Origin of the sequence: Sulfitobacter sp. SK025, from assembly GCF_003352105.1 — a bacterium.
Taxonomy (GTDB): domain Bacteria; phylum Pseudomonadota; class Alphaproteobacteria; order Rhodobacterales; family Rhodobacteraceae; genus Sulfitobacter; species Sulfitobacter pontiacus.
In genome coordinates, this window is the sequence record NZ_CP025808.1 from 2,746,469 (window position 1) to 2,858,650 (window position 112,182).

Genomic DNA, 112,182 nt, shown 5'->3' on the forward strand with positions numbered 1-112,182 from the left:
ATCACGCAGACGATTTCCGCGTTGGTCAGGGGGGAGTACTGAGGCTGCTTCATCAGCTCTGTCAGGCGCGCACCACGGTTCAGCAGCTGCTGAGTGGAGGCATCAAGGTCGGAACCGAACTGAGCAAAGGCCGCCATTTCGCGGTACTGAGCCAAGGACAGTTTAACCGGACCAGCAACAGAAGACATCGCTTTGGTCTGAGCCGAGGACCCAACGCGCGAAACCGACAGACCGGTGTTCACAGCAGGACGGATACCTTGGTAGAACAATTCGGTTTCCAGGAAGATCTGACCGTCGGTGATCGAGATCACGTTGGTTGGAATAAACGCGGAAACGTCACCACCTTGGGTTTCGATGATCGGCAGAGCTGTCAAAGAGCCGTTGCCTGCGTCATCGCCCAGCTTCGCCGAACGCTCGAGCAGACGGGAGTGGAGATAGAAAACGTCACCTGGGTAAGCTTCACGCCCGGGCGGACGACGCAGCAGCAGGGACATCTGGCGGTAGGACACGGCTTGCTTGGAAAGGTCATCATAGATGATCAGCGCGTGACGGCCGTTGTCGCGGAAGAATTCCGCCATAGCTGTTGCGGAGTATGGTGCGAGGTACTGCATTGGTGCAGGCTCGGACGCGGTGGCGGCAACAACGATGGAATAGTCAATCGCGCCTGTTTCTTCGAGCTTTTTAACCAGCTGGGCAACAGTCGAACGTTTTTGGCCGATCGCAACGTACACGCAGTACATTTTCTTGCTCTCGTCGTCGCCTGCGGCGTCGTTGATCTGCTGTTGGTTCAGGATCGCGTCCAGAGCAACGGCAGTTTTACCGGTCTGACGGTCACCAATGATCAGCTCACGCTGGCCACGGCCAACGGGGATCATCGCGTCAACGGATTTCAGGCCAGTCGCCATTGGCTCGTGCACCGATTTCCGTGGGATAATGCCGGGGGCTTTAACGTCCGCGAGGCCACGCTCGGTGGATTCGATGGGGCCTTTGCCGTCGATGGGGTTACCCAGACCGTCAACGACACGACCCAGCAGGCCGTTGCCGATTGGCACGTCCACGATGGAGTTGGTGCGCTTGACGGTATCGCCTTCTTTGATGTCGCGGTCGGAACCGAAGATAACAACACCGACGTTGTCTGTCTCGAGGTTCAGGGCCATGCCCATGATGCCGCCGGGGAATTCGACCATCTCGCCAGCCTGGACGTTGTCCAGACCATACACGCGAGCGATACCATCACCAACGGACAGAACGCGGCCAACTTCGGCAACTTCTGCTTCTTGACCAAAGTTCTTGATCTGGTCCTTCAGGATCGCAGAAATCTCTGCAGCTTGGATACCCATTTATCCGACCTCTTTCATTACATTCTGGAGGGAATTGAGCTTTGCGCGGATCGACGTGTCGATCATCTTAGAGCCCACTTTTACGATAAGACCGCCAATGAGGGAGTCATCAACGGTCGCATTCAACGTTACTTTTTTGCCTGTGGTCGCGGCGAGCGACTTGGACAGCTTTTCGGACTGCGCTTTGGTCAGCGCCTTGGCCGAAATCACATCAGCAGTCACTTCGCCTTTTTCGACGGCGATGATGTCACGCAGGTTCTGTACCAGCTGCGGCAGGACGAACAGACGGCGCTTGTTGGCCATCAGTTCCAGCGTGCTGGCGAGCGTCTGGGACAGGTCCATCTTTTTGGCGATGGCACTGATCGACGCGGCTTGCTGTTCGCGCGTGTAGATCGGCGAATTGATCAGATCGCGGAAATCTTCGCTTTCGGCCAATGCGGCTTGCAGCGCATCAAGATCTTTCTCGATCTGGGGAAGGGCTTTGGCCTCTTGGGCCAGCTCGTACACGGCGGTCGCATAGCGTTGTGCGATACCTGTAGAGATTGATGCTGTTTCGGACACGTCCATCCTCTCATACGTCAGGGCCGGATAAGCGAATACATCGCGTCACCGGGGTGTTGGCGCGACTTGAAATTACCCAAGACGTCTAAATCAGGGCGGATGTAGCAGACGGACCCGCATCCCGCAACACAGTATAGTGAGGTTGCCACAGGAAAGCGCCCCTTATTCTTAGCGCAATGCACCCCTGCGACGCTTTGACCTGATCAACCTGCCTAAAAATCAATAGACATCCGGCAATTTCGGGTGTGGCAGCGATTCTTGCCGCCGTGGCGCGGGGGTCACATAGGCTGCGGCAGGGCCGCCTAAACTGCCGAAGGCGTCACCGCGCCGACCCCTTCCAAAACGCGGATCGACCGGCGCGCTGGCGTGCGTGCAACCTTGCCCTTGGGCGGGTACACCAGCTTGGTCACCTCGACCATAAACGCCCCGCCCGCCATGATCGTCGGCATGTGCCGCCCGACCTTTTCAAACAGCGGCCCCGCGCGCCGGAACGTCCGTCTGGTCGAGGGCAGCAGATACAGCGCACCCAACTGGCGCTCGGGCAGGAACTGGTGTTTGCGCAGTTGCGTTTCGAGCTGCCCCAGCGAATAGGGCCGCCCGTATCCGAAGGGCGTGATATCGCTACGCGCCCAGAACCCTGCACGGTTGGGCACGATGAACAGCGCCCTGCCCCCCGGCCCCAACACGCGCCAGCATTCCTCTAGCAGGTCGCCCTGTCGGTCAGACGTTTCAAGCCCGTGCATCAGAACCAGCCGGTCGACATGTCCGGTTTCGATCGGCCAAAGCGTTTCTTCGGTTAGCACAGAGGTATTGGGCATGCCTGCGGGCCAAGGCATGACCCCCTGCGGCCCCGGCATCAGCGTCATCACCCGCCGCGCATCCGCCAGATAGGGGCGCAGCAAGGGGGCCGCGAAACCAAAGCCCACAACGGTCTGGCCCTTGGCCTCGGGCCAAAGCTCAAGCATGCGGGTACGCAAGGAATGCTGCGCCGCGCGGCCAAGGGCACTGCGATAGTAAAAGTTGCGCAGGTCTTGGACATCAAGGTGCATGGACAAAGGGCCTTGTTGGGTGGATCGCCCCGACCCTAGACCAAAGCCACGCGCCGCAAAAGAGCGGACTGCGCGAAACCCGTTTGCAGCACCGCCCTGCCCGCGCTAGCGTGGTGATCCGCACCCCGAAACCCCGACCGGAGCCGCTGCCATGTCCTTTGATCTTGTGACCATCCCCTGCCTGTCCGACAACTACGCCTTCCTGCTGCGCGACCAGACCAGCGGCAAGGTCGCCTTGATCGACGTGCCCGAAGCCGCGCCGATCGCTGCCAAGCTGGACGAACTGGGCTGGACGCTGACAGAAATCTGGATAACCCATCACCACCCCGACCACATTCAGGGCGTGCCCGCGCTGATTGCCGACCACCCTGCCCGCGTGATCGGTGCCAAGGCTGATGCCGAACGCCTGCCCCCGCTGGACGCGGCCTATGACGACGGGCAATCCTTCACCTTCGGCGCGCATACGGTCGATGTGATCGATGTGTCGGGCCATACCGTCGGGCATATTGCCTTTCACGTCCCCGCGGCCAAATGCGTCTTTACCGCCGACAGCCTGATGGCGCTTGGTTGTGGTCGTTTGTTCGAAGGCACGCCCGCGCAGATGTGGGACAGCCTGCAAAAGCTGATGCGCCTGCCCGCCGATACCACCGTATGTTCGGGTCACGAATACACGCAGTCGAACGCAAAATTCGCCCTGACGGTTGATCCGGAAAACGCGGCACTTATATCTCGTGCAAGAGAGATCGATCAGGCCCGTGCTGATGGCGAGCCGACAGTTCCCTCGACGCTTTCAACGGAACTTGAAACCAACCCCTTCCTGCGCCCGTCCGATCCGGGCATCCGTGCGCAACTGGGGATGGTCAACGCCACCGACACCGATGTGTTTGCCGAAATTCGCGCGCGCAAAGACCGTTTCTGACCGCCGCAATCATGGTCTAAAATCGACGTTCACAATAAATGTGACAGCGATATTGCAGAAAAACCTTGAAGCTGCGCCGTGATCAACCAAACTCTAATACTATGAGGCCATGCTCGGTTGCGGCGCGTCCTGTTTCTGACGCCCCCTCCGACACAGATCGAAAAGGAGCACGCCTGTGCCTTCATTCTCGTCTACCCTAGAACAAGCCATTCACGCGGCGCTGGCCCTTGCCAATGCGCGCAAACATGAATTCGCTACGCTTGAACATCTCCTTTTGGCCCTGATCGACGAACCCGACGCCGTGCAGGTGATGAAAGCCTGTTCCGTCGATATGACCGAACTGCGCGAAACGCTGGTCGAATTTGTCGATGAAGACCTGAACAATCTGGTCACCGATGTTGACGGCTCCGAAGCGGTGCCAACGGCAGCGTTCCAGCGGGTGATCCAGCGTGCGGCGATCCATGTGCAATCCTCTGGTCGGACCGAAGTGACCGGCGCGAACGTGCTGGTCGCGATTTTTGCGGAACGCGAAAGTAACGCCGCCTACTTCCTGCAAGAACAGGATATGACGCGCTATGATGCGGTCAATTACATCGCGCATGGCGTCGCCAAGGATCCGGCTTTCGGTGAACCACGCCCCGTGTCCGGTGCGCCGGATCACGAGGAAGAAGCCCAAGGTGTCACCGATGGCGACAAGAAAGAATCCGCGCTGGCGAAATACACCGTTGATCTGAACGCGAAATCCCGCGAAGGCGACGTTGACCCGCTGATCGGCCGGTCGGACGAGGTGGAACGCTGCATTCAGGTGCTGTGCCGCCGCCGCAAGAACAATCCGCTGCTGGTGGGTGACCCCGGTGTCGGGAAAACCGCCATCGCCGAAGGGCTGGCGCGCAAGATCGTTGCTGGTGAAACGCCCGAGGTCTTGGCCGAAACCACGATCTATTCGCTCGACATGGGCGCTTTGTTGGCCGGCACCCGCTACCGCGGTGATTTCGAAGAACGTCTGAAAGCCGTCGTGACCGAGCTGGAAGAACATGACAACGCCGTCCTGTTCATAGACGAGATCCACACCGTTATCGGTGCCGGTGCCACATCCGGTGGCGCGATGGATGCCTCCAACCTGCTGAAACCCGCGCTTGCGGGCGGCAAGCTGCGCACAATGGGGTCGACCACCTACAAGGAATTCCGCCAGCACTTCGAAAAAGACCGTGCCCTTGCGCGTCGTTTCCAAAAGATCGATGTGAACGAGCCTTCGGTCGAGGATGCGGTGAAAATCCTGCGCGGCATCAAACCCTATTTCGAGGATCACCACTCGGTCAAATATACCTCTGACGCGATCCGGACCTCGGTTGAATTGGCGCACCGCTATATCAACGACCGCAAACTGCCTGACTCCGCCATCGATGTGATCGACGAAGCGGGCGCGGCGCAGCATCTGCTGGCCGCCTCTAAACGGCGCAAGACCATCGGCACCAAAGAAGTCGAAGCCGTGGTCGCCAAGATCGCGCGCATCCCGCCCAAGAACGTGTCCAAGGATGATGTGATTGTGCTCAAGGATCTTGAGGCATCGCTGAAACGCGTCGTCTTCGGTCAGGACAAGGCGATCGAAGCCCTGTCGTCCGCGATCAAACTGGCCCGTGCCGGCCTGCGCGAGCCCGAAAAACCCATCGGCAACTACCTGTTCGCAGGGCCGACAGGTGTAGGTAAGACCGAGGTGGCGAAACAGCTGGCCGACACGCTTGGTGTGGAACTGCTGCGTTTCGACATGTCTGAGTACATGGAGAAACACGCCGTTTCCCGCCTGATCGGTGCCCCTCCCGGCTATGTCGGGTTTGATCAGGGCGGCATGTTGACCGATGGCGTTGACCAGCACCCGCACTGCGTTCTGCTGCTCGACGAGATGGAGAAAGCCCACCCGGACGTCTACAACATCCTGTTGCAGGTGATGGATCACGGCAAGCTGACGGACCATAACGGCCGGACAGTGGATTTCCGCAATGTCGTGCTGATCATGACGTCGAACGCAGGCGCGTCCGAGCAGGCGAAAGAAGCGATCGGCTTTGGCCGTGACCGTCGCACCGGCGAGGATACCGCCGCAATCGAACGGACCTTCACGCCCGAATTCCGCAACCGTCTGGACGCGGTGATCAGCTTTGCGCCGCTACCGAAAGATGTGATCTTGCGGGTGGTCGAGAAGTTCGTGCTGCAGCTTGAAGCTCAGCTGATGGACCGCAACGTGACGATTGAACTGTCCACCAAAGCCGCCGAATGGCTGGGCGACAAAGGCTATGATGCACGGATGGGTGCGCGCCCCCTCGGACGCGTCATCCAAGAGCACATCAAAAAGCCCCTCGCCGAAGAGTTGCTGTTCGGTAAGCTGGCGAAAGGTGGTGTGGTCAAGGTCAACGTCAAGAAGGGCGAGCTGGACCTGACGATCCTCGGGTCGGAAAACCCCAAGCTGACGGGCAACAAGCCACCGTTGCTGACAGCTGAATGATACCACGCAGCGCCGTATTTGCGCTTGCCCTGCCCTTTGCCAGCCCCGTGCTGGCAGAGGGTTTTCTTATCTCCCCTCCCCTTGATTGCGACCTTGGCACAGACTGCTTCATCCAGCAGTATGTCGATAGCGACCCGTCGTCTGATGCGATGGATTTCACCTGTGCCGCGCTAAGCTATGACGGGCACAAAGGCACGGATTTTGCACTGTCCAGCCGGGCCCGTATCGCCGACAACATCCCCGTCCTTGCCAGCGCCGCAGGCCGTGTCACCGGTATGCGCGACGGTATGGCTGACAGCGGCTACACCAGCGAAAACGCCGCCGATATCGACGGTAAGGAATGTGGCAACGGCGTCGTGCTTGACCACGGGAACGGTTGGGAAACCCAGTACTGCCACCTCAAACAAGGCTCCGTCAGCGTTACCAAGGGGCAAGAGGTCGCTTCGGGCGACACCATCGGCTTTGTCGGGCAGTCGGGAAAGGCCGCCTTCCCCCATGTGCATCTGTCGGTGCGCAAAGACGGGGCCGTCGTTGATCCCTTCGATCCCGATGGGACCACCAGCTGCGACGCGCCCGGTGACAGCAACCTTTGGGCCGAACGGCCCGACTACCGCGCCGGTGGGCTGATCAGCATTGGTTTTGCCGATGCGGTCCCCGCCTATGACGCCATCAAACAAGGCGAGGCAGCGGCGGCGTCCCTGCCCGTGGATGCGGATGCGCTGGTTGTCTGGGGCTACATGTTTGGCACGCGGGCGGATGACATCGTGAACCTGTCCATCACCGGCCCTGACGGCATGGTGATCGCAGATGATGTGACGCTGACCAAAACCCAGGCCCAAGCCTTTCGCGCCATCGGCAAACGTGGCCGCGTGGACTGGCCCGCGGGCACCTATACCGGCACGGTGACGATGATCCGCGGCCTGCAGATCATCAGCCAACGCAGCACGGAAATCGAGGTCAAATAACGCTACCTCTCGGTCAGCTTAAGCTCGATCCGGCGGTTTTGCGCGCGGGCGGCTTCGGTGTTGCCACTGGCAACGGGCTGATATTGGCCAAAGCCGTTCGCGGCCAGCCGTTCCGGTGCAATCCCGAGGAAGTTGATCATATATTTGACCACCGACAGGGCGCGCGCCTGACTAAGCTCCCAGTTATCCGCAAATTCGCCCAACCCCGACAGCGGCTGGTTGTCGGTATGCCCGTCTACGCGAATGACCCAGTCGATTTCAGGCGGGATATCGGCCGCGATGTTGCGCAGGATACCGGCGACCTTGGCGATCTCTCCGCGACCATCGGCGGAGAGCGTGGCGGCCCCCGGGGGGAACAACACCTCGGAAGAGAAGACGAAACGGTCCCCCTCGATGCGCACACCCTCCTGATTGCCCAGAAGCGCGCGCAAGCGGCCAAAGAACTCGGACCGGTATTGTTCGAGGTTCTTCGTCTCGGCCTCAAGCCGCGCACGTTCAGCCGCTTCAAGCTCGGCGCGGCGGCGTTCTTCGGCGGCGACCCGTGCGAGGGCGGTGTTCAGGTCTGACCCCAGCGATTGCAACTGCACCTCTTTCGCGGCATCGCGTGCGACGGCATCATCCAGCAGGGATTGCAGCTCCCCCAACTGGCCGCGCAGGGCGGCGACCTGCTGGTTCAATAATTCTGTCTGGCGCTGTGCCGCGGCAGTCGCCGCTTCTTCCTGCGCCAGCTTGGACCGGGCAGCATCCAGCAAAGCAGCCTGTTTCTCTGCATCCGACAGCTCTGCCTCGGCGCGGTTCTCAGCGGCAAGCTTTGCAGCAAGCGCATCCGCCAGTTTGGCGCGCAGCTCTGCCCGATCGGCCTGTGTTGCCTCAAGAGTTTCGGTTTCCGCCAGCGCAGCGGCAAGTTCGGCATCCAGCGTTTCCTTGGCAGCGCGGGCGGCGGCCAGCAGGGTCAGCGTATCCTCGGCCTCTTGGCGCTGCGTCTCTAGCGCCAGCGTCATTGCGGTCAGCTCTGCATCGGCATTTTCCAGCTTTTCGCGCAAGCGTTCAGCGGCGGCGGCTTCGGCCAGACGAGCGGCTTCGGCCTCTGACAGCGCGGCGGCGTTCTGCGCGGCGGCGGTTTCCAATGCGGCCTGCGCATCCTCATTTTGCGCCCGCAGATCATCCACCAGCGCCGTGAGCGCATCACGGCGGGCGGCGGCAAGGCGGGCGGCTTCGGCCTGGGCGTCCGTTTCTGACCGCGCCTGCGCCAAGGCAAGGTTCAACGCCTCTTGCGCGCTCAGCAGTTCTTCTTGACGCGTCTCAAGCGCCTCTCCACGGGCGACCGCCGCATCCCGTTGGGACAACAGGCTTGCCACCTGCGCCTCGAAACCGGTGATCTTGGCCTCTGCCGCGTCAAGCTGTGCGGCCTGCGCATCGCGTGTCGCGGTCAAGGAGGCGATCATCGCCGCCTGCTCTGCCGCCTGATCGCGCGCAGCGGTGAGGGATGTGTTCAGCGTCCCCAGTTCTGCCTCGAGCTCGGCCGTGGTTTGCCGTTCCATCCCAAGCGCTTGCGCCAGTGCCGCGACTTCGCCCGACAGTGAATTCAGCTCGTTCTCTTGGCCGTTGATCCGCTGGGTCTGAACGGCTTGCAGCACCATAAAGATGGTCAACACGAACATCAGCACCAGCAAAAGACCCGTCATCGCATCCACGAATCCCGGCCAGATCGAGCCCTGAAACCGTGCCCCAGTGCGTCGGGAAAGCGCCATGATCAGCTGCCCTCGGTGTCGGTGCGGTCAGGGGTGCGCAAGCGGCGCGGCTCAGCGCCACGCGGGGCCGACAGCGCCTTGGCCAGCAAGGATATATCCTTGCGCAACTCGGCCATAGTCTCCTGTCGTCCGGCCGAAATCTCTTCGAGAATACGCAGCATCTGCACGTCGATCGACCGCAGGCGCATCCGGCTTTCCGCATCCGCGCGTTCGTGTTCACCCTGCCCTTCAAGCACGGCCACCATACGCTCCTGCCCCTTGGCGATCCGATCAAGGCTTTCGGCCGGCGTATCGGTCTGTGCGGCTCGCGCCGACAGTTCCTCCATCGTGGCGGCCAGCGCACCGATCTTGCTGTTCAACGCGGTCTGGCTTTCCGCCGATTGTCCGATCAGCTGACGCAGGCTGTCCATCTGTTCGGCCATGTGATCCAGCACACCAGCCACCGCGTTTTGATCCGACGCCCCGTCCTCGCCCGAGGAAAAACCAACGCGGGTGATCGAGCTAAGCCAATCTTCAAGCTCTTGATAAAAGCGGTTCTGCCCGTGACCGGCAAAGAGTTCAAGCAAGCCAACCACCAGCGACCCCGCCAGCCCCAAAAGGGACGACCCGAACGCCACCCCCATACCGCCAAGCTGCGATTCCAGCCCTGTCATCAGGCGCGCGAACATATCGGTGCTGCCGTCCCCTTCTTGCGGGGCGAGGCTGCGGATGGTTTCAACCACCGCCGGTACGGTCGTCGCCAAGCCGTAGAACGTGCCCAGAAGCCCGAGGAAGATCAGCATGTTGACGATATAACGCGTGATCTCGCGCGCTTCGTCGATGCGGGTGGCGACGGAATCCAGGATAGAGCGGGTAGAGGTCGCGTTCACCTGCATGCGCGCGCCGCGTGTGCGCAGCAGCGATGCCAGCGGTGCCAGCAGCTGCGGGGCGACGGCATCGGCATTGGGCGCGTCAGAGGCAAAATTCTCGATCCAGCGCACAGAGCCGATCAGCTGCACCACCTGATAAAAACAGGCGATCACACCGATGAAGAAGACGACAATGATGACCCCGTTCAAATAGGGGTTCGCCGCAAAAATAGGCAAAACGCTTGGCAGCGCCAGAAAAGCCCCGATGCAGGTCAGCCCGAGGGCGATCAGCATCAGCGTGATCTGCCGCACCGGCTGGGAAAACTGTGGTTTGGATTCGCGATCTGACTGCGCCATGCCTCGTGGCTCCTGACACTTTTGTGCTTCTGTTGCCGCAGCCTACACTTAATCCTGACGGTTATGCCACGGGTTTATGCGCATAAAGTCTTTACGCGGTCGTGTAGCCACGCCAGCGACGGATCATGCAGCCCGATCTGCGTTAGATGCGACGCGGTGTTGAACAGATATTCGGTATTCGGCCCCATGCCGCCAACCGCGCCCGAGATGATCTGCGCCTGCTCTTCAAGCGGCAAGCCGCCGCAGTATTGGTCATGTTCCGCGTCAATCACATAGACCAAAGCCGCAACCGTGCGCCCGTCCTCTAGCTGCACATCCAGGGTTTTCTCTACATAAGCCGACGAGACAAGCTCGCGTTCGCGCAAATATGCCAGCGTCGCCTCTTCGGTGCCCGGTGCCACGCGCAGCGCCATGCCATCGCAGGCCGTGCCGGTATCCGCATCCAGCGCCAGCACAAGCCCCGGACGTTCGACCGAGCCACGGTGGTGGATGGAGCGCATGCAGAAAGACCGCGCATACCCGGGCAACCGCCCGATCACGCTTTCCGCGACGTCAAACCCCGGTTTCCACAATAAGCTGCCGTAACCGAACACCCACATTGCCATGTCTCTGGTCCTTTATCATTGGCTTGTTTAAAGCTGCGCTATCGCAGGCGTTAATAAGGTGTTGGGTAAAATGGGCAAGGTCGTGTTGGTTATTGTCGTTCTGGCGGCGGTTTGGTGCGGATGGTGGGTCGCTGCCTCGTCCGGATTGCAGCGGGGCATCGCGAAACTGATCGAAACGCGCCGCGCAGCCGGGTGGCAGGCAGACGTGGGCGAAATGAAAAAGCAGGGCTTCCCCACGCGGTTGCAAACCCGTCTGACCGATGTGACCCTGACCCCGCCGGCCCAAAGTGCCGGGCGCGGGATCGCCAGTGCCGTCGCGGCAAAGCGCATCGACATCTCTACCCCCGCATACTGGCCCGGATATGTCACCGTTGCCTCGCCCTATATCGAACTTGGCCTGTCCGGCCCCAACTTGCGCGCCATGTTGTCGGCCGAGGACGTGACAACCAATCTGCGCCTACGCCCCAGTGTTTCCGGCCAGCTGGACCGGTTGACGCTGGACGGCGGTGCCTGGGTGCTTGACCTGCCCGTCACCGGCCCTGTCGAGGGGCGCGGGTTGAACGTTAGCGCTGTGCAACAGACCGTCGGCCAGCCGATCTATGATCTGGCGCTGGACGCGCAAAACGTCACCCCCAGTGCTGCACTGCGCGGTCTGTTCGGCCTGCCCGACAATTGGGCAGAGGCGTTTGACACCGTCACCGCCAAAGCGACCATCACCTTTGACCGGCTGTGGGACCGTAAGGCCCTTGGCCGGACCCGCCCCCAGCCCCGCGTGATCGACCTGCGTCATGCCGAGCTTGCCTGGGGCGACATTGCCCTGTCCCTGAGCGGCACAATTGCAGTCGCCGAAGATGGTCTGGCGACAGGGACATTGTCGGTCGCGGCACAAGACTGGCCGACGATGCTGACCATGGCCGAGAGCGCGGGGTACATCCCCCCCAACTTCCGCCCCCAAGCGGAACAAATGCTGAAGGGGTTGGCGCAAATGTCGGGAAACACCGATGCGCTGGATCTGGACATCACCGTGAAGGACGGAAAAATGTCTATGGGGTTCATCCCCTTGGGCCGAGCACCCAAGATTATCTTGCGCTGAATTGCGTTAAATCAACGACAGTAGGTCCCCTTGCGATACCGCGCCGTGTCGAAATGAAAGTGATCCAGATGGAAGCGGTTCGCTTTCGGGCCAAGCACGGTGCCAAACGGCCCGCAGGCCCCCTTGTGCACCCGACGCATGGCCTTACGGCTGGCGGGGGCATTCCAGCCCTTCAACACGCTGACCTCAGCGCCGCTGTGCATCTGGAAACCCGAGATATCGATCGCCCGCCCGCGCCCGTGTTCTGATATCTTGCCACCCGGCTGGTTGTTGCGCGTCCGGCAGGCGTAATGCGCGGCGACACGCAGCCCGCGCAGGCCACCCTGACCGGCAAAAGCGGGCTTTGCCGATTGATCAATCCATGTTTTCAATGCTTTGGCAGTCTTGCAGTCCATCACCGCCGCTTGGCTCAACCGTACGCCCGATACCGACTGGATCTGCACCGCATCGCTGACGCCGCAGCCCTTTAGCTTGGGTTGCACGCGCCCGATCGCTTTGCCCTGAATGGAAATATCTCCGCATACCGCGCCCTTGGCCAGCAGGCGGCGTTTGGCCTTGGCCGCTTGCTCTGCCTTACGGCTGCGCAGGCTGGGCCGTAACGAGGAGGCGATCCCGCCCGTGGCCGCTATCGCGCGTTTGGCCCCCGCATTGCGCGGCGGCGTGGCAATCGACCCTTGGGGTGTCAGCGCAGCACCCCCGGCCGCGGCCGGCGGGCGCAAAGAGGTATCGGGTCCGGCCAGTGCGGCACCGGAAAGCAGCGCGTATATCAGCGCCGCCCGGATCATTTATTGCCGGGTTGGCGACCAAAGTTCGGCGCATCCGTGTCCTGCCCCGCTTCGATAATCCCGCGACGGATCGCCCGGGTACGGGTGAAGTAATCATGCAGATGATCGCCATCCCCCATACGGATCGCGCGCTGCAATGCGAAAAGCTCTTCCGTAAAGCGGCCCAGAATCTCGAGCGTGGCCTCCTTGTTGGTCAAAAACACATCGCGCCACATGGTCGGATCACTTGCAGCGATGCGAGTAAAGTCGCGAAAGCCCGCGGCGGAATATTTGATCACTTCGCTATCGGTTACGCGGCGCAGGTCGTCGGCCACGCCCACCATCGTATATGCGATCAAGTGCGGCGCATGGCTGGTCACCGCAAGCACCAGATCGTGATGCTCCGCATCCATTTCCTCGACATTGGCACCCATACCATCCCAAAGGTTCCGCAACCGCGAGATCGCATTGGCGTTGGTGTCGGGCACAGGCACCAGCAGGCACCAGCGGTTGTCAAAAAGCTCTGCAAAGCCGCTGCGTGGGCCGGAGTGTTCGGTCCCCGCCAAAGGGTGTGCCGGGATGAAATGCACCCCGTCGGGCAGCAGTGGGCCCACTTGCGCGATCACATCCGCCTTGACCGACCCAACATCCGTCACCGTGCAGCCGGGTTTGAGATGCCCGGCCATCTCGGCCGCGACCGACCCCATGACGCCGACGGGTACACAAAGCACCACAAGATCCGCGTCTTTCACCGTCTTGGCAATGGAATCGCAGACCTCGTCGCACAGGCCAATCTCGCGGGCGGTGTCGCGGGTTTCGGCGCTGCGCGCAAAGCCCGACACATGGCCCGCAAGCCCGCCGCGCTTCATCGCCCAGAACATCGAAGAGGCGATCAGCCCCAAGCCGATCAGCGCGACTTTCTCATAAATTACGGGCATATCAGTCGCCTTTAAACTGTCGGATCGCATGCACCACGCGGCGGCATGCGCTTTCATCGCCCACGGTGATCCGCAAGCAGGTCGGCAGCTGGTAGCCCGCCACGCGCCGCACGATCAATCCTTGGGACTTGAGGTATTCATCACAAGCCTCGGCCTCGTCCTGCGACTTGAAACGCGCGAGGATGAAGTTCGCGCAAGACACGTCAGACGGCACGCCGATCTCTGCCAGCGCATCAGCCATCCAACTGCGCCATTTGGCGTTCTCGCTCCGGCAATGGGCGGCGTAGCCGGTATCCTTGATCGCCGCCGTCGCGGCATTCAGCGCGGCCTGCGACAGGTTGAACGGCCCGCGCACACGATTCAGCACGTCGATAATATGCGCCGGAGCATAGCCCCAACCGATCCGCAGCCCGCCCAGACCGTACAGCTTGGAGAACGTCCGCGTCATCACGATATTATCGTGGCTATCGACCAAAGCCGCGCCGCCGTCATAGCCTTCGACATATTCGGCATAGGCCCCGTCGAGCACCAGAATTGCCTGTTTGGGGATACCGGCGGCAAGACGTTCAATCTCGCTCAGCCCGATCATGGTGCCGGTGGGGTTGTTCGGGTTCGCAATGAACACCAGCCGCGTTTTGTCGGTGCACCCCGCGAGCAGCGCATCCACATCCGTGACCCGTTCGTTTTCGGGCACCTCGACCGGGGTCGCGCCGTTGGCCAGCGCGGAGATCCGGTACATGCCAAAGCCGTGCACCGTGTGCAGCACCTCTGTCCCCTCGCCCGAGAACGCCTGGCACAAAAAGGCGATGATCTCGTCCGAGCCGGCCCCGCAAATGATGCGGTCAGCGTCCAGCCCGTGCACCTGCGCGATCGCCTGACGCAGCGCGGTATGATCAGAGGACGGATAGCGGTGCAGATCATAGGACGCATCGCGGAACGCTTTGACGGCCGCGTCGGACGGGCCAAGCGGGTTCTCGTTCGAGCTGAGCTTGATCACATTATCAAGTCCCGCCACATGGGACGCCCCGCCTTGATACAGCGCGATGTCCATAATGCCGGGTTGCGGGCGAATAGCGGTTGTCATCTGTCATGTCTCCTGTCGGGCGGACCATAAACGCGCGCCGTCGCCAGCGCCACTACGATCTTGTCCCAGCGTCATATGGCCCCGCGCTAAAGGCGCGTCACCAAACGCAAAAAGGGCCACGCCGGTCTTTCCAGCGTGGCCCCTTCGGCATTGATATGCGAGGAACCTTAGTTCTTCGCGTAGAATTCGACCACGAGGTTTGGTTCCATCATGACAGGGTATGGCACGTCGCCCAAAGCGGGGGTGCGCACGAATGTCGCTGTCATCTTGGAGTGATCCGCCTCGATGTAGTCAGGCACGTCACGCTCTGCCAGTTGTGTCGCTTCGAGCAGGGCAACCATTTGCTTGGAACGGTCACGCACTTCGATCACGTCGCCTTCTTTGACGCGGTAGGAAGGAATGTTAACCTTCTTGCCGTTCACTTTGACGTGGCCGTGGTTCACGAACTGGCGCGCAGCGAAAACGGTCGCGACGAATTTGGCGCGGTATACAACTGCGTCCAGACGACGCTCCAGCAGACCGATCAGGTTTTCACCTGTGTCACCTTTTACACGCTCGGCTTCACCGTAGATGCGGCGGAATTGCTTTTCGGTCAGATCGCCGTAGTAGCCTTTCAGCTTCTGCTTGGCGCGCAGCTGAATGCCGAAGTCGGACATTTTGCCCTTGCGGCGCTGACCGTGCTGGCCGGGGCCGTATTCACGACGGTTCACTGGGGACTTAGGACGGCCCCAGATGTTTTCGCCCATACGGCGGTCAATTTTGTGCTTGGCAGCTGTACGCTTAGTCACGGCTGTTCTCCTTTTTGAGGCCCCCGCAGGATTGCGACGGGCGGTAAAGGGCGTTGTCCTCTGGCCGAAGCCTGACAGGGTTCCCCTTGCGGGGTCCACCAACACCAATCAAGCGGCGCTTATACGGTGCTGCGGGTTGGAGTCAATGCACGAACTTGGGCCAATTAGCCTCAAATCGTAGCTTATTAGGCAGTAGCGGCCGGGAAGTCCGTGAAAATGCGCATTTCGATGAACGCTCCGCCGCCCTACGTCATGTGACCCGCCGAACGTTGCCTTAAAATCGCCAAAATCGTTAACAAAAAGTTAAAGCGGGCACTTTTAAGTTGAAATGTTAACGATTGTCACGCAGCATCAAGGTGTTGAACGGTTTGAGGGGGCTAGTGTGACGCATAACATGGGCTATCGCGGCGGATACTGTTTGCATCCAATGCACTTCATCGGAACTCATAACGCAGTTGTGGTGCATCGCGTCGAAAGACCACGCGCATGAGGATCTTGGCCGTCGAGGACAATCAAGATCTGCGCAATTTGCTAGAAGAATATCTTTGGACGCAAGATCACGAATATGTCCGCACGGCCGCCTCCGGCAAGGAGGCGCTTGAAGTCATCCATAGCGCGCCGGTTATTTTCGACTGCCTCCTGCTCGACATCCAGATGCCGGAAATGTCCGGCGTAGAACTGATCCCCCACATCCGACAAATCGACGGGTACGAATTCGTGCCCATCATCATGCTCACCGGGGTAAAGAACAGCGAAAGCATCGCGAAATCCTTCGTGGCGGGCGCGTGGGACTATATCATCAAACCGTTCGAGTTCTTCGACCTTGAGGCACGTATTCATGGTGCAGAAATGCGCAACGCCGAATTTGTCCGGCACCTGAAACGCCCGCATGAATCCCCCAACCAAGAGAATTTCGACGTTCTGAAAGAGCTCGCGCTCGACCGGCCGATGTCGCCCTCCGAGCTTTCCGAGAGCGGCCTTGTCCCGCAGGACGCCTTTGAAAACTGCATTATGCGCATGCAATCCGAGTTTGGTGGTGGCATGCAGATTGCTGTGATCGTGCTGCAGAACTTTGCGGATGTGCTTTCGCAGGTTCCGCAAGACCAGCGCGTCGAGTTTTCCGTCGGATTGGCACGCAGATTGACCGATGCGCTCAGCAGCCTGAACCTTATCGTGACATATCGATCAAACGGCACCTTCGCCGCGCTCTCGCCCGCGCTAAAAACGCAATCCACGCTCAACATCGCTGACGTGGTAAAGAACGCGGTCCAGACCTCGCCAGAGGCAGCATGTCATCGCGATATCGTGGTCAACGTCGACTACTGCCGCACCAAGGCATTCTCGACCAGCGGCGACACAATTGTGATGCTTGACCAACTCGCAAAGCGCCTAAGTACCGTTACCGCCTAACACGGTCACAGTGGCCTAGCCAGCGTCCCAGTCATGTTTGGGCATTTGCGCGACAGCCTGATGACGGGGACAGCACGTCAAATGGTCATTCACCATGCCCACAGCCTCCATAAACGCATAGACGATTGTCGGGCCGCAGAACTTAAACCCCTGTTTTTTCAAGTCAGCCGATATCTGCTTTGAAAGCGGCGTCCATGCGGGAACATCCGACTGACGCTCAAACCGGTTTTGCAGTGGCTCGAACCCCACGTATTTCCATAAGTACCGATCAAATCCCTCCTTCTTTTCAATCTCTTGCCAAACGCGTGCATTTGTAATCGCCGCCTCTATCTTTCCGCGGTGGCGGATAATGCCGGGGTTGGCGAGCAAGCGTTCAACCTCGGCTTCGCCCCATGTGGCGATGACACTAGGGTCAAAACCGGCAAAAGCCTCGCGGAAATTCTCTCGCTTTTTAAGTATCGTGATCCAACTCAGCCCTGCCTGAAAGCCATCAAGGATCAATTTTTCCCAAAGCGCGCGGCTGTCATACTCCGGCACACCCCAGTCAGTGTCATGATAATCCAGATAAATTTGCTCTGGCCCCGCCCAGTCACACCGCTGCATCCGCATCCCCTTCTCCGACGGATCTGGCCGGATGGCTAAAATTTGTACTGCATTGCCGCGTTAACCCGGCGTTACAAGTTTCCGCGCCAAGGTGACATGAGTACAGCGATAAATGGAAGCGCCACTTTGGAAGATATATCACCACACCCGCTCGCCGATCTGCCCGAGGGAACGAAAAACCCGCTCGACTACGCGCTGACCCAACGCGACGGCAGCACATTGGCCATGGTCAGGGCTGCTGTCGCGCATAATCAGACATTGATGGCATACCAGCCTGTCATGCGGGACGCGGACGACCCAAAAATCGCCTTTTACGAAGGTTTCATTCGCATTCTGGATCCCACCGGTCGCGTCATTCCCGCCCGCGAATTCATGCCCGTGGTCGAGAAGACCCAGCTTGGCCGCGAGATTGATGTGCTGTCGCTCCATGCGGGGCTTGCCGCGCTGAGCGAAAACAAAGGGTTGCGCCTTTCGATCAACATGTCCGCGCGCTCTATCGGGTATGCGGGATGGACGACCCTTTTGAACCGGTGGCTGTCGCGCGACGGTACCATTGGCGAACGTCTCATTCTGGAAATTAGCGAAAAATCGGCGATGCAGATGCCAGAACTTGTCGCCAGCTTTATGGACCAGCTCCAGACACGGGGCGTTTGCTTTGCATTGGATAACTTTGGCTCTGACTACATCGCCATCCGCTATTTGAAAGAGATGTTCTTTGACATTCTGAAGATCGACGGGCAGTTCGCCCGTGGCGTAAGCGACCACCCCGACAATCGTGCAATCGTGTCGATCATGGTGTCGATCGCGCGCAACTTCGACATGATAACCGTCGCCGAACAGGTGGAAAATCAAGACGATGCATCCCTGCTTCTCGCGCTTGGGGTCGATTGCCAACAGGGCTTTCTGTATGGCGCACCAACCACCCAACCCTACTGGCAGAGCACGCCGGAAGAGCGCAAAAATGCGTAAGCGAACATGGCGCGATTGCCGCATGTGCAGCAATGGGATATGTCCAAACCATAGAAGACGGGGGAACGGGAAAACGCCGTATTATATTACCCCACGTCAGTAGTTCAGGGGAAGAACACATATGACCAACGTTGTCATCGCATCCGCAGCGCGCACGCCTGTCGGCAGCTTCAGCGGATCCTTTGCAAATACACCCGCGCACGATCTGGGCGCCGCGGTGCTGAAAGAGATCGTCGCCCGCGCAGGCATCGACCCTTCCGAGGTCAATGAAACAATTCTGGGTCAGGTTCTGACCGCCGCTCAGGGGCAAAACCCTGCCCGTCAGGCCCATGTGAACGCGGGTCTGCCCATCGAAAGTGCGGCATGGTCGATCAACCAGGTCTGCGGCTCCGGTCTGCGCGCGGTCGCTTTGGCAGCGCAGCACATCCAATTGGGCGACGCCGATATTGTGGCAGCCGGTGGTCAGGAAAACATGTCGATGAGCCCCCACGCACAAAATCTGCGTCCGGGCCAGAAAATGGGCGACATGCAACTTATCGATACGATGATCCGCGACGGTCTGTGGGATGCGTTCCACGGGTACCACATGGGTCAAACAGCTGAAAACGTTGCCGCTAAATGGGATATCAGCCGCGACGCCCAAGACGCATTCGCGGTGGCCTCGCAGAACAAAGCCGAAGCCGCCCAGAAGGCCGGTAAATTCCAGGACGAAATCGTGCCTTTCACTGTCAAAACCCGCAAGGGCGAGGTGGTTGTCGATCAAGATGAATACATCCGCCACGGTGCCACGATGGAAGCGATGCAGAAACTGCGCCCCGCCTTCACCAAAGACGGTTCCGTCACCGCAGCCAATGCGTCCGGCCTGAACGACGGGGCCGCTGGCGCATTGCTGATGTCCGCAGACAACGCCGAAAAGCGCGGCATCACACCTTTGGCGCGCATCGCGTCCTATGCGACCGTTGGCCTGGACCCGACGATCATGGGTGCCGGCCCGATCTATGCATCGCGTAAAGCGCTTGAGAAAGCGGGTTGGAAGGCCGAGGATCTAGACCTTGTTGAAGCCAACGAAGCCTTCGCGGCGCAGGCCTGCGCGGTCAACAAGGACATGGAGTGGGATCCATCGATCGTGAACGTGAACGGCGGTGCCATCGCAATCGGCCACCCCATCGGTGCCTCCGGCGCGCGCATCCTGAACACCCTTTTGTTCGAGATGCAGCGGCGCGGCGCGAAAAAAGGCCTCGCGACCCTGTGCATCGGCGGCGGCATGGGCGTGGCCATGTGTCTTGAGCGCCCATAACGCTGTATAATCGATCAAGCGTGGCGCGTGTTCGGCAAGAACGCGCGCCACGCGAAAAACATCTGCTTTTTCCCTGCGTAAACTGTTGCAATGAATTTCAAGCCTGACTACAAATTCTCCACGTAATTAAATTACGAAATTAACAAGGCAAACGAAACAACATTGCCTTAAGGGGAGAGATTTATGTCACGTGTTGCACTTGTAACAGGGGGAAGCCGCGGGATCGGGGCGGCTATTTCCACAGCTTTGAAAGACGCAGGATACACCGTCGCGGCAACATATGCCGGGAACGACGAGGCAGCCGCGCAGTTTACAGAAACCACGGGCATCAAAACCTACAAGTGGAACGTCGCCGACTATGACGATTCCAAGGCCGGGATTGCCAAAGTCGAAGAAGATTTAGGCCCGATCGACGTGGTCGTAGCGAACGCAGGTATCACCCGCGACGCACCTTTCCACAAGATGACGCCCGACCAGTGGAACGAAGTGGTTGGCACCAATTTGACGGGTGTTTTCAATACGATCCACCCGGTTTGGCCTGGCATGCGCGAACGAAAATTCGGTCGCATCGTCGTCATCAGCTCTATCAACGGGCAGAAAGGTCAGTTCGCCCAGGTGAACTATGCCGCGACCAAAGCAGGCGATCTGGGCATTGTGAAATCACTCGCTCAGGAAGGCGCGCGTGCCAATATTACCGCGAATGCGATCTGCCCCGGCTATATCGCGACGGATATGGTGATGGCGGTGCCTGAGAAGGTGCGCGACTCTATCGTGGCGCAAATCCCGACCGGCCGCTTGGGCGAACCCGAAGAAATCGCCCGCGCGGTTGTATTCCTAGTCAGTGATGATGCGGGTTTTATCAACGGGTCCACGATCACCGCGAATGGTGCACAGCATCTGGTCTAAACAGCCGACATGAACGCAAAAGGCCAGCGCATTTCGCGCTGGCCTTTTTGTCGGCGGCCCAATGGGCACGCCAACGGAATTGTAATCTATCAGGCGGAAAGCCGGGTAATTTCCTCTTTCAAGCGCAGCTTTTCCTTTTTCATATTCGCAACCTTTAGCCCGTCCATACTCGGCGATCGTTGGGCCTGTTCTACAGCGTCACTCATTGCCAAATGCTTCCGTTTCAGAGCATCCAGATGTGCGTCAAAAGCCATGTAACTCTCCTTAGGTTATGTTGCGTAGAATGATTGAAGCACGAAATATTCCACCTGTCACGCGGCAGCGCAGCAAAACTATCGACAAGTTGAGATATCGGCGAGAGGCTGCTTAGAATGGCAGCGCTGCGCCCTCGCGCAGGACCGCTCGTATTTCGGGCACATAGCTGTCGCCGTCGCTTAAATGTTGTGCACCTTCGTGCATGATAAGGGGCGCGTTCAAGCGAAACGCCCCCCGCCCGCTTTTGCGCGCACGCAGGATGACCAGTTCAGCCATGCGACCGATGCGCGGTGCGATCGGCAGCACCTCTATGCTGCCCATATCATGGGGTAGCGCGCGGATCAGATCGGGCAGGCGTTCCGCCCGATGGATAAAATGCGCCTGTCCTTTCGGGGCAAGGCGTTTGGCCGCGATCTTGACCCAGGTTTCCAACGGGGTCGCTTCACCCAAGGCGGTTTCGCGACCGCTGTTGGTCGCCGCGACAGAGGCATGCCGATCAAAATACGGCGGGTTGGCAAGAACGTGGTCAAATTGTCGCTGCCGCAGGGCCAGCGGCATGGCATCAATGTCGGCCTCGACAACTTCAAATGCTGGATTATTGCGCCGTGCAAGCGCGGCATAGGCAGGCTGGATCTCGACCCCTGTCAGCTGCAAGCCCGGCACCCGCGCGCCCAGACAAAGCGACGCCGCCCCTACCCCGCAGCCCAGCTCTAGCACGCGCTGACCGGCCTGCGCCGGAACCGTTGCAGCCAATAAAACAGGGTCGACGCCCGCACGGTAGCCTTTACGCGGCTGCCACAAATGCAGCTTGCCGCCCAGAAACGCATCCCGCGTGAGCGCGTCGGGGTCAAAGACGTCCACAGCGGTTATTTGGGCAACCCGGTGGGGATGTCATTGTCGCGCAACACCCGCGTGGCGGCGGAGTGATCGTCGTCGTGCACCATCAAGCGGCGGGGAAAAATGCCGATCCCGCCTTCAAGCACGCTCATGTTTACGTCCAGCGGAAAGCAGTCTATATCCTCGCCCTGAAGAAGGGCGCTGGCAAAGGCGATTATTGTCGGATCGGTTGTGCGCAAAAGTTCCTTCATAACAGAGATGTAAGGGCAATCGACGTTGATTGTCGAGCCTTCCAATTAAGGTCGTGTAAATGACGAGCGAAAACACCCAGAAACCACATGACCGGATGGCGGCCTATCTCAACGCGGATATGACCGCGGTGAACGATCTGATCCGCGACCGCATGGCGTCAGAACATGCGCCGCGCATCCCCGAGGTCACGGCCCATCTGGTAGAGGCAGGCGGCAAGCGGCTGCGCCCGATGCTAACCCTCGCTGCGGCGCGTCTGTGCGGCTATGACGGCCCCTACCACGTGCACCTTGCCGCAACGGTCGAATTCATTCACACCGCGACCCTTCTGCACGACGATGTGGTCGATGAAAGCGCGCAGCGTCGCGGGCGACCTACGGCCAACTTGCTGTGGGACAACAAATCTTCGGTGCTGGTGGGCGATTACCTTTTCGCGCGCAGCTTCCAGCTGATGACCGAGACGAATAACATGCGCGTGCTGGCGATCCTTGCCAATGCCTCCGCCACGATTGCAGAGGGCGAGGTGCTGCAACTGACCGCCGCGCAGAATCTGGCCACGGATGAAGGCATCTACCTACAGGTCGTGCGCGGGAAGACGGCGGCGTTGTTTTCGGCAGCGACGCAGGTGGGCGGGGTGATTGCCGCGGCCCCTGACGCACAGGTTCAGGCCCTGTTTGACTATGGTGATGCCTTGGGGATCGCGTTCCAGATTGTCGACGATCTGCTGGACTACCAAGGCGACCCGAATGCCACCGGCAAGAACATCGGTGACGACTTCCGCGAGCGTAAGCTGACCCTGCCCGTGATCAAGGCGATCGCCAAAGGCGACGCGACCGAACGTGCCTTCTGGACCCGCACCATCGAGAAGGGCAAGCAGGAAGACGGCGATCTTGAACACGCTCTGTCGCTGCTGAATGCACATGGCACTCTGGATGAAACCAAGGCAGAGGCGCTGGCATGGGCGGAACAGGCCAAGACTGCGCTGAACACCCTGCCGGATCACGAGCTGACGCAGATGCTGCGCGATCTGGCCGATTACGTCGTCGCGCGTATTAGCTAACCGTCACGCCACTGGGGCGTGCCGAAGCTACCCCAGCATCGGTGCGGCGGTGACCCACCAGTCGGGCTGTGCCGCGGCAATACGTGTGACGGCGCGCTGCGCCAGTGCCTCGGTCTCGTAAAGGCCAAAGCAGGTCGCACCAGAGCCCGACATACGCGCCAGCAGCGCGTCCTGTAGGCTGCCCAGACACTCTGCCACCTCTGGCACCACCTGGATCGCCGGTGCCTCCAGGTCGTTGCGCTGCGTGGCCAGCCAGGCGGCGAACGCAGGCGCGCTGGTGAATGCGGGCAGCTCTTTGGGCATGGGCGCGTTGGCGCGGGACTCGAGCCTTGAGAAGACCTCGGGCGTGGCGGCGGATTTATTCGGGTTGATCAGCACCAGCCAGCAGGGCGGCAGCTTGGGCGCGGGCGTCAATCGCTCGCCGATCCCCTCCATCCGCTGGGGGGTGTCATGCAGGCAAACCGGAACATCGGCACCCAGTCGCGCCACATCCTCGGGCACCGGCAGCCCCCAATGCGCCGAGAGCAAGCGCAGCGCCGTGGCGGCATCCGCCGACCCTCCGCCGATCCCTGCCGCGGCGGGGAGGTTTTTCGTCAGATGCAACCGCGCCCCCCTGCCCGCGCCCGCGTCCAGCAGCCTTGCCGCACGCACCACGAGGTTGCGGTCATCATGGGGGGCGGCACCGCCATAGGGACCATCGATAAACAGCTCAAGCTGGTCAGAGGGAGATACCGCGATCCGGTCGCCCACGCCGGCGCGCACCACAAGACTATCCAGCAGATGGTAGCCATCGCTGCGCTGCCCCGTGACATGCAGGGTCAGGTTCACCTTGGCCCAGGCGAAACCCGCGTTGGCAACCCCGAGGGCAGCGGCTTGGGTCGTCATTTCTCGGCAGTGGCTTTGCTGAGCGGTTCGGCCCCTTCTTCGGCCAATACCGCGTCCAGCCCCACCTCGAGCTTGCGGCGCATGCGGTCGGGATCCGCCTCGCTGTCTTTGTCTTCGGGATCCACAAACGATAGCGCCCGACGCCATTGGAATTCAGCCTCGCGTTGACGGCCAACGGACCAGTAAACGTCGCCCAAGTGGTCGTTGACCACCGGATCAACGGCGACCAGCTCAACGGCCCGCTCCATCTGGTCGACGGCCTCTTCGTAGCGGCCCAAACGGTACAAGACCCAGCCCAGTGAATCGACGATATAGCCTGATTCAGGGCTCGCCGCGACGGCGCGTTCGATCATGTTCAACGCTTCGTCCAGATTGCGCCCCTGTTCCACCAGCGAATAGCCGAGGTAGTTCAGCACCTGAGGCTGATCGGGGTTGATCTTGAGAGCGGCGCGAAAATCGCGTTCGGATGCCTCGCCATTGCCAGAGCGTTCTTCGGCAATGCCGCGGGCGTAGTACAGCACCCAGCGTTGCGGATTGCTGTCGGGTGTCAGCTCTATCGCGCGGTCATAGGATTTGATTGCGGCCTTGAAGTTGTCCTGCGCCCGCAACGCATCACCCAAGGCGGAATGGACCGATGGCAATGTGCCGTGGCTGCGGGTCAACTGTTGCAGAACCTCGATCGCCTGTTCCGGCTTGTTCGACCGTCGCAGCGCCGCCGCACGCCCGAGTTCGGCTGCGTGATAGGCGGGGTTGTCGGCGGGTACGTCCTGCAGCTCCTCGATCGCAAGCTCGTACTGGCCGATGTTTTCCAGCAGATCCGCGGTCAGCAACAGGTCGTCGATATGATCGGGGCGCAGGTAACGCGCGATGCGCGAATAAAGCAGCACATAGTAGTCACCGGCACTTTCATTGCGCAACACGGCGGCGAAGGTAAAGAAGACTTCGGCAATGCCTGCCTTGGCATCGGGGATCTGGGTAAAGGCGACCTGCCCGTCCCCCTGCAAGGCGGCGACCAAGCCGTCAAGTTCGGGGTCGCTGCTGGCCCCGAAACTATCGGTCAGCAGCGCAAGCGCCTGTTCATTTCGCCCGAGCTGGCCAAGGATTTCCGCCCGCGCGATCACACCGCGCCGTGTCTGCCCTGCCGATCCCGCCTGGTTCGAGGCAAAGATCGCCTCCGCTCCTTCGTAGTCGCCGACCGACGCCAGTGCCAAAGCCTTGTGATACAGCACGAACCCCTGCATGCCGGCTTCTTTGCTCAGATTGTCGAACTGCGTGATGGCGGCGGTCATGTCGCCCACGCCCACATGCGCCCAAGCCTTGACCAGACCGTCCACCCAAGGGCCGATCCCGCCCTCGTCTGCGGATTGTTCGATCAGGCCCGCATAGTTTTCTTCCTGCGCCATGCCAGCGGTTGTCACCAGATAGGCGATCTGCCCGGGCTGGTCCGACGCGGCCATGATGCGCGCCAAAGGCAGGGCGCGGTCGATATCCCCCAGCGAGAGCAACGCCAGAACCGTGCTTTCAAGGAATTCGGGGTTCTTGGGATCAAGCGCCAGCGCCTCGCCATAATACTTGGCAGATTCCGCAAAATCACTGCGCACCGCAGCATGCCGACCGGCAAGATAGGCCCCCGCCGCCGATTGCGCCTGTACGGGCATTGCAACGGCTCCGGTCAGCGCCAAAACGCTTGCGGTCAACAGAAGGTTACGGATCATACTGGCACGCCTCATTTGTATTTGCGCGCAAGGCTAACAGGTTCACGACCAAGCGCAATGCCGCCTATCCAAAGGGACATCCCGCTTATCCTCTATCGGCGGAACCTTGCATGAAAAAAGGCGCGCCGCAGCACGCCTTTGATCGATTTCATCTAGTAAGTGATGCTTACACGTTAGGCCCGCAAGCGACGCTTACATATTAGGCCCGTAAGCAACGCTTACATATTAGGATAGTTCGGGCCATCCCCACCCTGCGGCGTGGTCCAGACGATATTCTGCGTCGGATCCTTGATGTCGCAGGTCTTGCAGTGCACGCAGTTCTGGAAGTTGATGACAAAGCGCGGGTCCTTGCCGTCTTCCTCGACGAATTCATACACGCCGGCAGGGCAATACCGCGCCGAGGGGCCAGCGTACTCCGGCAGGTTGATGTTCACCGGCACCGACGGATCCTTCAGCGTCAAATGCGCGGGCTGGCTTTCGTCGTGGTTGGTGAATGAAAACGCCACGTTGGTCAGACGGTCAAAGCTGAGCTTGCCATCGGGCTTGGGGTAGTCGATCTTCTTGTGCTTGTCGGCCTTTTCGGTCGCTTCGGCATCGGATTTACCATGCCCCAGCGTCCCCAGCAGCGAGAAGCCGAAGGTATTGGTCCACATGTCGAACCCACCCACGGCGAGCGAGGTCACAAGGCCGTACTTGCTCCACAACGGTTTGACGTTGCGCACTTTTTTCAGATCTTTGCCGATCTCGCCGCTGCGGACATCTTCCTCGTAGGCGGTCAGCTCGTCACCGGCGCGGCCCGCCTGGATCGCGTCATAGGCCGCTTCGGCGGCAGCTTTGCCCGACAGCATCGCATTGTGGTTGCCCTTGATGCGCGGCACGTTGACCATGCCCACCGAACAGCCCAGCAACGCCACACCGGGTGCGACCATCTTGGGCATCGACTGGTAGCCGCCTTCGGTGATGGCGCGTGCGCCGTAGGCCACGCGCTTGCCGCCTTTAAGCAGCTCAGCAACCATCGGGTGGTGCTTGAAGCGCTGGAATTCCATGTAGGGGAAGACATGCGGGTTCTTGTAGCCAAGGTGGACCACGAAACCGACGTACACCTGGTTGTTTTCGATGTGATAGATGAACGACCCGCCACCCGCGTTGCTGTTCAAAGGCCAGCCCATCGTGTGGGTCACGGTGCCCTCTTTGTGCTTGGCGGGGTCGATCTCCCAGATTTCTTTCATGCCAAGGCCGTATTTCTGCGGCTCTTTTCCGGCGTCCAGATCGTATTTCGCAATCACCTGCTTGGACAGGCTGCCGCGCACGCCTTCGGACAGGAAGACGTATTTGCCGTGCAGTTCCATGCCGGGCTCATAGCCGTCGCCCTTGGTGCCATCGGCGCTGATGCCGAATTCACCGGCCACAACGCCTTTGATCTCACCATTGTCGCCATAGACAAGCTCGGAGCACGCCATACCTGGGAAAATCTCTACCCCCAGCTCTTCGGCCTGTTCTGCCATCCAGCGGCAGACATTGGCCATGGAAACGATGTAGTTCCCGTGGTTGTTCATCAGCGGCGGCATGGGGAAGTTCGGCACCCGGATTTTACCCGCCTCGCCCAGCATGTAAAAGTTGTCTTCCTCGACCTTGGTCTTGATCGGCGCGCCTTTTTCTTTCCAGTCGGGCATCAGGGCGTCCAGACCGATCGGGTCCAAAACCGCCCCCGACAGGATATGCGCCCCCACCTCAGAGCCCTTTTCCAGCACGACCACATTGCAGTCGGCGTCGAGTTGTTTCAGACGGATCGCGGCGGACAGACCGGCAGGGCCCGCACCGACGATAACGACGTCATATTCCATTGCTTCGCGTTCAACTTCGGCCATTTGGGGCTCCTCTTCGGGCAGAAAACGGTTTGGATTTCGCTAAACCAGCACGGTCGCTATTGCAATCGCAACACAGCGTAAATTAGCGCACCCACGACAGTTTGCATCTTAAATGTTGCAGGTGCAGCAATATTGTTTCGCATCGCAAAATGCTAGCTGCGCGGATCTCCCATCAGATAGCGCGGCCCCTGCCCTTTCTCCCCCGCGCGGTCTTGGGGGTTATAAAGCGCACAGGCCTGTAGGCTCAGGCAGCCGCATCCGATACACTCATCTAGGTCGTCACGCAGGCGGGTCAACGTCGCGATCCGGTCGTCCAACGTTGTACGAAACGCCTGGCTGATACGCGCCCAGTCCTCTTTGGTGGGGGTGCGCCCATCTGGCAGGCGATCCAGCTCTTGCTTGATCTGCGGCAAGGTAAAGCCGAATTGCTGCGCGATCATCACAAAGCTCAGCCGCCGCAGATCGGCACGCTCGAACCGCCGCTGCCCGCCGTTGTTGCGCCACGGTTTGATCAACCCTTGCGCCTCGTAATAGCGGATGGCGGACACCGCCAAGCCTGTGCGCCGCGCCAAAGCGCCAATCGACAACCCGTCATTCACCGCCATAGACATTCCCCGAAATAATCCTTGACCTAAAGTTAGGTTTAAAAATTACACACCATAGGGTCAACGTCAGAAACACGAAAGGAAGACCCGACAATGCCAGCACAATTGGAACATGCAAACATCACCGTAACCGACCCGCAAGCCACTGCCGCCTGGATGGCGCAGATCTTTGGCTGGCGTATCCGCTGGCAAGGCGATGCGATAGCGGGCGGACATACTATTCACATCGGAACTGACAGCTCATACGTGGCGCTTTACACACCGGAAAAGACGCCGGCCACGGGCACCAGCAGCTATGACACCACCGGCGCGCTGAACCATATCGGGGTGACCGTCGATGATCTGGACGCCGCCGAAACCTTGGTCAAAGCGCAGGGCTTCACGCCGGTGAACCACGCCGATTACGAGCCCGGGCGGCGCTTCTATTTTCGGGATCACGACGGTGTCGAATACGAGCTGGTCCAATACGATGACTAAACGCGGATTGCCGCGGACGGGCTGACTCTGCTCTTGCAATCGCGGGGCAGTTTGGGTCAGGTAAGGATCAATTCAAATCGGTTGCACCCTCGGACGACAGTTCGGGGGCTGTGACCCTCATTGCGTGGACGCCCCCTGATGGAAAAAATCCCCATGACCCGCGCCGGTCACACGGCTTTGGAAACCGAACTCAAGCATCTGAAGTCGGTTGAACGCCCTGCCATCATCAAAGCCATCGCCGAAGCCCGCGAACACGGTGACCTGTCCGAGAACGCCGAATACCATTCCGCCAAGGAAAAGCAGTCCTTCATCGAAGGCCGCATCAAAGAACTTGAAGGCGTGATCTCCCTTGCGGATGTGATTGACCCGGCCAAGATGTCCGGCGCGATCAAGTTCGGCGCGACCGTGACCCTCGTGGACGAGGACACCGACGAAGAGAAGACCTACCAGATCGTTGGTGAATACGAGGCCAACATCGAAAAAGGCCTGCTGAACATCAAATCCCCTATCGCCCGCGCCCTGATCGGCAAGGAAGAAGGCGACAGCGTCGAGGTGCGGACACCCGGGGGGGACAAATCCTATGAGGTTCTCAAAATCGTCTACGCATAAGCCGGGGACAAAGAGATGACCGACAAACCGCAGCTGACACCGAACGCGCCGCGCCAATCCGCGCGGTCGACCCCCTTTGGCGTCTATTCGCGCCCGAACGACGGCGGGATCTCGAACATTGAACTCATCGCCGCAGCGCTAAGCGCTGTGTGGTTGCTGGGGTCCGCGATCTTTTTCCTGATGCTGCCGTCGGATCAGCAACCCGATACGGGCGGCGCCGGCTTGCGGTTCCTGATGACGATGCTGGCGATCTTCATGCCCGTTGGCATGATCTGGGTCGCCGCCACAGCGGCCCGCGCCAGCCGCGTCATGCGCGAGGAAAGCAAACGCTTGCAGGCCGCGATCGACGCGATCCGGCAGGCGTATATCGCGCAACAGCAAGGGCAGAACCTTGGCGCAGACGCGACCGTCGCGCGCAAGCTGGATGAAATCGCCGCCGCCGCCCGCAAGACCGAAAGCACGCTGGCCACCTTCCAAAGCCGCCGCGACGCCAGCACCCGACTTGCGCCTCTCAAGCCTGCGGTGGTCGATGACCAGCCCGCGCTGGCGCTTGGCACCTCGGCCGCGGATATGACCCCACCGCTGTCACATGAAGATTTCATTCGCGCGCTGAATTTCCCCGAAACCGCCGAGGATACCGAAGGCTTTTCGGCGCTGCGCAAGGCGTTGAAAGACCGCAATGCGTCCCAGCTGGTGCAGGCCTCGCAGGACGTGCTGACACTGCTCAGTCAGGACGGTATCTATATGGATGACCTGCGCCCCGACCGTGCACGCCCCGAAATCTGGCGCCAATTCGCCCAAGGGGCCCGGGGCCGTCCGATCGCTGCTTTGGGCGGTATCCGCGACCGGTCCTCGCTGGCGCTGACCAGTGCCCGCATGAAGCAAGACCCGATCTTCCGCGATGCCGCGCATCACTTCCTGCGCCGTTTCGACCGCGCCTTTGCCGCCTTTGAGGCCGAGGCCTCTGACGCCGATATCTCGGCACTGACCGACACGCGCACCGTGCGGGCCTTCATGTTGCTGGGCCGCGTGGCGGGGACGTTCGACTAGCGGTCAGGTGATCCCGAAAGACCCATAGGGAATATAGCGCACCAGATCGCCCGGCTGGATGTCGGCCGCGGCGTCCGGGAGTTCCACCAATCCTTCGGCCCAAGCCAGCCCGCTGATCCGCCCCGACCCTTCAGAGGCAAAGACCTGCACCCGCCCCTCGCGCATCCGCGCGCGTAGATACTCGCGCCGCCCCGGTTTCTTGCGTTTGCTGAAATCTGCGGGCACGTCGAACCCCTGGGGTTCGGGCCAGTCCTGCCCCGCCAGCCGCGCCAACGCAGGGCGCGCGAAAATCAGGGTGCAGACCATAGCCGCCACGGGGTTGCCCGGCAGCCCAAAAACCGGCGCGCCTTGCCACATGCCAAGCGCTAAGGGCCGCCCCGGTTTGACCGCGATGCGCCACAGGTCAAGCGCCCCTGCCTCGGACAAAAGGGCCGATACGTGGTCTTCATCCCCCGCCGACGCGCCACCGCTGGTCAGGATCGCGTCAACACGGCCCCGCGTCTCATCCAGCCGCCTGCGCAAAGCTGCGCGGTCGTCACCCACATGCCCCAGATCCACGCCCTGATGGCCGAACTGCGATACTAACCCCAGCAACATCGGGCGGTTCGCATCGAAGATCTGCCCATCGACCGCGGTCCGACCGGCCTCGACGATCTCGTCCCCTGTCGATAGCACGCCAACGCGCAACGGCCGATGGGTCGACACAGACGCCGTCCCCGTGGCCGCGAGCAAGGCGATATCCGCCGCTGTAATCCGTCGTCCTGCGCGCAGTGTCACTTCACCCGCTGTCACATCCTCCCCCGCTTTGCGGGTATTCGCACCTTGTTTCACCGGACCGTTAAACCGCAGGGTGCGCCCGTCGATGGTCACGTCTTCTTGCAACACCACGGTATCGACGCCTTCGGGCAGCGCGGCCCCTGTCAGCACGCGGATCGCCTGCCCCTCGGCAAGCGCCCCCGGCGCGTCGCCTGCCGCCGCGCGTCCCTCGGCCAGCGGCATCGCATGGGCACCGGCCTCGCGCCCGCCGGCAAAGCCATAGCCATCAACAGCCGTATTTGGCAGCGGCGGATTGGCGCGGCGTGCCAGCGCGTCCGCAGCGGCGATGCGCCCCAAGGTGGCAGCCAAAGGCACGTCTTCGACAGGGGTCACCGGATGCAGCCGTGCCCGCAACTGCGCCAGCGCCTCGTCCACCGGCGTCCAATGCACGCCCGGCGGCAGGGCAAAACAGTCGTTGCGCAGCGGTGGCGGGGCCTTGAGCAGATGTTCGAACCCCAGACCGAACATCCAACCCTCCTCCGCTGCCTCGACATCCAGCATCTGCGCCAGATCGGCGGCGGGGACGGCGGCCAGCTGCCGTGCAAGCTCCTGCACCTGCCACGCATCCTTGATCATGTTGTCAGGGGCTGGCCCCACGGTGAGCGACGGCCATATCTCGGCAAAGACCACCTGCACATCCGGCTTTTCAAACGGCCAGACCGCGACATGATCGGCAAAACGAGCACGCAGGCGTGACAGCACAGGCAGCCCCATGACCACCTGCGATCCGACAGCCCCTGCCCCGGCCATTTGCCAGCAGGTGAAACTGCCCTTGGCACGCTGTTCCCCCGCGCGCTTGTCGGAAAACGGGTTGGCGTAGCCCGCCTTGGTGCGCGGAAGCCCTGCGATATCGCGGTTGGGCAGGCCGTTGGCCCAGAAAGGGCCGCTGCCATCGCCCAGACCCAGATTGATCTCTGCCACCAGATCGAAACGGTTGTTACGGTCTGGCGCGTCTTCGACCCGCGCCTCGAACCACTCCCACAGGGCGAAGGGATCTTCGCTGCCCGTCAGGGCCTCGGCAAAACCGCTAGGGTAGGCAAAGGGGAAATCGAAGCCCACGAACAGGCGACGATCCTGCGCCAGCTCTGCTTCGATCAGCGCGGCGATCCACGCCTCTGCCTCGGACCGGTTGCGCAGATAGACAGGCGGGTCCGAGATGCCCCCCCGCGACACCCCCGCCCAAATCGCATCTTTGCGCGGGGTTGGTCCGGTGTCATTACCGCCGGACCAATCGACCACAACAAACGTGTCGAAATGGCTCACAAGCCCACCTCGGCCAGAATGAAATCGGCGATGGAGCTGGTGTCATTCAGATCGAATACGGGGCGATCCAGAGTCATGGGAGTGTCGCTGGCAATCGCCTTGATCGTCGGATCCTCCGGCGCGATCAGCGCATTACCGGTTTCGGCCCGATGCGCTTCGACCTTGGCGTGACCGTCGCGTTTGTAGCCTTCGACCAGCACCAGATCGACGGGCGCAAGCTTGGCCAGCAGCGCGTCGAGCGTCGGTTCATCCTCGCCGTGCAGCTCATGCATCAGGGCAAAGCGGTTGCGCGAAGCCAACAGCACCTCGCGCGCGCCTGCGACACGGTGGCGGTGGCTGTCTTTGCCCGGATGATCCACGTCAAAACTGTGGTGCGCATGTTTCACGGTAGACACTGAAAACCCGCGGCCCGTGATTTCGGTCACGAGGCGTTCCATCAGCCCCGTTTTGCCTGCGTTTTTCCAGCCGACAACGCCGTAAACTCTCATATCATCTCCTGTGCGCGGGCCAAATCTTGGGGGGTGTTGATGTTAAAGAACGCGTCCTCATGGGGGAACAGCGCTTCGCGCCCCTCATGCGTTTGGGTCCACATCACGACCTTGCGCAGCCCCCCTTGCAAGGCGGCGCGCAGATCGTCGCGTAAGGCCACGGGCCAGAGGCCAAAGGTCGGATGCCGCGCGGTTCCGCGTTTGGCATCCGGCGTGGCGGCCAGCACCAGCGGATGGGTCATCCCCTCGCTTGCCAGCAACAGCTGCGGCACCAGATCACCGGGGAAGAACGGCGTGTCTGCTGCCGCCGTGACGATGGTATCCGCGCCCTGTTCAGCCGCCCAATCCAGCCCGGCCAGCACGCCCGCAAGAGGACCGGCGAACCCGTCGATACTATCGGGCAACACCGGCAGCTTCAGCCCCGCAAACCGCGCGGGATCACCATTGGCATTCAACGCGACGCGATCCACCTGCGGGGTCAGCCGTTCAATCACATGACCCAGCACGCTTTGACCGCCAAGCTGCAACAGCCCCTTGTCGCCGCCGCCCATCCGCGTCGCCTGCCCGCCGGCAAGGATCACCCCAAGTGGCTGTTTCATGCGCTGCCCTTTCGCCCAGATCGTTTCGGTTCATCCGCGATTCCGTCGGGGTCCGCGTCACGGATCAACCGGTCCTCGCCCGCCAGACACATAAAGCGTTTGCCCTTCATCCGGCCGATCAGCGTCAGCCCGACCTGCTGCGCGATCTCTACCCCCCAGGCGGTAAAGCCGGAGCGCGAGACCAGCGCGGGGATGCCCATCATCGCGGTCTTGATCACCATCTCGGACGTCAGTCGCCCCGTGGTATAGAGAATCTTATCCTCGGCCGAGACTTTCTCAGAAAGCATCCAGCCCGCGATCTTGTCGACCGCGTTGTGGCGACCCACGTCTTCCATATAGACCAGCGGGCGATTGCCCTGACACAGCACCGTGCCGTGAATCGCCCCCGCCTCTAGGTACAGGCTCGGCGTGCGGTTGATCTGCGCGCTAAGGTCATACAGCCACGAAGTCCGCAGCGGGGCCGTGGGCAGAGACACATCCTCCAGCCCCTCCATCATATCGCCGAAAACCGTACCGACCGCACAGCCGGAGGTACGGGTCTTTTTGCGCATCTTGTCTTCGTAATCGGTTTTGCGGGCGGTGCGGACCACGACGACCTCAAGCTCTTCGTCGTAGTCGACGCTGGTGATATCCTCACCGTCGCGCAGCATGCCCTGATTGCGCAAGAACCCAAGCGCGAGGTATTCGGGGTAATCGCCGATCGTCATCGCGGTGACGATTTCCTGCGCATTCAGATATATCGTCAGCGGGCGTTCTTCGACCACATTGATGGTTGTTTGCGCGCCTGTGTGATCCCGCCCGGTCACGGCACGGGTCAGCCGCGCCAAACCCGGTTGCGGTGCGATCAAATAAGCATCGGTGTCTGTCTTGACGGACAATTGCATCCCCCCAAAGCGGCAGTTAAGCATGTCCCGGCAATCTAGGGGGAACGCATGGCCATCACCACCACGAAATCGGCCTTTCGAAAAGGTCTTGCCGACGCCGCACCCTTTGTTCTGGTGATCATCCCCTTTGCGTCGCTGTTTGGCATCCTCGCCACCGAGGCGGGATTGAACGTATTCGAAACGCTCGCCTTTTCGGTTGTGGTCATTGCGGGGGCAGCACAGTTCACCGCGTTGCAACTGATGCAGGAACATGCCCCGACGGCGATCGTGCTGGCCTCTGCGCTGGCGGTGAACCTGCGGATGGCGATGTATTCCGCGTCGCTGACCCCTTACATCGGCTCCGCCCCGCTGTGGCAGCGCGCGCTGGCGGCCTATCTGACGGTCGATCAATCCTATGTCTGCGCGATGGCGCAGTACGAGAAGCAGCCCGATATGACGATCCCGCAGCGGATGGCGTATTTCTTTGGCTGTGTGACCCCGATTGTGCCGCTGTGGTATTTGTTCACGCTGGTGGGAGCGATGGTGGGCGCGCAGATCCCCGAAAGCTGGGCGCTGGACTTTGCGCTGCCGATCACCTTTCTGGCCATGATCGCGCCGATGTTCCGCACGCCGGCCCATGTGGTCGCGGCGCTGGTCGCCTCTGTCGCGGGGCTGCTAACGGCGGGTGTGCCCTATTCGCTGGGGCTGATCATCGCGGGGCTTGCGGGGATGATGGCCGGTGCGCAGACAGAGCTTTGGCTGGAACGGCGCCAGCCCCAACACCCTGAACAGGATGCGGTATAATGGATCATATCAACACCGGCACACTTTGGTTCGTGATCATCGCGCTTGGCATCGGCAGTTTCGGGCTGCGCTTTGTCTTTACCGGATTGGTTGGCGACCGCGAGATGCCCGCATGGCTGCTGCGGCACCTGCGCTATACGGCAGTGGCGATCCTGCCCGCGTTGGTGGCTCCGCAGGTGATTTGGCCCGCAGCCACGGACGGGCAGCTTGATCTGCCGCGCATGGCGGCAGCGGCTGCGGCCCTGACAATCGGGGTGATCACCAAAAACGTGCTGCTCGCCATTATCAGCGGTGCAGCCACGCTTTACAGTCTGCTTTGGTTACTGGGCTAGAAGCGACGCCTGCACCGCGTCGATCACATCGCCTTCGTCATTCTCGTAGTATTTTGTCGTCGTGACACCGGGCAAGCTGGCGAACTGTTCGCTGAGCTTGGCCGGATAGAAGGTCTTGGAGATGCTTTCGAACCCCTGCACCTGCGACAGAATGCCCGAGGTCGCATTGGCGCAGAACGCCCCTGCTACCGTGCCGTTCGACATCACAAGCTGCAAAATCTGTTCCGCCTGCGCGTCCGTCACCTGAAGTTCCTGACTGACAACATGGTAGGTGCTGCGTGCGTGCGAGGATTTGTAGCCTTGAATCCACTTGGGCGTCATACCGTAAAGCACGTCGCCGCGTTCGATCACGCGCGGATCGCGGAAGGAACCGGCGGGGTCAAAGATCACCTGCTGCGAGCCATTGACCACCAGCGCCGTATGGCCGCCGCTGCCGGTGCGGTTGTTGATCATCGTCATCAACGTGATGGATCGCGGCCCCGGCGCCACATAGGCGGCCGCCGCGACTTCTGCCGGTGTGTTATCAATCCCGGTATCATTCGCACAGGCCGCAAGCAGCCAGACGCAGGCCAAAGCCATCCAAACACGCATAGAAATATCCTGTCGGTTAGGTTTGCCCGCCTTAGCGCGCGAAGATCGCCATAAAGACCAGAATGGCAATAATCACGATGCTCGACCATTTGACGAAGTTCATGAAGCTGTCAAAAGTCTTCTCGTGCGTGCTGGTGTCCATCGAGCCGTGTTCATGTTTGGCCATTTGCGCGATCCTTGTCTTAACGTGCGTATGATTTGAACTGGGGAATACTGTATTCATCTGCCTATGTCACGGCATCAAAATGCGCGGGATCAGGTGTTTTCGCCTGTCTGTGCCAGCTCTTGCGTCTCGAGGTCTTCTGCAAGGCGGAAACCGATACGATTCGCGGGGGCTTCCTGCACCGCTTTGGGCAGCGCACGCAGGGCGACATTCAACTGGGTGACATGCTGCACCAGCTGCATCCGTGCCCCGGCGTTGTCCTTGCCATAAAAGGTCACGATGTCCGGATCGAAATAGCCCATACCCTCGATCCGCAGCACACCGGCGTCACCGCCTGCGAACCCCATCGCGACCTCGTGATCGCCATCCAGCTGCTCTTCGAAATTTCTAAGGTAAAGCACGACCCGCTCGTAGGCCCATTGCGCCGGTGATTTCTGCGCGGCGGGCTTTTGGGTCATCCCCTTGGGCACCGGCTGGTCAGAGGCATTGCGTCTGTCGGGGTCCGAATGCACCTCGTAGAGGCGCGGCAGCGCGTCGGCCTCGATCGCTTCGGCCGCTGTCTTGATCTCGTTATCCATCGGTCAGCCCTTTGATTGATACACCCAAGCCCCGTCCAGCGCCCGCAAGCTGCGTGTGGCACGGCCCGTTTGGTAAAGATGGCTGAGATGGGCGACCGCTTCAACCAGCGCCAGACCGTATTCGCCTTCGCCGATGTTGCGCTTGAACAGGGTCGAGAAACATTCAGACGCCGATTTCGGCTCTGCAATCGCCTTTTCCAGACGGCGCAGGGCGCTGTGGTGATTCTCTATCAACTGGCGCATGCGGGTGGGCAGACCGGTGAAGGGCAGCTTGTGCCCGCCAAGCACCAGATGATCCTCGCGCGCCAGCAACGACAGACGGTCACAGGCCTCGATCCATTCGCCAATGGGGTCGGCCATGGGTTCGGTGGCATAGACCCCGACGTTAGGGCTGATGGACGACAGGATCTGATCGCCTGCAATCACCAGATTGTCATCACGGCTCCAGAAGGTGGCGTGTTCGGGGGCGTGCCCATTGCCCATATGCACGTCAAACACGCGTCCCCCGATGGTGATCTCGTCGCCCTGTTTGATCCGCGTAAAGCCAAGCGGCAGAGGCGAGACGATGTCGGCAAAGTTGAATGGCCGCTCGGAGGCGCGTTTGTCGTACAGCGCGGCATCCATCCCCGACAGTTTGTAGAAAGCCAAAGTCTCGGCTGGCGGTGCCTCTTGCGGGTCGAGGGTCAGCATTCGCGCGGTCAACCACGCGGTGCGCGTCGTCACCAGCTCTGCCCCGTGTTCGGTCTGGAACCAGCCCGCCAACCCGATGTGATCGGGGTGGTGGTGGGTCACGATCACCCGCGACACCGGCTTGCCGCCCAAGGGCCCCGCGATCAGGTCCGTCCACAGCGCCTTGGACTTTTTCGACGCGAAACCCGTGTCGATGATCGTCCAGCTGTCGCCTTCGTCAAAGGCATAGACGTTGACGTGATCCAGCTTCATCGGCAGCGGCAGACGCAGCCAAAGCACGCCGGGCGCGACCTCTATCGCGGCATCATGGGCGGGCGGCGTCTCCCAGGGGAAACGCAAACCGGTGGGCGCGGTATCAGGCATCAGGCGGCCAGTTCGTCAGCGGAAAGCGCGAAAAGATCAGCCTCACCCGCTTGGGCATGGGCCAGCAGACCAACGTGTTCCGGCAACAGACGCAGGATGTAGAACCGCGCCAGCTTTTCGCGTGGCCCACCCTTGTCGGCCAGCGCCGCCTTGAGGTGCATATGCGCGCCAAGCACCCGTGCAAAGGCCCGCAGGTATGGCACCGCTCCGGCAAAGCGCGTGTCCATGTTCGATTGCTCGGTCAGCCAGTCGGTCGCCTCGCGCAGGGTTTCCGAGGCTTGCCACAGGGCGTCCGTCATATTCGGAAAAACGTCGCGGGCGGCTTCGGCGTCTGCCTCGATCTCGTCCAGCAAACGGTTCGCGGCCTCGCCTCCGTCCATCATCTTGCGCGCGACCAGATCCATCGCCTGAATGCCATTGGTGCCTTCGTAAATCGCGGTCACCCGCACGTCGCGGCTGTACTGCGCGGCACCGGTTTCTTCGATAAAGCCCATGCCACCGTGGACCTGAACGCCCATCTCAGCGACGGCCATGCCGGTGTCAGTGCCAAAAGCCTTGGCGATCGGGGTCAGGAAGGCCGCACGGGCTTTCCATTCGGCCTGACCGGTGGCGTTTGTCATGTCGATGGCCTTGGCACAGCACAGCGCGATGGCGCGGGCGGCAAAGGTTTCGGCCTTCATCGTCATCAGCATGCGGCGCACATCGGCGTGGTCCACGATGGTGCCGGTGCCGTCAGGGCGCGATGTCTTGCCCTGTTTACGGTCCAGCGCATAGGCCAGCGCGTGCTGATAGGCCGCCTCGGCGATGCCGATGCCCTGCCCGCCAACGCCAAGCCGCGCGTTGTTCATCATCGTGAACATCGCCGCCATGCCGCCTTGCTCGGGCCCGACCAGCCAGCCGGTCGCCTTGTCGTATTGCATCACGCATGTCGGAGACCCATGGATCCCCAGCTTGTGTTCCAGACTGACGACGTTCAGCGTATTGGCATTCCCAAGGCTGCCGTCCTCGTTAGGCAGGTATTTCGGCACGAGGAACAGGCTGATACCTTTGGTGCCCGCAGGCGCACCGGGCAGACGCGCCAGAACAAGGTGGCAGATGTTGCCGCCAAAGTCGTTGTCGCCCCAGGTGATATAGACCTTCTGACCCGAGATCGCATAGGTGCCGTCGCCATTGTCTTCGGCCTTGGTCGCCAGCGCCCCCACATCCGACCCCGCTTGCGGTTCGGTCAGGTTCATCGTGCCGGTCCATTCGCCGCTGATCAGCTTGGGCAGGTACAACTCCTTGATCGCGTCGCTGGCGTGATGCTCAAGCGCTTCGATCTGGCCCTGGCTCATCAAGGGGGCAAGTTGCAGGGACAGGCAGGCGCCGCTCATCATTTCGTTGACGGCGGTCGTCAGGGTCATGGGCAGGCCCATGCCGCCGAATTCGGGGTCGGCCGACATGCCGATCCAGCCACCTTCGGCCACGGCCTTGAACCCGTCCGCGAAACCGGGCGAGGTACGCACGACGCCGTTCTCAAGCTTGGCAGGGGTCTGGTCGCCGGCGCGTTGCAGCGGGGCCAGAACGTCATTGGTCATCTTACCCGCCTCTTCGAGGATCGCGCGGGTGACGTCTTCGCTGGCGTCCTCGAAGCGTTCGGTCTGACGCACAGCGTCCAACCCTACGACATGATCAAACAGAAAGGCAAAATCTTCGACAGGGGCGCGATAGGGCATAGTTTTCCTCCATTAACGCGTTCGTCTGCTTGGCAAACCGAACAGCGACCTGATAAGCCCAAGGCGATACTCCGGGCTGTTGCGGCGAGAATGTCGCTCAAGCCTGCACACCGCAACCCAAAACGCGGCGTCATCCCCCGTGAGAGAAGCCAATGACCGAGATTCTTCCAGCCGACCCTTCCGGTATTTCCCGCGCCGCCACCCTGCTGCAGCAAGGCGCATTGGTCGCGCTACCGACTGAAACGGTTTATGGTCTGGGGGCGGATGCGCGCAACGGGACGGCGGTGGCTGGCATCTACGAAGCCAAGGGGCGGCCCAGCTTCAACCCGCTGATCATCCATGTAGCCGATGTGGACCAAGCCCGGCGCTACGGCCGCTGGTCCGACACCGCCGAGATTTTGGCAAGCGCCTTCTGGCCCGGTCCGATGACACTCGTGCTGCCTCTGGCCGACGGGCACGGGCTCTCTTCTCTGGTGACGGCAGGGCTGGACAGCGTCGGCATCCGCGTGCCCGCGCACCCCACGGCCCGCGCCATTCTACGTGCGCTTGGCGGTCCGGTGGCGGCCCCCTCGGCCAACCCCTCGGGCAAGATCAGCGCCACGACGGCGCAACATGTTCTGTCGGGGCTGGAAGGGCGGATCGCCGCTGTGGTTGATGACGGCCCCTGCACCGTGGGTCTGGAAAGCACCATCATCGGCCTGAACCAGCCCCGCCCGACGTTGTTGCGCGCAGGCGGGCTGCCGTCCGAGGCGATAGAGGCCGCTCTTGGCGCACCGCTGGATGTGGCCGACGGGGCAGAGATTATCGCCCCCGGTCAGCTCGCCTCTCACTACGCGCCCCATGCCCGCGTGCGTCTGAACGCCCAAGCGGCGACGGATGACGAGGTTTACCTTGGCTTTGGCGCGGCAAGCGGGAGCGGGCCGGATGACCTGACCCTATCAGCCAGTGGCGATCTGGTGGAAGCGGCAGCGCATCTGTTTGACCGGCTGCACGCGCTTGACCGGCTGCGAAAGCCGATTGCGGTGGCCCCGATCCCTGAAACCGGTCTGGGCCGTGCCATCAATGACCGATTGCGCCGTGCGGCGGCACCGCGTTAGGGCTTTTGCCCCGCAGATCCTCGCAATTCAGGCGCGCCCTGCTGTCGCGCTGAGCCCCAGAGGGTCCACCCCGATAGAGGTCAGCGCCGCTTCCCATTTACGCGCATCGGGCAAGTCGAAGAGAATAGCGCTATCGCCTTGGCAGGTCAGCCAGCCGTTCTGGGCAATCTCTGCCTCTAGCTGGCCCGCGGCCCAACCGGCATAGCCCAGCATCAACATCGCCCGACGCGGCCCCTTGCCGCGGGCGATGTCTTCGAGGATGTCCAGCGTCGCGGTCATCGCCACCCCGTCCGCGATATCCGTCGTCTGCATTACGGACCGGTATTCGGCGCTGTGCAGGACAAAGCCGCGCTCTGTCTCGACGGGGCCACCCACATGCACCCCCAGTCCGGAAACATCGTCCATGTCCACATCGCCGAGGCGGTCAAGCACATCGCCAAGCTTCAGATCAGCGGCGAGCTTATTGACGATCAACCCCATCGCGCCTTCGTCATCATGCGAGCAGATAAAGATCACCGAATGATCAAACCGAGGATCCCCCATGCCGGGCATCGCCACCAAAAGCTGGCCGGTCAGATCCATTTTCATGCTGTCGTCCTTATGCGTCATCGCAATAGCATGGCCTGCGCCCCTGCGGCTTTCAACCCCCGCGACTGCAACACATCATAATGCAAACGTGACTTGGCAAACGGGGGGCAGATGGCCCATGAAAGCGCCATGACCAGAAAAATTCTTGGCCTGATGGCCGCTGCCCTTATCGCCCCGCTGCCCGCTTCTGCAATGGAAGTGATCCACGGGGAAATCCTGCAAGGCTGGGTGCTGCCCGATGGCAACCGCATGGCCGCGATCCGCATGACAGTGGAGCCGGGCTGGAAGACCTACTGGCGCGCGCCCGGTGACATGGGTATCCCGCCCAGCTTCGACTGGTCCGGCTCGCGCAACCTGTCGGCGGTGGCCGTGGAATGGCCCGCGCCCACGGTGTTCCGCGAACCCAACCTGACCACCATCGGGTATAAGGATCAGGTCGTGCTGCCGCTGCGGATCAGCGTGCCCGACAAAGGGGCCCCCGTCACGGTCCAGACCACCATTGATCTGGGCGTGTGCAGTGACATCTGCGTGCCCGCCTCGCTTGAGCTGAGCGGCGTGATCGACACCACCACAACCCGCGCCGATCCAGCGATTGCCGCCTCATTGGCGCAGCGCCCGTTTTCGGCGAAAGAGGCCCGTGTGAAAGACGTGACCTGCACCATCGGTATGGCAGGCGCGGACCTGACACTGGACGCCGCGATCACCCTCCCCCCCGCGGGCGGGCAAGAGCTGGTGGTGATCGAAACCGGCAACCCTGATCTTTGGGTCAGCGAGGCAGATACCACCCGCAAGGGCAACGTCCTGCATGCGCGGGTGGACGTGGGTCACGTCAGCGGCGGCCCCGTGGCACTGAACCGGTCGCACATCCGCATGACGGTATTGGGCAGCAAGCAGGCCGTCGATATTGTGGGATGCAACGCGGGCTGATCACATGGCCCGTTTGCGGCGCGACAGCAGCAACGCCACCGCGCCGACGATATAGCCCACCAGCGCGATCAAAGCCGCCCCGGCCAAGAACAGCAGCAGCGCCGCGCTGCGCGGGGCCATCGCCCCGAGCTCAGGCAGCGGCTCGACCAGTGCGGGATGCAAGCTGGCCGTCACCGCGACCCACCCCAGCGTGGCCCCGCCCCACAGCACCACCAGCGTCCAAAGCGCCAGAATGCCGAGGCGCAGCCCCCCTGCCCGTGCCCGCATGGCCCGACGCATCGCCCGAATCTGGCGACCGATATCATGCTGCGCCGCGACCAGCGCAGGCACGACCAGCAACACCAGAAACATGCCAAAACCCAAACCATAGACCAGCGTGATCACCGTAGGTTTCAGGAACTGCGCCTGCTGGCTTTGCTCATAAAGCAGCGGAGCCATGCCAAGGACCGTTGTCAGCGTGGTCAGCATCACCGGCCGCAACCGGTCCGCCGCGCCATCGATGATCGACGGGATCACCCCACGGGTGGCTCCGTATTCGTCAATCGTACCGACCAGAACAATGGAATCGTTGATGATGATCCCTGTCATCCCCAACAGGCCCACGACCGTGAACATGCTCAGCGGGACCTCCCACAGGGCGTGCCCGTAGATTGTGCCGACCAGACCAAAGGGGATCACCGCCATCACCACCATGGGCCGCGTCCAACTGCCAAAAACCCAGGCGAGAACAAGGTAGATGCCCGTCAGCACAAGAATCAGGCCGGTCATCGCATCCGATAGAAACGTACCTTCCTGCTCGCTCAACCCGCCGATGCGGAAATCCACCTGCCGTTCAGAGGCGATGCGCGGCAGGATATCCTCGCGCAGGGCCGTCGTGATCTCGCTCGCGCGGGCGGGGTCATCCTCTGATATGTCGCCCGTGACCGAAATCAGACGGATGCCATTCTCGCGACGCACCGTGCTGAAGCCGGTGCGCCGGTCCACGCTGACGATACCGGCCAGCGGCACATATTGCCCGTCCGGCGTGCGCATCTGGGTCCGTTCAAGGAAATCCGCGGTCAGCTCTCCCTCGGGCAGTTCAACCCGGATTGTCGCCGATCGGGGGCCGTCGGGATAGGTTGCCGCCTCGATCCCGCCCAGACGGTGGCGCAGCACCCGCCCCAAGGTATCAATCGTGAACCCAAGCGCCTGGCCCTGCGGCGTCAGATCAAGGATCAACTCTTCCTTGTCGTAGGCCAGATTATCCTGCACCGCGCTGACTTCGGGATATTGCCGCAGGGCATCCTGCAGGTCCTGCGATGCGGCTTTCAACACCTGCGTGTCGGCCCCGTAAAACTGCACATCCAACGCGTCCCCCCCGGGACCCGACCGCCAGCCGCGAAAGCTGACGGTTTCGGCAAGGGGATGATTGACCACCGCGTCTTGCAGTTCAGCGACAAAGGCGAAGCTGGAATAGGGGCGCAGGTCGGCGTCGATCAGCTCGATCGAGATGCCGCCCAGCAGATCGGCGTCCTTGCTGTCGGCCCCGTCCAGACCGCGCCCCGCATTGCCCCCGATCTGCGCGATCACATAGTCGATGGGGTTGGTGCCGTATTCCTCGGCGTATTGCGCGCCCAGCGCCTCTGTCGCGCGTTGCATTTCGCGCATCATCGCCAGCGTATCGGCGCGGGTGGCCCCTTCGGCCATGGCAAAATTACCCGTCACCGACCCGCGTTCCGGCGCATTGAAGAACCGCCATTGCACGTCACCCCGGATGAACAGCGCCACCTGCGAGGCAAGCACAGCGACCACACCGGCAAGCACCACATAGCGCGCGCGGATCACCCCCGCCATGAAGGGGCGGAACAGCCGTTCGCGCACCCAGAGAAACCCGCGATTGACCACTCGGCTGGGCAGGTCATACCACCGTTGCTTGGCCCCCGCTGCCATCGCATGGGCCATATGGTTCGGCAGAATCAGAAAACATTCAACCAGTGACGCGGCCAGCACGGCAATCACTGTGAGGGGGATATCCGCGATCAGACTACCAAAGCGCCCGCCGACGGCAAGCAGACCGAAAAAAGCAATGATCGTCGTCATCGTTGCGGCAAAGACCGGCATCGCCATCCGCCGCGCCGCATTCTCTGCCGCTTGCATGGGGGGCTCGCCCAGCTCTTTGTGGCGATAATCCGCGTGTTCGCCCACAACGATCGCATCATCAACCACAATGCCAAGCGTGATGATCAACCCGAACAAAGAGATCATATTGATCGTGATCCCCCCCGCATACATCAGCGCAATCGCCGCGGCCATCGACGCAGGTATGCCCGCGGCCACCCAAAAGGCCGTACGTGCGTTAAGAAAGAGGAACAGCAACCCCACCACCAGTGCGAGCCCCATCAGCCCGTTATCAATCAGCAGGTCCAACCGCCCGGTGATCGCCTCGGCCCGCGTGCGGATCAGCTCTATCGTCACGCCCTTGGGCAGCATGACAGCCATATCCGCCGCGACGCTTTCGACGCTATGCTGGATACCGATGGCATCCCCCCCGTCAGAGCGGTCAATACGCACGGAGATCGCGGGATCATCCCCCACGAAATACCCTATCTCTCGGTCGGAGCCCTGCTCGATCACCCGTGCCACATCTCCGACCAGCAATGACGACCCGTCCGCATTGCTGCGCAACACGACGCGAGACAGGGCATCCGCGCTACGCTTCGCGGTGCCGGTGCGCACGCGCGCATTGGCGCCTGTCACATCACCGGCGGGCTTGGCATCCACCACTGCCGCGATCACGGCGGCGATTTCGGCCATGGTGATGTCGTGACGGATCAGTCTGGTCGACGGCACCTCGATCAGGGTTTGCGGCGCCGCGACCCCCTGAATGGTGCTGCGCGTCACACCCGCCGCGAACAGCCGCGTGACGAATTCATCCGCGAAACGCCCCAGCTGTTCCGCGCTGATCGGGCCAGTGATCACCACATCGGTCACACGGTCGCGCCAGATACCACGCCGGACCACCGGATCTTCGGCATCTTCTGGCAGTGTAGTAACCGAATCCACCGCCGTTTGCACATCCGTCGCGGCGCGGGCCATGTCCCAATTGGGCTCGAACTCAAGCGAGACGGTCCCGCTGCCCTCACGCGAGGCGGCGGTGGAGCTTTCGACCCCTTCGACCGCCAGCAAGACCGGTTCAAGCACCTGCACGATGGCGCTGTCCACATCGTCGGCCCCCGCCCCCTCCCAAACGGTTGTGACCGACACGCTGTCGATGATCACATCGGGAAAGAACTGCGCCCGCATATTGGGCGCAGCGGCCGCCCCGCAGACCAGCAGCACCACAAGCAGCAGGTTGGCTGCCGTCCGGTGACGGGTGAAATACGACAGGATCCCCCCTGCACGACCGGACATGCTGCGCGCCATCTCCCTAGCCTCCCATCCGGCTTTCAAGGCGTTCGATCATGCGCGCCGGCACCTGCGGCTCGGCCAGCTGTGCCAGCACGCGCGCCTTCGCCTCTTGGGGCATGCGGCTATTCCCCTCGATAAAGGCCACAAGCTTTGCGCGACGCTCTTCTGTCAGGGCGATCATGCTGGGGACATCTTCCTGCGCGGTCTCATCCGCCCCCGGACGCAACGGCTTTACCGCGATACCGGCCCCCAGCAGGGGCGACCGCGCCTCGACCACGTCGCGACCTTCGACCGGACCACGGACCAACACGTCGTCGCCCACGCGGCGCAAAACAGAGACCTGAATGCTTTCCAATCGGTTCTCCGCATCCAGCACCAACACCGCTCCCGTGGCATCAAGGGCCGAGCTTGGCAGGCGGATCACATCGTCCAGCGCAGGTTCACGCACATGTACCGTCGCGAAATCCCCCGGTTTGAATCCCGGCGCCTGCGTCAACGAGGCAAAGATCAGGCGCCCGCTGGCCCCCTCGCCCGCAGCGGCCCCCGCGCGGGTGATCTGGCCGCGAGCCTCAAGATCCACGCCCGCGACATCAAGGCGCGCGGTGATCTCTGCCTTGATCAACCGGCCCTGCGCATCCAGCAGGCGTGCGTATTGCGCGGTCGAGATGCGGAAGGAAATCTCAAGATCATCCGGCGCGATCAGCTCTGCCAGCCTCTCGTTCGCGGAGACCAAGCGCCCCTCGACGACCGAGGTTTCGCTCAGCGCCCCATCGAACGGCGCGGTGATCGTGGTTTCCTTTAGCGCGCGCTGCGCATCCTCCAACGCAATTTGAGCGTTGGACAACAAGCGCACCGCGTTATCCACGCGCGCTTCTGTCTGGGTCACCACCTGTCGACGCGCAAGAACGGCCTGTCGCGCGCTTGAGGCAGCAAGCTCCGCCGTTTCTGTCGCCGTCGCGGTGCCGACACCGCGTTCGCCCAGATCACGCTGGCGGTCAAACGCGCGGGTGCGCAGCGCGGCCTGCTCTTTGGCGGCGGCAAGCTCGTCCAGTCCCAATGCCAAAGCGCGGTCCGCATCGCGCCCCTCAGCCTCTGCATCGCGTACGGCACTTTGCGCCCGCGCGACCTCGGCCAAAGCATCCGACCGGTCAAGACGCACCAGAACCTGACCCGCTGTGACCTGCCCGCCCTCTTCGAAGTCCGGTGCCAGCTCGACCACGCGCCCGCCAACGGCCGCACGCAGCTCTAGCGTGCGGCGGCTTTGCACCGCGCCAAAACTTTGCAGGATCGGCACTTCGGTCCCAGACTGCGCACGCACCACATTGACCGAGAAGACCCGCTCGCGCGGGGGGCGCTCGGGCGGCGTGTCGGTCAGACGCTGCTGGACCGCCCCGCCAATGAGGTCCGCCGCAAGCACCAGAAACCCCAATGTCGCCGCTGCCAGAAACAACCCGATCATGCTTTGCCGTAGAAAACGCATCTTGCCCCGATCCTATTTCGTCCGTGCCAGCTTACCCCGCAGGCCTGCAGAACAAAATCACAGTTGTGACAGCCACGCACGGCTTATCAGGCGCATCGCAAAGCAGCGGGGGGGCTTGGGTTAAATTCATCGCCCCAGCCGCTATTTCCGGCGCTGGTGTTCATCCAGACGCGGCATGATCTCAACGAAGTTGCAGGGCTTGTGCCGATAGTCGAGCTGCTTGATCAAAATCTCGTCCCACGCATCCTTGCACGCCCCCGGAGACCCGGGCAGCGCGAAAAGATACGTCCCCTGGGCGACCCCGGCGGTGGCCCGGCTTTGCACCGCCGAGGTGCCGATCTTTTGCATGGATACGATCGTGAACACGGTGCCGAAAGCGTCGATCTCTTTCTCGTAGACATCGCGATGTGCCTCGACTGTAACATCGCGCCCCGTCAGCCCTGTGCCCCCCGTGCTGATCACCACGTCAATCTCAGGGTCGGCACACCAGTCGCGCAACTGGTCGGCAATCTCGCCCCGCTCATCGCGGATGATGCTGCGTGCCGCGAGGAAATACCCCGCTTCGGCGATGCGCGCGACCAAGACATCGCCTGACCTGTCTTCGGCCAAACCCCGGGTATCGGATACCGTCAGCACCGCGATGCGCACGGGGATAAAGTCAATCGTCTCGTCAATCCGGCTCATGTCCGCTCCAATACTGCAAGGCGTGCGGCGAGGGCCACGAAAATACCGCTGCTGATCCAGCGCAGCGCCTGCCCGCCCCCGACCATCCGGCGGCCCAGGCCACTGGCAAACACACCGACCAAGGCGTTGATAATCAACCCGCCAAGCGACAGTACCGACCCCAGCATCAGAAACTGCAGCAGAACTGGCCCCGCTTCTGGCACGACGAACTGCGGGACAAAGGCCAGCACGAAAAGGATCACCTTGGGGTTTGTCAGGTTCACGATCAAACCGCTGCGAAACGCGGATTTCGGGGCGGGTACGGGTGTTGCGGCCGCGCCGCTGCTACGCCAGGTCTGCACGGCCAGCCACAAAAGATAGCCAACCCCGATCCAGCGGATCACATCAAACGCCCACGGCAGGGCCGCCACCACCGCACCAAGGCCAAGCCCCGCCAAGGTCACATGCACCATACCGCCAAGGGCGACCCCCGCACTGGCCGCAACCGAGGCGCGCGGACCAAAGCGCATGCCCTGCCCCAGACAAAACATCATATCCGCGCCCGGTGTCAGGTTCAGCGCCAGGGCGGCGGGCACAAAGGCCAGCAATGTGAGGGGATCAACCATGCGTCAATTTTGCCTTCAGTGAGAGTAAATCGGCCCAGGCCTCGCGTTTGAATTCGGGGCTGCGCAGCAGATAGGCGGGGTGGAACATGGGCAATGCGGGCAACCCCTCGGCTTGCGTCCATTGACCGCGCAAGCGGGTGATGCCGCGTTTGCCCAGCAATGCCTGCGCGGACCAATTGCCAACGATGACCAATACCTCGGGCTTGGCCAAAGCGATATGCCGCGCCAGAAACGGCTTCATCATCGCGATTTCATCCGGCTTCGGATCGCGGTTCTGCGGCGGCCGCCAGGGCAAGACATTGGTAATATAGACAGGCGACGTCTGATGATGACGCCCCATGTCGATGGCCGCGAGCATCTTGTCCAGCAACACGCCGGCCCGCCCGACAAAGGGCCGGCCCTCGCGGTCTTCGTCCCGCCCTGGCGCCTCGCCCACGATCATCACCCGTGCCCCCGGCGTCCCGTCCGAGAAAACCATTTTGCGCGCGCCGCGTTTCAGCTCGCAATGCTCGAAGGCGGCCATGGCGGCACGCAATTCATCCAGCGTCGCAGCCCCTGCCGCGGCCTGTGTCGCCTCTGCCACCACGTCCGGCCCTTGGGCGGCCAAAGGCACCGGTCCGCTCTTGCCCTTTTGCGCCTTCGGCTTCTCGACCGCGGCGGGCACCTCGTAGCGGTTCACCGGCGCATCGCAAATCGCCTCGGTCGCGCCAAGTTCGATCTGCCAATGCAAAAGCGCAAGCGCCTGATGATAATCCACTGATTCCATGCGCCCAACTTACGCGCTGGTGTCGGCAATAAAAATGCCAACTTCCAAATGGTCTTAAATCCAACGCGGCCCCCACGGCCGGATGCCCCCGCCCGACGACTTGCCCCGCCCTGCGCCGCCGCCTATAACGCCAAAAATAACGTGGGGTCCCCCGTCATGAGTTTCGCACACCGCCATCTTCTGGGCATTGAACACCTGTCCCAGGACGACATCACCACCCTGCTTGATCTGGCCGACAGCTATGCCGATCTGAACCGCCAGCCCCATAAACACAGCGACGCGCTGAGCGGGCTGACACAGATCAATATGTTCTTCGAAAACTCCACCCGGACGCAGGCGAGCTTCGAGATCGCGGGCAAGCGGTTGGGGGCGGATGTGATGAATATGGCGATGCAGGCGTCCTCGATCAAAAAGGGTGAAACCCTGATTGATACGGCGATGACGCTGAACGCCATGCACCCCGATCTGCTGGTGGTCCGCCATCCACAATCCGGTGCCGTCGATCTGCTGGCGCAGAAGGTGAACTGCGCGGTGCTCAATGCGGGTGACGGGCGGCATGAACACCCTACGCAAGCACTGCTGGACGCGCTGACGATCCGCCGCGCCAAGGGCCGCTTGCATCGCCTGTCCATCGCCATCTGCGGCGACATTGCCCATAGTCGCGTGGCACGGTCCAACATCATGCTGCTTGGCAAGATGGAGAACCGCATCCGCCTTATCGCGACGCCGACGCTGATGCCCGCGCAAATCGGTGAATTCGGCGTCGAAGTCTTCGATGACATGGAAGAAGGGCTGAAAGACGTTGATGTTGTGATGATGCTCCGCTTGCAAAAAGAACGCATGGATGGCGGCTTTATCCCCAGCGAACGCGAGTATTATCACAGATATGGGCTGGACGCCGAAAAACTGGCCCATGCCAAGCCCGATGCCATCGTGATGCACCCCGGTCCGATGAACCGCGGGGTAGAGATCGACGGAACGCTCGCCGATGACATCAACCGCAGCGTCATTCAGGATCAGGTAGAGATGGGCGTCGCCGTGCGCATGGCGGCGATGGACCTGCTGGCGCGCAACCTTGTCGACAGCCGCAAGGCCACTGCATGACCGCAGCCCCGCCCGAAGAACAGGACCTGCTGCACTGGCGTATCTCGCCGCGAGCGTTCTTTTGGCGGTGCGTGGCGCTGGCGGTGCTGACCATGTTGTTCACGCTGCCCTTGCTCATCTGGCTGGACCCGATCACCTGGCTGCTTGCCTCGGTCCTGATTGCGGTCTTTTACATGTGGGTGTTTGAGGAATTCCAGATCTGGTACAGCAACCGCAATACCGTCTGGCGGCTGACCAACCGTGCGCTCTACATCAACTCCCCCGATACGGCAGAGCCGCTGGTCCTGCCGTTGACCGACATCCGGTCGATCGGGAAACTGTCCTTGTGGTCGATCAGCCTTGGCCTGCCCGACGGCCAGCGGATCACCTTGCCGCTGGTGCCGAACCGGGCAGAGACCAAGGCCCGCCTTGCCCAAGCGATAGAGGCTGCAACATGAGCGATCGTTTTTGGCAAGACCTGCTTGAACCCGAGGAAGAGCTGCTCTGGACGGGGCGCCCCCGCCCCAAGCTGTCGCTGCGCAATTTTCAGCTGTTCGGCCCCTTTGTCGGGGCCATTGGCACCGTGATCGCGGGGGCATTTGTGCTGCGGGGCAACATCCTGCCCGTGTCGCAATCGGTCGTGGTGGCGGTGATCGTCGCGCTGGTGGCGCTGTCGTTGCTGCGCGGGATGAAACGTCTGACCGACCTGCGCCGCACCCGCTATGCGCTGACCAACCACCGCGCCCTGTTTTTCAAACTGACCCGCGACGGCACCCGCGCCAAAGCATTCCCCCGCAGCGCCGAGACGAAACCCGATCTGCGCCCGACCAGCCCGCCGTCGGTTTTCTTTATCCGGCATGAACAGCCGGGCAATCCGGCACGCGCCGCGCATCTAGGATTTGAATATGTCGAAGACAGCGACAGATTAAGTGCATTGATGGTAACCCCGTACAAAGGTGCAACACGATGACACAACTCGAAATCCCCAAGGGCGAGATCGGCCAGATCCGCCTGTTTGCCGTGAACCGCCCGATTGACGAATTGGCCCGCGACCTGCGCAACGACAGCAAAGAGGCGCTGATTGCTGATCTGCTGGGCCGCCCTATGCCCGAAGGCGCGGCCGAACTGTTCCCCGTGTCCGATCTGACCGGCGTAGGTCTCGCCTCCTATCTGGGGGATGGCTATGCGGTGCCTCGTGAACAGATCAGCCGCGACCGCGCGCGATTGGATGCGCTGGACGGCTATGTATTGCTGCTGTTCTCCTCGGCCTTTGACGGGCAGGAAGCGACGCTGGACCTTGGCCCCGAACTGACGATGATCGGCACTTATGGCGAGGCGCAGCCCGATATGTCCGTCACCCCGCTTGAGGCTGAATCCGCGCAGCCCTACACCGGTGCCGCGGATATGACCCCGAAATCCCCGCCCAAGGGCGGCGCCGGCGGTATGATCGTGCTTTTAGCGGTGATCGTGCTGATCGGTCTTATTCTATGGTGGCTGCTGTGAAAGAACCCAAACCCGATCCCAAGATGTCCGGCCGTATCGCCATGATTGCCCTGCTTGTCGCCTTTGGCGTGGCGGGCATGATGGTGTGGATCGGGTCCTGACCTTTCTGACCGCCCCCGCGGCACCCCTGTTTTCCTAACGACGAAGGCCCCTCCATGACCCTGCATTTTATCAACGCGCAGCTGATCGACCCCGAAGCAGGCACCGTCACCCGCGGCACGCTACGGGTCGAGGATGGCAAGATCGCGGCGGTACTGGACGATACCGCACCGATCCCCGGAGATGCGCAGGTCGTGGATTGTCGTGGGAAATACCTGGCCCCCGGTATCGTCGATCTCGGCGTCAAGGTCTGTGAACCCGGGGAGCGGCACAAGGAAAGCTTCCGCTCTGCCGGGCTGGCAGCGGCTGCGGGTGGGGTCACGACAATGGTCACCCGCCCCGACACCGACCCCACCATCGACAGCCCCGAAGTGCTTGAATTCGTCACCCGCCGTGCGAACGAGGCCGCGCCGGTCAACGTCGTGCCCATGGCTGCACTAACCAAGGGCCGCGAAGGCCGCGAGATGACAGAGATCGGATTTCTCATGGATGCCGGTGCCGTGGGCTTTACCGATTGTGATCGCGTGGTGACGGATACCAAAGTGTTCTCCCGCGCGCTGACCTATGCCCGTAGCCTTGGCGCGCTTGTCATCGCTCACCCGCAGGAACCCATCCTGAGCAAGGGGGCGGCGGTGACCTCTGGTAAATTCGCGTCGCTGCGCGGGCTCCCTGCCGTCTCGCCCATGGCTGAACGCATGGGGCTGGACCGCGACATCGCCCTGATCGAAATGACGGGTGCCCGCTATCACGCCGACCAGATCACCACCGCCCGCGCCCTGCCCGCGCTGGAGCGTGCAAAGAAGAACGGTCTGGATATCACCGCCGGGGTCGGCATCCACCACCTGACGCTGAACGCGCTGGATGTGGCCGACTATCGCACCTTCTTCAAGCTCAAGCCCCCCCTGCGCGACGAAGAGGATCGCATCGCCGTGGTAGAGGCCGTGGCCTCTGGCCTGATCGATATCATCTGTTCCATGCACACCCCGCAGGACGAGGAATCCAAACGGCTCCCGTTCGAGGAAGCCGCATCGGGGGCCGTCGCATTGGAAACCCTGCTGCCCGCAGCCTTGCGACTGGTCCACGCCGAGATGATCGATATTGCCACATTGTGGCGTGCGCTGTCGTTCAACCCTGCGAAACGTCTGGGGCTGCCCGGGGGGCGGATGTCCGTCGGTGCCCCCGCCGATCTGGTGCTGTTTGATGATGGCGCGCCTTTCGTGATGAACCGCGAGGTTTTGCGGTCGAAATCGCGCAACACCCCCTTTGACGGGATGCGCATGCAAGGTAAGGTCTTGGAAACTTACGTTTCCGGCACCTGCATCTATAAGGCCTCCTGAATATGCCCCTGATCGACTCTTCCCTATTCGTGCTCCTGTTCTGGGCCGTTGCGGCCTATCTGATCGGGTCGGTCCCCTTTGGCATGGTGCTGACCCGCGCGATGAATCTGGGCGATCTGCGCAGCATCGGGTCGGGCAATATCGGTGCCACCAATGTCCTGCGCACTGGTTCCAAAAAAGCGGCGGCGCTGACGCTGATCCTGGATGGGGGCAAAGGGGCCGTTGCAGTGCTGCTGGCACGGCTCTTCGCGGGCGAGGACGCCGCCCAAATTGCCGCATTGGCCGCGATGCTGGGCCATTGCTATCCGGTCTGGCTGGGGTTCAAGGGCGGCAAGGGCGTCGCGACATTCCTTGGTGTGTTGCTGGCACTTGCATGGCCCGTCGGCCTCGCCTGCTGTCTGGCGTGGCTGATCGCCATGGCCGTCACCCGCACCTCGTCCATTGGGGGGCTGGCATCCGCCGCAGCATCGACCTTCTTTATGATCTTCCTGGGCTACGGCAGCGCCCTGTTTCTGGGCATTCTGCTGACCCTGCTGGTGTTCTGGCGCCACCGCGAGAACATCAAACGCATCCGCGCGGGCACCGAACCCAAGATCGGCGCCAAGAAAGACTGACCCTGTGACGGCTACCGTAGGCGCGCGCTTTTTGGACGCGTTCCACGCGCTGCCCGACGGCACGCACACCGGCAGATATCAAACCCGCCGCTATGTTTGGTCAAAAAGCACCTTCAACACAGGTAAAAGCTGGAAACTGGTGGCCGAGGAATTGGGCGGTCCGGACTATATCAGCCTGAACCTCTATGCGCTTGCCAGCGGCGCACGCCTTTATCCCTGCGAAATGCCCGCGGCCAAGGTCATTGCCTTTGTCCGCGGGCTGATCATCGAGGATCAGTAAGAATAATCGGCGTAGATCCGGCTGAGGTCACCCTGCCACTTGCCGTTGTAATCCTCCAGCAGCTCGTCGGCAGGGACCTTGCCGGTCTCGATGCTCTCCTTCAGCGCGTTCAGGAAATGCGTCTCGTCTGGAACCATCCCTCCGGCACCGCTGCGCGCCCGTGCTTTCAGACCTTGTTCGGACAGGGCCACGGCCTCGCGCGCGATGTCATGCATGCGCACGCCGCCCACCTTGGCCTGCAACCCGTCGACAGAGGCCGCGACCCGCAGCGCCTCGCGCGTTTCCGCGTCCCAGCCTTTGACCAGATCCCAAGCACCATCCAGCGCCTGTTGGTCATAAGTCAGCCCGACCCAGAACGCGGGCAAGGCACACAGACGACGCCAAGGCCCACCGTCGGCACCGCGCATTTCGATGAATTTCTTGATCCGCGCCTCGGGGAAGGCGGTGGTCAGGTGGTCCGCCCAATCGCTCAGCGTCGGCATTTCTCCGGGCAGCGCAGGCAGCTTGCCTTTCAGGAAGTCGCGGAAAGACTGCCCCAGGGCATCGATATATTTCCCATCGCGGTAGACAAAATACATCGGCACATCGAGCGCATATTCCACCCAACGTTCAAAGCCCATGCCGTCTTCAAACACCCAGGGCAACATGCCCGTACGCGCCGCATCCAGATCACGCCACACGCGGCTGCGCCATGATTTATGGCCGTTGGGCTTGCCTTCGAAAAACGGCGAATTCGCAAACAGCGCCGTCGCGACAGGTTGCAAGGCCAGTGCCACGCGCAGCTTTTGCACCATGTCCGCTTCGGACCCGAAATCAAGGTTCACCTGCACCGTGCAGGTCCGGCGCATCATGACCCGGCCCATCGTGCCGACCTTGGTCATATATTCGTTCATCAGCTTGTACCGGCCCTTGGGCATCAGATCCATCTGGTCGTGGGACCATTCCGGTGCCGCGCCCAAGCCAATGAACCCCGCGCCGATCCGGTCCGCCACATCGCGCACTTCGCGCAGGTGGGTGTTCACCTCGTCGCAGGTCTCGTGGATGGTTTCGACGGGCGCGCCCGACAGCTCCAACTGACCGCCCGGCTCGAGCGAGATATTGGCCCCGTCCTTGACCAACCCGATCAGCTTGCCGCCCTCTTCCACAGAGGCCCAACCGTGGCCGTCGCGCAGCCCTTCCAACATGGCGCGGATCGAACAATCGCCCTCATAGGGCAAGGGCAGCAGCGTCTCTTTGTTGTAGCCGAATTTCTCGTGCTCGGTACCGATGCGCCAATCTTCCTTAGGCTTGCACCCGTCCGCGAGGTAGTTGACCAGCTGGTCGTAACTTTCGATCGGGCCGCCGCCGGATTGAGGGATAGACATGTGGGGTGGCTCCGAGTTCAATTTCTGTGGTCTAAGGGATGGTGCGATTTGGACGGGGTGTCAATGCAACAGGATCGAGGCCGGCCGCATCGAACGCCGCTCCCAAATCACGACGGACAGGGTCTTGTCATCGGCCAATTCGGCCAACATTCTTTCGGTACGCAGCCCCGGAAGTGCGGCAAAAGCGTCAAAAAGCGCGTCCGCCCCCGCGGCATCCACGGGGATCATCACGGGATTTTGTCCAGGCTGTTCCAGTTTCCAATGCGCCGGATAGGCCCCGCGCTCAAGGCTCAGACGCTCCATCTCGCGTAGGGCGATGACGCCGCCGGTCAGAGGGCCGAAATAGGCGATCTGCCCCTCATCCACCTGCACCGCTCCGGCCCCGAGTCCGGTCTTGCGAAACCGCACACGCTGCCCGCCGATCCAGACAAAGATCACCCCCGCAAGGATCAGCGCATAGCCCGGTATCGCCAACAGCAACCCCGGCCCCGCCACCAGCCAAAGCCCGATCAAAGCGACCGCGATTCCGCCCAGAACCTCGCGCCAACGCCACAGTTCAGCCTTCGCCTCAGGTCGCAGAAAACTCATCGTGCTCTCCTACTGTAGGCTTCATTTTGCCAGATAAACTCCACGGGGGCGTGGGGGTGTGAAACCCCCACTCCGACGCGCGTGCCGGAAACCGCACTCACGCCCAATCTCCCAATGTCTTTTGCCACAGGGTCATAGCCGCCACTGCTGCCGTATCCGCCCGCAAGATGCGCGGCCCCAAGGCGACGGGGCGCGACCAGTCCAACCCGCGCAAACGCACGCGTTCACTGTCCGAAAACCCGCCCTCCGGTCCAATCAGGATCGCCCAAGGACCGGGCCGCGCGGATGCGAGCCCCTCTTCCTCGCCCGCCAGCGCCTCGTCGCAGAACATCAAGGACCGCTCGGGCTCCCAACGATCGATCAGACGGTCCAGCCGGACCATATCGGCCACCTCCGGAACGAAAGTCCCGCCGCATTGCTCCGCTGCCTCGACCGCGTGGGCTTGCAGACGATCGCGCTGCACGCGGCCGGCGTTGGTAAATTCACTTTGCACCGGCACAATACGCCGCGCCCCCATTTCGGCAGCCTTCTCGACAATGAAATCCGTGCGCGCCTTTTTGATCGGCGCAAAGATCAGCCACAGGTCGGGCGGCATTTGCAGCGGTTTCGTCTGCTCGGCACAGACCAGCACACCGCCGCGTTTACCCGCCTCGGCGACCTCGGCGCGCCATTCGCCATCGATGCCATTAAACAAAAGAACCGACGCGCCCACCGATTGGCGCATCACGCCAAAGAGATAATGCGCCTGTGCCTTATCCAAAGGAACGGATTGCCCCTGCCCCAACGGATGATCTACATAAAGTCTGATTTTCGCGTTCATGGGCACAGATATATGTACGACACCTCGCCGACACCAGATGGCAATGATGCGACACGCGTGGTCGATGCCCCTGCGGACAATTGGGTCGACCGTTTTGCGCCGCGTTTCACCCGCCCCTACCTGCGGCTCAGCCGCGCCGACCGCCCTATTGGCACCTGGCTTTTGCTGCTGCCCTGCTGGTGGGGGCTGACACTGGCGATGCTGTCTGACCAGCAACCGCGCTGGTTTGACCTGTGGATCTTGATCGGCTGCGGTGCCGGTGCCTGGCTGATGCGCGGCGCGGGGTGCACGTGGAACGACATCACCGACCGGCATATCGATGGCAAGGTCGCCCGTACGCGGTCACGCCCCATCCCCTCGGGTCAGGTCAGCGTCAAAGCTGCGCTTGCGTGGATGATCGCACAGATGCTGATCGCGCTTGGCATTTTACTGACCTTCAACGGGGCGGCCATCGCCCTTGGTGTACTGGCCCTGCTGCCGGTCGCCGTTTACCCTTTTGCCAAACGTTTCACGTGGTGGCCGCAAGTTTTCCTTGGCATCGCATTTAACTGGGGCGCGCTGCTGGCCTGGACCGCCCATACCGGCAGCCTCGGCGCGCCTGCGGTGGTGCTCTATGCTGCTGGCATCGCGTGGACGCTGTTCTATGACACGATCTATGCCCATCAGGACAAGGAAGATGACGCCCTGATCGGGGTCAAATCCACAGCCCGCCTGTTCGGAGACAATACCGGCCATTGGCTGCGGCGCTTCCTGATCGCCACCGTGGGCCTGATGGGGCTGGCGGTAATCTTTGCCCTGCGCGATTCCGCATCCTTTCTGGCGATGGTCATCGCCCTTGGCGGCCCCTGGGCAATGGGGTGGCATATGGCGTGGCAGCTGCGTGGTATCGACATCAACGACAACGACAAGCTTCTGCGCCTGTTTCGTGTGAACCGCGATACCGGCATGATCCCGCTGGTGTTTTTTGCCGCAGCCCTGCTGGTGTGATTGCACCCCTGCCTCCTCGGGCGTATCAAAGGCTCCAACGTTAACGGTTTCAGAAACGAGCTTATGCGCCTATCTGCACTCCTGATCATCGCGATGACCTTTACCGCCGCTGCGACCGTGTCATTGGTGGCTGCGAATTTTTCGGTAACCCTGATCGAGGAAAACTCCGAGATCGGCGTGCGTGATGCGCTTGATGCAAAAGAGATGACATGGGCCGAAGTGCAGGCAGACGGGTTGCAGGTCACCCTGTCGGGCACCGCGCCGGACGAAGTCGCGAGGTTCAATGCGCTAAGTACCGCAGGCACCATCGTCGATGCTGCCCGCGTGATTGACCAGATGGATGTGACCGCGCAGGCCGCAATCGCCGCACCGAAATTCTCGGTCGAGATTTTGCGCAATGATTCCGGCGTTTCGATTATCGGGCTGATTCCCACGACCACCGACCGCGATGCGGCCATCGACCGTTTCCAATCCATCGCCGGTCAAGATCATGTCGCCGATCTACTGGAATCAGCGAATTACCCTGCCCCCGACGGATGGGAAGACGCCTTTGGTTTCGCCATTTCCGCGATGGAGAAACTGCCCCGTGCCAAAGTCTCTGCCGAAGCGGGGCGTGTGGCGATCACGGCCATTTCCGACAGCGCAGAAGCCAAGGCACGGCTGGAAAACCAGCTAAAACGTGCGGCCCCTCCCGGGCTGGTGGTGACACTGGAGATCGCCGCGCCGCGCCCGGTGATCACGCCCTTTACCCTGCGCTTCCAGATCGAGGAAGACAGCACCGGCTTTGACGCCTGCAGCGCGGATACCGAACAGGCCAGCGCCCGGATTCTCAAGGCGGCCGTTGCGGCTGGCGCACCGGGGTCGGCACGCTGCACGGTGGGTCTTGGCGTGCCAAGCCCGCGGTGGTCGGAAGCCGTGGAAAAAGCCATCGGCGCGCTGTCCAAGATCGGTGGCGGCTCCGTCAGCTTTGCCGATGCCGATATCAGCCTGATCGCCGCCGAAGGCACCGAACGCGCCGTCTTTGACCGCGTCGTCGGAGAGCTGGAAAACGCCCTGCCTGATGTCTTTGCGTTGAATGCCCGCCTACCCCAAACCGTCGACCCCGACGCCGGCCCGCCCGAATTTGTCGCCACGCTCTCGCCCGAAGGTCAGGTGCAGCTGCGTGGCCGTCTGACAGACGACGCGCTGCGCGAATTGGCCGACAGCTACGCCAAGGCGAGCTTTGGCTCGGACAAGGTCTATACCGCCGCGCGGATTGTCGATGATCTGCCCGCCGATTGGCCGACGCGCGTGTTGTCGGCGCTCGACGCGCTGTCCAAGCTCGCCAACGGCACGGTCATCGTGACCCCCGATAGCGTCAGCGTCGCGGGCAACACCGGTAACCCCGATGCCAGCACGCAGATCGCAACCTTGTTGGCAGGCAAACTGGGCGAAGGCAAAGACTATGAGGTCAAAGTCGCCTATCAAGAAAAGCTCGACCCCGTTCTGGGCCTGCCCACCCCGCAGGAATGCGAAGCCGAGATCGGCAAAGTTGTGGCCAAGGGCAAGATCAACTTTGAACCCGGCAGCGCCACCATTGACGCCTCGACGCTTGGTACGATGGATCAAATTGCCGAAATCCTGCAAGACTGCCGCGACATAGCACTTGAGGTACAGGGATATACCGACAGCCAGGGCCGCGAGGAAATGAACCTCGCGCTGAGCCAGTCGCGGGCCCAATCGGTGCTGAACGAACTGCGCGCCCGCCGCGTAATCACCGGCTCCTTCGTGGCCAAGGGCTATGGCGAAGAATCGCCCGTTGCCTCCAACGACACCGAAGAAGGCCGCGAGGCGAACCGCCGGATCGAATTTAAGCTGATCAATGAAGGCACGTCGGAAGATTCTGACGAAACAGCGCTGGAAAATGGCGCGGATACAGGCGATACAGACACACCATCCGACCAGACCCAAGAAGGCAACTAACATGAGCAGAACCGAATTTGTCATCGCGACAGCGATTATCCTATTCGTCGCCTTCTGCCTTGGATGGTTTGCCAACTGGCTGCTGCACCGCTTTACCCGCGTGGCGGCCGACGATGTCGCCCAGCTTGACCGAATGAGCCAGGAATTGCACGAAGCGGAAGAAACCCGCGATCAGGCGATCACCTATCTGCAACAGCGCGAGGCAGAGCTGACGAACCAGCTCAACCAGACCGAGGCAGAGCTGCGCGCGGCGATGGACGGGTTGCGCGATGCACGCCACGAAGCGGAAGAAATGCGCGCCTATATCGATCGTCAACAGGCCAGCTGAAAGACCGAGGTGCCGCTTACCACCGGGCCAGCGCGTCTTCGTCTTCTGCCTTTGATGCAACCCAATCCGCCCCTTTGGCAGTGATCTCACGCTTCCAGAAGGGTGCGCGCGACTTCAGGTAATCCATCAGGAATTCAGCCGCTTCAAACGCATCCTTGCGGTGGCGCGCAGCGGTGGCGACCATCATGATCATCTCGCCCGGCAGCAGTCGGCCGAAGCGGTGAATGACCAGCGCATCCCCCAGCGAAAACCGCGCCATCGCGGTTTCGGCCATCTCGGTCAGGGCAGACTCGGTCATGCCGGGGTAGTGTTCAATCTCCATCGCCTGCAACGGATCATCGGGCAGATCGCGCACGATGCCGGTGAAGGTCACGATGGCGCCCATATCCCGATGACCGGCAGCGAAATCCTGGCTTTCCTGCCCCAGATCAAAACCCGCTTCCTGAACCGAGATCTTCATCTCAGCCCCCTGTCATCGGCGGGAAAAACGCCACTTCGCGCACCCCGTCTAACGAGGCATTGAAATCGGCAAGTTCCTGATCCACGGCGACACGCAGGCCGGACAGATCGGAAAAGGCGACCGCATAGCGCTCTTCGCGCGCGCGCAGTTCCTCTACAAGGTCCAGGACAGTGCGGGCCGACGTATCAACCTTCTCACGAGGCAGCCCGATACGTTCGCGAACCCATGCAAAATACAAGATATTCATCAGCGTGGCTCCACCAGATGGGGCATGGATTTGCGCAGATAATCATAGCCGGTGATCGCCGTCAGCGCCGCCGCAACCCAAAGCAGCGCCAACCCGACCCGGCCGGCCCAGATCATCCCGTGGAACTTCCAGGTGAGCCCTAGAACGTCCTCTTCCTCACCAGAGAGTATGGCGCCGACCAAGGCATTATCCATGCCGAAAATCGACATGCCAAAGTAATGTTCAAACAGCCCCTGCCCGAACAACACGGCGATCGCGACCATCTGCGCGGTTGTCTTCCACTTGGCCAGTGCCGTGACCTTCAAGGTGCCGGACACATCCCCCAGAAACTCCCGCAGGCCCGAAACAAAGACTTCGCGAAACAGGATCACGGTGGCAGGGAGCACCAGCCATGGCGACCAGCTTGAAACCGCGACGATCACCATCAGCGCAATCACCACCATCGCCTTGTCGGCAATCGGGTCCAGCATGGTCCCCAGCTTGGTTTCCTGCCCCCACGCGCGCGCAAGATAGCCGTCAAACCAATCGGTGACCGCTGCGGCGATGAATAGGAACATCGCCAAAGCGTCCGCATAGGGACGCGAAAAATACAAGAACATCACAGCCACACCCGGGGCCGCGACAAGACGCAAGAGCGTCAGGATATTGGGGATATTCCACTTCATAGCGTCACCCTACAGTGGCAAGACGACAGGGGAAAGTGCCAAGATATCGCCTTCATTTTGCAAAATAAACTCCCCGCGGAGCGTCCTGCCCCCAACACGTGCCCGAAGGCTGAAATTTCGGGCTATCCGCGTTCGTGGAAAAACGCATAAATCCGTTCGGCCAACGCAACCGACACCCCGTCGACGGCCTTCAAGTCGCTCAAGTTCGCGCGACCAACGGCCTTGGCTGACCCGAAATGGGCCAGCAGCGCGCGTTTGCGGGCGGCACCGACGCCGGGCACGTCATCAAGGGGCGTCGCCCCCACGGCCTTGGCACGTTTGGCGCGGTGGGTGCCGATGGCGAAACGGTGGGCTTCGTCGCGCAAACGCTGGATGAAATACAAAACCGGATCATTATGCCGCAAGGCCATCGGGCGCTCGCCGACGCGGTAAAATTCCTCTTTGCCCGCATCACGATCCACACCTTTGGCCACGCCGACCATCGGAATATCCTCGACCCCGTATTCGCGCATGATGGACGCCACAGCACTCACCTGCCCTGCACCACCGTCGATCAACAACAGGTCGGGCCACATGCCAAGCTTGCGGTCCGGGTCTTCCTTGAGCAACCGTTTGAAACGGCGGGTCAGCACCTCTTTCATCATGCCAAAGTCATCCCCCGGCGTCAGGTCATCACCGCGAATGTTGAACTTGCGGTACTGGTTTTTCATCATCCCGTCGGGGCCGGCGACAATCATACCGCCAACCGCGTTCGTCCCCTGGATGTGGGAGTTATCGTAGACCTCGATCCGTTGCGGCGGTGCAGGCAGATCAAAGGCGTCAGCGATACCTTTAAGAAGGTTCGTCTGGGTCGCTGTCTCTGCCAGTTTACGCGCCAGAGATTCGCGCGCATTGCGCAGCGCCCCATCGACCAGCTCTGCTTTTTCGCCACGTTTGGGGACCACGATATCAACTTTACGCCCCAGCTTCCCCGACAGCGCCTCGACCATCAGATCGGGACTTTCGATGTCGTTCGACAGGATCAACTGGCGCGGCGGTTCGCGGGTGTCATAGAACTGACCGATAAAGGCTTCCAGCACCTCGGCGGCATCCACATCGGGGCCCACACGGGGATAGTAGTCGCGGTTCCCCCAGTTCTGGTTGGCGCGGATAAAGAAGACCTGCACGCAAGCCTGCCCCTGATCCAGGTGCAGCGCGATAATATCCGCTTCCGCAACGCCTTGCGGGTTGATCCCCTGCGCCGTTTGCACCTGCGTCAGCGCCTTGATCCGGTCGCGCAGGGCGGCGGCGCGTTCAAACTCCATCGCCTCTGACGCCTCGGCCATCTCGGTCGCCAGCCGGCCCTGAATATCGGTGGACTTACCGTTGAGAAATTTCTCCGCGTCCTGCACCGTCTTGCGATATTCTTCGGGCGAAATCTTACCCACACAGGGGGCAGAGCACCGCTTGATCTGATGCTGCAAGCAAGGACGCGAGCGGCTTTCGAACATCGCGTCAGAGCAATCGCGCAGCAGGAACACCCGTTGCAGCTGGTTCAGCGTGCGGTTCACCGCACCGGCGCTGGCGAAGGGCCCGTAGTAATTGCCCTTTTCCTTTTTGGCCCCACGGTGCTTTTTGATCTGCGGATAATCATGCGTGGCCGTGACCAGAATATTGGGAAAGCTCTTGTCATCGCGCAGCAGCACGTTGAATTTCGGCTTGAGCTGTTTGATCAGGTTCTGTTCAAGCAGCAACGCCTCGGTCTCTGTCTTCGTGGTCAGAAACATCATCGACGCGGTGTTTGATATCATCCGCGCGATCCGGCCTGAATGACCCGACGGCCGCGCGTAGTTGCTCACCCGCGCCCGCAAATTCCGCGCCTTGCCCACGTAAAGGACACGGCTTTCCGAATCGAGCATCCGGTACACACCAGGAGAGCCATCAATCGTTTTCAGGTACGATTGAATCACCTCATGGCCGGTTTTCGGTTTTTCGTTAGCGTCTGACATTGATTCGAGCGTTCGGACCTTTTGGCTGCAACAGTGTTAGCGGTAGGACAAGATTAAACATACCCACGACTCTTGTGGATAACCTTGCAGATAACTTTCAAACAGCGCGGATTTTCCCATGTATTAATGGGGCTTCCGGCGTTTGCCTAATTTTTAGGCATATATGCAAGTCATTGATTTTAGATGATATTTTTATTAACACTTTCCAACCCACTGAAAACACGCCCCTTTTTGTAACGGTTTTGTTACCGATGTGACCGCGGTGCACAACTTGCGTGGAAAGCCTATTCTAGGCCTTGCGCGTCGGGGGTTTTCCAGCCTAGGTGCTGCCCCCCGTCAGTGCAGATCAACTGCCCCGTGACCGACGGCGCATCAAGGAAATAGCCCAATGCAGCGGTAATATCGCGGGGATTCGCCCCCCGTTCGAGAATCACCTTGGACCGCTGTCGCGCAAAGTGTTCGTCGGTCTGCTTGGCCCCCTTCAGGGTCGGCCCCGGACCGATTGCATTGACCCGTATCGCCGGTGCCAGTGCTTGGGAAGATGTCTGGGTCAGCGCCCACAACCCCATTTTTCCGATGGTATATGTCATGAACTCCGGCGTGAGCTTGCGCACACGCTGGTCCAGCATATTGATGATCAGCCCAACGGCGACGGGCTCGCCCTGTGCGTCAGTCTCAGGCGCCAAGCCTTGCGCGGCCATGGCCTGCGTCAGAATGAAAGGTGCCCGCAGGTTGCTGCCGATATGGCGGTTCCAGCTTTCCTCTGTCGCGGTAGAAATGTTGTCGTACTCAAAAATCGACGCGTTGTTCACAAGGCAGGTGATCGGCCCGCCAAGTGCCCCTGCCGCGCGTGGCAGCAGATCATGCGTCGCGGTCTCGTCCAGCAGATCGGCTTGCAGGGCGACAGCCTGCCGCCCCTTTGCCTTCAACTCCGAGACAACCTCGTCTGCACCGTCGGACGAGCTGTTGTAATGCACCGCAACGTCGTACCCGCGATCCCCGAGATATAGCGCCATCGCACGCCCCAAGCGGGCTCCGGCGCCGGTTACCAACGCGTGTTTCATACCGCACCTCTTTTAGATCAGAACAGCCGCCATATAGCCCGCATAGACGGCACATAGAACGATGCCCCAGATGCGGTTGATGTCACGCCCCAGATACACAAAGGGGATCAACAGCAGCGACGCCCCCAGCATGACCCACAGATCGAACCGCAGGAATTCCGGATCAACATGGATCGGCCCTACAAGGCTCGCGATACCGATAATGCCCAGCAGGTTGAACAGGTTGGACCCGATCACGTTACCCAAGGCGACATCAGCCTGACGACGCAGCGCAGCCATGACAGTCGTGGCGAGTTCGGGCATCGAGGTTCCGATCGCCACCAGCGTCAGCCCGATGACCGTATCGCTCACACCGTAGGCGCGCGCGATTATGGACGCATTATCCACCAGCAGCCCCGCCCCGAGGGGCAAACCCACCAACCCGAGCACAAGGAATACCGCGATGCGCCAGCCCGGCATATCGGGATCGGCCCCTTCGGGCTCTTCTAGGTCCGCGGCGGCAGCATTTTTACATTCGCGGCGATGCTCTTTGCTGTCGCGGTACATGTCGTACAGCACATAGGCCAAGGCCCCCAGCAACACGAAACCCGCCCAGAAATCGAAAACGCCACGATACGCCAGCCCGATGAACAACACCGAAGCCGCAATCATCATGTTGAACGTCTTGCGCGTGCTACACTCTGACGTGTGCATCGTTGCCAGCAAGGCGGGCACCCCGAGCACCAGCAGGATGTTCGCGGTGTTCGACCCCACGACATTGCCCAATGCGATCCCAGGTGAATCATCCAACACCGCCTTGATCGACACCAGCAATTCGGGCGCAGACGTCCCGAACGCCACAATCGTCAGGCTGACGATCAAAGCGGGCACGCCGAGGCGCAGGGACAGGTTAACCGCCCCCTTAACCAACGCATCCCCGGCCAGCAACAAAATCACCAGCCCCAAAACACTTAGAACCCAAGGCATAATCATCCGCGTTTACCCCCGCATCCGCAGGGAGATTTCCCAATGCGATAGCGTCCACAATTATTACATTTCTTCTGGCTCAGGCGCTTACCGCCCAGCCAGTGCATCTTTCCAAACCATGCGAGCGTGCCCATGGCGACCAGAAACAATAAGACAATCTTAAAGACCATGCGTCAGAGCCCGAACCGCGCATAGGCCGCGCGCTCTTCAATACTGTCGACCGCGTCGCCGATGATCTGCGCACCAAAGCGGGACAGCAGCCCCTTTTTGGTGCCGTAGCGGTTGAACTTCACCTTGTCGCCAAAGCGTTGCTTGATCATCGGGCGCAGGTGGCCGATGCCGTCGATCAGCCCCAGCTCGGTGGCGCGTTTCGCCAGCCAGACCTCTCCGGTGAACAGGTCAGTGTCAGAGGAAAGCTTGCTCCCGCGGCGTGATGTGACGTGATCGATAAAGTTCCCGTGGATATCCTCCAGCAGTTGCTTCAACCGCGCGACATCTTCGGGCTTTTCAGGGCGGAACGGGTCGAGCATGGATTTGGACTGGCCCGCAGTATAAACCCGCCGCTCTACCCCGTGGCGTTGGATAAATTCATCCGCACCAAAAGACGCCGAGATCACACCGATGGACCCCAGAACGGAACTGGGATCGGCATAGATTTCATCCGCAGCCGCGGCCAGCCAATATCCGCCAGAGGCCGCGACATCTTCGACAAAGGCGATGACGGGGATGTTCTTTTCGTCGGCCAGACGCCGGATGCGCGCGCCGATCAGCGACGATTGCACCGGGCTACCGCCGGGACTGCTGATTTCCAAAACCACAGCCGCAGGTTTGCCGCGGTTGAATGCTTTGTCGATGGCGGGGCCAATGCCGCTGTCGTTCAGGCCACCACGGGTGCGGCCCCCGATCACGCCGGACAGTCGCACCACGGAAACCGTCGGACGGGAGGCCAAGAAGGGAAGGTATTTTCTCATACCTTCCCATGTAGAGTGCACCATACCTGCAAACAAGGAGGGCACCCGATACTTACTGCCTAATCCGCCAGCCGGTACGGAAAATCCAACCGATCACCGCAAGACAAAGCGCCGTAAAGCCCGCGATGGCCAAAAGGCTCGTCACAATCGGCACATCCGCCGATCCGAAGAAGGCCCAGCGGAAGCCCGAGATCAGATACACCACCGGGTTAAAGTGAGAGATCACCTGCCACACCGGCGGCAGCATAGAAATCGAATAGAACGATCCCCCAAGGAAGACCAAGGGCGTCACAATCAACAGCGGCACAAGCTGCAACTGTTCAAAGTTGCCCGCCCAGATCCCGATGATGAAGCCCATCAGCGAAAAGCTGATGCAGGTCAGCACCAGAAAGGCCACCATCCAGATCGGATGCTGAATGGTGATGTCCACAAAGAAGAACGCCGTGAGCAGGATGATCACCCCGATAAACAGTGCCTTGGTCGCCGCGGCCCCGACATAGCCACAGACAATTTCAATAAAGTTAACCGGCGCGGATAAAAGTTCGAACACGGTGCCGATGAACTTGGGGAAATAGATGCCAAAGGACGCGTTCGAGATCGACTGCGTGATCACGCTCAGCATGATCAGCCCCGGTACGATGAACGCGCCATAGCTGATGCCTTCGACCTCTTGGATGCGGCTGCCGATCGCCGCGCCGAACACGACGAAATACAGCGATGTCGACAACACCGGAGAGATCAGACTCTGCGTGATGGTGCGAAAGAAGCGCGCCATTTCAAACGTGTAGATGGATTTGACAGCGATCCAGTTCATGCCGCGTCCTCCTTGACCAGATCGACAAAAATATCCTCAAGACTGCTTTGCGACGTCTCAAGATCAGACAGCACAAGCCCCGCGGCCGCCACATCGGACAAGAGCTTGGTGATGCCCGTCCGCTCTGCCCGCGTGTCATAGGAATAGATCAGCGCGTGCCCGTCGTCGGACAGGGTCAGCGCGTCAGAGACAAGACTGTCGGGGATCGCGTCAATCGGTTGGGTTAGTTGCACCACCAACTGCTTTTTCCCCATGCGTGACATCAACGTGTCTTTATCCTCGACCAGCAGCAGCTCGCCGTGGGCGATCACACCAATCCGGTCGGCAATCGCCTCGGCTTCCTCAATATAGTGGGTGGTGAGGATGATGGTCACGCCGCTGGCCTTCAGGTCCGCGACGATGTTCCACATATCGCGGCGCAGCTCTACGTCGACGCCGGCGGTGGGTTCGTCCAAGAACAGGACGCGGGGCTCATGCGCCAAAGCCTTGGCAATCAAGACACGACGTTTCATCCCGCCCGACAAGGCGCGGATCTGGCTGTCTTTCTTGTCCCACAGCGATAGCTGCCGCAGGATCTTTTCAACTGCTGCATCATCCTTGGGTTTCCCAAACAACCCGCGCGAGAAACGCACAGTGCTGATGACTTTTTCAAAGGGTTCAAGGTTGATCTCTTGCGGTACCAGCCCGATCATCGACCGCGCACCACGGTAGTCGTTTACCGTGTCGAAACCGCCCACAGTGACGCTACCGCCTGTGCCGGTCGTGATCCCGCAAATGGTTGAAATAAGTGTTGTTTTCCCTGCGCCATTGGGCCCAAGCAGGGCAAGGATTTCGCCCTCTCGGATGTTCAGCGACACGCCTTTCAGCGCCTCGAACCCATCTGCATAGGCCTTGCGCAGGTCGGTGATCTTTACGATGTCAGGCATGGGCGTCTCCGGTGTTGTTGGCCGGAAACTAGACTGATTATTCCAAAGTGAACAGGCCCTACCCGTCAGCTTTTGCTGCGGCCGAACCAGCCCTTTTTCTCGGCTGGTGCATCCGCTGCCTCTGCCGCTTCCGCCGGCGCATCTTCGGCTGGGCCCTCAAGCGTTTCTTGCAGATTGTTAAAGAACTGGTCCGCCATCTTTTTGGCAAACCCGTCGATGATCCGGCTGCCAAGCTGCGCAAGCTTGCCGCCGACCTTGGCCTCGACGTCATAGGAAAGCTCGGTCCCGCCATCGACAGCAGCCAACGTCACGTCCGCCTCGCCCTTGGCAAAGCCCGCAGCACCGCCTTTGCCTTCGCCGCTGATCTTGATCGACTGGTCGGGCACCATATCGGTCATGGTGACCTGCCCCTTGAACGTGGCTTTGACGGGGCCGACCTTCTGCACCACGGTCGCCTCGAACCCTTCTTGCGGCGAACCGGTCACCTCGGTTGCGCCGGGGACGCATTTGATCAGCATGTCAGGGTCCAGCAGCGCGGCATATACCTCTGCCGGGCTGGCTGCGATCTGGCGGGTCTCTGACATTTTCATGGGGGCTCTCCGTTGATGGCTTTGCGACAACCTAGCGCACATCAATTGGCAACGCCAAGGTCAAACGCGCGGGTCCAGCTTTTGCGATAGGGCCGCTAAAGACCTCAACAGTCGCCACATCGCCAATAAAACGCAGACCCTAGCTGACCCGTACGATGACCTTGCCCGTCGCCTTGCGCGTGCGCAGCAAATCCAGCGCTTCGTTCGCTTGATCCAGCGGCAGCACGTGACTCACATGGGGTTTCAGCTTGCCCGCGCTATACCAGTCGATCAGCACCTTGAAGCTGTCTGTCAGCACCTGCGGTTTGAAATTCTTGTACCCCCCCCAGAAAAAACCCAGCACGTCGATATTCTTGACCAGCAGGATATTGGCAGGGATCTGCGGCACCTCGCCCGAGGCAAACCCAAGCGGCAGGATGCGGGCCTCGGGGTTGCAGGCCCGCAGCGCTGCCTTGAACTGGTCGCCGCCGATCGGGTCATAGACCACATCTGCCCCGCCCAAGGATTTCACCACCTCGCGGATGTCATCGGTTTCTGAATCGATCAGATGGTCGGCCCCGGCAGCGCGGCAAATCTCCAGCTTGGCCGCACCACGGGCGCAGGCGATGACCTCTGCCCCCATGAGCTTGCCCAGCTCTACTGCTGTCAGCCCGACCCCGCCTGATGCCCCCAGCACCAGCAGACGTTCCCCCGGTTGCAGCCGCGCCTTATAGTCCAACGCCACATGGCTGGTGCCATAGGCCACAAGAAACGCCGCAGCATCCTCGGCCGGCATATCGTCGGGGATCGGCACGCAGACATTGGCGGGAATGGCGGCATATTCGGCCAGCCCCAACAGGCCGCTATAGGCAGCGATACGTTGACCAACGGCCAGATCGGTCACGCCCTCCCCCACGGCGGCGACGCTGCCCGAAAGCTCCATCCCCAGCGTAAAGGGCAGATCCGGCTTTTGCTGATAGGTCCCCTTGATCATCAGCAGGTCACCAAAGTTCAACCCGCAGGCATCGACCTTGATCAACACTTCGCCAGCGGCGGGGACGGGCATTTCCAGCTCTTGCTCGGACAGGGGCTGGTCATAGGCGGTGACTTGCATGGCGCGCATCGGGGGATCCTTTTGCTATTTCACGCACAAGGGCCAGAGCATTGGCGGCTTTGCAACCCCCTTGCCCCGACCCTTGTGAAATTACCCAGCGGCAGATGCCCGACCCCGCCATCCCCCCCCTTAGGGCATGATCATCAATCGGATCACATAGGCCACCAGCCCAAGCGCTGCGACGCTCAGCACCCAGATCAGGACAAACCACCCGGTGCGTGTCATCCAGTTGCGTCGCATCAGTGGTAACCCTCTTCGGGGTCGATCTTCCCGCGGAACACCCAGTAGGTATAGATCGTGTAAGACAGGATCATCGGCAGCAGGACCAAAGTGCCGACCAAGGCGAACTTGAGACTGCTATCTGGTGCCGCGGCCTCGACGATGGTCAGGGACGAAGGCACGATATAGGGGTAGAAGCTGATCCCGATCCCGATAAAGCCCAGCACGAACAGCGCCAGCGCGCAGAGGAACGGCGTCACGTCCCAATGACGTTGCAGCCCGTGGAACAGCCCATAGACGGCCGCGGCCACCAAGGCAGGCACCAGAAAGCTGAAGATCGCGGTCGGAAAGGCGAACCAGCGGCCAAAGAAAGCGTCATTCAGGAAGGGCGTCCAAAGGCTGACGAGCCCCATGAACACCAGTGTTGCGATGGCAAAGGGCCAGGCCAGCCGCCGCATATGCGCCTGAATACGCCCTTCGAGCTTCATGTTCAGCCAGGTCGCGCCCAGCATCGCATAGCCGACGGTCACCGCGAAACCGGTCAGGACAGAGAAGGGCGTCAGCCAGTCCCACCAGCCGCCGGCATAGGCGCGATTCTCGATCTCGATCCCCTGCACCAGCGCGCCAAGCGCGATCCCCTGACACATGGAGGCCACCAGCGAGCCCCCGAAGAACGAAATATCCCACAGATGTTTGCCCCGCACCGTGCGCCAGCGGTATTCAAAGGCGACGCCGCGAAAGACCAGCCCCAGCAGCATCAGGATGATCGGCATATAAAGCGCGGGCATCACCGTGGCATAGGCCAGCGGGAAGACGGCGAACAAACCGCCGCCGCCCAGAACCAGCCAAGTTTCATTGCCGTCCCAGATAGGCGCGACAGAGTTCATCATCACATCACGTTCGCCCTCGTCCTTGGACAGCGGGAACAACAGCCCGACCCCAAGGTCGAACCCGTCGAGGATGACATAGATCAGCACCGCAAGTGCGATGATGCCGGCCCAGATAAACGAAAGCTCTAATCCAAACATCTGCTGTCTCCTACTCTGACGCTGCTATGTCTTGGGTCTTGTCCTGCGCCACCGGAGTCGTCCCCGCCGCCCGCACCGGCCCGTCGGTGATCTCTCCTTGCGCGCCCACATGGGGGCGTTTGCGCATCAGCCCGAGGATATAGAAAACCCCCGCCCCGAAGACGAAGAAATAGACCACGATGAAAGAGATCAACGATGCACCAACCGCAGGCGCGCTGACTGGCGCAAGGCTGTCACTGGTGCGCAGCAGCCCGTAGACGGTAAAGGGCTGACGTCCGACCTCGGTCGTGATCCACCCGGCCAGCACCGCGACAAAGCCCATCGGCCCCATGACAATCGCCGCCCGATGCAACCAGCGCGAGCTGTGCAGCATCCCGCGCCAGCGCGCGATCCCGCCCCAAAGGCCAAAGCCCAGCATGGCAAAACCAAGCCCCACCATCACCCGGAACGAGAAAAAGACGATGGCAACCGGCGGCTCGTCCTCGTCAGGGATCGTGTCCAGCCCGGCCAGCGGCGCGTTCAGGTCATGCTTGAGGATCAGCGACGACAGTTTTGGCACCTCGACGGCGTAATCGACCCGTTTTTCTGCCTGATTGGGGATGCCGAACAGGATCAGCGGCGCGCCGTCGGGGTGGCTGTCGAAATGCCCCTCCATCGCCATGACCTTGGCGGGCTGATGCTCTAGCGTGTTGATGCCGTGGAAATCCCCTGCCGCGATCTGCAAGGGGGTGACCAGCAGCAGCATCCACATCGCCATAGAGAACATGCGCCGCGACGCAGGCCCCTGATTGTCCTTCAGCAAATGCCACGCACCCACAGCGCCCACAACCAGCGCCGTCGTCAGATAAGCCGCCAGCACCATATGCAGCAAACGGTAGGGGAACGACGGGTTGAAGACGATCTTCCACCAATCCAGCGGAATGAACTGCCCCACATCGTTAAAGCCATAGCCCGCAGGGGTCTGCATCCAGCTGTTCACCGACAGGATCCAAGTGGCCGAAAGCAACGTGCCAAAGGCCACCATCGCTGTGGCGAACATATGCAGGCCTGGCCCGACCCGTTTCAGACCAAACAGCATGATGCCCAGAAAGCCGGCCTCTAGGAAGAAGGCCGACAGCACCTCATAGGCCATCAGCGGCCCGACCACCGGCCCCGCCTTGTCAGAGAAGACCGACCAGTTGGTCCCGAATTGATAGGACATCACAATACCCGACACGACGCCCATGCCAAAGGCCACGGCAAAGATCTTTTTCCAGTAGTCGAAAAGCACCCTATAGGTTTCGTCCTTGGTCCATAGCCAAAGCGCATTCACCACCGCCAGAAAGCTGGCCAACCCGATCGAGAACGCCGGAAAGATAATGTGAAACGAAACGGTAAAGGCGAATTGGACCCGTGCCAGAACCTCGGCGGAAAACCCATCAAGCATGTCGTACCTCGTAGTGAATGGCCAAAAACAACGGGTTTCGGCCCTTACACCCTAGATAGCGCTGCACCCCCCATAAGTCACATGCTCAAATCGCCGCAGAAGCCGGACGTGCTATAGGGTGATGCGCACAAGAAGCCCCGGCGCGTTGTCCAGCAGCGCGATCTGCCCGCCGTGCAGTTTTACCACCCCCTCCACAAGGCTGAGCCCCAGACCGTTGCCCGGCGTGTGGCGGCTGGCATCCAATCGGTACAAGCGGCGCAGCACTTTGTCGCGCGCGTCTTCGGGGATGCCGGGGCCATTGTCGGCGACCTCGATCACAGGCCGCCCCTGCGTGCGGGAAAGCGTCAGCGTGATCTCGCTGCCCTCGGGCGTGTGGCGCATGGCGTTTTCCAGCAGGTTCGACATCACCTGCCCCAACAGGTTCTTATCGCCCGAGACGGTGATTTGCGCGTCGGGCACGGCACTGTGCAACCGCTGCTGCTTGGCCGCGGCGGCGGGCTCGTACACTTCGGTGAGGGTCTCGCAAAGCTGGTTCAGATCGACAGACGCAAAATGCGTCTTGGGCGACCCTGCCTCGACCGAAGCAATCTGTAGCAGCGATTGAAAGACCGAAGCGATGCCCGCGACCTCCTCTTGCGCCTTGGCCAGCAAGATCCCTTCGTCGGTGTCTTCGGGCAGGCTGCGCGCCAGATCGTCCAGATGCACCGCGACGCGCTGGATCGGCGTCTTGAGGTCATGGGCAATGTCCGACGATACCTGCCGCAGCATCTGGGTCTGCGCCTCTTGTGCGCCTGCCATCTGGTTCACTTTGCTGCCGATACGTTGCAGATCATCGGCCCACCCCGGCGACACGGTCACCCGCGCGGCAAGATCGCCGGTCGTCAGGTCATCCAGCGTGCGCCCGATGACATCCACATGCCGCTTGCTGCGCCGCGCCAGATAAAGCCCGCCCGACAAGGCGACCAGCACCGTGGGTAGCAGGCTGATCAGCAGGATATTCAGGAACACCGTGCGCAGCCCTTCGATCTGTGCGCGGCTGCGGGCGACGGTCAGCTGCCCGCCATAAAGAGGCGTTGTCAGCGACAGGTAGACCCCGTCATATTCGGCCCGCCCCTCGGCCAGCGACACGATATGATAGCCTTCGTCATCCCGCGCGATGGCCCCGTTGCCATAGATACGCCCCGACGGGGTGATATAGCTGAGCACAACGCGGCTGGGATCGGCGTCGCGCGATTCAGCGTCCACCAGCAGGGCCACGGCGCGGGCATTGGGGGCCGCGCGAAAGCCCGCGATATCCTGTTCAAGATCCGCACGGATCGCGGTTTCAAACGAATTCTGCGTCACCGCATAGCTGGCCGCCAACCCCATCAGACTGACGGTCGAGAACAGCAAGACCAGCAGCAGCGCCAACCGCACCGGCATGGACCGCCAAAGCTGCGCCAGCCGCGCGGTCATCCGTCGATCCGGTAGCCGGCACCGCGCACGGTCTGGATCAGCTCGCGATCAAAGGGTTTGTCCACCTTGGCCCGCAAACGGCTGATGTGGGTTTCGACAACGTTGGTCATCGGGTCAAAGCTGATGTCCCAGACCGCTTCAAGCAACATGGTCCGGGTCTGCACCCTGCCCTTTCGACGCAGCAGATGTTCAAGCAGCGCGAATTCACGGGGCAGCAGGTCGATCTCCTGTCCGGCGCGGGTCACCTTGCGGGTGATCAGTTGCATTTCAAGATCGCCTGCACGCAGCACGGTTTCCTGCTCCATCGCTTGGGGGCGCCGTGCGAGGGCGGTGACTCGCGCCGAAAGCTCGCCAAAGGCGAAGGGTTTGACCAGATAGTCGTCGCCGCCCGCGTTCAACCCGCTGATACGGTCATCGACGCTGCCCATGGCGGTCAGAAACAGCACCGGCGTCAGGTTACCCGCGCCACGCAAGGTCTTGACCATCGTCAGCCCGTCGATCTCTGGCAACATCCGGTCGACGATCAGCACGTCGTAAGCCCCCGAGGTCGCCTGTATCAGCCCCTCGCGCCCTTCAGCGACAAGATCAACGGTATGCCCTTCTTCGCGCAACCCCCGCGCGATATAGGTTCCGGTGGTGGCATCATCTTCGACGACAAGCAGTTTCATATACAATGGTCCATTGCGGCTTTGATCCTTCGATACCTGATATAGGGCGTGCTGCCACCTGCGAGAGACCAGTTTACACATTTGTATAGCCCGCAAAAACCCGCTGTTAGAATGGGCTGCCATTTGGGTGTCATCCCTAAAGACGAAGGAAACACGCATGACATCTCTTTTCTCCTCCCCCCGCCGCGCAGCACCCTTTGTGCTCGCAGCGGCCCTTGCCTCTACCTCGGCCATGACGCTTGCCCCGACGGCGGCTCTGGCGGTGCCCGCCGGCGGCTATGCCGATCTGGTCGAACAAATCTCACCCGCTGTTGTCTTCATCGAGGTGACCGGCACGGCAGAGCAGGCCAGCGCGCAGGTGCAACTGCCCGAAGGCATGCCAGAGGAACTGCGCAAACGTTTTGAGCAGCTGATGCCGCAAGGACCGGCTGGCGCACAGCCGATGCACGGGCTTGGATCGGGCTTTATCGTGTCCAAGGACGGATCGATCGTGACGAACAACCACGTTGTCGCCGGTGCCGACACGGTCAAGGTCAAGCTGGCCGATGGCCGCAGCTTTGACGCCAAGGTGGTCGGCAGCGATGTGCTGACAGATATTGCCGTGCTCAAGGTCGAAGCGGATGTGGACCTTCCGGCGGTGAAATTCGGGTCTTCCGATAGCATGCGCGTCGGCGACGAGGTGGTCGCCATGGGCAACCCGTTTGGTCTGGGTGGCACGGTCACCACCGGCATCATCTCGGCCAAGTCGCGCAATATCAACGCGGGCCCCTATGATGACTTTATCCAGACCGATGCGGCGATCAACCGTGGCAACTCCGGCGGGCCGCTTTTCAATAACGCGGGCGAGGTAATTGGCGTGAACACCGCGATCCTGTCGCCTGATGGCGGCTCTGTCGGGATCGGCTTTTCAGTACCATCCGATCTGGTGCAGGACATCGTGGCCGACCTGTCTGACGACGGGGAAATCACCCGCGGCTGGCTTGGCGTACAAATCCGCCCGATGACGGCAGAGGTCGCGCAGGTGCTGGGGCTGGACGCGCCGAAAGGGGCGGTGATCGAAGCCATCGGCGATGACAGCCCGGCCAAGAAAGCGGGTCTTGAGAAAGGTGATATCATCCTGTCGTTCGACGACACAGAGATCAAGGAACTGCGCGACCTGACCCGCGCTGTGGCCGAAACCGATCCGGAAGCCAAAGCCGAGGTCATGGTCCTGCACAAGGGCAAAGAGGTCACGCGGACGGTCACCATCGGCACATTGGCCGATCAAAAAGCGTAAGCGTCTTCCAGCGGGCTTACCTCGTTCCCTGCTGGATTTGCCCGACCGCGTTCCCCAACGCGGCGGGCCCCACCGCCCGTCCCCCCGGTGCGGCAGACCACCTCCGACGTAGACCGTCGGGGGTGGTTTTCTTTTGGGCCTTCTACGGAGGTTTAGATTGTCGCCTCGAACAGCTTGCGCAGGTTTTCGGTGGTCAAGGTCACAGGGTTGCCACCGCAAGACGGGTCTTCAAGCGCCATCGCGACCAGATCGTCGATCCGGTCAGCGCTCACGCCCATTTCCGACAGTTTGCGCGGGATACCGAAGCTGTCGTTGAACTTCTGCACGAAGGCGCGGAAGCCGTCATAGCCGCCGTCGATCCCCAGATACCCTGCCGCGCGGTCAAAGCGGTCGCGGATTTCAGGCTCGTTCAGGTCCAGCACCGCGGGCATGCAGACCGCATTGGTGGTGCCGTGGTGCGTGTTGAACACCGCGCCGATCGGGTGGCTCATGGCGTGGATCGCGCCCAGACCTTTCTGGAACGCCGTCGCCCCCATCGCCGCCGCCGACATAAGCTGCGCGCGCGCTTCGATGTCGTTGCCGTCTGCATAGGCGCGCGGCAGATAGTCGATGACCAGCCGCATGCCCTCCAGCGCGATACCTTGCGACATGGGGTGGTAATGCGGGCTGCTGAACGCCTCGACGCAATGGGCAAAGGCATCAAGGCCGGTGCCTGCGGTGATATGCTTGGGCATCCCCACCGTCAGCTCGGGGTCGCAGATCACGATGCTGGGCAGCACTTTGGGGTGGAAAATGATCTTTTTCACATGGGTTTCAGAGTTGGTCAGCACCGACGCGCGCCCCACCTCAGATCCGGTGCCCGCCGTGGTCGGCACGGCGATGATCGGCGCGATGGCGTCGGCATCGGCGCGGGTCCACCAATCGCCCACATCCTCGTAATCCCACACAGGCCGCGACTGTCCCGCCATGAAGGCGACCATCTTGCCCAGATCAAGGCCGGAGCCACCGCCAAAGGCGATCACACCATCGTGCCCGCCCTCGCGGTAGACCTTCAGCCCTGCCTCAAGGTTCAGCTCGGTCGGGTTTGCGTCCACTTCCGAGAACATCGCGCGGCCAAAGCCTGCGCCGTCCAGCAGGTCCAGCGTGCGGGTCGTGATCTCCATCGAGGCAAGGCCCTTGTCCGTCACCAGCAAGGGGTTTTTCATCCCCGTGGCCACGCAGGCCTCTCCGATTTCAGAAATACGGCCCGCGCCAAAGCGGATGGCGGTGGGGTAGGACCAGTTGTTTTGCAGTGCCATAAGGATCAAGCCTTTTTCAGGTGGTAAGATTTGGGGCGCGTCAGCGCCTGATAGCCAAGCTCGGACAGGCCCGCGCCCTGCCCTGTGTCCTTGCAGCCGGTCCAGCACAGGGCCGGATCAAGGTAATCGCAGCGGTTCATGAACACGGTGCCGGTTTCCAGCTGCGCGCCGATGGCATCGGCGGCATCCGCATCCTTGGTAAAGATCGCGGCGGTCAGGCCGAACTGGCAGTCGTTCATCAGCGCAATTGCTTCGGCGTCGTCCTTGACGGGCATGATGCCGACGACGGGGCCAAAGCTTTCGTCGCGCATCACGCGCATGTCGTGGGTGACGTTGGTCAGGATCTGCGGCGTGAGATACGCACCGCCGTCATCCGCCTCAAAGGTATCGATCAGCGCGGTCGCACCGGCGGCGACGGCCTCGGATATCTGGGCGCGCACCTCGGCGGCGAAACGGACGTTCGCCATGGGGCCGATATCGGTATCCGCCTCAAGCGGGTTGCCAAGCTTGAGCGCATTGACCCAAGCCACAGCCTTTTCGACAAAGGCATCATACAGGCTTTCGTGCACATAAATCCGTTCGATCCCGCAGCAGCACTGCCCCGCGTTGAACATCGCCCCATCCATCAGCCCGTCAACGGCGGCATCCACATCCGCGTCGGCGCGCACATAGCCGGGGTCTTTGCCCCCCAGTTCCGTCGCGACGGGAGTGAAGGTGCCTGCGGCGGCTACCTCCATCGCCTTGCCGCCCCCGACCGAGCCGGTGAAGTTCACGAACCCGAACTGCCGTTCAGCGATCAGCGCCGAGGTGGTGTCGTGATCAAGAAAGACGTTCTGGAAGACATCGTCGGGGATGCCTGCGGCGTGGAAAGCTTCGGCCAGACGTTCACCCACTTGCAGGGTTTGGGTGGCGTGTTTCAGCACCACGGTATTCCCCGCGATCAGCGCTGGCGCGACCGTGTTGATCGCCGTCATATAGGGGTAGTTCCACGGGGCCACGACCAGCACAACGCCGCGCGCCTCGCGGGTGATCTTGCGGGTGGCCTTGTCGCTGTCTTCGACAATCGTCGGGGCCAACGCCTTTTCGGCGATGTCGGCCATATAGTTGCCGCGCTCGGCAAAGCCGCCAAACTCGCCGCCATAACGCACCGGACGGCCCATCTGATGCGCCAGTTCCTGCGCCATACGATCGGTGGTTTTGCCCACCTGGGCAATGGCATCGCGCACCAGTTGGACACGTTCGGCCAAGGGGCGCGCGGCCCATGCGCCTTGTGCTGCCTTGGCGCGGGTGCAGACATCGCGTGCCGCATCCAGCGACAGCACAGGGCGTTCAAGGTAAACCGATCCGTCAATCGGTGAGATACATTTCAAAGTGTTTGTCATGGTTTATGCTCGCTCAAATCCGCGGTTGATTTCCCAGTCGGTCACGACCCTGTCGTATTCCTCCTGCTCCCATTCGGCTGCGCGGGTGTAGTGGTCAACCACGTCGTCGCCAAGGGCCTCGCGCAGCATGGCAGAGTTGCGCAGCGTTCGGGTCGCGGCACGCAGGGTGCGGGGGATTTCGGTGACGTTGGCGTCTTCGTAGACATCGCCCATCGTCGGCTCTTGCAAAGGCAGCTTTTCCTCGATCCCCTTCAGCCCTGCCGCAAGCAGCACAGCCTGCGCCAGATAGGGGTTCAGGTCAGACCCGCCAATGCGACATTCAACGCGAATCCCCTTGGTGCCATCGCCACACAGCCGGAAGCCCGCGGTGCGGTTATCGACAGACCAAACGGTTTTCGTAGGCGCAAAGGTGCCTTTGGCAAAGCGTTTGTAGCTGTTGATATAGGGCGCGAAGAAATAGGTGATATCAGGGGCATAGGCGATCAGACCGGCCATGAAATGCTGCATCATCTGCGACATCCCCAGCTTGGCGTCCTTGTCATAGAACGCGGGCGTGCCGTCTTTCCACAGCGACATATGCACGTGGCTGGACGACCCCACCTTATCCGCCGACCACTTGGGCAGGAAGGAGGCCGAGAAACCCTGCTGATAGGCGATCTCTTTCACCGCTTGTTTCGAAATCGTGTGATGATCGGCACAGGCCAGCGCATCGGCATAGCGGATGTTAAGCTCTTGCTGGCCGACCTCGGCCTCGCCCTTTGTGCATTCGACCGGAATCCCCGCCCCCACCAGATGGTTGCGCAGCGGCTGGAGGAAGCTTTCCTCTTTCGTGGTCTGGAACAGGCAGTAATCTTCGTTGTGGCCGTTCAGGGGCACGAGATTGGCGTATTTCTCTTTCTGCAAGGTGCGGTAGTCGCCTTCGAACAAAAAGAACTCAAGCTCGGTCGCCATCATCGCATCAAAGCCAAGCGCGTCCAGTCGGGCGATCTGCTTTTGCAGCATGGCGCGCGGCGAATGGGAGACAGGTTCGTGGGTGTGGTGATCCAGCACGTCGCCAAGCACCAGCACGGTTTTGTCCAGCCACGGCACATGGCGCATGGTCGACAGATCGGGGCGCAGCACATAGTCGCCATAGCCGGTTTCCCAGCTGGTCGAGGCAAAGCCCTCGGGCGTGGACATTACCAGATCGGTTGCCAGCAGATAGTTGCAGCAATGCGTTTCCGCATGGGAATGATCGATGAAATTCGTGACGTGAAAACGCTTGCCCATCAGGCGGCCCTGCATGTCCACCAGTGCCACCAGCACCGTGTCCACCTCGCCTTTGGCGGCCAGGTCCTTGAGCGTGTCGAAAGTAAGGTTGCCCATCTGCAAACGTCCCTTTTGATGTGAGGGGGCGGCACAGATGCGCCGCCCCGATGGTCATGATGTCAAAGTCGGATCAGCCGAAAGTATAGGGCGGGCCCGCTTTCGAGATGACGTTGTTATAGTCGCGGAAAATCTGCACGATCTTGGCGGCGGTTTCGCCTTCTTCCGCCATCTCGTCCCAGAATTTCACCGCCGCCTCCTCGACCACTTTCCATTCGTCCTGCGGTACGGATGTCAGCTCCAGCTTCTCACCCGATGCACGCAGGCGCGCCTCGCCGCCCCAGTACCATTGGTTGCGGTAGGTGTGGCTCGCCTCGATCGCGGAGTTCACGATCTGCTTGAGGTGATCCGGCAGCTCTGCCCATTTCTCTGCGTTGACGAAGAACGACCCGATCCACGCCCCCGAGATGTTGTTGGTGCAGAAGTAGTTGGTCACATCGGCCCAGCCCACGGTGTAGTCTTCGGTGATGCCCGACCACGCCATACCGTCCAGCTCGCCCGTCTGCACCGCGACTTCCGCATCCTCGTAAGGGATGTTGACCGGCACGACGCCGAATTGCGACAGGAAGCGACCCGCCGTCGGGAAGGTATAAAGCTTCAGCCCGTCCATATCGGCCAGCGATTTGATCGGCTTGACGGTGTTGAAGTTACACGGGTCTTGCCCCGCCGCAGACAGCCAGTGCACGCCAACCTTGGCGTATTCCTCGCGCCAGATGTCTGCCAGACCGTATTGATTGAACAGCACCGGCACGTCGAGCGCGTGTTTCGTCGCCAGCGGGAAATACCCGCCGAAGGACCGGACAGGCGTGGGCGACGCCATGGAGTCATCATCCGAGTGCACGCCGTCGATGGTGCCGCGTTGCAGCGCCTGGAACAGCTCGCCCGTGGGGACGATCTGGTCGGCGTAGAACAGCTCGATTTCCAGCTCACCTTGAGCAGCGGCGTTGATCGCGTCGATGGCGGGTTTCGTCACCTCTTCGCCAAGTGCAGACCCCGCATAGGTCTGGAAACGCCAGCGGATCGGCTCTTGGGCGTGCAGGATCGATGGTGCGGCAAGGGTTGCCGGACCGGCAACGGCGGCACCTTTCAGGAACTTACGTCTTGTTGTCATGTCTCATACTCCTTGTTGGGGTTGGGATGAAAAGGGCCAGTTGCTCTGACCGCTTGGTTGTTAATGCTTATTTTCCATAGACATAGTCCGGCAGCCAAAGCGCGATCTGCGGGAAGATCATGACCACCGCGAGCGCCAGCACCATGACCCCGACAAAGGGGATGATCGACCGGTAGATATCGCGGATCGTGATCTCTGGCGGGGCCATGGCGCGCATCAGGAACAGGTTATAACCAAAGGGCGGCGTCATATAGGCGATCTGGCAGGTGATCGTATAAAGCACACCATACCACACAAGATCGAACCCGAGCGCACCCACCAGCGGCACGTAAAGCGGGGCCACGATAACCAGCATCGCCGTGTCGTCCAGAAACGTCCCCATGACCAGAAACGACAGTTGCATCAGGATCAGGATCACCCAAGGGTTCAGGCCCCATTGTTCGGTAAACAGGTTTTCAATCGCCTTGACCGCCCCAAGCCCGTCGAACACCGCACCAAAGGCCAGCGCGGCGAGGATTATCCACATGAACATGCAAGTGATCGCAAGGGTCTGGCGCACCGAAGTCTCGAACACCGCCCGCGTCATCCGCCCCTTGAGCACGGCAGCGAGGAAGGCCGCAATCGCACCAATGGCAGAGCTTTCGACAAGCGAGGTCCAGCCGTTCACAAAGGGCACCATCATCACGGCAAAGATCACCACAGGCAGCAGGCCCGCGCGCAGCAAGCGCAGCTTTTCGGGCCAGCCCACATCGCGTTCCTCGGCGGAAAGGGCGGGGCCCAGATCGGGGTTCAGGCGGCAGCGGATGGCGATATAGATGATGAACATCGTGGCCATCATCAGCCCCGGGATCGCGCCGGCCAGCCACAATTGCCCCACAGGTTGCCGCGCGATCATCGCATACAGCACCAGCACGACCGACGGCGGCACAAGGATGCCAAGGCTGGACCCCGCCTGAATGACCCCTGTCACCATCAGCTTGTCATAATTGCGTTTCAACAGCTCGGGCAGCGCAATCGTGGCCCCAATCGCCATGCCCGCCACCGACAGGCCGTTCATGGCAGAGATCAGCACCATCAGCCCGATCGTCCCGATGGCCAGCCCGCCGCGCAGACCGCCCATCCACACGTGAAACATTTTATATAGATCGTCGGCAATTTTACTTTCCGACAGCACGTACCCCATGAAGATGAACATCGGCAGGGTCAGCAGCGGATACCAACGCATCAGCTTGATCGCGGCAGAGAACCCGATGTCATAGCCGCCGCGATCCCCCCAAAGAAACAGCGCCGCAATCACCGCGACAAAGCCGATGGCCCCGAACACCCGCTGTCCGGTCAGCAGCATCAGCATCATGGTCGAAAACATCAGGATGGCGATCAACTCATAGGGCATCGCGGGTCTCCTCTGCCGATTTGAGGAAAAGGATGTCCTTGAACAGTTCAGAGACAGCTTGAAGCAGCATCAGGGTGATGCCGATGCACATGGTCACTTTGACCGGCCACATATAGGGGCGCCACGCGGTCGGGCTGCGCTCCCCCCCGTATTTGAACGAATACATCGTGGATTCGATACCGCCCCACAGCAGGATCACCAGATAGATCAGCAGGAAAAAGACGGTGATACAGTCCGTCCAGGCCTTCTTGCGCGGGGTCAATTCGGCATAGAACAGGTCCATCCGCACGTTCGCGCCCATCTGCAAAGCATAAGGCCCGCCAAGGATGTAATAGCCCACCATCACGAACTGCGCCATTTCCAGCGTCCAGATCTGCGGCGAGGCGAAGGTCTTGTTATAGGACGACCACAGCAAGATCCCCATGAGCACGAAAATCCCGTACATCATGATCCTGCCAAGGCCATAATTAAAGCCGTCGACCACCCGGATATATCTGCGCATCGCGTTCATTCTGCAGCCTCGCTGTCGGGGATGGGAAAGGCTTGGGTCAGGCTTTCGGCCAGATGCCGCGCCATGGCCTGCGCTTTTTCGGGTGTATCGATCAGATCATTGCGAATCTCGATCATCACGGCGGGCAGCGCCTGCGCCTCGCCATGTTTTTCAAGCGTATAGGTCACGCCGTCCGTCGCGGCATAGGGTTCGTTCAGCGCCGACGCATAGCGCCCCCGCGCCTGTTCAACCGCTAGCACTGCCTCCGCGGCGGCGGGCTGCGCGTGGTAAAGAAAGCCGAGTTCAACCGCGCGGGTCGCCCCGTTATAGACAGGCGTAAAGCTGTGGATCGTGACCAGCACCGGCGCGGCTTGGGCGGGCTGCCAGCTTTCGCGAACACGGGCGACCGCATCGTGAAACGGCGTATGCACTTGGTCAAAACGCTGCTGCCGTCCGGCACCGTCCAAAGCGGCATTTCCGGGGATGTCATAGATCTCGCTGCGCGCCGGAATACAGTCCGGGGCGTCAAGCGGGCGGTTGCAATCATAGACCAGACGGGAAATGTCACCGGCCACCAAAGGCGCGTCCAGGGCATCTGACAGCGCGTGCGCCACATCCAGCGCGCCGATGTCCCACGCGGCGTGCGAACAGCTTGCCGCAGGGGACAACCCCAACCCTTCCAGCGCATCGGGTATCCGGCGCGAGGCGTGCTCACACACCAACAGCCAGCCCCCCTGCCCCTGCGGGTTCACGATGTTTACGGCATTCCAGTCGGTATTGGTCACGGTGCCCCTATCGTCTTGTTGCCTCACAATCACTACAGAATTTTCTAGCCTGTCAAGATTTTTTCTGTAATCTTTGCTTCACACTGATCTGCGCTGTACCGAAAGGAACATGAGTTGCACAAAAAAGCACTGGTCCGCGATCTGCTGAAAGAAAAGCAGACCGAGCTAACGGCGGCAGAGCGTAAACTGTCGGCTGTTCTGCTGGACGACCAGTTGCTTACGGGGCTGCAATCCATCACACGGCTGGCCGAGCTGGCCGAGGTGTCATCGCCCACCATCATCCGGCTGGCGCGCAAGCTGGGGTTCGATGGTTTCTCGGATATGCAGGACGCCATCCGCGACGAAATCGGCGCACGGATGAAAAAGCCGCTGGCCAAGCTCGACACCCCCGGTGACAGCAGCGATCACGTGGTATCGCGCTTTATTCAGGCGGTATCGGGCAATGTGAACCGCACGCTTGAACGGCTTGATCTGGCTGAATTCGACGAGGTTGCGGCGCTGCTTTCCGATCCGTCGCACAGGCTCTATCTGCTGGGCGGGCGGATCACGCGGTCCAACGCGCATTACTTTTTCAACCACCTGCAGATCATCCGGCCGCAGGTCACCCTGCTCGATTCCTCCCCCAGTGCATGGCCACAATCCTTGCTGGATATGGACGCGGGTTCAGTGTTGATCGTGTTTGACATCCGCCGCTACGAAAAAGAGCTGGAAAAGCTCGCCGATCTTGCGGTCAAGCAAGGCGCGACCATCGTGCTGTTCACCGATGCTTGGGGGTCGCCTATCGAAAAACACGCCCGCCACTGTTTCCGCGCCATGGTCGAGGTGCCGTCGAGCTGGGACTCAACGCTGGCGATTAACTTTCTGATTGAAGCGCTGGTCGCCGACGTGCAATCGCGCAGCTCCGACCAGAGTGCCGAGAGGATCGCGGCGCTGGAACAGATGATCGGCGAGTCGCGCATTTTCCGCAGCAACTAAGCGTCAACCGCCCCCCGCACGCCGGCACGGCGTCCTCCATTCGTGACACATCAGAGTTTGCGTTGAACGGCAACATCCCCTAATCGGAACGCGCACCGCGTCTGCGTCGTTTTGTAAAGGATCTGCCATGAAGACCCCGTATTATCTGATCGACAAATCCCGCCTTCAGGCAAACATGGAAAAGATCGCCTGGCTGCGCGAGGCATCCGGCGCGAAATCCTTGCTGGCGTTGAAATGCTTTGCCACGTGGTCGGTCTTTGACTTCATGGCGCAGTATATGGATGGGTCCACGTCCTCCTCGCTCTACGAGGTCAAACTAGGGTACGAGAAATTCGGCGGTGAAACCCACGCCTATTCAGTGGCCTACGACGATGACGAGATCGCCGAGGTGTTGGCCAATAGCGACAAGATCATCTTCAATTCGATCGGTCAGTTGGACCGCTTTGATGCGGCATCGGCAGGGCATACGCGCGGGCTGCGGGTGAACCCCGGTGTATCGACATCGGAATTCGATCTGGCCGACCCCGCCCGCCCCTTCAGCCGTTTGGGCGAACATGATCCGGCGCAGATCGCCGCCGTGGCCGACCGCATCACCGGGCTGATGTTCCACAACAACTGCGAGAATGACGATTTTGACCGTTTCGCTGACATGCTGACGTTGATCGAGGACCGCTTTGGCGACACGATCCACCGGATGGACTGGATCAGCCTTGGCGGCGGCATCCATTTTACCGGCGAAGGCTACCCGCTGGACCGTCTGGCCGCGCGGTTGAAAACCCTGTCGGATACCTATGGCGTGCAGGTCTACCTCGAGCCGGGCGAAGCCGCGATTACCGGTGCCGCCACGCTGGAGACGACCGTGCTCGACACGCTGCACAACGGCAAGAACCTAGCCATCGTCGACAGCTCGATCGAGGCGCATATGCTTGATCTGCTGATCTACCGCGAGCCCGCCAAAGTGGCCCCGAACACCGGCGACCACGACTGGATGATCTGCGGCAAATCCTGCCTTGCGGGCGACATCTTTGGCGAATTCAAGTTCGATACCCCGCTTAAACCCGGCGACCGCATTTCGTTTCAAGACGCTGCGGGCTATACTATGGTCAAGAAGAACTGGTTCAACGGCGTCAAGATGCCCGGCATCGCCATTCGTGAACTTGATGGAACGATCACATCGGTCCGGTCATTCGACTACGAGGATTTCAAATCCGCCCTCTCCTAACCCTTCCCTTACAAGAGGTGTACTGAATACATGAAACGTAACGTTCTTATCATCGGCGCCGGTGGCGTGGCTCAGGTCGTGGCGCATAAATGCGCGCAAAATAATGACGTGTTGGGCGATCTGCATATCGCCAGCCGCACCGTGTCAAAATGCGAAGCGATCATTGAAAGCGTGCATGCCAAAGGCGCGATGAAACAGGACGGCGTATTCAAGGCCCATGCGGTCGACGGGATGGACAGCGACGCGGTAGAGGCGCTGATCAACGACCTCGGCGTGCAAATTGTGATTAACGTCGGTTCGCCCTTCGTGAACATGACCGTGCTCGAAGCCTGCATCCGCACCGGCGTCGCCTATATCGACACGGCCATTCACGAAGACCCGACCAAAATCTGCGAAACACCCCCGTGGTACGGCAACTACGAATGGAAACGCCGCGAGGATTGCGCCAAGGCCAACACCACCGCCATTCTGGGGGCAGGCTTCGATCCCGGTATGGTTAACGCCTTCGCCCGTTTCGCCGTGGACGAATTCATGGACGACGTGAAATCCATCGACATCGTCGACATCAACGCGGGCAATCACGGCAAGTATTTCTCGACCAACTTCGACCCCGAGATCAACTTCCGCGAATTCACCGGCACGGTCTACAGCTGGCAGGACGGCGCGTGGCAAGAGAACAAAATGTTCGAGGTCGGCCGCGAATGGGACCTGCCTGTCGTTGGCAAGCAAAAGGCCTATATGTCCGGCCATGACGAGGTGCATTCGCTCGCTGCGAACTATCCGCAGGCCGACGTGCGCTTCTGGATGGGCTTTGGCGATCACTATATCAACGTCTTTACCGTGCTGCAAAACCTTGGCTTGCTGTCTGAACAGCCCGTCGTGACCGCCGAAGGGCTCGAGGTCGTGCCGCTGAAGGTCGTCAAAGCCGTGCTGCCTGACCCATCGACACTTGCGCCGAACTATACCGGCAAGACCTGCATTGGCGATCTGGTCAAAGGTACCAAGGACGGCAATGAGGTTGAGGTGTTCGTCTACAACGTCGCCGATCACAAAGACGCCTATAACGAGGTCGGCAGCCAGGGCATTTCCTATACCGCTGGCGTGCCACCCGTGGCGATGGCGATGCTGATTGCCGATGGCACCTATGACACCGGCACGATGGTGAACGTCGAAGAGCTGGACCCAAAGCCGCTGTTCGCCCTGCTCGACACCATCGGTCTGCCGACCCGTGTCAAACTGGCGGATCAGGACACCGGCTGGGACGAGGCCATCGCCTAAGCCTGCCGCCTGAGGCACCCACACCAACAGCCCGCGCGCCCTTGCACCCGCGCGGGTTACCTTGCCCCGAGGGGCCGTACCCCCATAAAATCAAACGATTAAACACAAACAGCCCAGCGCGCGATCATGCGTGCAGGGTGATCAATTTGATTATAAAAAATGCAGACGGTTGTGCCGCCAAGTTCAAAATCTAACGAGGTTTGAAAGTGGCGGACCGAGGAGGATTCGAACCCCCGACCCCCTGATTCGTAGTCAGGTACTCTATCCAGCTGAGCTATCGGTCCGTTAAGGCGGGGTTTAGTTCTGGGCGCGGGGGTTTGCAACCCCTTCTTTTGCCTAACGTGAATTTTCTTCAAACAAATTAGAAAGACCCGTCGCCCTTGGGCAATGTCACGATGAATACCGTGCCCGACGCGCTGGTCTCTGACAGTTTGAGCGTCCCACCGTGACCGCGCACCAGCTCTGCCGCGATGGCAAGGCCCAGACCTGAGCCCCCCTTGCGCGCACCGCCCTTGAACGCAGTAAACAGATGCTCCCGCGCCTTGGGGGGAAGGCCGGGGCCGTTGTCGCTGACGCGGATCACCCAGTCGCTGGCCTGTTCACTGGCAGCAACGATGATTTCGCCAGATTTACCCGTGGCGATGATCGCCTGTCGGGCGTTGCGCACGAGATTCGCCAAGACCCTGAACAAATGCTCCGGATCGGCGCGCACGTGCAAATCTTGCGGCACGTCGCAGGTGAACGTCAGGTCCGCCCCGTTGATCGCCAGCCGCTCGCTATCAACAACGTCATCAACGATGCGCAACAGTGGCGTGACCGTCAGTGTCGGGCTTGGCTCTTCCGCACGGCCAAAGGCAAGCGTGGATTCGCACAGGTGCACGGCGCGGGTGATTGAGCTGACCAGCTTCGGGGCCATGCGTTTGACCGTCGGATCCTCGGACATTTCGATCCGGTCGGTAAACAGCTGTGCCGATGTCAGGATGTTACGCAGATCGTGGCTGATCTTGCTCACCGCCTGCCCCAGCTGCGCCAGACGCTCTTTCTGGCGCAGGGCTTGGGTCAGTTCGGTTTCAAGCTTCATCAAAGCTTCTTCGGCCTCGCGCACCTCTGTCACACCAGCGGAAGGCGAAATGATTCGTCGCGCATCCTCGGGGGCAAGCGCGTAGTTCTGCATATGCCCGACCACACCCTTGATCGGTTTCAGCAAAAACGCCCGCATGGTCAGAAACAGCAAAAACGCCGTGATCATCGAGATGGCGGCAGAAAGCACCAGAATGCGAATACCATAGTCGATCATGGCGGTCCGTAAGGAGCCCGCCTCCATCGTGATTTCGATCAGCAGGCCCGCATCCTGCACCGGGGCACCGATCACGCGGATCACCCCCGGCTCTGTTTCGGCGAGCTGATGGAACGCATCGCGAATCAACACCCATGCGGAGGCATCGCGCAGATCGTATGTCTCTTTGATGGTCTGCGACATCGGGGACGACAGTGCCAATTGCCGTATACGGTCCCGCCGCAGCACCACATTAAACACCTGCGCGGTGCGCAACAGCTCTGCCTCAAGCTCGGGGTCGATCATATCGCTTGCGAGCAGGGTCAGCGACGCGATCTGCGCCCTCTCCAGCCGGTTCATCATGTATTCTTCGCGAAACCGAGCGATAGAGGGCACAAAGATCAACACTTCTGCCAGCATCACAAAGATGGTGGTCAGAATAAGAAGCCTGCCAGAGAGGGATTTGAGCATAGGCGCGCGCTTTATGGGATGAACCGCTGCACCAGTCGAACGACAGTCTTGACCAAATCGCTTTCGAACAGACGCGGGCTGAAATACGCCCCCGCCGCACGTTTGTTGATTTCGCCGATGGTAGGGTAAGGTGCAACCATAGACGCAATCTGGCTCATTTTCATGTTATTTGCCAGCGCCAAAGCCCACAGGTTGATCAACTCTCCTGCTTGGTAACCGACGATGCTTGCGCCCACGGGGCGCCCCTTGACCACCATGACCTTGATCAAACCTTTGGTTTTACGCTCCGCGATGGCGCGATCATTGTGCTTATAGTGAAAGCGCACGACCTCCAGCTTGTCACCGTGTTTCTCTTTGGCTTGCGCCTCGGTCAGGCCGACTTGCGACAGTTCTGGGTCGGTGTAGGTGGCCCACGGGATATGCGCCGTCTTCGCCTTGGCAGGCAGCGCGAACATTAGCGACCGGATCACGACGCCGCCGTGATAGCCCGCGACATGGGTAAATTGCATCCCGCCTGCGACGTCGCCAATGGCATAGACCTTGCGGTTGGTGGTGCGCAGGGAATCGTCAACCTTGATCCCGTTCTTGATCGGTTCGATCCCCGCCTTTTCCAGATCCAGACGATCCGAGTTTGCCTTGCGGCCGACGGCCACCAGGAGATGCGAGCCTTTGAACACGCGCCCGTCTTTTGCTTCCACCTCTATCGCGCCGACATCCCCACGGATTTCAGCGGCTTGCGCACCTTCTGCAATCTCGATGCCTTCGTCCTTAAGCGTTTGCAAAACGATGGCGGCAAGTTCGGGGTCGTCCTTTGAAAGCGCTTTATCTCCCTCGATCACGGTAACCTTGCACCCCATGCGTATATGGGCCTGCGCCATTTCCATCCCGATCGGCCCGCCACCTATGATCAGCAGATGCTCGGGCTTTTCGCGCAGATTGAACAAGGTCTCGTTCGTCTCGTATGGCGTTTTATCCAGACCTGTAATCGGGGGTACCAGCGGCGATGATCCCGTCGCGATGACGATGCGCCGCGCCTTGATCACCGTATCTCCGGCCTGCACTTCGTCTTCGGAGATGAAGCGCCCGTACTCGCGGATCACGTTGACCCCGAAGCCTTCGAAGCGTTCTTGGCTGTCGACGGGCGCGATCTGCGCAATCACGTCCGCCACATGATCTTTTGCAGCGGCGTAATCCACCTCGCCCGCCGCATTGGCCACGCCATATTCCGCGCTGTGCCGCTGCCCATAGGCCGCCTTGCCCGTAGCAATCAGCGCCTTCGACGGCACGCAACCAAAGTTCAGGCAGTCGCCGCCCATCTTGTGCCCTTCAAGCAGCACAACATCCGCCCCCATTTGCGACGCCCCCGCCGCGACGGACAACCCGCCGGAGCCTGCGCCAATGATCAACAGGTCGGTTTTGATGCGGTTCATTTCAAAAGTTCCTTTTTGCCGGTGACAGCTTTCAACACGACGGGCAGCACCGACAAAGCGCAAAGCCCCAGAATGGGAAGCAGGATGTGAGGTTCGAATATAATGCCGAAGTCTGGTGTTTCGCCCCGTGCAAAAACGGAACCCAGCCCAGCACCGATTGAGGTGAACACGAGCGACCCGGGGATGATCCCTAGAAAGGTAGAGATCACAAAGCGATAAAGAGGCACGCCCAGAAAGGCAGGAATAAGGTTCGCCACAAAGAAAGGGACCACGGGCACCAATCGTATGAAGAAAAGCATCGACCACTGGTTTTCGTCAATGCCCGCTTTGACCTTCCGCACAAGCCCCTCCGACGCGTCCATACGCGCCTTCAATGTCTCTCCGAGACCCATACGCGCGGCAAGAAAGATCACGACCGCCCCCAGTGTCGCGCCGGTGACATTTGCCAGAACGCCGAACACTGTCCCGAATAGAAAACCGCCAGTGATTGTTGCCACGCTCGCCCCTGGAAGGGAGAACCCCACAATCATGATATAAATACCCAGGAACACGAGGATCGTCAGCGCATAGTGCTGGTCACGAAAAGCGATCAACGCCTCGCGGTTGTCGCGCAGCGTCTCGAAGGTAAGGTAATCGCGCAGGGCGAAATAGCCGATCACCGCGACCGCCAAGATGGCCACAAAGGGCAAGTAGCGAAACCACGAAGGCTTTTCAGAGGCTTGTGCGGACATATTGTCGGGTCACTTTCCAAAGGGTATAAGTTGCTCCTTATTAGATGGGTCAAATATCGCCAGTCAGATAGGGTGCTCACGTGTGGTTGATGTGAAGGCGGCTTTTATGACGATGTCACGGCAATTCCCAAGAAAACTGTAACATTGCGCAGATAAGCTGGCTTAATTTGTTGCAAAGGCCGAAATAACGGCACCAAGGGTTTGACTTGCCCGTGCTGCAGCTTTAGGAGCAGGGCTTGAAATGACAGTGACGCGCCGAATCTGGTCGCGTGCTAAAGTATAAAGTGGAGTCGGAGCGATGAAACGCACCTATCAACCTTCAAACCTTGTGCGCAAACGGCGCCACGGTTTCCGCGCACGCATGGCAACCAAAGCGGGTCGCAAGATCATCAACGCGCGCCGTGCACAAGGCCGGAAGGAACTGAGCGCGTAATACGCGACCTCGGTTTCAAAAAGATATGACACCGCCGGAGGCACCTATGGATGGCAGCATCGCCACACCAGAGGAAACGCTTCCGGCGGTTTCTTTACGTGTGCAAACGCTCAAAAATCGCCCCGACTTTCAACGGGCATCCCGCGCCCCTCGGGTCGCCATGCCCGGTTTCATCCTGCAGATGCGTAAACGCGCAGCGGGCGAAGCCGATGGCATACGGGTTGGGTTCACCTGCTCTAAAAAAGTGGGCAACGCCGTCGCGCGCAATCGGGCCAAACGACGTCTACGCGAAGTCGCACGCCTGACGCTCCCTCACGAGGGACGCGACGGTATGGACTATGTCCTCGTAGGTCGCAGCGATGCCACGGCATCCCTCCCTTTTGACAAATTGCAGTCGGATTTCACCAAAGCCTTGGGGATCCTGCACGGCAAGCAACGCTCTGGCACAAAAAAGTGACCCCTTTGGCGCGCGTTTTGGCACTGCCTGTGAAAGGGTATCGCCTCGTCTTTAGCCCCTGGGTTGGCCACAACTGCCGATACCACCCGACATGCAGCGCATATGCGCTGGAAGCACTTGCTAGGCATGGCGGCATCAAGGGCGGCTGGCTCACCCTGCGGCGCATCGCTCGCTGCCACCCTTGGGGCGATAGCGGCATCGACAACGTACCCGACTAGCCCTTCTGCTTCTCTCCTTTCTTTACATCACCAATCGCCGCCATACACATGCACTGGCGCTTGATCGGCAAACTCAGTTGCACTAAGCCAAGCCCATGCTTGATCATCCCGAAGATATTCACCCGCTCTTCAACGGTGCCCCCCAAAGCACCGAGTTTCGCAAACTGCGCAAACGTCTTGTGCGACAAACGCGCGAGGCGATTGAGCAATACGGGATGATCGAATCCGGCGGCAAATGGCTGGTTTGCATGTCCGGGGGAAAAGATAGCTACACCCTGCTGGCCATCTTGCACGAGCTCCAATGGCGCGGTCTTCTGCCCGTCGAACTGGTCGCCTGCAACCTCGATCAAGGCCAGCCCAATTTCCCCGCCACGGTCTTGCCCGCGTTTCTTGAAAAGATGGGTGTCAAACACCGCATCGAATACCAAGATACCTATTCCATCGTCATGGATAAAATACCCGCGGGCCGCACATTCTGTGCGCTGTGCAGTAGGCTTCGTCGGGGGCACCTCTATCGCATCGCGCGCGAAGAAGGATGTACCGCTGTTGTCCTAGGCCACCACCGTGATGACATCCTAGAGACGTTTTTCATGAACCTGTTTCATGGCGGGCGCTTGGCGACCATGCCGCCAAAACTCGTGAACGAAGAAGGCGATCTGTTCCTATACCGCCCCCTCGCCCATGTTGCGGAGGTCGATTGCGAAAAATTCTCTACTGCCATGAATTATCCAATCATTCCGTGTGATTTGTGCGGCTCGCAAGACGGTCTGCAACGCCAGCAGGTAAAATCGATTCTAGACGGCTGGGAGGCGAATAGCCCCGGACGCCGTCAGGTGATGTTCCGCGCGCTGATGAACGCACGCCCTTCGCATCTGTTGGACCCGAACCTGTTTGATTTTGCGGGCCTCACTCGGGACAAGTAAACCCTCGAAAAGCTGAGAGTTTTATTCAAATTCTGTAGATCAAAAACAGAACATTAATCTTTTGGTCAGAGGCAAGGGCTATCGGTATGACGGTAACACTGTCAGCCGAGGCTTCATTTGCAACACGATCTTAAACCCAATCTTTCGAGGCGCAGCACAACCCGCCGCCATTTACCCGCTGGCCTCGTGCTTTTGCTGGGGTTTGCGTTGTCCGTGCTTTGGTTCGGCTGGCAGGGGTTAATTTTCATCGGCTTTATCGCCCCCCCTTTGCTGTATTTGGCTTCAGATAGGTGGCGTAGTACACCATCAGAACCAATGCGAACGCACCCCCTGGATAGGACGTCCACTGCCCGACCAAGCGGCGGCACCGATCCTACACCTCGGGAACCGATGCAGCACGCTCAAGTGCTATTCCAGCCTCAGATATCCACCCATTCCGGCATGATCACCGGATTCTCTGCAGTTCCGACCTGCCACACCAGCATGAACACCGATATGGCCGCGCCGCTCAACGCCTCGGAAATTGCAGAGGATGAAACTCCTTTCAGTCACTTCAGCAATCTGACTCACGCGCTGCACAGGGCCAAAACCCTGCAACGAGCGTCTCACTTTCCTATTATCATCACATGCAGCCTTTCTACCGAGCAAGTGGATGACGCGCAGCTGGCGGCAAAACTGGAATGGGAACTTGATCGTCTTGACGTCAAAACCGCGACTTTGCGACTAGCCCTGCCGCAACACCTTTGTCAGCATACGCCTTCTCACCCACTCATTTCTACATGCCGTGACCTTCGTACGCTAGGATGCGGTATCGCGCTTAACGGTTTCGGCAGCGGTCCGCACTGCGTTGAGATTATTCAAAAATGCGGCGTTGACCTCGCGATTATCGACCCATCTCTCACCAATGACGTTGATAAACACCCCAACCGTCGCCGCATCCTGTCAGCGGTAGTTGCGATGGCTCATGATTTGGGCGTCGAAACCCTGGCTTGTGATATACGAACCGCCGGAGAGCATAGCTTATTGTCTCAACTGGGCTGCGACCATGTTCAAGGCGACGGCATCGCGCCGCCCATGCAGATATACGAAGCGACCACTTGGATGCATACACATAGCCAAAAACTGACACGTCTGCCCAGTGTGGTGGGTGGCATTCGTTGATGTTTGGCTTCGGCAGATCAGTGTGCACCAAAGGGGAAAAGGCGAATCTACTTGACCTTTGGTGCCTTACTCTGTTGAACCCACGCTGATATTACAGGCATCAGGTGACGGTCACATGGACGATCAAAACAAGAATCTCATTTTCGCGACGGTTCTAAGTTTCATAGTCATCCTAGGGTGGTTCTTGTTGTTTCCGCCTCCGGAAACCGAAACCATCACTGACCCAGCTGCCACACAGCAAGTGACGGACGCGACCTCGACAGAAGCTATTGTCCCTTCAAGTGCAGGCGCAGCCGACAATGTGACCGATGCGTCGGACGAGGCAACGGCAGCTCTCGAAGAAGCGCCGCGTATTCCCGTTGAAACGGCGCGCATTTCCGGCTCAATCTCACTGCTAGGGGGGCGGGTCGATGACCTTCATTTGAAGGATTACAATACAACTATCGAAAAAGATTCTCCCATCGTAAGCTTGCTATCACCTGCAGGCACACCCGACGCCTACTATGCGCTTTACGGCTGGGCTCCAGGTGCGGGGATTGCCCCTGAACAGGTTCCAGGACCAAACACCCTTTGGACACTTAGCCAAGGTGAAACGCTGTCAGTCGAAACCCCGGTCACGCTCACTTGGGACAACGACGCCGGTCAGCTTTTCTCACGCACCATCTCAATCGACGAAAACTATATGTTCAAGATCGAACAGAAGGTTGAGAACACTTCCGAAAACACGGTTTCGCTTGCACCTTACGGGCTAATTGCACGCCACGGTATTCCAAGCGACGCGCAGAATTTCTTCATTCTTCACGAGGGTCTTGTCGCCATGAACAATGGTGAACTGCTTGAGACCGCTTGGGATGATATTCCCGAGCTGGATGTCGTGAACGGCGTGCCATCCAAACGTATTGACGGTGTAACCAACGGCTGGATCGGCTTCACCGGGCACTATTTCATGACCAACCTGATCCCGGATCCGGAACAGCCAACACGCTTAACGGTCAAATACCTGCCACGCACTGAGATTTTTCAAACCGAATCCGTGATGCCGACGCAAACTGTCGCAAGCGGGCAGACAGCAACGGTCACCACACAGTTGTTCGCCGGTGCCAAAGAATGGGAAATTCTGCGCGACTATGAGGCGCAAGGCGTGTACAAATTTATCGACTCCATCGATTGGGGCTGGTTCTTTTTCCTGACCAAACCGATCTTTTGGGTACTTCACCATCTAAACCTGCTGATCGGCAACATGGGTGTCGCGATCATCGGCCTGACGTTGCTGATCAAAGCTCTGCTCTTCCCACTTGCGTATAAATCCTACGTTTCGATGGCGAAGATGAAAGAGCTTCAGCCACAGATGGAGAAGCTGAAAAAGGATGCAGGCGACGACCGTCAAAAGCTTCAACAGGGCATGATGGAGCTATATAAACGCGAGAAAGTGAATCCAGCCGCCGGCTGTCTGCCGATTTTGTTGCAGATCCCGATTTTCTTTTCCCTCTACAAAGTGATCTTCGTCACGTTGGAGCTGCGCCACGCCCCCTTCTTCGGCCCGTTTCAGGATTTGAGCGCCCCAGACCCGACATCTATCTTCAACTTCTATGGTCTGCTGCCATGGGCTGCGCCCGAAGCAGGGACCGTTCTTGCCTTGGTCTTTATCGGGATCCTACCGCTGCTGCTGGGTATTTCCATGTTCCTGCAGCAGAAACTGAACCCGGCCCCTACGGATCCCACGCAGCAGATGATCTTTGCCTGGATGCCATGGGTGTTTATGTTCATGCTTGGCGGTTTCGCATCTGGCCTCGTTGTCTACTGGATCGCAAACAACACGATTACCTTTACGCAGCAGTATCTGATCATGCGCAGCCAAGGCTATAAGCCCGATATCCTAGGGAATATTAAAGGCAGCATGAAATTCGGACGGAAGGGTGATCCGAAATAATGACAACAGTGAACCAGCTCTATCGCCACCCGCTCAAAAGCAATGGTCGCGAAGAGCTGGATCATACAGCGCCCTCCCAGGGGCAGTCGATGCCGTGGAACCAGACCTGGGCGGTGGCGCATGGCGCGACGCGTCTAGATGAGACCGAATGGGCGCATTGTGCAAATCTGAGCACCGGGTCAAAAGCACCATTTGGTTTGATACTACAACACCATGGAGCGAGCTTGATTGGGTCGGGAACGACGTGTCAGCTGGCGAAACTGTCCTACGCGTACGGGAAACCATCAAGCGGTGCCAAGCGACCACCGCGAATCCACTCAACGGCGAGCGCGACATCGACATGTTGCGCGTATTGAGCACTTGGGGTCACCAAGATTTCCGCGTATACGCTGAGGTCATTCACACGGGCTCCGTCGCAATTAGCGACCAGGTAAAGGTACTTTAACTCATGCAAGTCCAATTTAGCATCGCCGAAGAGCCTGATGCCTATGCAGCCGAAAAAGGCCGCATGCTATTTGCAGGCGAAACGCTGTTTGTGAAAGGCGTTGTCGCGATGGACGGCCTGCCACCCGCCGACCGGATGGAGGTGTGTTTTGCAGGGCGATCAAACGTTGGTAAATCGACTTTGATCAATGCCTTGACGGGCACAAAAGCGCTGGCAAGAGCGTCCAACACGCCGGGGCGCACTCAAGAGATCAACTATTTTACCGCGGCCGACGATCACTACCTCGTCGATTTGCCCGGGTATGGCTATGCAAACGCCCCTCTACCCGTCGTCGAAAAATGGCAACGGTTGCTGAAACAGTACCTTTCAGGTCGGCAAACGCTCCGCCGTGCGTTTGTGCTGATCGACGCGCGGCATGGTGTGAAGAAGGTTGATGACGAAATCATGTCTTTGCTAGATAGCTCAGCCGTGACTTTTCAATGTGTCCTCACGAAAGCCGACAAGGTTAAAGAAGTAGAGCGTCAGAAGGTTCTGGATCAGGTCCGTGGTGCGCTTGCCAAGCACCCAGCCGCCTACCCCGAAATCGTGGTTACGTCTTCTGAAAAGGGCTGGGGCATCCCTACGCTCCGTGCCATTATCGCGACGTTGGAGTGACGAGCACTTCGGCGTTTACCGAGGCAGAGAATGAGAAAACAAGACATGAATCGCGACTGGATCGCCACCGCACGCACCCTGAGCCAAGCGCTCCCCTACTTGCAGCGTTACGCTGACGCGACCGTTGTTATAAAGCTGGGCGGTCACGCCATGGGCAGCGACGATGCGATGGAAGAGTTCGCGCGCGACGTAGCACTTATGCGCCAGGTCGGCGTGAACCCCGTCATCATTCATGGCGGCGGCCCGATGATCAATGACATGCTCGGCCGGCTGAACATCAAGTCCGAATTCGTAAACGGCAAACGGGTGACCGACGCTGCCACGATGGAAATCGTTGAAATGGTTCTGTCGGGCCTTGTGAACGCCCGCATTGTGCAAGCGATCACGGCACAGGGTGGGCGTTGCGTCGGTGTGTCTGGCAAGGACAGCGGCCTTATTATCTGTGACCAAGAGGACCCAGAGCTGGGGTTGGTTGGCGCACCGACCGAAGTAAACCCCCGTTTGCTACGCGATCTGGCCGACAAAGGGATTATCCCGGTGATTGCGCCCCTTGGCATGGGCCGCAACGGCGAAACATTTAACATCAACGGCGATACTGCGGCGGGCGCGATTGCAGCTGCGCTGAAGGCAGACCGCTTGCTGCTGCTTACCGACGTCGCAGGCGTGAAGAATGCCGAAGGCGACGTACTGACGGAGCTAACAGCGAGCCAGATACGCGAGATGGTGGCAGACGGAACGATTGCCGGTGGTATGATACCCAAAACGCAAACTGCGCTTGATGCGATCGACGGTGGCGTCCGCGCAGCGGTGATTCTGGACGGGAGAGCCCCTAACGCCTGCTTGTTGGAGCTTTTCACCGAACATGGTGCAGGGAGCATTATCCGCGGCCAGTAACAACGACGTCTTTGATTATTGCATATTGCCCCCTCCCCTGTTTCCGGCTGTTTGAGCTTCTTGTTTATGCGGCCGATACATTAAGGAAACGTTGATGAGACGCCTTATTCTGATGCGCCATGCAAAAGCAGGTTGGCCGGCGGGGATCGCGACGGACTTTGACCGGCCTTTGGATGACAAAGGTCGGCAAGACGCACATGCAATCGGGCGATGGCTCGACGCCGAAGACTACAGACCTGATCTTGTGCTATGCTCTGCATCTCGGCGAACGTCGGAAACGCTCGAACTTTTGGAAATTCCCTCCGCTGTTAAACGAATCTTCACAGACCGTCTTTATCTAGCAGATACAGAACGGCTGATGGCGGCCATACAGGGCGCTGAAGGGGCAACAGTTTTAGTTCTTGCGCATAACCCCGGCGTGGCGGAGATGGCGCATCTCCTGCCCCGTGTAGGTGCCACAGCTCATCTTGCAGCGGGAAGCCCACCGGGTGCGACAATGGTGATGTCATTCGCTGTGGACGACTGGAGGGGCGTGCACTGGCACAACGGCGACGTACAGGCGTACGTGACGCCACGGATGCTTGCCCAATAGAAAAGGGCGGGGAAATCCCCGCCCTTGAAACTTAGTGGCCCAAAATCTGGCTGAGGAACAGCTTGGTCCTCGGGCTTTGGGGGTTGTTAAAGAACTCTTCAGGTTCGTTCTGTTCGACGATCTGACCTTCATCCATAAAGATGACGCGGTTGGCCACCTGACGGGCAAAGCCCATCTCGTGCGTCACGCAGAGCATCGTCATGCCTTCCTCAGCCAGTTCGACCATCGTGTCCAGAACCTCTTTGATCATCTCCGGATCCAGGGCTGAGGTTGGTTCGTCAAACAACATGATACGCGGACGCATACACAGGCTGCGCGCGATCGCCACGCGTTGCTGCTGGCCACCAGAAAGCTGACCTGGGTACTTGTCCGCCTGATCCGGGATCTTAACCTTCTCAAGGAAATGCATCGCGATTTCTTCGGCTTCCTTCTTAGGTGTTTTTCGCACCCAGATCGGAGCAAGCGTGCAGTTTTCGAGGATCGTCAAGTGTGGGAAAAGGTTGAAGTGCTGGAAACACATCCCGACTTCGGAGCGGATCTTGTCGATGTTCTTAACGTCCGAAGACAGCACCGTACCGTCGACTTCGATCCGGCCTTTCTGATGCTCTTCCAAGGCATTGATACAGCGGATCAGAGTTGACTTCCCCGAGCCCGACGGTCCGGCAATAACGATACGTTCACCACGGTAAACGGTCAGGTCAATATCCCGAAGTACGTGAAACGTGCCATACCATTTGTTCATGTTCTCGATGCTGATCGCGACCTCGTTCGAGACTTTCAGCGCTTGTGCTTGTTCAGCCATAATTACAGCCTTTCCTTAATGGTGGTCGGTCTGGAGTTGACGTTCCAGCCATTGTGAATATTGCGAGATGCCGTAGCAGACGACGAAGAAGAGCAAGGCGGCAAAGCCCCAAAGTTCCCAGTAGACGCCGTTCCAGTCCGTCGACGCTAGGATCGGCCCGCGGATCATCCCAACCAGGTCGAACATCGAAATAATCGACACCAGCGTAGTATCCTTGAACAGCCCGACGGCCACGTTAACGATCCCTGGGATCGAGATTTTCAAGGCTTGGGGCAAAATAATCAGGCGCATGGCCTGCGCATAATCAAGGCCCAAGCTGTCTGCAGCCTCGTATTGACCACGTGGCAAGGCTGCCAACCCACCCCGGATCACCTCGGCGATATAGGCAGACGCGAACATGGTGATCATGATGATAACACGCAGGATCAGGTCGAAGTTTGTGCCCGGTGGCAGGAAGTAAGCCAGGACCACGTTGGCGACAAAAAGCAACGTAATCAGAGGCACCCCTCGGATAAACTCAATGAAAACAACGCAGATCAGTTTGATGATCGGCAAGCTCGATTGACGACCCAGCGCAAGCAGAATGCCCATCGGCAGGGACAAAGACACGCAGATCACGCCCAAGATCATGTTGAGCATAAAGCCCCCCATGTTCCGCGAGGCGACCGGTTCCAGCGCGAGCACGCCCGATAGGCTTGGCGTAATGAAGCCAAGGACAAACCACGTCACGACGCCTGCAATGAGACCCGCGAAAAGGCCGCCTGCAAAGCTTGTCTTAACGATTCTGCTGTAGACCACATAGCCAACCACAACCGCCAGCAACGCCGACAATGGCACCAAAAGGGAACCGCCCCAAATCAACCAAAAGGCGATGAAAGGATAGATGACGGTAAAAAGGATGAGCCCACGTGGCAGGTTGCTAAACAGCACCGGTGACACGGCGACGAACAGTAGTACGAATGCCAATGTCGGGCGCCAGTAGCCGTCCTGTGGATAGGCGATACCAAACAGCAGTTGGTTCCAGCGTTCTGTCAGCACCGAGAAACAGCCAGCTTGGACACCGTCCAATACTTCGCGACACTCGCGAATGTTGGATGTCGTCCAAACGCCGCCCAGCAACCAAGGAAGGAAGCCGGAAAGGATCAGATAGATAACGTAAAGCGCTGCGAGCGTGAGAATGGTGTAAGGGATCGACGAAAACAGGCTTTCGCGGACCCATTTTACAGGCCCCTGCGCGGTTGGCGGGGGCGCGTGCTGTGGCAACATGGTGTCCCGCACATAAGGGACGGAGGCGGCGTGTGTATCTGACATCTTACCGCTCCTTCAAGCTGACAGAGTTGTTGTAAACGTTCATGATCGCAGAGATCGACAGCGAGATCGTAAGATAGAACAGCATCAGCAAAAGCACGCATTCGATCGCGCGGCCGGTTTGGTTCAATGTGATCCCCCCCAGTGTCGCAGTGATATCGGCATACCCTACGGCAATCGCGAGCGACGAGTTCTTGGTGATGTTGAGGTATTGCGAAATCAGCGGCGGAATGATCACACGCAACGCCTGCGGCAGAACCACAAGATTCATGACCCGCTTCGGGCGCAAGCCCAGCGACGACGCAGCTTCGGTCTGCCCTTTTGAGATCGCCTGAATACCTGCACGCACGTTTTCGGCGATGAAGGCACCGGTGTATACGGACAAAGCCAACCACAATGCGATCAGCGGCGCGCCGATCTGCAGACCACCACGGAAGTTAAAGCCCTTAAGCTCGGGGTAATCCAATGCGATGGGGCTGCCCATGATGAAGAACATCACAATCGTCGGCACCAGCAAGATCGCGACAGTGGGCCATCCCATAGGCAGCAGCTTGCCCGTACGGAACAGAAGGCTAACCGCATACCGGCGATAGATAATCGCGGCGATGATCGACAGCACAAAGGTCGCAACCACGATCATAGACCCCGGGCCCCAAACCGGTGCGGGAATGTAGATGCCCCGGTTGGTGAAGGCGAAGGCGTCGAAAAGCATGCTCGACGTGGCGTTGTCACCGCGGAACTTGTTGGGCGCGGGCAAAACGGCCGTCATCAAGGTGTAGATCATCAGGATCCAGATCAGCACCGGAATATTCCGGAAAATCTCGACGTAGACCGACATCAGTTTGGACACGAGCCAGTTCTTGGACAAGCGCGCCACACCGGCGATCACACCCAGAATTGTCGCAGTGATACAGGCCAGAAACGCAACAAGAAGCGTGTTGATGATACCGACCATTGCGGCACGCAGGTTCGATGACTGGCTGTTATAATCGATTAAGGATTGGTTGATATCGTAGCCGGCTGGCACGTTCAAAAACCCGTAAGAGATGTTCAATCCGGCCTCTGCCAGATTTCGTACCAGGTTGATGCCCAGAAACGACATCAATGCGATAAGCAGTATCAGCGCGATAAACTGGAAAGTGTAGGATCTATAGCGGGTGTCGTTAAGCAACATCGACAGCCGGAACGAGCCCTGTTGAGGGTCGGACATTGTCGTCATCAGATTTTCCCTGTGTGCCGGACCTGTTTTTCACGCACCATTCGGTGTCGCGGGCCGGGTTTTATTTTTGCGTCGTATAGGCGCAAAGGGCGCGGAATTGCTCCGCGCCCCTCGACGGATGTGTTTAGCGGAAAGGAGGCGCGTACATCAGGCCGCCGTCTGTCCACTGAGCGTTCAGGCCACGGGCCAGACCGATTGGTGTTTCTTCGCCGATGTTCTTGGCAAAGATTTCGCCGTAGTTACCTTGCGACGCGATGGCTTTTTTCGCCCAGTCAGCTTCCAGACCCAGCATTTCACCCAAAGTACCTTCGGTGCCAAGCAGACGGGCAACTTCTGGGTTTGTGGTGTTTGTTGTCATCTCTTCGACGTTTGCCGATGTGACACCCAGCTCTTCAGCTGCGATCAGAGCGTAGAGAACCCAGCGGGTTACATCGCCCCAGTCGTTGTCGCCATGGCGAACAAGCGGGCCCAGAGGCTCTTTGGAGATGATTTCGGGCAGGATGATGTGCTCACCTGGGTTTTCAAAGGTCGCACGTGTCGCGGCCAGACCGGAGGCGTCGGTAGTATAGGTGTCGCACGCACCGGCCAGATACTGCTGTTGGCCTTCGGCGTTTGTTTCAACAGGCACGGGCTCGTAGCTGATGTTGTTGTTGCGGAAGAAGTCCGCGAGGTTCAGCTCGGTCGTGGTGCCGGTTTGGATGCAGACAGTCGCGCCATCCAGATCCTTGGCAGAGGAAACGCCAAGCTCTTTCGGAACCATGAAGCCCTGACCGTCATAGTAGTTCACGCCGATGAAGTCGAACTTGAGGTCGACATCGCGGCTGAAGGTCCATGTGGTGTTACGTGCAAGGAAATCGATCTCGCCCGAAGCCAGCGCGGTGAAGCGTGTTTTGCCGGTTGTGGGGATGAATTCGACAGCTGCGGGGTCGCCCAGTACAGCAGCGGCAACGGCGCGGCATACCGCCACGTCAAAGCCTTCCCATTCACCATTGGCGTTGGGGGCCGCAAAGCCTGCCAGACCGGTGGTAACGCCGCAGTTCAGCTTGCCGCGCGCTTTGACATCGTCAAGCGTGGACGCAGCAGCTGCGCCAGCCGCAAGGCCGGCTACTGTTAGCGCACCAAAAAATACGGATTTGTTCATTTTAACCTCTTCCTGATTTTCCGCCACGTTTTAGGGCGGTTCACCCGGCACCTTTTCGGACCGGAGATGTTTTGGCGGGGTTATCCCCGTCAGTGGAAGGGAGTTTGGGCGAATTTACGCCGGAACGTCAAGTCAGTGTGCTTAAAAAATGCCCTCAATCCTATGTATTGGGGTCACCGTGAAACCTATTCGGGCACGCTCAGGTCAAACATCAACTTAGCGTGTAAGAAACTAGTCTTTTTCACTGCGGCCAAGGCGTCTGCCTCGTCATCATTGCCCCACTGCTCGGCCTGCCAAATCTCGTCCAGACGCGAGATTTCCCAAATCGATTCCGCTTCCTTTGCGTCAAGCGCCGCCGCAAAGCCCAGGATTAGCGAGCCTGAAAGGCTCACAAGGTCGTGAAAGGCAGCGAGTTGAAAGTTGCTTAACGCATGGGTGCGCGCGGACAGGCGTGCGACATCCGCAGGTGACTGGGGTTCGTGCATGATCCCCACTCGGGTCTGCAAGCTCACGCCCAAGGCTTCGCGGGCCCACTCCAGCATGGGGTCCCATTGTTCGGCCTGCCGCGCGACCAGCTCAGCAGGGCTATCCGCGCGATAGCACAGCAGATCACAGTCGCCGTAGGCCGCCAACATATCCGCAACCTCGGCATGTTGCAGCGCAACCTTGTCGATCGCGGCATTGGCGGTTTTGGTGGCGGGCATGGTGTCGGGGTTAATCACCCCGTCCTGTGCCTGCCACTCAGCGGCGATTTTCTGCGCCATAGCGCGGGTTGGCACCACCAGCGCACGTTTGGCCGGCGTCTTGATCCCGCGCCCGTCAAGCTCGACAGTATAGCCACCCTCCGCCTCGACAACGGCCGCCTCTTTCCAGAAACGTTTCGCTTTCCAATCGCTCACCCCCAATCCTCCTCGAACGGGTCAGCAGGCACGTCGGAGGGTGCCCACTGGAACGTGTCCCAGGTGCGCGCCATATGGTCCGGCAGCGGGGCCGTGAGGTTCAGCCGCGCCTTGGTGACAGGGTGCTCCAGCGTCAGGGATCGCGCATGCAGGTGCAGCTTCTTAGAGATATCGCCTCCCAGTTGCGCGCCCCATCCGTCGCCCATGTTCTCCTGACCTGAACCGCCATATTTACCATCTCCGACAATGGGATGCCCGATTTCAGCCATATGCGCACGCAGCTGGTGCGTCCGGCCCGTCACAGGGATCAGCGCCATCCAGCAGGTCCGCTTGCCGGCCTGTGCGAGGGTCGCATAATCGGTGGTCGCACGCTTGGCGCCTTCGGTTGTTTCCATGTCTTTCGGGTGGACGCAGTACATCTTTTCGCCCTCACCACGGGCCCCGTGACCGAAGGCTTTGACCAGGCCGAATTTGATCGTCCCATTGCGCGGATGCGGGACGCCCGCGACCGCAGCCCAGTAAATCTTGCGGGTTTCGCGATGGCGGAACGACGCTGTCAGCGCGGCGGCAATCGACCGTGTCCGCGCCATGATCAGCACGCCAGAGGTGTCTTTATCCAACCGATGCACAAGGCGCGGCTTTTCATCAAGTTCGAACATCAAAGCATCGGCAAGCGCGTCGACGTGGCGGTCCGATTGACCAGACCCGCCCTGCACCGGCAGCCCCGGCGGTTTGTTCAGCGCGATGATGTGATCGTCGCGATAGATCACACAGGACCGGATAAACTTGGTATCCGCCTCTGATATCCGCGTGCGCTTGGGCGGCGGCGGAGCCTTTTCATCAGGCAGCGGGGGGATACGCACGGTCTGCCCGACCTCAAGCCGAGTAGAGGCTTTGACCCGCCCCCCATCAACACGGATGTCACCTTTGCGGCACATCTTTTCGATCAGCCCTTGGCCAATCAGCGGGAAGGTCCGTTTGAACCAACGGTCCAACCGTTGATCCCCGTCGCCTTCTTCTACGACCAGATGTTGAACCCGGCTCATGCAAATACCCCTCTGGCCACGAAAAGGCCCAGCATTAATCCTAGCACCGAAAGCCCGACGGACAGTGCCACATATATCCCTGCCGCCCCGATCTGGCCGCGCTCCATCATCGTGACCGTCTCGAGCGAGAAGGACGAGAACGTTGTAAAGCCGCCAAGCACGCCGGTCATCACAAACGGGCTGATCTGCGTCAGCCCTTTTTGTGCGGCACACACCACAAAGAGGCCCATCAAGAACGACCCGATGATGTTGACCGTCAGCACCGCGACCGGAAAATCCGACAAGCCGACCAGCCGCGTCACGGCGACACCAAACAGATACCGCAGGGAGGCACCGATCGCGCCGCCCATAGCGACAAGGGACAGGGTTGAAATCATCTGCGGTCTCTCACGGTTCACGCCCCGAATGTCAAGTTTTCCGCGTTGCCCGCAGCTTTTCGAAATACTCGACACGTTTTTTCAGGTCACGTTCAAAGCCACGTTCGACAGGTTGATAGAATTGCGGTCGCTCCATCCCGTCGGGAAAGTAGTTCTGGCCGGAAAACCCGTCTTCGGCATCATGGTCATAGGCATAGCCCGCGCCGTAGCCCTGCTCTTTCATCATCTTGGTGGGCGCGTTCATGATGTGCTTGGGCGGCAAAGAGGAGCCGGTTTGCTTGGCCGCACGCCGCGCAGCCTTATAGGCCACGTAGGCCGCGTTCGACTTGGGGGCCAGCGCGAGATAGGTCAACGCCTGCGCAATCGCCAGCTCCCCTTCGGGCGAGCCGAGCCGCTCGTAGGTCTCCCACGATTGCAGGCAAACAGACTGCGCCTGCGGATCGGCAAGCCCGATATCCTCGACCGCCATGCGCGTGATCCGGCGCATCAGATACCGCGGGTCTTCGCCCCCCTCCAGCATCCGCGCCAACCAGTACAGCGCCGCGTCAGGGTCAGAGCCGCGCACGGATTTATGCAGCGCTGAGATGAGGTTATAATGCGCGTCCCCCCCTTTGTCGTATTGCGCCGCGCGCCGCATCAACCGCGCCGACAGCGCCTTGCCGTCCAGCTTGCCCTCAACCTTCCAAGCGGCGACCTGCTCTATCAGGTTGAGCAACGCACGCCCGTCGCCATCGGCCATCTCAAGCAGGTTTTCACGCGCAGGCCCGTCCAGTGGCAAGCCACGACCCAGTTCCTTTTCGGCCCTTTGGGCCAGCCGTTCCAGATCAGACAGCGGTAAACGCTCCAACACCAGAACCTGCGACCGGCTCAGCACAGCGGCGTTCAGCTCGAACGATGGATTCTCGGTCGTGGCACCTACCAGCAGGATCGTTCCATCCTCCATATGAGGCAGGAAGCCGTCCTGCTGCGCCTTGTTAAAGCGGTGGATCTCGTCGACGAACAGCAGTGTCCCCTGCCCGTTCTGTCGCCGGATTTTCGCCGCATCAAAGACCTTGCGGAGCTCAGGCACACCGCTGAAGATCGCGCTGATCTGAACGAAATGCAGGTCCGTCTCATCCGCCAGCAGTCGCGCGATCGTCGTTTTGCCAACGCCGGGCGGGCCCCAGAAAATCAGCGACCCCAACGACCCCGACTGCAGCATGACCGTCAGCGGTGCATCCGGCCCCAACACCTGTGACTGGCCGATGACCTCGCCCAAGCTTCGCGGGCGCAGCCGGTCCGCCAACGGGCGGTGCCCGCTTTCCACAGCCGGTGCGTCCGATCCAAATAGGTCCGCCATCGCGCTAGACCCGGAATTGCAGCGACAGACGCTGCACGCCACGCTGCACCACCATCGACACCTGACGGCTGCCGGCCATCTGGTCGCTGACATCCGACGGTGTTTGCACCTCGGCCCCGTTCACGGCCAAGATCACATCCCCCTGCCGCAGCCCCACGCGCGCACCATATGGGCCGGTATCCATCACCGCCACACCCGCGACCTCAAGCGGGAGGTTCAATTCAGCCATCACAGCAGGATTGATCCGCGCCAACGCCAACCCCGGTAGCAAGCTGCTTTCATCCAGCGTCAGAGCGGCACGCGATGGCTCTTCCGGTGCGGCGATCAAGGCGACCTCAACCTCTTCCACCGCGCCATCGCGCAGCCGCGTGATCCGCGCTTGTGCGCCCATCCCGGCCACGCTCATGCGGTAAATCATCTCGGCGGGTGTATGTACCTCTTGCCCATCGACCGCCGTGATCACATCGCCGACTGCAACACCGGCCTTCAGAAACGGGCTGGCAGGGTGCATCCCAGACACGATGATGCCACCAGGCCGGTCCAGCCCCAGCGGGCCCGCCATATCCGCGTCCACCGGCTGCCCGCTCATCCCCGCCCAAGGTCGGGTAAATTCAACGGCCCCGTCGCGCGCCTGCGCCATGAACGCCGCGATCAAATTGGCAGGTATCGCAAAGCCGATCCCGTTTGACCCGCCCGAGCGTGTTAAGATCGAGGTGTTGATCCCGATCAACCGCCCCTCTACGTCGATCAACGCACCGCCAGAGTTGCCCGGGTTGATCGGTGCATCCGTCTGGATGAAGTATCCCTGCCCGCCACCGTTCATCCCGCCAGACCGCGCAAGCCCTGAAACGATCCCGCTGCTCACCGTTTGCCCGACCCCAAAGGGGTTGCCGATGGCCAGCGTCAACTCTCCGACTTCGACGGTATCGCTATCGCGCAACGACAAAGGGGTAAGCCCGTCGACGTCATCGATTTTCAGGATAGCCAGATCGCTCTCTACATCGCTCAGCAGCACACGGGCGGAAAACTCGCGACGGTCCGACAAGACGATCCGAATGTCCGTCGACATCCCGACCACATGATAATTCGACACGACGATCCCGTCCTCCGACAGAATCACGCCGGACCCGAGCGAGTTCTGAACCCGTGGGCGGCCGGCGTCTGGCCGCCGGAAGAAACGTTCAAAGAACGGATCAGCCTGCAGCGGCGTGCGGCTTTGTTCGACGATGGTACGGGCGTAGATGTTCACCACGGCGGGCGCGGCCTCCCGCACAAGCGGCGCAAAGCTCAACTGGATCTGCGCGGCAGAGCTTGGCACAGTTTGCGCAGCGGCAGGGAAAGACAGAACGGTCAGCAGGATCAGAAGTATTCTCATGCCCCCAGATATGCGCAGCCATAGGCCCTTGCGCAACACCCGAGTTCCAAATGGATTTAAATCCTCGCCGAAGGCATAAAAGCAAAAAGCCCCTGCGTTGGCAGGGGCTTTCAGAATTCTTAACAAAAGCAGGTCGCTTTAGTCTTCGGCAACCTCATAGGCCGCTACGCGCGCCTTGTCGTTTGCACCCTTCGCGTCGCGGTCGCGATCTACGAATTCGATAATGGCCATAGGTGCCATGTCGCCATAACGGAAGCCCGCTTTCAGAACGCGGACATAGCCACCCTGACGGTCTTTGTAGCGAGGGCCCAGGATGTCGAACAGTTTCGCGACATACTGGTCTTGCTTCAGCTTGCTTGCAGCCTGACGACGCGCGTGCAGATCGCCGCGCTTTGCCAATGTGATCATCTTTTCGATGATTGGCTTCAATTCTTTGGCTTTTGGCAATGTTGTTTTGATTTGCTCATGTTCGATGAGCGAGCCTGCCATGTTCGAGAACAACGCCTTGCGGTGCTCATGTGTACGGTTCAGGCGGCGGTAACCACGTGCGTGACGCATTTTCTAGTCTCCAGTTTAATGCCCTCTACGGGCGGTTTTGCTTTGTCTGGTTGGCGTGCGTAGCGCCAACTCTCCTTGGGGCCGATGCCCGGTCGTATTGTCGGGCGGGGAAACCCCACCCGACAAATCTCTTAGAACGAATCCTCGAACTTTTTCGCGAGGTCTTCGATGTTGTCTGGTGGCCAGTCCTCGACGTCCATACCAAGGTGCAGGCCCATGCCCGACAGCACTTCCTTGATCTCGTTCAAGGACTTGCGGCCAAAGTTCGGCGTGCGCAGCATTTCGGCCTCGGTCTTCTGGATCAGATCGCCGATGTAGACGATGTTGTCGTTCTTCAGGCAGTTTGCCGAACGGACGGACAGTTCCAGCTCGTCTACTTTCTTCAGCAGCAGCGGGTTGAATTCCAGACCGTCGTCGTCGTCCTGACGCGATGCGGATTCAGGCTCGTCGAAGTTGACGAAGATGCCCAGCTGATCCTGCAGAATACGCGCAGCAAAGGCCACGGCATCGTCAGGAGAGATGGAGCCGTCTGTTTCGACTTTCATCGTCAGCTTGTCATAATCCAGCACCTGACCTTCGCGGGTCGGCTGCACGTCATAGGACACTTTCTTGACCGGCGAATAGATCGCGTCGATCGGGATAAGACCGATAGGCGCATCTTCTGGCTTGTTCTTGTCTGCGGCCACATAGCCCTTGCCGGTGTTGACCGTCAGTTCCATGTAAACGTCAGCATTGTCATCCAGGTGGCAGATCACGTGATCGCGGTTCAGAATTTCGATACCAGCGCTTTCGGAGATGTCACCAGCAGTGACAACACCCGGCCCCTTGGCAGAGATCGACAGGCGCTTGGGCCCTTCGACTTCCATGCGCAGGGAAACGCCTTTGAGGTTCAGAACGATGTCGGTGACATCTTCGCGAACACCCGCAACGCTCGAAAATTCGTGCAAAACATTATCAATTTGTACAGATGTGATGGCGGCACCTTGCAGCGACGACATCAGAACGCGGCGCAGCGCGTTGCCCATTGTCAAACCAAAGCCACGCTCGAGCGGCTCTGCGATGACAGTAGCCTGACGTGCAGGGTCATTGCCCGGCTTGACGTCCAACTGCTGTGGCTTGATCAATTCAGCCCAATTTTTGTGGATCATACGTCCCTCCATTCCTGTTCTGCGCCCCATGTCCAAATGGCGAAGAACTCCCGAGGTTTCAACAAAGCAGTAAGAGGCCGTGCGCAAAGGCGCGGCCCCTTTTGTAACTTATACTCTTAGACGCGGCGGCGTTTCGGAGGGCGGCAGCCGTTGTGCGCCATTGGGGTCACGTCACGGATCGATGTGATGTTGAACCCGGCAGCTGCCAGCGCGCGCAGGGCGCTTTCACGGCCGGAGCCGGGGCCTTGCACTTCGACTTCCAGCGTTTTCACGCCGTGGTCCTGGGCTTTTTTACCTGCATCTTCAGCAGCCATCTGAGCCGCGTAAGGTGTCGATTTGCGCGACCCTTTAAAGCCCATGGTGCCTGCGGAGGACCAGGAAATTGCGTTACCCTGAACGTCAGAGATCAGGATCTTTGTGTTGTTGAAGCTGGAGTTAACATGCGCCACACCTGCGGCGATGTTCTTGGAAACCTTACGCTTCGTCTTTGTCTTTTCGCGTGCCATTGATCAGACCCTCCCTTACTTCTTCTTACCGGCAATGGCCTTTGCAGGGCCTTTGCGCGTACGAGCGTTGGTGTGGGTACGCTGACCACGAACCGGCAGGTTACGACGGTGGCGCAGGCCACGGTAGCAACCAAGATCCATCAGACGCTTGATGTTCATCTGCGTGTCGCGACGCAGGTCACCTTCGACGGTGTAGTTTTCGTCGATATACTCACGGATTTTCAGGATTTCAGCATCCGAAAGTTCGTTGATACGACGTGTGGAATCGATGCCAACAGCTTCGCAGATTGCAGCTGCGGAGGAGTTACCGATACCGGTGATATATGTGAGGGCGATTGGAACCCGCTTTGCAGTCGGGATGTTTACGCCGGCAATACGTGCCACGTGTGTGCTTCCTTTTCGTTGCGGGTCCGTCATGCCAGACCCTTTTTTCACAACGTGAAGCCCGAGGCGAATGTGCCGTCGGGCTCCAGCTGATCAGGTGTTCATGCGCAGGGCGTGATCGGTGCCCGTTGCAATTCGATTCTCTTACGAGATACGGCTGGTTATGAGGAATTGACCGGCGCGTCAACCCATAGCGGCGGTACGCCGTATGGATATGTCTTACAAACCGAAAGCGCCCCACCCTGCCCCATACAATAGCAAAACGGCGCGCTTCGAAATGCGCGCCGTTGCCTATCGGTCGTAAGGTTGGATTAAGCGTCCAGAACCTTGGCGATGCTGTCCTGTACGTCTTTAATGTCCGCCAGACCGTCAACGCGCGTGAGCATGTTGTGGGCGTAGTAATAGCCCAACAGCGGCGAGGTCTTCTTGTAGTATTCCATCAAACGATTGCGGAGGCTTTCCTCGTTATCGTCTGCGCGGCGCTTGAAGTCAGAGGCGCCGCATTTCTCGCACTTACCGTCGGCTGGCTGCGGCTTGGTCACGTCGTGATAGACTTCGCCACAGTTGCCGCAGGTCGACCGACCAGAGATACGCGCAACCAGCGCCTCGTCATCCACGCCCAACTGGATCACGTGATCCAGTGGCTTGCCTGTCGCTTCCAGTAGCTCACCAAGCGCAGTGGCCTGCGCCAGCGTGCGTGGGAAACCGTCAAAGATGAAACCGCCGTGGTCAGTGGTGTCTTCCAGCTTTTCGCGGATCAGGCCGATCACGATCTCGTCGGTCACCAGATCACCGCGCGCCATGACATCGGCAACCATGTTGCCCATCTCTGTCCCGCTGTCTTTGGCTTCACGCAGCATGTCACCGGTGGAAAGCTGTACCATATTGCGTGTCTCAACAAGATGACGCGCTTGTGTACCTTTACCCGCTCCGGGTGGTCCTAAGAGAATAATGTTCATCGACGTACCGGGCTCCGTTTTTTCCGTGGTTTGCCAGACTTACCGCGCAACTGGGAACGTTCAAGCAGACCTTCATACTGATGTGCAAGCAGATGGCTTTGTACCTGCTGGATCGTGTCCATGGTCACGGACACAACAATCAGCACCGACGTACCGCCAAAGTAGAACGGGATCGCAAATTGGCCACGCAGGATTTCGGGCAGAATACAAACAGCCGCGAGGTAAAGCGACCC

General features: G+C 60.2%; 117 protein-coding genes and 1 tRNA gene (2 of these 118 only partly in view). 40 read left to right on the forward strand and 78 right to left on the reverse strand.

Features of this window, described 5'->3' with window-relative positions; genetic code table 11:
• From atpA to C1J04_RS13365, 3 genes are all read right to left on the reverse strand, one after another.
• Positions 1-1,340 carry the 5' portion of a F0F1 ATP synthase subunit alpha gene (gene atpA, locus C1J04_RS13355; protein WP_005849573.1) on the reverse strand. Its footprint begins 199 nt before the window's first position, so the window shows 1,340 of its 1,539 coding nt (coding positions 1-1,340); its start codon is at positions 1,338-1,340; its stop codon lies off the left edge, out of view.
• Positions 1,341-1,901, reverse strand: coding sequence for a F0F1 ATP synthase subunit delta (locus C1J04_RS13360; protein ID WP_174226613.1), 561 nt, complete (start codon positions 1,899-1,901; stop codon positions 1,341-1,343).
• A 302-nt stretch (positions 1,902-2,203) separates the two neighbouring features.
• Positions 2,204-2,950: a methyltransferase domain-containing protein gene (locus C1J04_RS13365; protein WP_009825208.1), complete on the reverse strand. Its 747-nt coding sequence runs from the start codon at positions 2,948-2,950 to the stop codon at positions 2,204-2,206.
• A 151-nt stretch (positions 2,951-3,101) separates the two neighbouring features.
• Here C1J04_RS13365 and gloB point away from each other — a divergent pair, with 151 nt between their 5' ends.
• The 3 genes from gloB to C1J04_RS13380 all read left to right on the forward strand — a co-directional run bounded on the left by gloB (position 3,102) and on the right by C1J04_RS13380 (position 7,331).
• The gene (gene gloB / locus C1J04_RS13370; RefSeq protein ID WP_009825209.1) at positions 3,102-3,869 is read left to right on the forward strand and encodes a hydroxyacylglutathione hydrolase; all 768 of its coding nucleotides are present in this window, start codon (positions 3,102-3,104) and stop codon (positions 3,867-3,869) included.
• A gap of 175 nt (positions 3,870-4,044) precedes the next feature.
• The gene (clpA, locus tag C1J04_RS13375; protein ID WP_005849580.1) at positions 4,045-6,366 is read left to right on the forward strand and encodes an ATP-dependent Clp protease ATP-binding subunit ClpA; all 2,322 of its coding nucleotides are present in this window, start codon (positions 4,045-4,047) and stop codon (positions 6,364-6,366) included.
• Complete coding sequence (locus C1J04_RS13380) at positions 6,363-7,331, forward strand: M23 family metallopeptidase (protein ID WP_009825210.1); 969 nt, start codon at positions 6,363-6,365, stop codon at positions 7,329-7,331. Before clpA ends, C1J04_RS13380 begins: the two co-directional genes overlap by 4 nt.
• 2 nt (positions 7,332-7,333) lie before the next feature.
• On the opposite strand, the gene C1J04_RS13385 is transcribed toward C1J04_RS13380, so the two are convergent.
• The 3 genes from C1J04_RS13385 to C1J04_RS13395 form a co-directional block, all read right to left on the reverse strand.
• Positions 7,334-9,082 carry a peptidoglycan -binding protein gene (locus C1J04_RS13385; protein WP_009825211.1) on the reverse strand — a complete coding sequence of 583 codons (1,749 nt, stop codon included), beginning with the start codon at positions 9,080-9,082 and terminating at the stop codon, positions 7,334-7,336.
• Between the two features lie 2 nt (positions 9,083-9,084).
• Entirely contained in the window at positions 9,085-10,287 is a 1,203-nt protein-coding gene (locus C1J04_RS13390; protein WP_005849585.1) for a hypothetical protein, read from the reverse strand.
• 74 nt (positions 10,288-10,361) lie between these two features.
• The gene (locus tag C1J04_RS13395) at positions 10,362-10,892 is read right to left on the reverse strand and encodes a gamma-glutamylcyclotransferase (RefSeq protein ID WP_037953871.1); all 531 of its coding nucleotides are present in this window, start codon (positions 10,890-10,892) and stop codon (positions 10,362-10,364) included.
• Positions 10,893-10,962: 70 nt separating this feature from the next.
• Between C1J04_RS13395 and C1J04_RS13400 the strand changes: the two genes are divergently transcribed.
• Entirely contained in the window at positions 10,963-11,985 is a 1,023-nt protein-coding gene (locus C1J04_RS13400) for a DUF2125 domain-containing protein (RefSeq protein WP_009825213.1), read from the forward strand.
• 11 nt (positions 11,986-11,996) lie between these two features.
• Here the strand turns inward: C1J04_RS13400 and C1J04_RS13405 are convergent, their stop codons facing one another.
• The 4 genes from C1J04_RS13405 to rpsD form a co-directional block, all read right to left on the reverse strand.
• Complete coding sequence (locus C1J04_RS13405; RefSeq protein ID WP_009825214.1) at positions 11,997-12,770, reverse strand: extensin-like domain-containing protein; 774 nt, start codon at positions 12,768-12,770, stop codon at positions 11,997-11,999.
• Entirely contained in the window at positions 12,767-13,687 is a 921-nt protein-coding gene (locus tag C1J04_RS13410) for a prephenate/arogenate dehydrogenase family protein (protein ID WP_005849593.1), read from the reverse strand. The genes C1J04_RS13405 and C1J04_RS13410 overlap by 4 nt, the downstream gene beginning before the upstream one ends.
• Position 13,688: 1 nt before the next feature.
• Positions 13,689-14,771 (reverse strand): histidinol-phosphate transaminase, encoded by a 1,083-nt coding sequence (gene hisC / locus C1J04_RS13415; protein WP_037953872.1) that lies wholly within the window; start codon positions 14,769-14,771, stop codon positions 13,689-13,691.
• A 167-nt stretch (positions 14,772-14,938) separates the two neighbouring features.
• Complete coding sequence (gene rpsD / locus C1J04_RS13420; protein ID WP_005849596.1) at positions 14,939-15,559, reverse strand: 30S ribosomal protein S4; 621 nt, start codon at positions 15,557-15,559, stop codon at positions 14,939-14,941.
• Between the two features lie 486 nt (positions 15,560-16,045).
• On the opposite strand from rpsD, the gene C1J04_RS13425 reads away from it, so the two are divergent.
• Complete coding sequence (locus C1J04_RS13425; RefSeq protein ID WP_009825216.1) at positions 16,046-16,969, forward strand: response regulator; 924 nt, start codon at positions 16,046-16,048, stop codon at positions 16,967-16,969.
• A 15-nt stretch (positions 16,970-16,984) separates the two neighbouring features.
• Here the strand turns inward: C1J04_RS13425 and C1J04_RS13430 are convergent, their stop codons facing one another.
• The gene (locus tag C1J04_RS13430) at positions 16,985-17,572 is read right to left on the reverse strand and encodes a DNA-3-methyladenine glycosylase I (RefSeq protein ID WP_037953873.1); all 588 of its coding nucleotides are present in this window, start codon (positions 17,570-17,572) and stop codon (positions 16,985-16,987) included.
• A 126-nt stretch (positions 17,573-17,698) separates the two neighbouring features.
• Between C1J04_RS13430 and C1J04_RS13435 the strand changes: the two genes are divergently transcribed.
• From C1J04_RS13435 to phbB, 3 genes are all read left to right on the forward strand, one after another.
• Positions 17,699-18,541, forward strand: coding sequence for an EAL domain-containing protein (locus C1J04_RS13435; RefSeq protein ID WP_009825218.1), 843 nt, complete (start codon positions 17,699-17,701; stop codon positions 18,539-18,541).
• Between the two features lie 121 nt (positions 18,542-18,662).
• Positions 18,663-19,838 carry an acetyl-CoA C-acetyltransferase gene (locus tag C1J04_RS13440; RefSeq protein WP_114865382.1) on the forward strand — a complete coding sequence of 392 codons (1,176 nt, stop codon included), beginning with the start codon at positions 18,663-18,665 and terminating at the stop codon, positions 19,836-19,838.
• A 183-nt stretch (positions 19,839-20,021) separates the two neighbouring features.
• On the forward strand, positions 20,022-20,744 hold the full coding sequence (gene phbB, locus C1J04_RS13445) for an acetoacetyl-CoA reductase (protein WP_005849603.1): 723 nt from the start codon (positions 20,022-20,024) through the stop codon (positions 20,742-20,744).
• A gap of 89 nt (positions 20,745-20,833) precedes the next feature.
• On the opposite strand, the gene C1J04_RS13450 is transcribed toward phbB, so the two are convergent.
• From C1J04_RS13450 to C1J04_RS13460, 3 genes are all read right to left on the reverse strand, one after another.
• The gene (locus C1J04_RS13450) at positions 20,834-20,998 is read right to left on the reverse strand and encodes a YdcH family protein (RefSeq protein ID WP_005849604.1); all 165 of its coding nucleotides are present in this window, start codon (positions 20,996-20,998) and stop codon (positions 20,834-20,836) included.
• Between the two features lie 112 nt (positions 20,999-21,110).
• Complete coding sequence (locus C1J04_RS13455; protein ID WP_009825220.1) at positions 21,111-21,860, reverse strand: tRNA1(Val) (adenine(37)-N6)-methyltransferase; 750 nt, start codon at positions 21,858-21,860, stop codon at positions 21,111-21,113.
• Between the two features lie 5 nt (positions 21,861-21,865).
• Entirely contained in the window at positions 21,866-22,087 is a 222-nt protein-coding gene (locus C1J04_RS13460; protein WP_009825221.1) for a putative signal transducing protein, read from the reverse strand.
• A 59-nt stretch (positions 22,088-22,146) separates the two neighbouring features.
• Between C1J04_RS13460 and C1J04_RS13465 the strand changes: the two genes are divergently transcribed.
• The gene (locus tag C1J04_RS13465) at positions 22,147-23,145 is read left to right on the forward strand and encodes a polyprenyl synthetase family protein (RefSeq protein ID WP_009825222.1); all 999 of its coding nucleotides are present in this window, start codon (positions 22,147-22,149) and stop codon (positions 23,143-23,145) included.
• Between the two features lie 27 nt (positions 23,146-23,172).
• Here the strand turns inward: C1J04_RS13465 and C1J04_RS13470 are convergent, their stop codons facing one another.
• From C1J04_RS13470 to soxR, 4 genes are all read right to left on the reverse strand, one after another.
• Entirely contained in the window at positions 23,173-24,030 is an 858-nt protein-coding gene (locus C1J04_RS13470) for a 4-(cytidine 5'-diphospho)-2-C-methyl-D-erythritol kinase (protein ID WP_009825223.1), read from the reverse strand.
• Entirely contained in the window at positions 24,027-25,745 is a 1,719-nt protein-coding gene (locus C1J04_RS13475; protein ID WP_009825224.1) for a tetratricopeptide repeat protein, read from the reverse strand. Before C1J04_RS13475 ends, C1J04_RS13470 begins: the two co-directional genes overlap by 4 nt.
• A gap of 218 nt (positions 25,746-25,963) precedes the next feature.
• Entirely contained in the window at positions 25,964-27,613 is a 1,650-nt protein-coding gene (locus C1J04_RS13480) for an electron transfer flavoprotein-ubiquinone oxidoreductase (RefSeq protein ID WP_005849615.1), read from the reverse strand.
• Between the two features lie 152 nt (positions 27,614-27,765).
• A complete protein-coding gene (gene soxR, locus C1J04_RS13485; RefSeq protein ID WP_009825225.1) occupies positions 27,766-28,218 on the reverse strand; it encodes a redox-sensitive transcriptional activator SoxR in 453 nt (150 codons plus the stop codon).
• A 93-nt stretch (positions 28,219-28,311) separates the two neighbouring features.
• Between soxR and C1J04_RS13490 the strand changes: the two genes are divergently transcribed.
• From C1J04_RS13490 to C1J04_RS13500, 3 genes are all read left to right on the forward strand, one after another.
• On the forward strand, positions 28,312-28,695 hold the full coding sequence (locus tag C1J04_RS13490; protein WP_009825226.1) for a VOC family protein: 384 nt from the start codon (positions 28,312-28,314) through the stop codon (positions 28,693-28,695).
• A gap of 138 nt (positions 28,696-28,833) precedes the next feature.
• A complete protein-coding gene (gene greA, locus C1J04_RS13495) occupies positions 28,834-29,304 on the forward strand; it encodes a transcription elongation factor GreA (protein WP_005849618.1) in 471 nt (156 codons plus the stop codon).
• A 15-nt stretch (positions 29,305-29,319) separates the two neighbouring features.
• Positions 29,320-30,354 (forward strand): hypothetical protein, encoded by a 1,035-nt coding sequence (locus C1J04_RS13500; protein WP_005849620.1) that lies wholly within the window; start codon positions 29,320-29,322, stop codon positions 30,352-30,354.
• Between the two features lie 3 nt (positions 30,355-30,357).
• On the opposite strand, the gene C1J04_RS13505 is transcribed toward C1J04_RS13500, so the two are convergent.
• From C1J04_RS13505 to C1J04_RS13520, 4 genes are read right to left on the reverse strand one after another with little or no spacing between them, the layout of a single operon-like run.
• On the reverse strand, positions 30,358-32,433 hold the full coding sequence (locus tag C1J04_RS13505; RefSeq protein WP_009825227.1) for a molybdopterin-binding protein: 2,076 nt from the start codon (positions 32,431-32,433) through the stop codon (positions 30,358-30,360).
• Positions 32,430-32,921 (reverse strand): molybdopterin-guanine dinucleotide biosynthesis protein B, encoded by a 492-nt coding sequence (gene mobB / locus C1J04_RS13510; RefSeq protein WP_009825228.1) that lies wholly within the window; start codon positions 32,919-32,921, stop codon positions 32,430-32,432. Before mobB ends, C1J04_RS13505 begins: the two co-directional genes overlap by 4 nt.
• Positions 32,918-33,520 carry a molybdenum cofactor guanylyltransferase MobA gene (mobA, locus tag C1J04_RS13515; RefSeq protein WP_009825229.1) on the reverse strand — a complete coding sequence of 201 codons (603 nt, stop codon included), beginning with the start codon at positions 33,518-33,520 and terminating at the stop codon, positions 32,918-32,920. The genes mobB and mobA overlap by 4 nt, the downstream gene beginning before the upstream one ends.
• Positions 33,517-34,404, reverse strand: coding sequence for a formate dehydrogenase accessory sulfurtransferase FdhD (locus C1J04_RS13520; RefSeq protein WP_009825230.1), 888 nt, complete (start codon positions 34,402-34,404; stop codon positions 33,517-33,519). The genes mobA and C1J04_RS13520 overlap by 4 nt, the downstream gene beginning before the upstream one ends.
• A gap of 48 nt (positions 34,405-34,452) precedes the next feature.
• On the opposite strand from C1J04_RS13520, the gene C1J04_RS13525 reads away from it, so the two are divergent.
• The gene (locus C1J04_RS13525) at positions 34,453-35,187 is read left to right on the forward strand and encodes an AzlC family ABC transporter permease (RefSeq protein ID WP_005849629.1); all 735 of its coding nucleotides are present in this window, start codon (positions 34,453-34,455) and stop codon (positions 35,185-35,187) included.
• A complete protein-coding gene (locus C1J04_RS13530) occupies positions 35,187-35,519 on the forward strand; it encodes an AzlD domain-containing protein (protein WP_009825231.1) in 333 nt (110 codons plus the stop codon). Before C1J04_RS13525 ends, C1J04_RS13530 begins: the two co-directional genes overlap by 1 nt.
• On the opposite strand, the gene C1J04_RS13535 is transcribed toward C1J04_RS13530, so the two are convergent.
• The 5 genes from C1J04_RS13535 to C1J04_RS13555 all read right to left on the reverse strand — a co-directional run bounded on the left by C1J04_RS13535 (position 35,508) and on the right by C1J04_RS13555 (position 39,619).
• On the reverse strand, positions 35,508-36,110 hold the full coding sequence (locus tag C1J04_RS13535) for a hypothetical protein (RefSeq protein WP_037953876.1): 603 nt from the start codon (positions 36,108-36,110) through the stop codon (positions 35,508-35,510). The genes C1J04_RS13530 and C1J04_RS13535 overlap by 12 nt on opposite strands.
• 31 nt (positions 36,111-36,141) lie before the next feature.
• Positions 36,142-36,276: an aa3-type cytochrome c oxidase subunit IV gene (locus C1J04_RS13540; RefSeq protein WP_009825233.1), complete on the reverse strand. Its 135-nt coding sequence runs from the start codon at positions 36,274-36,276 to the stop codon at positions 36,142-36,144.
• A gap of 89 nt (positions 36,277-36,365) precedes the next feature.
• Entirely contained in the window at positions 36,366-36,851 is a 486-nt protein-coding gene (locus C1J04_RS13545) for a DUF6173 family protein (RefSeq protein ID WP_009825234.1), read from the reverse strand.
• A gap of 3 nt (positions 36,852-36,854) precedes the next feature.
• The gene (locus tag C1J04_RS13550; protein WP_009825235.1) at positions 36,855-37,904 is read right to left on the reverse strand and encodes an MBL fold metallo-hydrolase; all 1,050 of its coding nucleotides are present in this window, start codon (positions 37,902-37,904) and stop codon (positions 36,855-36,857) included.
• Positions 37,904-39,619: an acyl-CoA dehydrogenase gene (locus tag C1J04_RS13555; RefSeq protein ID WP_009825236.1), complete on the reverse strand. Its 1,716-nt coding sequence runs from the start codon at positions 39,617-39,619 to the stop codon at positions 37,904-37,906. Before C1J04_RS13555 ends, C1J04_RS13550 begins: the two co-directional genes overlap by 1 nt.
• A 152-nt stretch (positions 39,620-39,771) precedes the next feature.
• On the opposite strand from C1J04_RS13555, the gene C1J04_RS13560 reads away from it, so the two are divergent.
• The gene (locus tag C1J04_RS13560; RefSeq protein WP_009825237.1) at positions 39,772-40,716 is read left to right on the forward strand and encodes an L-threonylcarbamoyladenylate synthase; all 945 of its coding nucleotides are present in this window, start codon (positions 39,772-39,774) and stop codon (positions 40,714-40,716) included.
• Positions 40,717-40,743: 27 nt separating this feature from the next.
• Here the strand turns inward: C1J04_RS13560 and C1J04_RS13565 are convergent, their stop codons facing one another.
• Positions 40,744-41,325 (reverse strand): YqgE/AlgH family protein, encoded by a 582-nt coding sequence (locus C1J04_RS13565; RefSeq protein WP_009825238.1) that lies wholly within the window; start codon positions 41,323-41,325, stop codon positions 40,744-40,746.
• A 108-nt stretch (positions 41,326-41,433) separates the two neighbouring features.
• Here C1J04_RS13565 and C1J04_RS13570 point away from each other — a divergent pair, with 108 nt between their 5' ends.
• Positions 41,434-42,231, forward strand: coding sequence for a protein-disulfide reductase DsbD domain-containing protein (locus C1J04_RS13570; protein ID WP_235602558.1), 798 nt, complete (start codon positions 41,434-41,436; stop codon positions 42,229-42,231).
• On the opposite strand, the gene C1J04_RS13575 is transcribed toward C1J04_RS13570, so the two are convergent.
• From C1J04_RS13575 to C1J04_RS13595, 5 genes are all read right to left on the reverse strand, one after another.
• Positions 42,232-45,633, reverse strand: a complete 3,402-nt coding sequence (locus tag C1J04_RS13575; protein WP_009825239.1) for an efflux RND transporter permease subunit — start codon at positions 45,631-45,633, stop codon at positions 42,232-42,234. It lies immediately after the preceding gene.
• 4 nt (positions 45,634-45,637) lie between these two features.
• Positions 45,638-47,098, reverse strand: a complete 1,461-nt coding sequence (locus C1J04_RS13580; protein ID WP_037953878.1) for an efflux RND transporter periplasmic adaptor subunit — start codon at positions 47,096-47,098, stop codon at positions 45,638-45,640.
• A 141-nt stretch (positions 47,099-47,239) separates the two neighbouring features.
• Entirely contained in the window at positions 47,240-47,782 is a 543-nt protein-coding gene (gene moaB / locus C1J04_RS13585; protein ID WP_009825241.1) for a molybdenum cofactor biosynthesis protein B, read from the reverse strand.
• Complete coding sequence (locus C1J04_RS13590; protein WP_009825242.1) at positions 47,779-48,387, reverse strand: LysE family translocator; 609 nt, start codon at positions 48,385-48,387, stop codon at positions 47,779-47,781. The genes moaB and C1J04_RS13590 overlap by 4 nt, the downstream gene beginning before the upstream one ends.
• Entirely contained in the window at positions 48,380-49,153 is a 774-nt protein-coding gene (locus C1J04_RS13595; RefSeq protein ID WP_005849657.1) for a uracil-DNA glycosylase, read from the reverse strand. Before C1J04_RS13595 ends, C1J04_RS13590 begins: the two co-directional genes overlap by 8 nt.
• A 156-nt stretch (positions 49,154-49,309) precedes the next feature.
• Here C1J04_RS13595 and C1J04_RS13600 point away from each other — a divergent pair, with 156 nt between their 5' ends.
• From C1J04_RS13600 to C1J04_RS13630, 7 genes are all read left to right on the forward strand, one after another.
• Positions 49,310-50,257: an aspartate carbamoyltransferase catalytic subunit gene (locus C1J04_RS13600; RefSeq protein WP_114865383.1), complete on the forward strand. Its 948-nt coding sequence runs from the start codon at positions 49,310-49,312 to the stop codon at positions 50,255-50,257.
• Positions 50,254-50,694: a hypothetical protein gene (locus C1J04_RS13605; RefSeq protein WP_009825244.1), complete on the forward strand. Its 441-nt coding sequence runs from the start codon at positions 50,254-50,256 to the stop codon at positions 50,692-50,694. The genes C1J04_RS13600 and C1J04_RS13605 overlap by 4 nt, the downstream gene beginning before the upstream one ends.
• Positions 50,691-51,206 (forward strand): hypothetical protein, encoded by a 516-nt coding sequence (locus tag C1J04_RS13610; protein WP_009825245.1) that lies wholly within the window; start codon positions 50,691-50,693, stop codon positions 51,204-51,206. Before C1J04_RS13605 ends, C1J04_RS13610 begins: the two co-directional genes overlap by 4 nt.
• Positions 51,203-51,739: a hypothetical protein gene (locus C1J04_RS13615; RefSeq protein WP_009825246.1), complete on the forward strand. Its 537-nt coding sequence runs from the start codon at positions 51,203-51,205 to the stop codon at positions 51,737-51,739. Before C1J04_RS13610 ends, C1J04_RS13615 begins: the two co-directional genes overlap by 4 nt.
• Before the next feature lie 155 nt (positions 51,740-51,894).
• Positions 51,895-53,175 (forward strand): dihydroorotase, encoded by a 1,281-nt coding sequence (pyrC, locus tag C1J04_RS13620; RefSeq protein WP_009825247.1) that lies wholly within the window; start codon positions 51,895-51,897, stop codon positions 53,173-53,175.
• A 2-nt stretch (positions 53,176-53,177) separates the two neighbouring features.
• The gene (gene plsY, locus C1J04_RS13625; RefSeq protein ID WP_005849669.1) at positions 53,178-53,789 is read left to right on the forward strand and encodes a glycerol-3-phosphate 1-O-acyltransferase PlsY; all 612 of its coding nucleotides are present in this window, start codon (positions 53,178-53,180) and stop codon (positions 53,787-53,789) included.
• Between the two features lie 4 nt (positions 53,790-53,793).
• On the forward strand, positions 53,794-54,069 hold the full coding sequence (locus C1J04_RS13630) for a hypothetical protein (protein ID WP_037953881.1): 276 nt from the start codon (positions 53,794-53,796) through the stop codon (positions 54,067-54,069).
• Here the strand turns inward: C1J04_RS13630 and C1J04_RS13635 are convergent.
• The 3 genes from C1J04_RS13635 to C1J04_RS13645 all read right to left on the reverse strand — a co-directional run bounded on the left by C1J04_RS13635 (position 54,063) and on the right by C1J04_RS13645 (position 56,841).
• Entirely contained in the window at positions 54,063-55,433 is a 1,371-nt protein-coding gene (locus C1J04_RS13635; RefSeq protein ID WP_009825249.1) for a glutamate--cysteine ligase, read from the reverse strand. The genes C1J04_RS13630 and C1J04_RS13635 overlap by 7 nt on opposite strands.
• A 60-nt stretch (positions 55,434-55,493) precedes the next feature.
• Positions 55,494-56,021 carry a hypothetical protein gene (locus C1J04_RS13640; RefSeq protein ID WP_009825250.1) on the reverse strand — a complete coding sequence of 176 codons (528 nt, stop codon included), beginning with the start codon at positions 56,019-56,021 and terminating at the stop codon, positions 55,494-55,496.
• A 97-nt stretch (positions 56,022-56,118) separates the two neighbouring features.
• Complete coding sequence (locus C1J04_RS13645; RefSeq protein ID WP_009825251.1) at positions 56,119-56,841, reverse strand: 16S rRNA (uracil(1498)-N(3))-methyltransferase; 723 nt, start codon at positions 56,839-56,841, stop codon at positions 56,119-56,121.
• A 12-nt stretch (positions 56,842-56,853) separates the two neighbouring features.
• On the opposite strand from C1J04_RS13645, the gene ubiA reads away from it, so the two are divergent.
• The 3 genes from ubiA (at position 56,854) to C1J04_RS13660 (ending at position 60,118) form a co-directional block, all read left to right on the forward strand.
• A complete protein-coding gene (gene ubiA / locus C1J04_RS13650) occupies positions 56,854-57,828 on the forward strand; it encodes a 4-hydroxybenzoate octaprenyltransferase (protein WP_009825252.1) in 975 nt (324 codons plus the stop codon).
• Between the two features lie 63 nt (positions 57,829-57,891).
• The gene (locus C1J04_RS13655) at positions 57,892-59,790 is read left to right on the forward strand and encodes an OmpA family protein (protein WP_009825253.1); all 1,899 of its coding nucleotides are present in this window, start codon (positions 57,892-57,894) and stop codon (positions 59,788-59,790) included.
• 1 nt (position 59,791) lies between these two features.
• Entirely contained in the window at positions 59,792-60,118 is a 327-nt protein-coding gene (locus C1J04_RS13660; RefSeq protein ID WP_005849689.1) for a hypothetical protein, read from the forward strand.
• A gap of 16 nt (positions 60,119-60,134) precedes the next feature.
• Here the strand turns inward: C1J04_RS13660 and C1J04_RS13665 are convergent, their stop codons facing one another.
• The 16 genes from C1J04_RS13665 to C1J04_RS13740 all read right to left on the reverse strand — a co-directional run bounded on the left by C1J04_RS13665 (position 60,135) and on the right by C1J04_RS13740 (position 74,698).
• Positions 60,135-60,578 (reverse strand): molybdenum cofactor biosynthesis protein MoaE, encoded by a 444-nt coding sequence (locus C1J04_RS13665; RefSeq protein WP_009825254.1) that lies wholly within the window; start codon positions 60,576-60,578, stop codon positions 60,135-60,137.
• 1 nt (position 60,579) lies between these two features.
• The gene (moaD, locus tag C1J04_RS13670; protein WP_009825255.1) at positions 60,580-60,825 is read right to left on the reverse strand and encodes a molybdopterin converting factor subunit 1; all 246 of its coding nucleotides are present in this window, start codon (positions 60,823-60,825) and stop codon (positions 60,580-60,582) included.
• Complete coding sequence (pgsA, locus tag C1J04_RS13675) at positions 60,825-61,490, reverse strand: CDP-diacylglycerol--glycerol-3-phosphate 3-phosphatidyltransferase (RefSeq protein ID WP_009825256.1); 666 nt, start codon at positions 61,488-61,490, stop codon at positions 60,825-60,827. The genes moaD and pgsA overlap by 1 nt, the downstream gene beginning before the upstream one ends.
• A gap of 122 nt (positions 61,491-61,612) precedes the next feature.
• Positions 61,613-63,478, reverse strand: a complete 1,866-nt coding sequence (gene uvrC, locus C1J04_RS13680) for an excinuclease ABC subunit UvrC (protein ID WP_009825257.1) — start codon at positions 63,476-63,478, stop codon at positions 61,613-61,615.
• Between the two features lie 284 nt (positions 63,479-63,762).
• Positions 63,763-64,542 (reverse strand): SDR family oxidoreductase, encoded by a 780-nt coding sequence (locus tag C1J04_RS13685; protein ID WP_009825258.1) that lies wholly within the window; start codon positions 64,540-64,542, stop codon positions 63,763-63,765.
• A 12-nt stretch (positions 64,543-64,554) separates the two neighbouring features.
• Positions 64,555-65,508 carry a calcium/sodium antiporter gene (locus C1J04_RS13690; protein ID WP_037953883.1) on the reverse strand — a complete coding sequence of 318 codons (954 nt, stop codon included), beginning with the start codon at positions 65,506-65,508 and terminating at the stop codon, positions 64,555-64,557.
• A gap of 173 nt (positions 65,509-65,681) precedes the next feature.
• The gene (locus tag C1J04_RS13695; protein ID WP_009825260.1) at positions 65,682-66,479 is read right to left on the reverse strand and encodes a S49 family peptidase; all 798 of its coding nucleotides are present in this window, start codon (positions 66,477-66,479) and stop codon (positions 65,682-65,684) included.
• A gap of 52 nt (positions 66,480-66,531) precedes the next feature.
• Positions 66,532-67,293 (reverse strand): ABC transporter permease, encoded by a 762-nt coding sequence (locus C1J04_RS13700; RefSeq protein ID WP_005849702.1) that lies wholly within the window; start codon positions 67,291-67,293, stop codon positions 66,532-66,534.
• A complete protein-coding gene (locus C1J04_RS13705) occupies positions 67,290-68,219 on the reverse strand; it encodes an ABC transporter ATP-binding protein (RefSeq protein WP_009825261.1) in 930 nt (309 codons plus the stop codon). The genes C1J04_RS13700 and C1J04_RS13705 overlap by 4 nt, the downstream gene beginning before the upstream one ends.
• Before the next feature lie 65 nt (positions 68,220-68,284).
• Entirely contained in the window at positions 68,285-68,809 is a 525-nt protein-coding gene (locus C1J04_RS13710) for a CoxG family protein (protein ID WP_009825262.1), read from the reverse strand.
• Positions 68,810-68,948: 139 nt separating this feature from the next.
• Positions 68,949-69,911 carry an NADPH:quinone oxidoreductase family protein gene (locus tag C1J04_RS13715; protein ID WP_009825263.1) on the reverse strand — a complete coding sequence of 321 codons (963 nt, stop codon included), beginning with the start codon at positions 69,909-69,911 and terminating at the stop codon, positions 68,949-68,951.
• A gap of 120 nt (positions 69,912-70,031) precedes the next feature.
• Entirely contained in the window at positions 70,032-70,142 is a 111-nt protein-coding gene (locus C1J04_RS13720; protein ID WP_009825264.1) for a DUF2474 family protein, read from the reverse strand.
• Positions 70,142-71,149 (reverse strand): cytochrome d ubiquinol oxidase subunit II, encoded by a 1,008-nt coding sequence (gene cydB, locus C1J04_RS13725; protein WP_005849712.1) that lies wholly within the window; start codon positions 71,147-71,149, stop codon positions 70,142-70,144. Before cydB ends, C1J04_RS13720 begins: the two co-directional genes overlap by 1 nt.
• Positions 71,150-71,159: 10 nt before the next feature.
• On the reverse strand, positions 71,160-72,575 hold the full coding sequence (locus tag C1J04_RS13730; protein ID WP_009825265.1) for a cytochrome ubiquinol oxidase subunit I: 1,416 nt from the start codon (positions 72,573-72,575) through the stop codon (positions 71,160-71,162).
• A 111-nt stretch (positions 72,576-72,686) separates the two neighbouring features.
• Entirely contained in the window at positions 72,687-74,030 is a 1,344-nt protein-coding gene (locus C1J04_RS13735; protein ID WP_009825266.1) for a sensor histidine kinase, read from the reverse strand.
• On the reverse strand, positions 74,027-74,698 hold the full coding sequence (locus tag C1J04_RS13740) for a winged helix-turn-helix domain-containing protein (RefSeq protein WP_009825267.1): 672 nt from the start codon (positions 74,696-74,698) through the stop codon (positions 74,027-74,029). Before C1J04_RS13740 ends, C1J04_RS13735 begins: the two co-directional genes overlap by 4 nt.
• A gap of 157 nt (positions 74,699-74,855) precedes the next feature.
• On the opposite strand from C1J04_RS13740, the gene C1J04_RS13745 reads away from it, so the two are divergent.
• Complete coding sequence (locus tag C1J04_RS13745) at positions 74,856-75,974, forward strand: Do family serine endopeptidase (protein WP_037953887.1); 1,119 nt, start codon at positions 74,856-74,858, stop codon at positions 75,972-75,974.
• Between the two features lie 152 nt (positions 75,975-76,126).
• Here the strand turns inward: C1J04_RS13745 and C1J04_RS13750 are convergent, their stop codons facing one another.
• From C1J04_RS13750 to C1J04_RS13780, 7 genes are all read right to left on the reverse strand, one after another.
• Complete coding sequence (locus C1J04_RS13750) at positions 76,127-77,272, reverse strand: iron-containing alcohol dehydrogenase (protein WP_009825269.1); 1,146 nt, start codon at positions 77,270-77,272, stop codon at positions 76,127-76,129.
• A gap of 5 nt (positions 77,273-77,277) precedes the next feature.
• Positions 77,278-78,654 carry an aldehyde dehydrogenase family protein gene (locus C1J04_RS13755; RefSeq protein WP_009825270.1) on the reverse strand — a complete coding sequence of 459 codons (1,377 nt, stop codon included), beginning with the start codon at positions 78,652-78,654 and terminating at the stop codon, positions 77,278-77,280.
• 3 nt (positions 78,655-78,657) lie between these two features.
• Positions 78,658-80,019: a glutamine synthetase family protein gene (locus C1J04_RS13760; RefSeq protein ID WP_009825271.1), complete on the reverse strand. Its 1,362-nt coding sequence runs from the start codon at positions 80,017-80,019 to the stop codon at positions 78,658-78,660.
• 73 nt (positions 80,020-80,092) lie between these two features.
• Positions 80,093-81,130 (reverse strand): TRAP transporter substrate-binding protein, encoded by a 1,038-nt coding sequence (locus C1J04_RS13765; protein ID WP_005849726.1) that lies wholly within the window; start codon positions 81,128-81,130, stop codon positions 80,093-80,095.
• 67 nt (positions 81,131-81,197) lie between these two features.
• Positions 81,198-82,523 carry a TRAP transporter large permease gene (locus C1J04_RS13770; protein ID WP_005849728.1) on the reverse strand — a complete coding sequence of 442 codons (1,326 nt, stop codon included), beginning with the start codon at positions 82,521-82,523 and terminating at the stop codon, positions 81,198-81,200.
• Positions 82,513-83,034, reverse strand: coding sequence for a TRAP transporter small permease subunit (locus C1J04_RS13775; RefSeq protein WP_005849730.1), 522 nt, complete (start codon positions 83,032-83,034; stop codon positions 82,513-82,515). Before C1J04_RS13775 ends, C1J04_RS13770 begins: the two co-directional genes overlap by 11 nt.
• Positions 83,031-83,798: an N-formylglutamate amidohydrolase gene (locus tag C1J04_RS13780; protein ID WP_009825272.1), complete on the reverse strand. Its 768-nt coding sequence runs from the start codon at positions 83,796-83,798 to the stop codon at positions 83,031-83,033. Before C1J04_RS13780 ends, C1J04_RS13775 begins: the two co-directional genes overlap by 4 nt.
• A gap of 114 nt (positions 83,799-83,912) precedes the next feature.
• Here C1J04_RS13780 and C1J04_RS13785 point away from each other — a divergent pair, with 114 nt between their 5' ends.
• From C1J04_RS13785 to C1J04_RS13795, 3 genes are all read left to right on the forward strand, one after another.
• Positions 83,913-84,773 carry a MurR/RpiR family transcriptional regulator gene (locus tag C1J04_RS13785; protein WP_009825273.1) on the forward strand — a complete coding sequence of 287 codons (861 nt, stop codon included), beginning with the start codon at positions 83,913-83,915 and terminating at the stop codon, positions 84,771-84,773.
• Between the two features lie 127 nt (positions 84,774-84,900).
• Positions 84,901-85,995: a carboxynorspermidine decarboxylase gene (nspC, locus tag C1J04_RS13790; RefSeq protein WP_009825274.1), complete on the forward strand. Its 1,095-nt coding sequence runs from the start codon at positions 84,901-84,903 to the stop codon at positions 85,993-85,995.
• A gap of 30 nt (positions 85,996-86,025) precedes the next feature.
• The gene (locus C1J04_RS13795; RefSeq protein WP_009825275.1) at positions 86,026-87,273 is read left to right on the forward strand and encodes a saccharopine dehydrogenase family protein; all 1,248 of its coding nucleotides are present in this window, start codon (positions 86,026-86,028) and stop codon (positions 87,271-87,273) included.
• 207 nt (positions 87,274-87,480) lie between these two features.
• Here C1J04_RS13795 and C1J04_RS13800 read toward each other — a convergent pair.
• The 4 genes from C1J04_RS13800 to C1J04_RS13815 all read right to left on the reverse strand — a co-directional run bounded on the left by C1J04_RS13800 (position 87,481) and on the right by C1J04_RS13815 (position 91,181).
• A tRNA-Arg gene (locus C1J04_RS13800) sits at positions 87,481-87,557 on the reverse strand.
• A gap of 77 nt (positions 87,558-87,634) precedes the next feature.
• Positions 87,635-89,020, reverse strand: coding sequence for a sensor histidine kinase (locus C1J04_RS13805; RefSeq protein WP_009825276.1), 1,386 nt, complete (start codon positions 89,018-89,020; stop codon positions 87,635-87,637).
• A gap of 11 nt (positions 89,021-89,031) precedes the next feature.
• Positions 89,032-90,450, reverse strand: a complete 1,419-nt coding sequence (locus C1J04_RS13810; protein WP_009825277.1) for a dihydrolipoyl dehydrogenase family protein — start codon at positions 90,448-90,450, stop codon at positions 89,032-89,034.
• Positions 90,447-91,181 carry a TVP38/TMEM64 family protein gene (locus C1J04_RS13815; RefSeq protein ID WP_009825278.1) on the reverse strand — a complete coding sequence of 245 codons (735 nt, stop codon included), beginning with the start codon at positions 91,179-91,181 and terminating at the stop codon, positions 90,447-90,449. Before C1J04_RS13815 ends, C1J04_RS13810 begins: the two co-directional genes overlap by 4 nt.
• A gap of 298 nt (positions 91,182-91,479) precedes the next feature.
• Here C1J04_RS13815 and rpmH point away from each other — a divergent pair, with 298 nt between their 5' ends.
• From rpmH to C1J04_RS13865, 10 genes are all read left to right on the forward strand, one after another.
• Complete coding sequence (rpmH, locus tag C1J04_RS13820; RefSeq protein WP_005849748.1) at positions 91,480-91,614, forward strand: 50S ribosomal protein L34; 135 nt, start codon at positions 91,480-91,482, stop codon at positions 91,612-91,614.
• 25 nt (positions 91,615-91,639) lie between these two features.
• The gene (rnpA, locus tag C1J04_RS13825) at positions 91,640-92,071 is read left to right on the forward strand and encodes a ribonuclease P protein component (protein ID WP_254655119.1); all 432 of its coding nucleotides are present in this window, start codon (positions 91,640-91,642) and stop codon (positions 92,069-92,071) included.
• Positions 92,068-92,289, forward strand: coding sequence for a membrane protein insertion efficiency factor YidD (yidD, locus tag C1J04_RS13830; RefSeq protein WP_083779618.1), 222 nt, complete (start codon positions 92,068-92,070; stop codon positions 92,287-92,289). Before rnpA ends, yidD begins: the two co-directional genes overlap by 4 nt.
• Positions 92,290-92,384: 95 nt before the next feature.
• The gene (gene ttcA, locus C1J04_RS13835; protein ID WP_009825282.1) at positions 92,385-93,212 is read left to right on the forward strand and encodes a tRNA 2-thiocytidine(32) synthetase TtcA; all 828 of its coding nucleotides are present in this window, start codon (positions 92,385-92,387) and stop codon (positions 93,210-93,212) included.
• Between the two features lie 441 nt (positions 93,213-93,653).
• Complete coding sequence (locus tag C1J04_RS13840; protein WP_009825283.1) at positions 93,654-94,373, forward strand: EAL domain-containing protein; 720 nt, start codon at positions 93,654-93,656, stop codon at positions 94,371-94,373.
• Positions 94,374-94,488: 115 nt separating this feature from the next.
• Positions 94,489-96,303: a membrane protein insertase YidC gene (gene yidC, locus C1J04_RS13845; RefSeq protein WP_009825284.1), complete on the forward strand. Its 1,815-nt coding sequence runs from the start codon at positions 94,489-94,491 to the stop codon at positions 96,301-96,303.
• 148 nt (positions 96,304-96,451) lie between these two features.
• On the forward strand, positions 96,452-96,748 hold the full coding sequence (locus C1J04_RS19830) for an MOSC domain-containing protein (protein WP_009825285.1): 297 nt from the start codon (positions 96,452-96,454) through the stop codon (positions 96,746-96,748).
• 3 nt (positions 96,749-96,751) lie between these two features.
• Entirely contained in the window at positions 96,752-97,402 is a 651-nt protein-coding gene (gene yihA / locus C1J04_RS13855; RefSeq protein WP_005849761.1) for a ribosome biogenesis GTP-binding protein YihA/YsxC, read from the forward strand.
• Between the two features lie 30 nt (positions 97,403-97,432).
• On the forward strand, positions 97,433-98,296 hold the full coding sequence (gene argB, locus C1J04_RS13860) for an acetylglutamate kinase (protein ID WP_174226614.1): 864 nt from the start codon (positions 97,433-97,435) through the stop codon (positions 98,294-98,296).
• A gap of 94 nt (positions 98,297-98,390) precedes the next feature.
• Complete coding sequence (locus C1J04_RS13865; RefSeq protein ID WP_009825286.1) at positions 98,391-98,888, forward strand: SixA phosphatase family protein; 498 nt, start codon at positions 98,391-98,393, stop codon at positions 98,886-98,888.
• Positions 98,889-98,919: 31 nt separating this feature from the next.
• On the opposite strand, the gene C1J04_RS13870 is transcribed toward C1J04_RS13865, so the two are convergent.
• The 15 genes from C1J04_RS13870 to secY all read right to left on the reverse strand — a co-directional run.
• The gene (locus tag C1J04_RS13870; RefSeq protein WP_005849767.1) at positions 98,920-99,690 is read right to left on the reverse strand and encodes an amino acid ABC transporter ATP-binding protein; all 771 of its coding nucleotides are present in this window, start codon (positions 99,688-99,690) and stop codon (positions 98,920-98,922) included.
• Positions 99,691-99,705: 15 nt separating this feature from the next.
• Positions 99,706-101,001: an amino acid ABC transporter permease gene (locus C1J04_RS13875; RefSeq protein WP_009825287.1), complete on the reverse strand. Its 1,296-nt coding sequence runs from the start codon at positions 100,999-101,001 to the stop codon at positions 99,706-99,708.
• A 1-nt stretch (position 101,002) separates the two neighbouring features.
• The gene (locus tag C1J04_RS13880) at positions 101,003-102,217 is read right to left on the reverse strand and encodes an amino acid ABC transporter permease (RefSeq protein ID WP_037953890.1); all 1,215 of its coding nucleotides are present in this window, start codon (positions 102,215-102,217) and stop codon (positions 101,003-101,005) included.
• A gap of 124 nt (positions 102,218-102,341) precedes the next feature.
• A complete protein-coding gene (locus C1J04_RS13885; RefSeq protein ID WP_037944858.1) occupies positions 102,342-103,358 on the reverse strand; it encodes an amino acid ABC transporter substrate-binding protein in 1,017 nt (338 codons plus the stop codon).
• Between the two features lie 185 nt (positions 103,359-103,543).
• Positions 103,544-104,257 (reverse strand): ATP12 family chaperone protein, encoded by a 714-nt coding sequence (locus tag C1J04_RS13890; protein ID WP_009825289.1) that lies wholly within the window; start codon positions 104,255-104,257, stop codon positions 103,544-103,546.
• Complete coding sequence (locus C1J04_RS13895; RefSeq protein WP_005849777.1) at positions 104,254-105,303, reverse strand: RluA family pseudouridine synthase; 1,050 nt, start codon at positions 105,301-105,303, stop codon at positions 104,254-104,256. Before C1J04_RS13895 ends, C1J04_RS13890 begins: the two co-directional genes overlap by 4 nt.
• Positions 105,300-105,680 (reverse strand): fluoride efflux transporter CrcB, encoded by a 381-nt coding sequence (gene crcB / locus C1J04_RS13900; RefSeq protein ID WP_037953893.1) that lies wholly within the window; start codon positions 105,678-105,680, stop codon positions 105,300-105,302. Before crcB ends, C1J04_RS13895 begins: the two co-directional genes overlap by 4 nt.
• Positions 105,681-105,711: 31 nt before the next feature.
• Positions 105,712-107,019 (reverse strand): replication-associated recombination protein A, encoded by a 1,308-nt coding sequence (locus C1J04_RS13905; protein ID WP_009825291.1) that lies wholly within the window; start codon positions 107,017-107,019, stop codon positions 105,712-105,714.
• 4 nt (positions 107,020-107,023) lie between these two features.
• Positions 107,024-108,394, reverse strand: coding sequence for a trypsin-like peptidase domain-containing protein (locus C1J04_RS13910; protein WP_009825292.1), 1,371 nt, complete (start codon positions 108,392-108,394; stop codon positions 107,024-107,026).
• Positions 108,395-108,532: 138 nt separating this feature from the next.
• On the reverse strand, positions 108,533-108,952 hold the full coding sequence (gene rplQ / locus C1J04_RS13915) for a 50S ribosomal protein L17 (protein ID WP_005849785.1): 420 nt from the start codon (positions 108,950-108,952) through the stop codon (positions 108,533-108,535).
• Positions 108,953-109,083: 131 nt separating this feature from the next.
• Complete coding sequence (locus tag C1J04_RS13920) at positions 109,084-110,100, reverse strand: DNA-directed RNA polymerase subunit alpha (protein ID WP_005849787.1); 1,017 nt, start codon at positions 110,098-110,100, stop codon at positions 109,084-109,086.
• 116 nt (positions 110,101-110,216) lie between these two features.
• Complete coding sequence (rpsK, locus tag C1J04_RS13925) at positions 110,217-110,606, reverse strand: 30S ribosomal protein S11 (RefSeq protein ID WP_005849789.1); 390 nt, start codon at positions 110,604-110,606, stop codon at positions 110,217-110,219.
• Between the two features lie 15 nt (positions 110,607-110,621).
• Positions 110,622-110,990, reverse strand: a complete 369-nt coding sequence (gene rpsM, locus C1J04_RS13930; RefSeq protein WP_005849790.1) for a 30S ribosomal protein S13 — start codon at positions 110,988-110,990, stop codon at positions 110,622-110,624.
• A gap of 311 nt (positions 110,991-111,301) precedes the next feature.
• Positions 111,302-111,949, reverse strand: a complete 648-nt coding sequence (locus tag C1J04_RS13935; protein WP_037953896.1) for an adenylate kinase — start codon at positions 111,947-111,949, stop codon at positions 111,302-111,304.
• Positions 111,946-112,182, reverse strand: the 3' portion of a protein-coding gene (gene secY, locus C1J04_RS13940; protein ID WP_037945112.1) for a preprotein translocase subunit SecY. 1,128 nt of this gene lie beyond the right edge of the window; 237 of the gene's 1,365 nt are visible here — the last part of the coding sequence; the start codon falls outside the window, past its right edge; its stop codon occupies positions 111,946-111,948. The genes C1J04_RS13935 and secY overlap by 4 nt, the downstream gene beginning before the upstream one ends.

Bases quoted from the DNA above. Each gene is read 5' to 3' on its own strand.
- C1J04_RS13365 (WP_009825208.1), bottom strand. From the start codon at position 2,950: ATGCACCTTGATGTCCAAGACCTGCGCAACTTTTACTATCGCAGTGCC.
- gloB (WP_009825209.1), top strand. From the start codon at position 3,102: ATGTCCTTTGATCTTGTGACCATCCCCTGCCTGTCCGACAACTACGCC.
- C1J04_RS13380 (WP_009825210.1), top strand. From the start codon at position 6,363: ATGATACCACGCAGCGCCGTATTTGCGCTTGCCCTGCCCTTTGCCAGC.
- C1J04_RS13385 (WP_009825211.1), bottom strand. From the start codon at position 9,082: ATGGCGCTTTCCCGACGCACTGGGGCACGGTTTCAGGGCTCGATCTGG.
- C1J04_RS13390 (WP_005849585.1), bottom strand. From the start codon at position 10,287: ATGGCGCAGTCAGATCGCGAATCCAAACCACAGTTTTCCCAGCCGGTG.
- C1J04_RS13395 (WP_037953871.1), bottom strand. From the start codon at position 10,892: ATGGCAATGTGGGTGTTCGGTTACGGCAGCTTATTGTGGAAACCGGGG.
- C1J04_RS13400 (WP_009825213.1), top strand. From the start codon at position 10,963: ATGGGCAAGGTCGTGTTGGTTATTGTCGTTCTGGCGGCGGTTTGGTGC.
- C1J04_RS13405 (WP_009825214.1), bottom strand. From the start codon at position 12,770: ATGATCCGGGCGGCGCTGATATACGCGCTGCTTTCCGGTGCCGCACTG.
- C1J04_RS13410 (WP_005849593.1), bottom strand. From the start codon at position 13,687: ATGCCCGTAATTTATGAGAAAGTCGCGCTGATCGGCTTGGGGCTGATC.
- hisC (WP_037953872.1), bottom strand. From the start codon at position 14,771: ATGACAACCGCTATTCGCCCGCAACCCGGCATTATGGACATCGCGCTG.
- C1J04_RS13425 (WP_009825216.1), top strand. From the start codon at position 16,046: ATGAGGATCTTGGCCGTCGAGGACAATCAAGATCTGCGCAATTTGCTA.
- C1J04_RS13430 (WP_037953873.1), bottom strand. From the start codon at position 17,572: ATGCAGCGGTGTGACTGGGCGGGGCCAGAGCAAATTTATCTGGATTAT.
- C1J04_RS13440 (WP_114865382.1), top strand. From the start codon at position 18,663: ATGACCAACGTTGTCATCGCATCCGCAGCGCGCACGCCTGTCGGCAGC.
- phbB (WP_005849603.1), top strand. From the start codon at position 20,022: ATGTCACGTGTTGCACTTGTAACAGGGGGAAGCCGCGGGATCGGGGCG.
- C1J04_RS13450 (WP_005849604.1), bottom strand. From the start codon at position 20,998: ATGGCTTTTGACGCACATCTGGATGCTCTGAAACGGAAGCATTTGGCA.
- C1J04_RS13460 (WP_009825221.1), bottom strand. From the start codon at position 22,087: ATGAAGGAACTTTTGCGCACAACCGATCCGACAATAATCGCCTTTGCC.
- C1J04_RS13465 (WP_009825222.1), top strand. From the start codon at position 22,147: ATGACGAGCGAAAACACCCAGAAACCACATGACCGGATGGCGGCCTAT.
- C1J04_RS13470 (WP_009825223.1), bottom strand. From the start codon at position 24,030: ATGACGACCCAAGCCGCTGCCCTCGGGGTTGCCAACGCGGGTTTCGCC.
- C1J04_RS13475 (WP_009825224.1), bottom strand. From the start codon at position 25,745: ATGATCCGTAACCTTCTGTTGACCGCAAGCGTTTTGGCGCTGACCGGA.
- C1J04_RS13480 (WP_005849615.1), bottom strand. From the start codon at position 27,613: ATGGCCGAAGTTGAACGCGAAGCAATGGAATATGACGTCGTTATCGTC.
- soxR (WP_009825225.1), bottom strand. From the start codon at position 28,218: ATGGCGGTGAATGACGGGTTGTCGATTGGCGCTTTGGCGCGGCGCACA.
- C1J04_RS13490 (WP_009825226.1), top strand. From the start codon at position 28,312: ATGCCAGCACAATTGGAACATGCAAACATCACCGTAACCGACCCGCAA.
- greA (WP_005849618.1), top strand. From the start codon at position 28,834: ATGGAAAAAATCCCCATGACCCGCGCCGGTCACACGGCTTTGGAAACC.
- C1J04_RS13500 (WP_005849620.1), top strand. From the start codon at position 29,320: ATGACCGACAAACCGCAGCTGACACCGAACGCGCCGCGCCAATCCGCG.
- mobB (WP_009825228.1), bottom strand. From the start codon at position 32,921: ATGAGAGTTTACGGCGTTGTCGGCTGGAAAAACGCAGGCAAAACGGGG.
- mobA (WP_009825229.1), bottom strand. From the start codon at position 33,520: ATGAAACAGCCACTTGGGGTGATCCTTGCCGGCGGGCAGGCGACGCGG.
- C1J04_RS13520 (WP_009825230.1), bottom strand. From the start codon at position 34,404: ATGCAATTGTCCGTCAAGACAGACACCGATGCTTATTTGATCGCACCG.
- C1J04_RS13525 (WP_005849629.1), top strand. From the start codon at position 34,453: ATGGCCATCACCACCACGAAATCGGCCTTTCGAAAAGGTCTTGCCGAC.
- C1J04_RS13530 (WP_009825231.1), top strand. From the start codon at position 35,187: ATGGATCATATCAACACCGGCACACTTTGGTTCGTGATCATCGCGCTT.
- C1J04_RS13535 (WP_037953876.1), bottom strand. From the start codon at position 36,110: ATGCGTGTTTGGATGGCTTTGGCCTGCGTCTGGCTGCTTGCGGCCTGT.
- C1J04_RS13540 (WP_009825233.1), bottom strand. From the start codon at position 36,276: ATGGCCAAACATGAACACGGCTCGATGGACACCAGCACGCACGAGAAG.
- C1J04_RS13545 (WP_009825234.1), bottom strand. From the start codon at position 36,851: ATGGATAACGAGATCAAGACAGCGGCCGAAGCGATCGAGGCCGACGCG.
- C1J04_RS13550 (WP_009825235.1), bottom strand. From the start codon at position 37,904: ATGCCTGATACCGCGCCCACCGGTTTGCGTTTCCCCTGGGAGACGCCG.
- C1J04_RS13555 (WP_009825236.1), bottom strand. From the start codon at position 39,619: ATGCCCTATCGCGCCCCTGTCGAAGATTTTGCCTTTCTGTTTGATCAT.
- C1J04_RS13560 (WP_009825237.1), top strand. From the start codon at position 39,772: ATGACCGAGATTCTTCCAGCCGACCCTTCCGGTATTTCCCGCGCCGCC.
- C1J04_RS13565 (WP_009825238.1), bottom strand. From the start codon at position 41,325: ATGACGCATAAGGACGACAGCATGAAAATGGATCTGACCGGCCAGCTT.
- C1J04_RS13570 (WP_235602558.1), top strand. From the start codon at position 41,434: ATGACCAGAAAAATTCTTGGCCTGATGGCCGCTGCCCTTATCGCCCCG.
- C1J04_RS13575 (WP_009825239.1), bottom strand. From the start codon at position 45,633: ATGGCGCGCAGCATGTCCGGTCGTGCAGGGGGGATCCTGTCGTATTTC.
- C1J04_RS13580 (WP_037953878.1), bottom strand. From the start codon at position 47,098: ATGCGTTTTCTACGGCAAAGCATGATCGGGTTGTTTCTGGCAGCGGCG.
- moaB (WP_009825241.1), bottom strand. From the start codon at position 47,782: ATGAGCCGGATTGACGAGACGATTGACTTTATCCCCGTGCGCATCGCG.
- C1J04_RS13590 (WP_009825242.1), bottom strand. From the start codon at position 48,387: ATGGTTGATCCCCTCACATTGCTGGCCTTTGTGCCCGCCGCCCTGGCG.
- C1J04_RS13595 (WP_005849657.1), bottom strand. From the start codon at position 49,153: ATGGAATCAGTGGATTATCATCAGGCGCTTGCGCTTTTGCATTGGCAG.
- C1J04_RS13600 (WP_114865383.1), top strand. From the start codon at position 49,310: ATGAGTTTCGCACACCGCCATCTTCTGGGCATTGAACACCTGTCCCAG.
- C1J04_RS13605 (WP_009825244.1), top strand. From the start codon at position 50,254: ATGACCGCAGCCCCGCCCGAAGAACAGGACCTGCTGCACTGGCGTATC.
- C1J04_RS13610 (WP_009825245.1), top strand. From the start codon at position 50,691: ATGAGCGATCGTTTTTGGCAAGACCTGCTTGAACCCGAGGAAGAGCTG.
- C1J04_RS13615 (WP_009825246.1), top strand. From the start codon at position 51,203: ATGACACAACTCGAAATCCCCAAGGGCGAGATCGGCCAGATCCGCCTG.
- pyrC (WP_009825247.1), top strand. From the start codon at position 51,895: ATGACCCTGCATTTTATCAACGCGCAGCTGATCGACCCCGAAGCAGGC.
- plsY (WP_005849669.1), top strand. From the start codon at position 53,178: ATGCCCCTGATCGACTCTTCCCTATTCGTGCTCCTGTTCTGGGCCGTT.
- C1J04_RS13635 (WP_009825249.1), bottom strand. From the start codon at position 55,433: ATGTCTATCCCTCAATCCGGCGGCGGCCCGATCGAAAGTTACGACCAG.
- C1J04_RS13640 (WP_009825250.1), bottom strand. From the start codon at position 56,021: ATGAGTTTTCTGCGACCTGAGGCGAAGGCTGAACTGTGGCGTTGGCGC.
- C1J04_RS13645 (WP_009825251.1), bottom strand. From the start codon at position 56,841: ATGAACGCGAAAATCAGACTTTATGTAGATCATCCGTTGGGGCAGGGG.
- ubiA (WP_009825252.1), top strand. From the start codon at position 56,854: ATGTACGACACCTCGCCGACACCAGATGGCAATGATGCGACACGCGTG.
- C1J04_RS13655 (WP_009825253.1), top strand. From the start codon at position 57,892: ATGCGCCTATCTGCACTCCTGATCATCGCGATGACCTTTACCGCCGCT.
- C1J04_RS13660 (WP_005849689.1), top strand. From the start codon at position 59,792: ATGAGCAGAACCGAATTTGTCATCGCGACAGCGATTATCCTATTCGTC.
- C1J04_RS13665 (WP_009825254.1), bottom strand. From the start codon at position 60,578: ATGAAGATCTCGGTTCAGGAAGCGGGTTTTGATCTGGGGCAGGAAAGC.
- moaD (WP_009825255.1), bottom strand. From the start codon at position 60,825: ATGAATATCTTGTATTTTGCATGGGTTCGCGAACGTATCGGGCTGCCT.
- pgsA (WP_009825256.1), bottom strand. From the start codon at position 61,490: ATGAAGTGGAATATCCCCAATATCCTGACGCTCTTGCGTCTTGTCGCG.
- uvrC (WP_009825257.1), bottom strand. From the start codon at position 63,478: ATGTCAGACGCTAACGAAAAACCGAAAACCGGCCATGAGGTGATTCAA.
- C1J04_RS13685 (WP_009825258.1), bottom strand. From the start codon at position 64,542: ATGAAACACGCGTTGGTAACCGGCGCCGGAGCCCGCTTGGGGCGTGCG.
- C1J04_RS13690 (WP_037953883.1), bottom strand. From the start codon at position 65,508: ATGCCTTGGGTTCTAAGTGTTTTGGGGCTGGTGATTTTGTTGCTGGCC.
- C1J04_RS13695 (WP_009825260.1), bottom strand. From the start codon at position 66,479: ATGAGAAAATACCTTCCCTTCTTGGCCTCCCGTCCGACGGTTTCCGTG.
- C1J04_RS13700 (WP_005849702.1), bottom strand. From the start codon at position 67,293: ATGAACTGGATCGCTGTCAAATCCATCTACACGTTTGAAATGGCGCGC.
- C1J04_RS13705 (WP_009825261.1), bottom strand. From the start codon at position 68,219: ATGCCTGACATCGTAAAGATCACCGACCTGCGCAAGGCCTATGCAGAT.
- C1J04_RS13710 (WP_009825262.1), bottom strand. From the start codon at position 68,809: ATGAAAATGTCAGAGACCCGCCAGATCGCAGCCAGCCCGGCAGAGGTA.
- C1J04_RS13715 (WP_009825263.1), bottom strand. From the start codon at position 69,911: ATGCGCGCCATGCAAGTCACCGCCTATGACCAGCCCCTGTCCGAGCAA.
- C1J04_RS13720 (WP_009825264.1), bottom strand. From the start codon at position 70,142: ATGCGACGCAACTGGATGACACGCACCGGGTGGTTTGTCCTGATCTGG.
- cydB (WP_005849712.1), bottom strand. From the start codon at position 71,149: ATGTTTGGATTAGAGCTTTCGTTTATCTGGGCCGGCATCATCGCACTT.
- C1J04_RS13730 (WP_009825265.1), bottom strand. From the start codon at position 72,575: ATGCTTGATGGGTTTTCCGCCGAGGTTCTGGCACGGGTCCAATTCGCC.
- C1J04_RS13735 (WP_009825266.1), bottom strand. From the start codon at position 74,030: ATGACCGCGCGGCTGGCGCAGCTTTGGCGGTCCATGCCGGTGCGGTTG.
- C1J04_RS13740 (WP_009825267.1), bottom strand. From the start codon at position 74,698: ATGAAACTGCTTGTCGTCGAAGATGATGCCACCACCGGAACCTATATC.
- C1J04_RS13745 (WP_037953887.1), top strand. From the start codon at position 74,856: ATGACATCTCTTTTCTCCTCCCCCCGCCGCGCAGCACCCTTTGTGCTC.
- C1J04_RS13750 (WP_009825269.1), bottom strand. From the start codon at position 77,272: ATGGCACTGCAAAACAACTGGTCCTACCCCACCGCCATCCGCTTTGGC.
- C1J04_RS13755 (WP_009825270.1), bottom strand. From the start codon at position 78,654: ATGACAAACACTTTGAAATGTATCTCACCGATTGACGGATCGGTTTAC.
- C1J04_RS13760 (WP_009825271.1), bottom strand. From the start codon at position 80,019: ATGGGCAACCTTACTTTCGACACGCTCAAGGACCTGGCCGCCAAAGGC.
- C1J04_RS13765 (WP_005849726.1), bottom strand. From the start codon at position 81,130: ATGACAACAAGACGTAAGTTCCTGAAAGGTGCCGCCGTTGCCGGTCCG.
- C1J04_RS13770 (WP_005849728.1), bottom strand. From the start codon at position 82,523: ATGCCCTATGAGTTGATCGCCATCCTGATGTTTTCGACCATGATGCTG.
- C1J04_RS13775 (WP_005849730.1), bottom strand. From the start codon at position 83,034: ATGAACGCGATGCGCAGATATATCCGGGTGGTCGACGGCTTTAATTAT.
- nspC (WP_009825274.1), top strand. From the start codon at position 84,901: ATGAAGACCCCGTATTATCTGATCGACAAATCCCGCCTTCAGGCAAAC.
- C1J04_RS13795 (WP_009825275.1), top strand. From the start codon at position 86,026: ATGAAACGTAACGTTCTTATCATCGGCGCCGGTGGCGTGGCTCAGGTC.
- C1J04_RS13805 (WP_009825276.1), bottom strand. From the start codon at position 89,020: ATGCTCAAATCCCTCTCTGGCAGGCTTCTTATTCTGACCACCATCTTT.
- C1J04_RS13810 (WP_009825277.1), bottom strand. From the start codon at position 90,450: ATGAACCGCATCAAAACCGACCTGTTGATCATTGGCGCAGGCTCCGGC.
- C1J04_RS13815 (WP_009825278.1), bottom strand. From the start codon at position 91,181: ATGTCCGCACAAGCCTCTGAAAAGCCTTCGTGGTTTCGCTACTTGCCC.
- rpmH (WP_005849748.1), top strand. From the start codon at position 91,480: ATGAAACGCACCTATCAACCTTCAAACCTTGTGCGCAAACGGCGCCAC.
- rnpA (WP_254655119.1), top strand. From the start codon at position 91,640: ATGACACCGCCGGAGGCACCTATGGATGGCAGCATCGCCACACCAGAG.
- ttcA (WP_009825282.1), top strand. From the start codon at position 92,385: ATGCTTGATCATCCCGAAGATATTCACCCGCTCTTCAACGGTGCCCCC.
- C1J04_RS13840 (WP_009825283.1), top strand. From the start codon at position 93,654: ATGATCACCGGATTCTCTGCAGTTCCGACCTGCCACACCAGCATGAAC.
- yidC (WP_009825284.1), top strand. From the start codon at position 94,489: ATGGACGATCAAAACAAGAATCTCATTTTCGCGACGGTTCTAAGTTTC.
- C1J04_RS19830 (WP_009825285.1), top strand. From the start codon at position 96,452: ATGGGCGCATTGTGCAAATCTGAGCACCGGGTCAAAAGCACCATTTGG.
- yihA (WP_005849761.1), top strand. From the start codon at position 96,752: ATGCAAGTCCAATTTAGCATCGCCGAAGAGCCTGATGCCTATGCAGCC.
- argB (WP_174226614.1), top strand. From the start codon at position 97,433: ATGAGAAAACAAGACATGAATCGCGACTGGATCGCCACCGCACGCACC.
- C1J04_RS13865 (WP_009825286.1), top strand. From the start codon at position 98,391: ATGAGACGCCTTATTCTGATGCGCCATGCAAAAGCAGGTTGGCCGGCG.
- C1J04_RS13870 (WP_005849767.1), bottom strand. From the start codon at position 99,690: ATGGCTGAACAAGCACAAGCGCTGAAAGTCTCGAACGAGGTCGCGATC.
- C1J04_RS13875 (WP_009825287.1), bottom strand. From the start codon at position 101,001: ATGTCAGATACACACGCCGCCTCCGTCCCTTATGTGCGGGACACCATG.
- C1J04_RS13880 (WP_037953890.1), bottom strand. From the start codon at position 102,217: ATGACGACAATGTCCGACCCTCAACAGGGCTCGTTCCGGCTGTCGATG.
- C1J04_RS13885 (WP_037944858.1), bottom strand. From the start codon at position 103,358: ATGAACAAATCCGTATTTTTTGGTGCGCTAACAGTAGCCGGCCTTGCG.
- C1J04_RS13895 (WP_005849777.1), bottom strand. From the start codon at position 105,303: ATGAGCCGGGTTCAACATCTGGTCGTAGAAGAAGGCGACGGGGATCAA.
- crcB (WP_037953893.1), bottom strand. From the start codon at position 105,680: ATGATTTCAACCCTGTCCCTTGTCGCTATGGGCGGCGCGATCGGTGCC.
- C1J04_RS13905 (WP_009825291.1), bottom strand. From the start codon at position 107,019: ATGGCGGACCTATTTGGATCGGACGCACCGGCTGTGGAAAGCGGGCAC.
- C1J04_RS13910 (WP_009825292.1), bottom strand. From the start codon at position 108,394: ATGAGAATACTTCTGATCCTGCTGACCGTTCTGTCTTTCCCTGCCGCT.
- rplQ (WP_005849785.1), bottom strand. From the start codon at position 108,952: ATGCGTCACGCACGTGGTTACCGCCGCCTGAACCGTACACATGAGCAC.
- C1J04_RS13920 (WP_005849787.1), bottom strand. From the start codon at position 110,100: ATGATCCACAAAAATTGGGCTGAATTGATCAAGCCACAGCAGTTGGAC.
- rpsK (WP_005849789.1), bottom strand. From the start codon at position 110,606: ATGGCACGCGAAAAGACAAAGACGAAGCGTAAGGTTTCCAAGAACATC.
- C1J04_RS13935 (WP_037953896.1), bottom strand. From the start codon at position 111,949: ATGAACATTATTCTCTTAGGACCACCCGGAGCGGGTAAAGGTACACAA.